68 protein-coding genes and 1 pseudogene are annotated in these 96838 nt (G+C 72.9%); 22 read left to right on the top strand and 47 right to left on the bottom strand.

Features of this window, described 5'->3' with window-relative positions:
- Positions 1-518: 518 nt before the first annotated feature.
- The 3 genes from IE265_RS31910 to thyX form a co-directional block, all read right to left on the bottom strand.
- On the bottom strand, positions 519-2204 hold the full coding sequence (locus IE265_RS31910) for a ribonuclease J (RefSeq protein WP_190039228.1): 1686 nt from the start codon (positions 2202-2204) through the stop codon (positions 519-521).
- A 135-nt stretch (positions 2205-2339) separates the two neighbouring features.
- On the bottom strand, positions 2340-3239 hold the full coding sequence (gene dapA / locus IE265_RS31905) for a 4-hydroxy-tetrahydrodipicolinate synthase (RefSeq protein WP_190039227.1): 900 nt from the start codon (positions 3237-3239) through the stop codon (positions 2340-2342).
- Positions 3240-3450: 211 nt separating this feature from the next.
- Positions 3451-4200, bottom strand: a complete 750-nt coding sequence (gene thyX, locus IE265_RS31900; RefSeq protein WP_190039226.1) for an FAD-dependent thymidylate synthase — start codon at positions 4198-4200, stop codon at positions 3451-3453.
- 330 nt (positions 4201-4530) lie between these two features.
- Between thyX and IE265_RS31895 the strand changes: the two genes are divergently transcribed.
- Positions 4531-5091 (top strand): SCO5741 family PH domain-containing membrane protein, encoded by a 561-nt coding sequence (locus IE265_RS31895; protein WP_190039225.1) that lies wholly within the window; start codon positions 4531-4533, stop codon positions 5089-5091.
- Positions 5092-5236: 145 nt separating this feature from the next.
- Here the strand turns inward: IE265_RS31895 and IE265_RS31890 are convergent, their stop codons facing one another.
- The 5 genes from IE265_RS31890 to rpsO all read right to left on the bottom strand — a co-directional run bounded on the left by IE265_RS31890 (position 5237) and on the right by rpsO (position 10693).
- On the bottom strand, positions 5237-5689 hold the full coding sequence (locus IE265_RS31890; RefSeq protein WP_190039224.1) for a tetratricopeptide repeat protein: 453 nt from the start codon (positions 5687-5689) through the stop codon (positions 5237-5239).
- 5 nt (positions 5690-5694) lie between these two features.
- The gene (gene dapB, locus IE265_RS31885; RefSeq protein ID WP_190039223.1) at positions 5695-6447 is read right to left on the bottom strand and encodes a 4-hydroxy-tetrahydrodipicolinate reductase; all 753 of its coding nucleotides are present in this window, start codon (positions 6445-6447) and stop codon (positions 5695-5697) included.
- Positions 6448-6471: 24 nt separating this feature from the next.
- Positions 6472-7851 carry a M16 family metallopeptidase gene (locus IE265_RS31880; RefSeq protein ID WP_190039222.1) on the bottom strand — a complete coding sequence of 460 codons (1380 nt, stop codon included), beginning with the start codon at positions 7849-7851 and terminating at the stop codon, positions 6472-6474.
- Entirely contained in the window at positions 7848-10064 is a 2217-nt protein-coding gene (locus IE265_RS31875; RefSeq protein ID WP_190039221.1) for a polyribonucleotide nucleotidyltransferase, read from the bottom strand. Before IE265_RS31875 ends, IE265_RS31880 begins: the two co-directional genes overlap by 4 nt.
- A gap of 341 nt (positions 10065-10405) precedes the next feature.
- Complete coding sequence (rpsO, locus tag IE265_RS31870) at positions 10406-10693, bottom strand: 30S ribosomal protein S15 (RefSeq protein WP_020128575.1); 288 nt, start codon at positions 10691-10693, stop codon at positions 10406-10408.
- A gap of 271 nt (positions 10694-10964) precedes the next feature.
- On the opposite strand from rpsO, the gene IE265_RS31865 reads away from it, so the two are divergent.
- Together IE265_RS31865 and IE265_RS31860 are read left to right on the top strand one after the other, a co-directional pair.
- Positions 10965-11279 (top strand): DUF397 domain-containing protein, encoded by a 315-nt coding sequence (locus IE265_RS31865; RefSeq protein ID WP_190039220.1) that lies wholly within the window; start codon positions 10965-10967, stop codon positions 11277-11279.
- Positions 11280-12227: 948 nt separating this feature from the next.
- Positions 12228-16481: an SCO5717 family growth-regulating ATPase gene (locus tag IE265_RS31860; RefSeq protein WP_190039219.1), complete on the top strand. Its 4254-nt coding sequence runs from the start codon at positions 12228-12230 to the stop codon at positions 16479-16481.
- Between the two features lie 241 nt (positions 16482-16722).
- Here the strand turns inward: IE265_RS31860 and IE265_RS31855 are convergent, their stop codons facing one another.
- The 9 genes from IE265_RS31855 to rimP all read right to left on the bottom strand — a co-directional run bounded on the left by IE265_RS31855 (position 16723) and on the right by rimP (position 29707).
- Positions 16723-17676: a bifunctional riboflavin kinase/FAD synthetase gene (locus IE265_RS31855; RefSeq protein ID WP_190039218.1), complete on the bottom strand. Its 954-nt coding sequence runs from the start codon at positions 17674-17676 to the stop codon at positions 16723-16725.
- Positions 17677-17835: 159 nt separating this feature from the next.
- Complete coding sequence (locus IE265_RS31850) at positions 17836-21708, bottom strand: trypsin-like peptidase domain-containing protein (RefSeq protein WP_190039217.1); 3873 nt, start codon at positions 21706-21708, stop codon at positions 17836-17838.
- A 690-nt stretch (positions 21709-22398) separates the two neighbouring features.
- Complete coding sequence (truB, locus tag IE265_RS31845; protein ID WP_190039216.1) at positions 22399-23304, bottom strand: tRNA pseudouridine(55) synthase TruB; 906 nt, start codon at positions 23302-23304, stop codon at positions 22399-22401.
- Positions 23301-23753, bottom strand: coding sequence for a 30S ribosome-binding factor RbfA (gene rbfA / locus IE265_RS31840; RefSeq protein ID WP_190039215.1), 453 nt, complete (start codon positions 23751-23753; stop codon positions 23301-23303). Before rbfA ends, truB begins: the two co-directional genes overlap by 4 nt.
- Before the next feature lie 99 nt (positions 23754-23852).
- Positions 23853-24149: a DUF503 domain-containing protein gene (locus IE265_RS31835; RefSeq protein WP_190039214.1), complete on the bottom strand. Its 297-nt coding sequence runs from the start codon at positions 24147-24149 to the stop codon at positions 23853-23855.
- A 231-nt stretch (positions 24150-24380) separates the two neighbouring features.
- Positions 24381-27527 (bottom strand): translation initiation factor IF-2, encoded by a 3147-nt coding sequence (gene infB / locus IE265_RS31830; protein WP_190039213.1) that lies wholly within the window; start codon positions 27525-27527, stop codon positions 24381-24383.
- A 162-nt stretch (positions 27528-27689) separates the two neighbouring features.
- Positions 27690-27971 carry a YlxR family protein gene (locus IE265_RS31825; protein ID WP_190039212.1) on the bottom strand — a complete coding sequence of 94 codons (282 nt, stop codon included), beginning with the start codon at positions 27969-27971 and terminating at the stop codon, positions 27690-27692.
- A gap of 102 nt (positions 27972-28073) precedes the next feature.
- Entirely contained in the window at positions 28074-29096 is a 1023-nt protein-coding gene (gene nusA, locus IE265_RS31820) for a transcription termination factor NusA (protein WP_190039211.1), read from the bottom strand.
- A gap of 2 nt (positions 29097-29098) precedes the next feature.
- Complete coding sequence (gene rimP, locus IE265_RS31815) at positions 29099-29707, bottom strand: ribosome maturation factor RimP (RefSeq protein WP_190039210.1); 609 nt, start codon at positions 29705-29707, stop codon at positions 29099-29101.
- Positions 29708-29913: 206 nt separating this feature from the next.
- On the opposite strand from rimP, the gene IE265_RS31810 reads away from it, so the two are divergent.
- The 3 genes from IE265_RS31810 to IE265_RS31800 are packed head-to-tail and all read left to right on the top strand — an operon-like array spanning position 29914 to position 31883.
- Positions 29914-30492, top strand: a complete 579-nt coding sequence (locus tag IE265_RS31810) for a hypothetical protein (RefSeq protein ID WP_190039209.1) — start codon at positions 29914-29916, stop codon at positions 30490-30492.
- Complete coding sequence (locus IE265_RS31805; protein ID WP_190039208.1) at positions 30489-30962, top strand: ferritin-like domain-containing protein; 474 nt, start codon at positions 30489-30491, stop codon at positions 30960-30962. The genes IE265_RS31810 and IE265_RS31805 overlap by 4 nt, the downstream gene beginning before the upstream one ends.
- 27 nt (positions 30963-30989) lie before the next feature.
- Positions 30990-31883: an aminoglycoside phosphotransferase family protein gene (locus tag IE265_RS31800; protein WP_190039207.1), complete on the top strand. Its 894-nt coding sequence runs from the start codon at positions 30990-30992 to the stop codon at positions 31881-31883.
- Between the two features lie 214 nt (positions 31884-32097).
- Here the strand turns inward: IE265_RS31800 and IE265_RS31795 are convergent, their stop codons facing one another.
- From IE265_RS31795 to IE265_RS31765, 7 genes are all read right to left on the bottom strand, one after another.
- Complete coding sequence (locus IE265_RS31795; RefSeq protein ID WP_190039206.1) at positions 32098-33792, bottom strand: proline--tRNA ligase; 1695 nt, start codon at positions 33790-33792, stop codon at positions 32098-32100.
- 72 nt (positions 33793-33864) lie between these two features.
- A complete protein-coding gene (locus tag IE265_RS31790; protein WP_190039205.1) occupies positions 33865-34434 on the bottom strand; it encodes a GNAT family N-acetyltransferase in 570 nt (189 codons plus the stop codon).
- A 119-nt stretch (positions 34435-34553) separates the two neighbouring features.
- Positions 34554-35402 (bottom strand): GNAT family N-acetyltransferase, encoded by an 849-nt coding sequence (locus tag IE265_RS31785; RefSeq protein WP_190039204.1) that lies wholly within the window; start codon positions 35400-35402, stop codon positions 34554-34556.
- Between the two features lie 269 nt (positions 35403-35671).
- Positions 35672-36829, bottom strand: a complete 1158-nt coding sequence (gene ispG, locus IE265_RS31780) for a flavodoxin-dependent (E)-4-hydroxy-3-methylbut-2-enyl-diphosphate synthase (RefSeq protein ID WP_190039203.1) — start codon at positions 36827-36829, stop codon at positions 35672-35674.
- A 201-nt stretch (positions 36830-37030) separates the two neighbouring features.
- A complete protein-coding gene (locus IE265_RS31775; RefSeq protein WP_190039202.1) occupies positions 37031-38335 on the bottom strand; it encodes a M50 family metallopeptidase in 1305 nt (434 codons plus the stop codon).
- A complete protein-coding gene (dxr, locus tag IE265_RS31770) occupies positions 38332-39597 on the bottom strand; it encodes a 1-deoxy-D-xylulose-5-phosphate reductoisomerase (protein ID WP_190039201.1) in 1266 nt (421 codons plus the stop codon). The genes IE265_RS31775 and dxr overlap by 4 nt, the downstream gene beginning before the upstream one ends.
- Positions 39598-39963: 366 nt before the next feature.
- Positions 39964-41910 carry an acyl-CoA dehydrogenase family protein gene (locus IE265_RS31765; RefSeq protein ID WP_190039200.1) on the bottom strand — a complete coding sequence of 649 codons (1947 nt, stop codon included), beginning with the start codon at positions 41908-41910 and terminating at the stop codon, positions 39964-39966.
- A 1845-nt stretch (positions 41911-43755) separates the two neighbouring features.
- On the opposite strand from IE265_RS31765, the gene IE265_RS31760 reads away from it, so the two are divergent.
- Entirely contained in the window at positions 43756-44769 is a 1014-nt protein-coding gene (locus IE265_RS31760) for a LacI family DNA-binding transcriptional regulator (protein WP_190039236.1), read from the top strand.
- Positions 44770-44938: 169 nt separating this feature from the next.
- A complete protein-coding gene (locus tag IE265_RS31755) occupies positions 44939-47044 on the top strand; it encodes a glycoside hydrolase family 31 protein (RefSeq protein ID WP_190039199.1) in 2106 nt (701 codons plus the stop codon).
- Positions 47045-47161: 117 nt separating this feature from the next.
- On the opposite strand, the gene IE265_RS31750 is transcribed toward IE265_RS31755, so the two are convergent.
- From IE265_RS31750 to IE265_RS31720, 6 genes are all read right to left on the bottom strand, one after another.
- Positions 47162-47875 carry a glycoside hydrolase family 12 protein gene (locus IE265_RS31750; RefSeq protein WP_190039198.1) on the bottom strand — a complete coding sequence of 238 codons (714 nt, stop codon included), beginning with the start codon at positions 47873-47875 and terminating at the stop codon, positions 47162-47164.
- Between the two features lie 37 nt (positions 47876-47912).
- Positions 47913-50492 (bottom strand): glycosyl hydrolase family 95 catalytic domain-containing protein, encoded by a 2580-nt coding sequence (locus IE265_RS38745; RefSeq protein WP_229916758.1) that lies wholly within the window; start codon positions 50490-50492, stop codon positions 47913-47915.
- A complete protein-coding gene (locus IE265_RS31735; RefSeq protein ID WP_190039197.1) occupies positions 50489-52453 on the bottom strand; it encodes a beta-galactosidase in 1965 nt (654 codons plus the stop codon). The genes IE265_RS38745 and IE265_RS31735 overlap by 4 nt, the downstream gene beginning before the upstream one ends.
- A gap of 508 nt (positions 52454-52961) precedes the next feature.
- Complete coding sequence (locus IE265_RS31730) at positions 52962-53918, bottom strand: carbohydrate ABC transporter permease (protein ID WP_373303070.1); 957 nt, start codon at positions 53916-53918, stop codon at positions 52962-52964.
- Positions 53915-55030 carry an ABC transporter permease gene (locus IE265_RS31725; RefSeq protein ID WP_190039196.1) on the bottom strand — a complete coding sequence of 372 codons (1116 nt, stop codon included), beginning with the start codon at positions 55028-55030 and terminating at the stop codon, positions 53915-53917. The genes IE265_RS31730 and IE265_RS31725 overlap by 4 nt, the downstream gene beginning before the upstream one ends.
- A 26-nt stretch (positions 55031-55056) precedes the next feature.
- Positions 55057-56742: an extracellular solute-binding protein gene (locus tag IE265_RS31720; RefSeq protein ID WP_190039195.1), complete on the bottom strand. Its 1686-nt coding sequence runs from the start codon at positions 56740-56742 to the stop codon at positions 55057-55059.
- Positions 56743-57078: 336 nt separating this feature from the next.
- Here IE265_RS31720 and IE265_RS31715 point away from each other — a divergent pair, with 336 nt between their 5' ends.
- Positions 57079-60012, top strand: coding sequence for a glycoside hydrolase family 3 C-terminal domain-containing protein (locus tag IE265_RS31715; protein ID WP_190039194.1), 2934 nt, complete (start codon positions 57079-57081; stop codon positions 60010-60012).
- Between the two features lie 196 nt (positions 60013-60208).
- On the opposite strand, the gene IE265_RS31710 is transcribed toward IE265_RS31715, so the two are convergent.
- The 3 genes from IE265_RS31710 to IE265_RS31700 all read right to left on the bottom strand — a co-directional run bounded on the left by IE265_RS31710 (position 60209) and on the right by IE265_RS31700 (position 66498).
- The gene (locus IE265_RS31710; RefSeq protein ID WP_190039193.1) at positions 60209-61654 is read right to left on the bottom strand and encodes an aldehyde dehydrogenase family protein; all 1446 of its coding nucleotides are present in this window, start codon (positions 61652-61654) and stop codon (positions 60209-60211) included.
- 713 nt (positions 61655-62367) lie between these two features.
- A complete protein-coding gene (locus tag IE265_RS31705; RefSeq protein WP_190039192.1) occupies positions 62368-64173 on the bottom strand; it encodes a PucR family transcriptional regulator in 1806 nt (601 codons plus the stop codon).
- Positions 64174-64374: 201 nt separating this feature from the next.
- Entirely contained in the window at positions 64375-66498 is a 2124-nt protein-coding gene (locus IE265_RS31700) for an ATP-binding protein (protein WP_190039234.1), read from the bottom strand.
- 312 nt (positions 66499-66810) lie between these two features.
- Between IE265_RS31700 and gabT the strand changes: the two genes are divergently transcribed.
- Together gabT and IE265_RS31690 are read left to right on the top strand one after the other, a co-directional pair.
- On the top strand, positions 66811-68145 hold the full coding sequence (gene gabT, locus IE265_RS31695) for a 4-aminobutyrate--2-oxoglutarate transaminase (RefSeq protein ID WP_190039191.1): 1335 nt from the start codon (positions 66811-66813) through the stop codon (positions 68143-68145).
- Positions 68146-68276: 131 nt separating this feature from the next.
- Entirely contained in the window at positions 68277-69170 is an 894-nt protein-coding gene (locus IE265_RS31690; RefSeq protein ID WP_190039190.1) for a phosphatase PAP2 family protein, read from the top strand.
- A 10-nt stretch (positions 69171-69180) separates the two neighbouring features.
- On the opposite strand, the gene IE265_RS31685 is transcribed toward IE265_RS31690, so the two are convergent.
- The 8 genes from IE265_RS31685 to IE265_RS31650 form a co-directional block, all read right to left on the bottom strand.
- Positions 69181-70950, bottom strand: a complete 1770-nt coding sequence (locus tag IE265_RS31685) for a chitinase (RefSeq protein WP_229916754.1) — start codon at positions 70948-70950, stop codon at positions 69181-69183.
- A gap of 179 nt (positions 70951-71129) precedes the next feature.
- Positions 71130-71585, bottom strand: coding sequence for a hypothetical protein (locus IE265_RS31680; RefSeq protein WP_190039188.1), 456 nt, complete (start codon positions 71583-71585; stop codon positions 71130-71132).
- A gap of 171 nt (positions 71586-71756) precedes the next feature.
- The gene (locus IE265_RS31675) at positions 71757-73184 is read right to left on the bottom strand and encodes an NAD(P)/FAD-dependent oxidoreductase (protein ID WP_190039187.1); all 1428 of its coding nucleotides are present in this window, start codon (positions 73182-73184) and stop codon (positions 71757-71759) included.
- A 29-nt stretch (positions 73185-73213) separates the two neighbouring features.
- Positions 73214-74014: an ABC transporter permease gene (locus tag IE265_RS31670; RefSeq protein WP_190039186.1), complete on the bottom strand. Its 801-nt coding sequence runs from the start codon at positions 74012-74014 to the stop codon at positions 73214-73216.
- Positions 74015-74944, bottom strand: a complete 930-nt coding sequence (locus tag IE265_RS31665) for an ABC transporter permease (protein ID WP_190039185.1) — start codon at positions 74942-74944, stop codon at positions 74015-74017.
- Positions 74941-76113: an ABC transporter ATP-binding protein gene (locus IE265_RS31660; protein ID WP_190039233.1), complete on the bottom strand. Its 1173-nt coding sequence runs from the start codon at positions 76111-76113 to the stop codon at positions 74941-74943. The genes IE265_RS31665 and IE265_RS31660 overlap by 4 nt, the downstream gene beginning before the upstream one ends.
- A gap of 5 nt (positions 76114-76118) precedes the next feature.
- Positions 76119-77363: a polyamine ABC transporter substrate-binding protein gene (locus IE265_RS31655; protein ID WP_190039184.1), complete on the bottom strand. Its 1245-nt coding sequence runs from the start codon at positions 77361-77363 to the stop codon at positions 76119-76121.
- 50 nt (positions 77364-77413) lie between these two features.
- Positions 77414-78934: a gamma-aminobutyraldehyde dehydrogenase gene (locus IE265_RS31650; RefSeq protein WP_190039183.1), complete on the bottom strand. Its 1521-nt coding sequence runs from the start codon at positions 78932-78934 to the stop codon at positions 77414-77416.
- A 207-nt stretch (positions 78935-79141) separates the two neighbouring features.
- Here IE265_RS31650 and ybiA point away from each other — a divergent pair, with 207 nt between their 5' ends.
- On the top strand, positions 79142-79705 hold the full coding sequence (ybiA, locus tag IE265_RS31645) for a riboflavin biosynthesis intermediates N-glycosidase (RefSeq protein WP_190039182.1): 564 nt from the start codon (positions 79142-79144) through the stop codon (positions 79703-79705).
- 260 nt (positions 79706-79965) lie between these two features.
- On the opposite strand, the gene IE265_RS39030 is transcribed toward ybiA, so the two are convergent.
- Entirely contained in the window at positions 79966-80841 is an 876-nt protein-coding gene (locus IE265_RS39030) for a DUF4190 domain-containing protein (protein ID WP_268255879.1), read from the bottom strand.
- A 31-nt stretch (positions 80842-80872) separates the two neighbouring features.
- Here IE265_RS39030 and IE265_RS31635 point away from each other — a divergent pair.
- From IE265_RS31635 to IE265_RS31625, 3 genes and pseudogenes are all read left to right on the top strand, one after another.
- Positions 80873-82046, top strand: a pseudogene (locus tag IE265_RS31635) (adenosine deaminase).
- A gap of 39 nt (positions 82047-82085) precedes the next feature.
- The gene (locus IE265_RS31630) at positions 82086-82790 is read left to right on the top strand and encodes a glycerophosphodiester phosphodiesterase (protein WP_190039180.1); all 705 of its coding nucleotides are present in this window, start codon (positions 82086-82088) and stop codon (positions 82788-82790) included.
- A gap of 141 nt (positions 82791-82931) precedes the next feature.
- Positions 82932-84089 (top strand): serine hydrolase domain-containing protein, encoded by a 1158-nt coding sequence (locus IE265_RS31625; protein ID WP_190039179.1) that lies wholly within the window; start codon positions 82932-82934, stop codon positions 84087-84089.
- Between the two features lie 77 nt (positions 84090-84166).
- On the opposite strand, the gene IE265_RS31620 is transcribed toward IE265_RS31625, so the two are convergent.
- From IE265_RS31620 to IE265_RS31600, 5 genes are all read right to left on the bottom strand, one after another.
- On the bottom strand, positions 84167-84784 hold the full coding sequence (locus IE265_RS31620; RefSeq protein WP_190039178.1) for a PadR family transcriptional regulator: 618 nt from the start codon (positions 84782-84784) through the stop codon (positions 84167-84169).
- A 24-nt stretch (positions 84785-84808) separates the two neighbouring features.
- Positions 84809-85714: an SGNH/GDSL hydrolase family protein gene (locus tag IE265_RS31615; RefSeq protein ID WP_190039177.1), complete on the bottom strand. Its 906-nt coding sequence runs from the start codon at positions 85712-85714 to the stop codon at positions 84809-84811.
- 239 nt (positions 85715-85953) lie between these two features.
- A complete protein-coding gene (locus IE265_RS31610; protein WP_190039176.1) occupies positions 85954-87141 on the bottom strand; it encodes an ABC transporter substrate-binding protein in 1188 nt (395 codons plus the stop codon).
- A 345-nt stretch (positions 87142-87486) separates the two neighbouring features.
- Positions 87487-87792 (bottom strand): sensor histidine kinase family protein, encoded by a 306-nt coding sequence (locus IE265_RS38730; protein ID WP_229916752.1) that lies wholly within the window; start codon positions 87790-87792, stop codon positions 87487-87489.
- Between the two features lie 683 nt (positions 87793-88475).
- Positions 88476-89912 (bottom strand): gamma-aminobutyraldehyde dehydrogenase, encoded by a 1437-nt coding sequence (locus IE265_RS31600; protein ID WP_190039175.1) that lies wholly within the window; start codon positions 89910-89912, stop codon positions 88476-88478.
- A gap of 188 nt (positions 89913-90100) precedes the next feature.
- Between IE265_RS31600 and IE265_RS31595 the strand changes: the two genes are divergently transcribed.
- The 7 genes from IE265_RS31595 (at position 90101) to IE265_RS31565 (ending at position 96809) form a co-directional block, all read left to right on the top strand.
- On the top strand, positions 90101-90625 hold the full coding sequence (locus IE265_RS31595) for an Lrp/AsnC family transcriptional regulator (protein ID WP_190039174.1): 525 nt from the start codon (positions 90101-90103) through the stop codon (positions 90623-90625).
- Positions 90610-92007 (top strand): aspartate aminotransferase family protein, encoded by a 1398-nt coding sequence (locus IE265_RS31590; RefSeq protein WP_190039173.1) that lies wholly within the window; start codon positions 90610-90612, stop codon positions 92005-92007. The genes IE265_RS31595 and IE265_RS31590 overlap by 16 nt, the downstream gene beginning before the upstream one ends.
- Before the next feature lie 235 nt (positions 92008-92242).
- Positions 92243-92980, top strand: coding sequence for an ABC transporter ATP-binding protein (locus tag IE265_RS31585; RefSeq protein ID WP_190039172.1), 738 nt, complete (start codon positions 92243-92245; stop codon positions 92978-92980).
- The gene (locus IE265_RS31580) at positions 92962-94311 is read left to right on the top strand and encodes a hypothetical protein (RefSeq protein WP_190039171.1); all 1350 of its coding nucleotides are present in this window, start codon (positions 92962-92964) and stop codon (positions 94309-94311) included. The genes IE265_RS31585 and IE265_RS31580 overlap by 19 nt, the downstream gene beginning before the upstream one ends.
- Before the next feature lie 120 nt (positions 94312-94431).
- Positions 94432-94839: a VOC family protein gene (locus IE265_RS31575; RefSeq protein WP_190039170.1), complete on the top strand. Its 408-nt coding sequence runs from the start codon at positions 94432-94434 to the stop codon at positions 94837-94839.
- A gap of 22 nt (positions 94840-94861) precedes the next feature.
- On the top strand, positions 94862-95995 hold the full coding sequence (locus IE265_RS31570) for an LOG family protein (RefSeq protein ID WP_190039169.1): 1134 nt from the start codon (positions 94862-94864) through the stop codon (positions 95993-95995).
- A 136-nt stretch (positions 95996-96131) separates the two neighbouring features.
- Positions 96132-96809 carry an LAETG motif-containing sortase-dependent surface protein gene (locus tag IE265_RS31565; RefSeq protein WP_190039168.1) on the top strand — a complete coding sequence of 226 codons (678 nt, stop codon included), beginning with the start codon at positions 96132-96134 and terminating at the stop codon, positions 96807-96809.
- The last annotated feature ends 29 nt before the right edge of the window (positions 96810-96838 follow it).

Here is a 96838-nt window from a genome sequence, read left to right as displayed (position 1 = left end):
ATGTTTTCCCGTAATCGGGACTCCACCACGAGAGCGGAACAACCGGCCGGAATAGGGCCGATCATTCACAGCGTCCTCGCTGATGCGCCTGCCGGACAATGCCCGACAGGACTTTTTCAAAGGAACCTCCACCCACCACGATGTGGTAGACGGGGTATCAACATATCTGGCGTTGATTTTTGGCACGCTGTTGAGTTCTCAAGGAACGGACGCTTCCTTTGTACTCACCCTCTCGGGCTTTCCTCCGGGCGATTCCCTTCGGTCTTGCGTTTCCGACTCTATCAGACCGTTTCCGGTTCCGATTTCCTCGGTGCTTTCCAGGTTTCCGCTTTCGCGTTTCCCTTTCCGGCGACTCCGACTTTATCAGAAGTTCTGAGTCGGAATTCCCGCTCCGTTCGGTGTGCTCCGGACACGTAGTTGTGCCGGGTTCCCGTTCAGGCGGAGACGTAAACGTACTGGAGCCGGGCGCCCCGATGCAAATCGAGGGGCCCGGCTCCGGAAGGCCGCAGGTGAGGCGCTCAGACCTCGACCACGACCGGCAGGATCATCGGCCGGCGGCGGTAGGTGTCGGAGACCCACTTGCCCAGTGTCCGGCGGATCAGTTGCTGCAACTGGTGGGGCTCGACCACGCCGTCCTGGGCCGACCGTTCCAGCACTTCGGCGATCCTCGGTGCGACCTCCCCGAAGGCGGAGTCGTCGATACCGGAGCCGCGGGCCTGGATGTGCGGGCCGGCGGTGATCTTGCCGGTGCTGGAGTCCACGACCACGAAGACCGAGATGATGCCCTCGTCGCCGAGGATCTTGCGGTCCTTGAGCGCCGGCTCGCCGACGTCGCCGACCGAGAGGCCGTCGACGTACACGTATCCCGCCTGGACCTTGCCCGCGATCCTGGCCTTGCCTGCGACGAGGTCGACGACCACGCCGTCCTCGGCGATCACGATGCGGTCGTGCGGGACGCCGGTGAGGGCTCCCAGTTCTGCGTTGGCGCGCAGGTGGCGCCATTCGCCGTGCACCGGCATCAGGTTGCGCGGCTTGCAGATGTTGTAGAAGTACAGGAGCTCGCCGGCGGACGCGTGGCCCGAGACGTGCACCTTGGCGTTGCCCTTGTGGACGACGTTGGCTCCCCAGCGGGTCAGGCCGTTGATCACGCGGTAGACCGCGTTCTCGTTGCCGGGGATGAGCGACGACGCCAGGATCACCGTGTCGCCCTGGACGATCCGGATCTGGTGGTCGCGGTTCGCCATGCGGGACAGGGCCGCCATCGGCTCGCCCTGCGATCCCGTGCACACGAGGACGATCTGGTGGTCCGGGAGGTCGTCGAGCGTCTTGACGTCCACAACCAGGCCCGGCGGGACCTTCAGGTAGCCGAGGTCCCTGGCGATGCCCATGTTGCGGACCATCGAGCGGCCGACGAAGGCGACACGGCGTCCGTACTCGTGGGCCGCGTCCAGGATCTGCTGGATGCGGTGCACATGGCTGGCGAAGCTCGCCACGATGATCCGCTTGCTGGCGCCGGCGAAGACCTGGCGCAGCACGTTCGAGATGTCGCGCTCGGGCGGTACGAAGCCCGGGACCTCGGCGTTCGTCGAGTCGGAGAGAAGGAGGTCGATGCCCTCCTCGCTCAGCCGTGCGAAGGCGTGCAGGTCCGTGAGGCGGCCGTCCAGCGGAAGCTGGTCCATCTTGAAGTCGCCGGTGTGGACGACCATGCCCGCGGGGGTGCGGATGGCGACCGCGAGGGCGTCGGGGATGGAGTGGTTGACCGCCACGAACTCGCAGTCGAAGGGGCCGATGCGCTCGCGGTGGCCCTCCGCGACCTCGAGTGTGTACGGGCGGATGCGGTGCTCCTGGAGCTTGGCCTCGATGAGAGCGAGGGTCAGCTTGGAGCCGATGAGCGGGATGTCCGGCTTCTCGCGGAGCAGGAAGGGGACGCCGCCGATGTGGTCCTCGTGCCCGTGCGTGAGCACGATGCCCTCGATGTCGTCGAGGCGGTCCCTGATGGACGTGAAGTCCGGCAGGATCAGGTCGATTCCGGGCTGCTCCTCCTCGGGGAAGAGCACTCCGCAGTCGACGATCAGCAGACGGCCGTCGTACTCGAAGACGGTCATGTTCCGGCCGATTTCACCGAGCCCGCCGAGCGGGGTGACCCTCAGGCCCTCCTTGGCCAGCTTCGGCGGCGGCGCGAGTTCAGGATGCGGATGACTCAAAAGACTCTCCTCACCACACGCGCCACGTACCTGGCAGGGCACGTGGCGCGCGTGACGTTCGTGCAGTAGCAGTTGTCTGTTGGCGCAGGCGCTGCGGCCTGCGTGGTCGTACGTATTCAGTTGTGAAGTCTGTGGTCAGATCTGTACCCCGCCTGCGGCGAGGTCGATCTTGAGCTGCGTGGTCTCCTCGGGCGACAGGCCGACCATGGGGAGGCGCAGCGGCCCGGCGGGCAGGCCCTGGAGGGCGAGCGCGGCCTTCGTCGTCATGACGCCCTGGGTACGGAACATGCCGGTGAAGACGGGGAGCAGCTTCTGGTGGATCTCGGTGGCCTTCTGGACGTCGCCGCTGGTGTAAGCGTCGATCATCGCCCGCAGCTCGGGGGTGACGACGTGGCCGACGACGGAGACGAAGCCGACCGCGCCCACGGAGAGCAGCGGGAGGTTGAGCATGTCGTCGCCGGAGTACCAGGCGAGGCCGGAGCTGGCGATGGCCCAGCTGGCACGGCCCAGGTCGCCCTTGGCGTCCTTGTTGGCGACGATACGCGGGTGCTCGGCGAGCCGCACCAGCGTTTCGGTGTTGATCGGTACGCCGGAGCGGCCGGGGATGTCGTAGAGCATGACCGGGAGCCCGGTCGCGTCGGCGATCGCCTTGAAGTTCTGGTAGAGCCCCTCCTGCGGGGGCTTGTTGTAGTACGGCGTGACCGTCAGGAGGCCGTGCGCGCCGGCCTTCTCGGCGTCCCGGGCGAGCTCGATGCTGTGCCGCGTGTCGTTCGTGCCGACGCCCGCGACGACGTGGGCGCGGTCGCCGACCGCCTCCAGTACGGCTCGTACGAGATCCGCTTTCTCCGCGTTGCTCGTGGTCGGTGACTCACCGGTGGTGCCGTTGATGATCAGGCCGTCGTTGCCTGCGTCCACCAGGTGGGTGGCGAGCCGCTGAGCGCCGTCGAGGTCGAGTGCGCCGTCCGCCGTGAACGGCGTGACCATGGCGGTGAGGACCCGCCCGAAGGGGGTCTGCGGAGTGGAGGTCGGAGCCATGGGTAACACGCTACTCGCTGCTCACCGTGCGGTCTGCCCTCGGGTCGGGCGACAAGTCATGACAAGTATGGAGCCCGGCACTGCCTGCTCGGGGGTTCAAGCAGTGCCGGGTCCGTTTGATCAGGCTAGATGAACTTCTCGAAATGCCGCAATACGGACACTTCGCTCGGTTGAACCGCACAGATGTACCCGGCGGCGTGGAGCGGGTGCGCTAAGGGGCCACGCGCCCGTTGCCGTTGAAGGCCGCGTACGTGAGGGGCATCAGCCGCGCCCACTCCGCCTCCATCTTCTCGCCGACCATCTCGATCTCCCGCTGCGGGAAGGACGGCACCCTCGCGAGCTCGTGCTGGGTGCGCAGGCCGAGGAAGTGCATCAGCGAGCGGGCGTTGCACGTCGCGTACATCGAGGAGAAAAGACCGACGGGGAGGACCGATCGGGCGACCTCGCGGGCGACTCCGGCGGCGAGCATCTCCTGGTACGCCTCGTACGCGTGCCGGTAGGAGTCCTCCATGACGCGGCCCGTCAGCTCCTGCTGGGCCCGCGTGCCCTCGACGAAGACGTACTTGCCGGGGCGGCCCTCCTGGACCAGCCTGCGGGACTCGTCCGGAACGTAGAAGACCGGCTGGAGCTCCCTGTACCGACCCGATTCCTCGTTGTACGACCAGCCCACCCGGTGGCGCATGAACTCGCGGAACACGAAGATCGGGGCGTTGATGAAGAAGGTCATCGAGTTGTGCTCGAAGGGGCTGCCGTGCCGGTCCCGCATCAGGTAGTTGATCAGGCCCTTGGAGCGCTCCGGGTCCTTCTGCAGCTCCTCGAGGGACTGCTCTCCGAGGGTCGAGACGCGCGCGGCGAACAGCACGTCGGAGTCGGAGGCGGTGTGCTTGACCAGCTCGACGGTGACATCGCTGCGGAAACCGGGCTTGAGGTCGTCGGCGGCGTCGGCGGGTGTGTCGGTCACGGCTTGGTGGATCCTTCCCATCACGGGCTCGGGCGGCGTCCACTCTACGGCCCGGCACCGACAACGGGGCGTTCGGTGCCGGGACCCGACATACGGCACCGAACATCGCCGAAGCCGGTCAATCCGGGCACCCGTTCGGGGCATCCGCTCGTCGGTCGGCGCCTCACCCGGGCATACGCGGCAGCCGCCCGCGGCCTCCGCCCGCCGAACCTCCGCGACGGCCCGGGTGGCGCGGAGGGACTCCCTTGGACCCCCGAGGGTGGTGGGCGGAGATCGGGCTGGGTAGCCTCACCGGGCACAGCCCATGCGTGGATTGAGTGAGGATCAGCCGTGCCCCTGCCCTTTCTGACCGCCGACCGCGCGTTCGACGCGCCGGGCGAGGATCTCGCTCTGCCGTTCGACGACCGCGACCAGTGGCGGCGCCCCTACCGTCCCGGCCCCTGGCGGGTCGCCGCGGCCGCGCTGCTGCTCCTGCTCGCGTCGTACGTGCTGTTCGCCACCGTCATCATCTCGGTGGCCGGCAACCCGTCCGGTGGCGCGGTCTGCCTCGGCATCGCGGCGGCCGTCATCGCGAGCGCCCTGCGCCTGCTGCGGATGGGTGCCTGGGTCAGTGCCCACGGGCTGCGCGCGGTGCGCTTCCTGAGCACGCGCACCACCCCTTGGGGCCAGGTCCGGGAGGTGCGGACCGTGCAGCAGCCGGTGCGCTGGCTCGGACTGCCGCGCACGGTCCAGGGGCAGGCGCTGGTCCTCGTCCGCGCGGACCGCGCGGGTGACGGTCCGGCTGCGCTCGTGACCACGCACAACGCGGACTTCCTCGGGCGCCCGGAGGCCTTCGACCGGGCGGCCGACAGTGTCGAGGTGTGGGCGGACGAGTACCGCCACCACGCCTGAGCGGCGAGCACGAAGGGGCCGGACCGCGCGAGAGCGGTCCGGCCCCTTCGTCGTACGGCGGTCGCTGTCCTCCCACACGACGGCGTGCGTGCCGCGCGACGCACGAGCCTGCCGTGCCGTCGTCCGACGTGCCCGGGCGGGCGCCTCAGACCCGTACGGGCCTGCCCTCGCGCAGTGCGATCGCGTGCTGCATCGCCTTGCGGGCACGCGGTGTGTCGCGGGCGTCGTGGTACGCGACCGCGAGCCGGAACCAGCTCCGCCAGTCGTCGGGCGCGTCCTCCGTCTCGGCCTTGCGCCGGGCGAAGACCTCGTCGGCCGAGTCCCGGTCGATGCGGCCGCTCGGGCTCCGCTTCAGCTCGTCCACGGGCAGGCCGCCCTCGGCGTCGAGTTCCGCGGCGAGCCGGTTCGCCTTCCTGACGAACTCGGTGTTCTTCCAGAGGAACCAGATGCCGATCACCGGCAGGACCAGGACGGCGACACCGAACGTGACGGTGAGCGGCGTGCCGGCCTGGACGAGCATCACCCCCCGGCTGCCGACCAGGACGAAGTAGACGACCAGGACGGCGGCCGTGACGGCGTATGTGATCTTCGCGCTCATACCGGTTACTTCAGATCCAGGAAGTGTTCCAGGCCGAAGGTGAGGCCCGGGGCGCCCACCACTCGGCGTACGCCGAGCAGGATGCCCGGCATGAAGCTGCTGTGGTGCAGGGAGTCGTGGCGCAGCGTGAGGGTCTCCCCCTCGCCGCCGAGCAGCACCTCCTGGTGGGCCAGCAGACCGCGCAGGCGCACCGCGTGCACGGGCACGCCGTCGACGTCCGCGCCGCGGGCGCCGTCCAGGGCCGTGACCGTGGCGTCGGGCTGCGGGGCGCTGCCCGAGCGCTCCCGGGCCGCCGCGATGAGCTGGGCGGTGCGGGTGGCGGTGCCGCTGGGGGCGTCCACCTTGTTCGGGTGGTGCAGTTCGATGACCTCGACCGACTCGAAGTACGGCGCCGCCGCCTCGGCGAACTTCATGGTCAGGACCGCGCCGATGGAGAAGTTCGGCGCGATCAGCACACCGGTCTCCGGGGAGGCCGCGAGCGAGGTGCCGAGCTGCGCGAGCCGCTCGTCGGTCCAGCCGGTCGTACCGACCACGGCGTGGATGCCGTGGCGTACGCAGAAGTCGAGGTTCCCCATGACCGACGCGGGCGTGGTCAGTTCCACGGCGACCTGGGCACCGGACTCGGCCAGCGTCTCCAGTTTGTCGCCGCGGCCGAGCGCGGCCACCAGCTCCATGTCCTCGGCGGCCTCGACGGCCCGTACCGCCTCGGATCCGATCCGGCCCCCGGCTCCGAGGACCGCCACGCGCAGCTTGCTCATGTTCCTGCTTCCTTCGTCGAGGACTTACGCGACCGCTTCGTGCAGACGGGACGCCTGCTTGTCCTTCAGCGGGCCGATGACCGACAGCGAGGGCCGCTGTCCGAGCACCTCGCGGGCCACCTCCCGGACGTCGTCCGGGGTGACCTCGGCGATCCTGGTCAGCATGTCGTCGACCGACATCTGCTCGCCCCAGCACAGCTCGCTCTTGCCGATACGGTTCATCAGCGCGCCCGTGTCCTCCAGTCCGAGGACCGTCGAGCCCCGGAGCTGGCCGATGGCCCGGCGGATCTCGTCGTCGGACAGACCGTGCTCGGCGACCTGGTCGAGCTCGTCGCGGCAGAGCTTGAGCACGTCGTGGACCTGGCTCGGCCGGCAGCCGGCGTAGACGCCGAAGAGCCCGCAGTCGGCGAAGCCCGAGGTGTACGAGTACACGCTGTAGGCCAGGCCGCGCTTCTCGCGGACCTCCTGGAACAGCCGCGAGGACATGCCTCCGCCCAGCGCGGTGTTGAGCACACCCAGCGCCCAGCGGCGGTCGTCCGTGCGGGCCAGGCCCGGCATGCCGAGGACTATGTGGGCCTGCTCGGTCTTGCGCCCGAGGAGCTCGACACGACCCGCGGTACGGATGCTGCGGGAGCCGTCGCGCGGGGCGATCGGGGTGGCGTCGGGCTGCTTGAGGGCACCCGCCTTCTCGAAGGCGGCGCGGACCTGGCGTACGACCTTGTTGTGGTCGACGTTGCCCGCGGCAGCGACCACGAGGTGGGTCGGGTCGTAGTGCTTGCGGTAGAAGCGGCGGATGCGGTCCGCGGTGAGGGCGTTGACCGTGTCGACCGTGCCGAGGACCGGGCGGCCGAGCGGGGTGTCGCCGAGCATGGTGTGCGCGAACAGGTCGTGCACGCAGTCGCCCGGGTCGTCCTCGGTCATCGCGATCTCTTCGAGGATCGCGCCGCGTTCGACGTTGACGTCGTCCTCGCGGATCAGGGAACCCGTGAGCATGTCGCAGACGACGTCGATGGCGAGCGGGAGGTCGGTGTCCAGCACACGCGCGTAGTAGCACGTGTACTCCTTCGCCGTGAAGGCGTTCATCTCGCCGCCGACCGCGTCGATCGCGGAGGAGATGTCCAGGGCGGACCTGCGGTTCGTGCCCTTGAAGAGCAGGTGCTCCAGGTAGTGCGTGGCGCCGTTGAGGGCCGGCGTCTCGTCGCGCGAGCCCACGTGCGCCCAGATGCCGAAGGTGGCCGAGCGCACGGAGGGCAGGGTCTCGGTGACGATGCACAGTCCACCGGGGAGGGTGGTCTTGCGGACCGTGCCGATACCGTTCTCGCCCTTGATGAGGGTTTGGGTACGGGCGACGGCCCGCGCCTCCGAGGAGGTGCGGGCCGTCGCCGTGGAGCTACTCGACGTCACTTGTCGGTGTCGTCCTTCTTCTCGTCGTCGCCTTCGCCCTCGATCACGGGGATGAGGGAGAGCTTGCCGCGGGAGTCGATCTCGGCGATCTCGACCTGGACCTTGGAGCCCACGCCGACGACGTCCTCGACGTTCTCCACGCGCTTGCCGCCGGCCAGCTTGCGGATCTGCGAGATGTGCAGCAGACCGTCCTTGCCCGGGAGCAGCGACACGAACGCGCCGAAGGTCGTCGTCTTCACGACGGTGCCCAGGTAGCGCTCGCCGACCTCCGGCATGGTCGGGTTGGCGATCGAGTTGATCGTGGCGCGCGCGGCCTCGGCCTGCGAGCCCTGGGCGGCACCGATGTAGATGGTGCCGTCGTCCTCGATCGTGATGTCGGCGCCGGTGTCCTCCTGGATCTGGTTGATCATCTTGCCCTTGGGGCCGATGACCTCGCCGATCTTGTCCACGGGGATCTTGACGGTGATGATCCGCGGGGCGTTGGGGGACATCTCGTCCGGCGTGTCGATCGCTTCCATCATCACGTCGAGGATGTGGAGGCGGGCGTCACGGGCCTGCTTGAGGGCCGCGGCCAGGACGGAGGCGGGGATGCCGTCCAGCTTGGTGTCGAGCTGGAGGGCGGTGACGAACTCCTTGGTGCCGGCGACCTTGAAGTCCATGTCGCCGAAGGCGTCCTCCGCACCGAGGATGTCGGTGAGGGCGACGTAGTGCGTCTCGCCGTTGATCTCCTGGGAGATCAGGCCCATGGCGATACCGGCGACGGGGGCCTTGAGCGGCACACCGGCGTTCAGCAGCGACATGGTGGAGGCGCAGACCGAGCCCATCGACGTCGAGCCGTTGGAGCCGAGGGCCTCGGACACCTGACGGATCGCGTAGGGGAACTCCTCGCGGGTCGGGAGGACCGGCACGATGGCGCGCTCGGCGAGGGCGCCGTGCCCGATCTCGCGGCGCTTGGGCGAGCCCACGCGGCCGGTCTCGCCGACGGAGTACGGCGGGAAGTTGTAGTTGTGCATGTACCGCTTGCGGGTCACCGGCGAGAGGGTGTCCAGCTGCTGCTCCATGCGGAGCATGTTGAGGGTGGTGACGCCCAGGATCTGGGTCTCGCCACGCTCGAACAGGGCGGAGCCGTGCACGCGCGGGATGGCCTCGACCTCGGCGGCGAGCGTACGGATGTCCGTGACGCCGCGGCCGTCGATGCGGACCTTGTCCTTGATGACGCGCTCACGGACCAGGGACTTGGTCAGCGAGCGGTACGCGGCGGAGATCTCCTTCTCGCGGCCCTCGAACTGCGGGAGCAGCTTCTCGGCGGCGAGACCCTTGACGCGGTCCAGCTCGGCCTCGCGGTCCTGCTTGCCCGGGATGGTGAGGGCCTGGGACAGCTCGCTCTTGACCGCGGCGGTGAGCGCCTCCAGGACGTCGTCCTGGTAGTCGAGGAAGACGGGGAACTCACCGGTGGGCTTGGCGGCCTTGGCGGCGAGGTCGGCCTGGGCCTTGCAGAGCACCTTGATGAAGGGCTTCGCGGCGTCCAGACCGGCGGCGACGACCTCCTCGGTCGGCGCCTCGGCGCCGCCCGCGACCAGCGTGATCGTCTTGTCGGTGGCCTCGGCCTCGACCATCATGATCGCGACGTCGCCGTCCTCCAGGACACGGCCCGCGACGACCATGTCGAAGACGGCGTCCTCGAGCTCGGTGTGCGTGGGGAACGCGACCCACTGGCCGTTGATCAGCGCGACGCGGACGCCGCCGATCGGGCCGGAGAAGGGCAGGCCGGCCAGCTGCGTCGACGCGGACGCGGCGTTGATCGCCACGACGTCGTACAGGTGGTCGGGGTTGAGCGCCATGATCGTGGCGACGACCTGGATCTCGTTGCGCAGGCCCTTCTTGAAGGACGGGCGCAGCGGGCGGTCGATGAGGCGGCAGGTGAGGATCGCGTCCTCGCTGGGCCGGCCCTCACGGCGGAAGAAGCTGCCGGGGATCTTGCCGGCGGCGTACATCCGCTCCTCGACGTCCACCGTCAGGGGGAAGAAGTCGAGCTGGTCCTTGGGGTTCTTCGAGGCGGTGGTGGCCGACAGCACCATGGTGTCGTCGTCCAGGTACGCCACGGCGGAACCGGCGGCCTGCCTGGCCAGCCGGCCCGTCTCGAAGCGGATGGTGCGGGTGCCGAAGGAACCGTTGTCGATAACGGCCTCGGCGTAGTGGGTCTCGTTCTCCACTAGCGTTTTCTCCGATACTTTTCGTCTTTCGTCCCGACCTGCCCGTGTGGCAGGGGGACGCCTGCGGAGAAGCGCGCCTTCTGGTGCGGGCCGGTCTTCGATCGAAGCTCCCGGGCTCACTGTCCCCCGGGGGCCACTACCGAGGACCGGCGGCGGCAGGATGCGCCTCTCCTCGTACGGTGCGGCGACCGCTCCGCGCTGTGCGTCGGTCCGGTGCCGCGTTGTGTCGTGCGTGTTGCGTCCTGCGTCGTGCTACCACACTACAAAGAGGTGGTGACACTCCGCACGTACAGCAAAGGGAGCGGTCCCCTTCAGACGGGAACCGCTCCCTTCACGGCGTCCTACTTGGCGCCGGCCGCACCGCGGCGGATGCCCAGGCGGTCGACCAGCGCACGGAAGCGCTGGATGTCCTTCTTCGCCAGGTACTGCAGGAGGCGACGGCGCTGACCGACCAGGATCAGCAGACCACGACGGGAGTGGTGGTCGTGCTTGTGGGTCTTGAGGTGCTCGGTCAGGTCCGAGATACGGCGCGAGAGCATCGCGACCTGGACCTCGGGAGAGCCGGTGTCGCCCTCCTTCTGACCGAACTCCGTGATGAGCTGCTTCTTCGTAGCGGCGTCGAGCGGCACGCGTACTCCTCGTAGTCTTCGATGGCCACCGAGTGCCCCTGGTCCACTTCTCAGGGGAGCTTCCGTTACTCGGGAGGCGGGGATCCGCTGGGCGCGTCCTCCAGGGCCCTTTCGGGGCGATCCGGAGGTGCGTACACATACGGCCGTCCCACAGCGTACCAGGGGGCCGGGGTCCCACCGCCCCGGGTTCGCGGAGTCCGGGGAGGCCAGGGCCGGTCCCAGTAGTGTGACGCGACACGTCGCTCGCATGTCGGGAAGGGGTCGCTTCGCCATGGCCGAGACAGGGACGCAGGCAGAGGCAGAGGACAGGAACGTCAAGGCGCGCAAGGAGCGGGAGAAGGACGAGCTCTACGCCCTGGACATCTCGGACGTCGCCTGGCAGAGCGCACCGGGCACGGAGGAGCACGAGGAGCGGGTGGAGATCGCGAACCTGCCCGGCGGCGCGGTGGCGATGCGCTCCTCCCTCGACCCGGACACGGTCCTGCGGTACACGGAGGCCGAGTGGCGCGCCTTCGTGCTGGGGGCGCGGGACGGGGAATTCGACCTGGAGCCGGCGTCTCAGGACGGCGGGACGGCCGCGGAGTAGCCGGCCGGCTACGGTCGGCTGCCCGCGTGGGGCGCCGACCCGGGCACGGGCTGCCTGCGGCGGCGGCACGGCGCAGGACGGGCACTGGCACTGGCACGGACAGGAGGGTCGGCGGCTCGGGCTGCCGGCCCTCCTGTCGTCGGTTCCGGGGGTACGGGGTCCGGGCAGGAGGTTCGCCGCGGGTGTACGGGTGTACGGGCGCCCGGGCGGCGGGTCCGGCGCGCGGGTGTACGGGGTGTCCGGGCGGTGGCTCCGGCGGTACTCCCGGGACGCCCGTTCCGAAGTCGGCGTCGGGCCTGGCCGGCTCCCGGCAGCCGGCGCCGGGCTTCGCGGAGGGCGGGGTCGGGGCTCGTGCCGGGTGGATGTCGATGCGGGGTCGTCCGGTGCGCCCCAGGTGCGCGGGCCTTCGCCGTACGCGCCCGGCCGGACGTGCGGGGGGGGGCAGGACGGGCGCGTTCGGGTGGAGGTCGATGCGGGCCAGGCGCGCGGGCTCCTGCCGTACGCGTCCGGCCGGACGTGCGGGGTGGCGGGGCGGGCTCGCTCCGGGTGGGCGGAGTGACCGGGCGGGCGTCTTGGCGGGGACGCGTGCGAGTCCGCGGTGCCGCGCGCTCCCGAATTCCCCTCACCCGTCCAGCACTTCACGGGTTCCCGCGACCCTTCGGCGCGAACTGCCCTCCTTAGGTGCACTTTTGCCCATTTCGTCGACCACGCAGGCCTGTTCATGAGTGGTTTCTGGCCAGGGTGTGACTGAGTGGCTGGTACCGGAGGGGTGGACGGGCCTGCCGTGGGGGTGGTTGTGGTGATTAGGCTGGGGTGGGCGCGGTGCCTGAACCCTTCGACAGGACCGCCGCGTCACAGGGGGAGACGGGGCGGATCACACGGCCCCGGACGACGAGAACGGTCGCCCCGGCACGGCATCGAGGGTGCTCGACCACACCAGGAGGAATTGTGAACAGCGATCGGGACGGGATCCGCGGGGGCTGGGCCACACCCGGCGATGACCAGTCCGACGCGGAGTCCGCCGTCGAGACGACGGGCGAGTTCACCATCGACTACGCCCCGCCCGCCTGGTACACGCAGAACGCGTCCGGGAGCCACGAGCCCTCGTCGGCTCCCGCCGCGGAGGCGGAGACCACTGAGGCGGAGACCGCGAACGACGCGGACGACGCGGACGACGCGAAGGAAGCCGAGGACGCCGAGAAGGGCGCGGACGCGGGGAGCGGCACGGACGCGGAGAGCGCGGGCGCCGCGAACGACGCCGACGCCGCCGACGCCGCCGACCCCGCTGCAGCCGACACGGAAGCCGCGGAGCGGGAGGGCGCGGCGGACGGACCCGCTGCCGTCGACCGCCCGAGCCCGGCCCCGGCCGCGACTGCGACCGGGCATCAGGGAACCTCCGGTGCTTCGAGCGCGCCCGTCCCCACCTTCGCTCCCGGGGCTCCTTTCATTCCGCCCGCGCCCCCCGGCGCTCCGTCCACTCCGGTGGCTCCCGCAGCCGGCCCCACCGCCGTACCGGGGTTGCCCGTGGGCGGCGGATCCGAGCCCGGTGGCCCGAACGCCGGTACCGGCGGGCCCGCCGCCCTGCCCGGCTTCCAGGGACACTGGGCCCCGCCCGTTCCCCCTGCGGCTGCGGCCGACGCGGCTTCCGCGCCGGACCGGGCTCCTGCGGCCGACGTGCCCTCCGCGCCCGGGCCCGATGTGTCCTCGGCAGAGGTACCCGAGGCACCCGAGGCCGGGAACGGGGACGTCGAGAGCGGCGCGACGATGCGGATCTCGTCCGTCGCGCTGAAGCGTCAGATCGCGGAGCGGGCCGACGCCCCCGCGGACGCCCCCGCCGAGGACTCGACCGGAACCGCTCCCGGTACCGCCGAGACGACCGGCTCAACCGGCGCGGCCGACAAGGCGGTTGCCGAGCCGACCGACACCGCCCGCGCCGCCTCCTCCGACGCGCCCGGCACGGTGTCCGGTGACGCCGGCGCGGCCGAGGACGCGGGCGGCGACGAGGCCGGCGCCGTACAGGAGTCCGCGGAAGTCGACGACTCGCCGCGCGTTGACGTGACGGCCGACGGCCCCGGGGGTGTCGGCGACGCCGACGCCGTTCCCTCGGCGGAGGCCCCCTCACCGCAGGACGCGAGGACCGACGACGCGGTGAGCGGCGACGCGGTGAACGGCGACGTGGTGAACGGCGACGCGCAGCCCGAGGACGCGCGGCCGTCCGCCGCCGGGCCCGCCGAACACGCCGCCGAGCCCCAGGACGCCGCACCCCAGGACTCGGCGCCGGCGGCCGGTGCTCCCGCGGCCGACGCCCCGGTGGCCGACGCCGTGCGGGACACGCCTCCCGCGTGGGCTCCGCCGCCGCTGCCGCAGGGCGGGCTCCCGCCGCTGCCACCCGCCTACCAGCCCGCGGCTCCCGCGCCTGCCGCCCAGTGGCCGGCCTCGGCGGCCGAGGGCGCGCAGGCGCCGGTCCGCGCCGAGGCTCCGGCCCAGCCGTCCGTACCTCCGCAGGGCGGGTCGCCCTACCAGCCGCAGGCCCCGCAGCCCTCACCGCAGAGCTGGCAGACCTCCACGGAGGCGCCCGCTGCCGCCGGGCCGGAAGCGGCACCCGCTGTCGCACCGCAGCCCGGCGGGTACGGATTCCCGCAGTTCAGCGCGCCGGGCGCGGCTCCGGCCCCGCAGGACGCCGTGCCCGGAGCGGCTCCCGCGGCGCAGCCGGCCCCCGGCGTCCCGCAGCCTGCTGTCCCGAGCGCACCGCCGCAGCAGCCGGCCCAGACGGCACAACCGGCTCAACCGGCTCAACCGGCTCAACCGCAGGCTCCCGTCCCCGTGCCGGAGGCGGTACCCGCTCCCGCACCGCAGCCCGGCGCGTACGGATTCCCGCAGGCGGCTCCCGTACCGGCGCAGCCCGCTCCCCCGGCACCCCAGGACGGCTACGGACTCCAGCAGCCGGGTCACCCCGCCCCGCCCCAGCAGCCTTCGCCCGCGCAGCAGCAGCCCGCTCCCGCCCAGCAGGCTCCGGCGGCGCCGGGCACACCGGCTCAGGGACCCGGTTACGGCTTCCCGCAGCCGGGTGTTCCGGCTCAGGACGCGGCCGACTCCCCTGCCCAGGCGGCCGGTTACGGGTTCCCCCAGCAGACGGCACCGGCGCCGGAGGCCCGGCCCGCGCCGAACGCACAGGCCGGTTACGGCTTCCCGCAGTCCGGGGCGCCCGACTCCGCCGGCCAGCACGGGGGTTACGGCTTCCCCCAGCAGCACCCGGCACCGCACGCGGCCGCTCCGCAGGGCCCGGCCCCGCAGGCCCCCGCCCCGCACGATCCGGCACCGCACATCCCGGCCCAGCAGTCACCGGCGCCCCAGCCGCCGGCCCCGCAACCCTTCCCCCAGCAGGGCCGGCCCCACCAGCAGCCCGCGCAGCAGCAGCCCGCGCAGCCGGCCGAACCGCAGCCCGAGCCCGCGCCGCAGCAGCCGCCCGTCGACCCCAGGGCGGGTACCGCCTGGCCGCAGCCCGTGCAGCACGACCAGCGGCAGCGGACCAACCCCGGTGCTCCGCTCGGCTACACGGCGGCCGTGGAGCTGTCGTCGGACCGGCTGCTCAACAAGAAGCAGAAGGCCAGGAGCGGTCGGCCCGCCGCCGCTTCCTCCCGCTTCAAGCTCGGGGGCAAGAAGGAGGAGGCCGAGCGGCAGCGCAAGCTGGACCTGATCCGGACGCCGGTCCTGTCCTGCTACAAGATCGCCGTGATCAGCCTCAAGGGCGGCGTGGGCAAGACGACCACGACCACCGCGCTCGGTGCCACGCTCGCCACGGAGCGGCAGGACAAGATCCTCGCCATCGACGCCAACCCCGACGCGGGCACGCTCGGTCGCAGGGTGCGCCGGGAGACCGGGGCGACCATCCGCGACCTCGTCCAGGCGATCCCGTACCTCAACTCGTACATGGACATCCGGCGGTTCACCTCGCAGGCGCCGTCGGGGCTGGAGATCATCGCCAACGACGTCGACCCCGCCGTGTCCACGACGTTCAACGACGAGGACTACCGGCGCGCAATCGGCGTTCTGGGCCAGCAGTACCCGATCATCCTCACGGACTCGGGCACGGGCCTCCTCTACAGCGCGATGCGCGGTGTGCTCGACCTCGCCGACCAGCTCATCATCATCTCGACGCCGTCCGTGGACGGTGCGAGCAGCGCGAGTACGACGCTGGACTGGCTCTCGGCCCACGGGTACGCGGACCTGGTGTCACGGTCCATCACCGTGATCTCCGGGGTGCGCGAGACCGGAAAGATGATCAAGGTGGACGACATCGTCGGCCACTTCGAGACGCGCTGCCGCGGTGTGGTCGTGGTGCCGTTCGACGAGCACCTCGCGGCGGGCGCCGAGGTCGACCTCGACATGATGCGCCCGAAGGTCCGCGAGGCGTACTTCAACCTGTCGGCCCTGGTCGCCGAGGACATCGCGCGCCACCAGCAGTCGCAGGGGCTGTGGACGTCGGACGGCAACCCGCCGCCGGTCGCGGCCCCGCCGATGCCCGGCGGGCCGATCCCCGGCCGGCACGTCCCGGGCCAGCACATTCCCGGCCAGCACGTCCCTGGCCAGCCGATCCCCGGGCAGGCGGCTCCCGGGCAGCCGATCCCAGGTCAGCCCATCCCCGGGCAGGCTCCTCACTACGGGTATCCCGCGCAGCCCGCCGAACCCCACCCGCAGCAGCACCAGCAGCCCCAGCCCCAGCCCCAGCCCCAGCAGCCGTACCCCGGCGGGCCCTCCTACCCCCAGCCCGGTGCCGCGCCCCAGCAGCAGCCTCCCGCGGGCGGTCACGCCCAGCCCGAGCAGGGCGGCTACGCGCAGCCCCAGCAGGCCGGTTACGCCCAGCCCCAGCCTGGCGCGTACCCGCAGCCGCCCCAGCAGCAGGGCCCGCCCGGGTACCCCGCTGCGTACGGTCACCCCGGTCCCGCGGGTCAGCCGGCCCCTCAGCCCGAGCAGGGCGGGTACGCGCAGCCCCAGCCGGGCGCCCCCTTCCAGCAGCCCCAGGCGGCGCCCGCCCCGGGGCAGCCCTTCCAGCAGCACCCGCCGGCCCCCGCACCCGGTCAGCCGTTCAACCCGAACGCCCCCGGCGTGCCGTACCCCGGCCCGCCGCAGCAGCCGCAGGCGGGCCAGGAGCCGGCTCCCCAGGAGGGCCAGGGGCAGCAGAACCCGCCGCCCCAGCAGTGACGCCGTCCACCGGCCGGGCACCGCCCGGCCGGTGGGACCGGCGCGCCCCCGTTCCGCACCACTCCCGCTCGCACGAGGAAGGGCCCGCACCGTGTCGTCACGGTGCGGGCCCTTCACGTATCTCCCCCGGCGGCGGTGGGCACGTCCCCGAATTCTGCTGACGCCCACTCAGAAGCCGTGCTTCCGGGGCCTGTTGCCGCGACGGGTGTCCGTCCGGCGGTGGGGAACGGCCGGAGCGGCGCTACTCGCTCTCGGCGGCCTCGATCAGTTCCCGCGACCGCTTCACATCGTCGCCGATCGCTTCGAGCAGCGCCTCGATGGACTCGAACTTCGCCTGCCCGCGCACGAAGGCGAGGAAGTCGACGGCCACGTGCAGTCCGTACAGGTCGAGTCCCACGCGGTCGATGGCGTACGCCTCGACCGTGCGCTCGGTGCCGTCGAACTGCGGATTCGTACCGACGGAGATCGCGGCGGGCATCGCCTCGCCCTGCGCGTGCAGCCAGCCCGCGTAGACGCCGTCGGCGGGGATCGCGGTGTGGGGCAGGGTCTCCACGTTGGCGGTGGGGAAGCCGAGTTCACGGCCTCGCTGGGCACCGCGGACGACGACGCCCTCCACTCGGTGCGGGCGGCCGAGGATCTCGCGCGCGCCCTCGACGTCTCCCTCGGCCACGAGCCGCCGGGTCAGGGTGGACGAGAAGGGCTCGCCGCCGCCGGCCTCACCGGTCACGTACAGGTCCACCACGTCGACCTCGAAGTCGTACGTCTCGCCCTGCCCGGTCAGGAAGGCGACGTTGCCCGCGGCCTTGTGGCCGAAGCGGAAGTTGGGGCCCTCGACGACGGCCTTCGCGTGCAGCTTGTCGACGAGGACCTTCACCACGAAGTCGGCGGGCGAGAGCTTCGAGAACTCCGGGGTGAAGGGCAGGATGAGCAGCGCGTCCACGCCGAGTTCCGCCATCAGCTCGGCGCGCCGGTGGTGCGGCGCGAGCAGGGGCGGGTGGCTGCCGGGCCGCACGACCTCGCTCGGGTGCGGGTCGAAGGTGACGACGACGGACGGGACACCCAGCTCCCGTGCCCGCTCCACGGCATGGCTGATGATCAGCTGGTGCCCGCGGTGGACGCCGTCGTACGAGCCGATGGTGACCACGCTGCGCCCCCAGTCCTGGGGGATGTCCTCCAAACCACGCCAGCGCTGCACTGTGACCGCTCCTCGTCGAACCTGTGTCCGTGTCTGCCTCATACGCAGGTCTAAGGGTGCCATGCCGCGTCCGCTCGGCTCGCATCGGCATGGGGGCTGTGACGGGCGGCACGTGACGGCGGCCGGGTCGCGGGTGCGCCGGCCGCCGCCGGTCCGGGCCTAGGCCGGGACGGGCGCGCCCGCCGGGTTCCCGATCATGCGCCGGGTGCCGGGGCCGACCAGCGCGGTCCACTCTCCGGGCGCGTCGGCCAGCCAGTGGGCCACGAGCGCGGCGAACGCCGGGTCGCGGCGGCCCAGGTCGACGAGTGCGCGGTCGAACCGGGCCGCTCCCTCCGGGGTCCGGACGAGGAGCCGGCCGGCGTCGAGCACGGCCGTGCGCGTGTGCTCCTCGCCGCTGTGCGCCGCGCCCGCCGCCGCGGCGCGCACCAGCGCGTCCAGGACGGCCGGGTCGTCCTCCCGGGCCAGCAGGAGCTCCAGGAACTCGCGCCGCAGGTGGGCCGACTCCGGTGTGCCGGGCGCGGCGAACACCTCGGCGAGCGCGGCACGCAGCAGCGGTGTGCCGCCGTCGAGCAGCCCTCCGACCAGGGGGCGCAGTACGCCGCGCGCGGGGAGACCGCGTTCCAGCCGGCGTCGTACGGAGGCCGCCACGTGCGCGGCCGAACCGGGCCGCCGCCCGACCGTGTCGCGGAGGAGGTCCGCCACACGCGGGGCCAGCGGAGGGGTGGCGGCCTCGACGAGCGGGCGCAGCACGTCGTCGCCGTCCGGCTGCCGCAGCCGGTCCCGGAACGCGTCGAGCACCGCCTCGGGATGCGTGGCGAGCGCGGCGGCCGGCGCGCTCGCGGGCAGCCTCGGGTCGCCCGCCCTGAACCGGGCGAGGGCCTGGGGCAGGTGGCGGGCCCGGGTCTGCGGATCGCGGACGAGGAGGGCCAGCGCGCTGCCGTGCAGGGTGCAGTCGCCGGGGCGCCCGAGCAGGGCGAGCGCGGCGCCGCGCAGCAGTTCGCGGTCGGCCTCCGCGCGCGCGTGCGGTGCGGTGCGCAGCCCGTGCGCGACCGCGGCGGCCCGGCGCGCGGGCCGCTCGTCCCGCGCCCAGCGCGCGACGGCTCTGCACACCGCCGAGGGCTCGTCCCGCGCGAGGACGGCCAGGAGTTCCTCCGCACGGGGGTGCCCGCTCCCGGCCAGCGTCTCGATGAGGTCGTCCGGGGCCCGGTGCCGGTGGGTGTGCAGGAGCACCTGGGCGGCGGTCGCGACGGTGACCTCGGGCGTGGCGGGCAGCGGACGCCCGTCGTCGAACCAGTGGGTGAGGTGGGGCTGTACGGCGGCGGGGTCGGCGGCGAGCCGCCGGGACACGGTGTCCAGGTAGCGGGGTTCGGCGGCCGGTGGCGCCGCGTCGGCCACCACGAGCCGGCGCAGCAGGTCGAACCGGTGTGCCTCCGGCAGCGGGAGCCCGGCCCAGAATCCGGGCCCGAACCCCCCCGGCACGCGCCGGCCCCCGGCCCGCCAGGACACCACCCGCTCGGCGAGATGTCGCAGCACTCCGAGGTGCGGGGTCGCGTCGGGCACCCGGAGCAGGGTGGCCCGCAGGAGGTGGCCGGCCCACCAGGCCCCGGGAGCCGAGGACTCCAGGCGGTCGACGGCCCCGAGCAGTTCGCGCAGGCGGAGGGTGAGTACGGCGTCGCCGTGTTGACGCGGGACCAGGAGCAGCGCCTGGAGTACGGGCCCGATCCGGTGCCGTGGCACCGGATCGGGCCCGGCGGAGTCGTCGTGCCGCCCGGCCGCAGGGAGGAGCGCGGGGGCACCCGCACGACGGGCCGCCGGACCGTCGGCGCCCTCGCCCCGGTCCCGGCCCGCCGCCCCCTCCCCCGCGCCCCCGGCCCGCTGCCGGACCACCGAACCCCCCGCACCCCCGGCCCGCCGCCGGACCACCGAACCCTCCGCGCCCGCAACCCCGTGGCGAACCGGCGAACCCTCGGCACCCCCGGCCCGGCCCCGCGACGACGCCCCCTCGGCGCCCGTAACCCCGTCCCGGACCGGCGGGGCGGCCACGCCCTCGCCCCTGGCCCCGTGCAGCGGGCGTTCCGCCCGCGAGGTCCCGTCGCGGACCTCCCGGTGGACCAGCGCGTCGAGTGCCGCGCCCAGGTCGAGGTGCACGCCCTGGATCCAGTCGGCGAACTCCTCGTGGGCGAAGCGGTAGCCGTCGCCCGCGGGCACGAGGAGTCCCTCGGCGAGCACGGCGGAGGCCCAGCCCGTGCAGCCGCCGAGGCGCCGGTCGGGCACCGGTCCCCACGGGAACAGCGACTCGAAGGACGCCCGGTCCAGTTCCCCGTGCCCCGGTCCGAGGCAGCGCCGCGCGGCCACGTGCACCTGACCGGACACACGGGCCGCGAGCCGTCGTACCGCCGTGCCGCGCAAGCCGTTCGCCGCCGCGAGCCGCACGGCGACCCGCAGGCACATCAGGTCGAGATACGCCGCGAAGACCTCCTCGCGGCCGATCCGGCCCGGCCTGGCACCGGACATCGCGGCCACGACCTGCGACAGGAGCCGCAGCGTCAGCGGGTGGCGCGCGTCGGACCCGTGCAGGACTCCCTCCGGAACTCCGTGGCGCTCCCGGGCCCGCAGCGCCTCGCCCTCGTCCAGATCGCCGAGCCGTACGCAGGCGGGGAGCCCGCCGGACCACCCGTCGGGCTCGGCGTCCGCATGCCCGCACACGTGCAGCGACTCCGGCGGGAACCAGTGCCCCGCCCGCTCCCAGTGCTCCGTCCGGCAGGCCACGACGAGCCGCGCGCCGTTCGCCTCCAGCCAGTCGGCGGTCGCCGCCGTCCACTCGGGCAGCCGCCGGAGCAGGGCGGGCGGCATCTCCTCCGGGCCGTCCAGGAGCAGCAGCAGGGGCCGTCCCGCGTCCCGCGCGAGGCGGGCCGACCGCCCGGGTCCTGGCTCAGCGGTCGGGTCACGCCGGTCGCCCGGCCCGCCGGCCCCTGATCGCGACGGCCGCGTGTCCGTGCCCGTGCGGGTGCGCGTGTGCGTGCCCGTGTGCGCCGGTCGCCCGGACGGCCCCGGGTCCGGGACCCACCCCTGCGGAGCCGGCCCGGCGGCTACCGTGCCCAGGCCGGGGGCCGCCGCGATGCGGGCCGCCCGTTCCAGTGCCCGCCGGGCCGCGTCCGCGACCGACCTGTCGCCGTCGAGGAGATCGGCTCCGCGCAGCCACAGGGTCGGTGCCGGCGCCGCGCCCCCGCGACGCCGCGCGGCAAGGGCCGCCAGTTCCGTCGTACGGCCGCTGCCCGGGGCCCCGACGAGGCCGAGCACCGTACGCGGGCCGTCGGCGAAGGCCGTCAACTCCCGGAGCACCGAGCCGCGTTCGACGGGAACGGCGTCACCCGACGCCGGTGGTGGCGCGAGGGTCGCGGTCAGCTCCAGCACACCCGCGAGGTTCAGGTCGGCGCCGTACGCGGGGACGGAGGAGGCGTTGCGGGCCAGCAGCCCCGCGAGTTCCCCGTCGGCCGTCGCGGAGTCCGCGCGCAGGGGGACTGCGAGGCCGCCCACTTGCTGTCCGGAGTGCAGCGCTGTGCCGAGGACGGCGACGACGGCGCCGGTCGAGGCGTCGACGACCGGCCCCCCGGACGCGCCCCCGCCGGGCCGCAGGGCATCGCGGCCCGCCGTGCCGATGGCCAGTTCCAGGGCGGCGCCGACACGGTGGGCACGGCCGGCCGCCGTGTACGTCACCGCGGAGGTGCCGAGCACGCGGGCTTCCCGCCAGCCGCCCGCGGCGACACGGACGTACGCGCCGGTGCCGACCGCCCCGCGGGCCGCGATCGGCAGCGGGGCGAGGCCCAGGCCGGTGGTGCGTACGAGTGCGAGGCCCAGCCCGGGGAGGAAGGTGATGTCGTCGGCGGTCACCGGGCAGCTGCCGCCGTCGGGGGCGTGGACGACGAGCCGGGCCTGACCGTCGACGGCCTCGTGGCTGGTGACCACCGTGCCCCGGTTGTCGGCCGCGAACCCCGCTCCGCGCGGCCGTCCGGCCCCGTCGCGGATCCGCACCAGGGCCCTGGCCGCGGGCTCCTCGCCCGGACCGGAGGCGCCCTCGGCCCGCGCCCCTCCGGGCCGACCGTCCCCGGCCCGTACTGCCCCGGTCCCCGAGCCCTCCCCCGGCACGGGCCAGGTAGCCGCGCTCCCGGCGGATACGTGCCCGGCCCGGTCGGGGGCCCCGTGCCGGCGGCCGTCACCGGACTCGCCCCGGGCCGCCTCCCCGGCGCCCGGACACCCGCGCCACGAGGGCCCGGCGGACTCCCACCCGGCCCGAGCCGCATCCGGCATGCCCCGGAGGGCGTCCCGCACGGACCGGGCGGCGTCCGGTACGGTCCCGGCGGCGTCCCTCTCGGCCCGGACCGGGTCCGGCGCGGCCGTCGCGGTGTCCGGGGGCCGACGACGACTCCCTGCCCGCGGGCCCCGTCCCGCCATCTCCGACCTCCCCGCCGCGCCCGGCGCACTGTGCTGCCGACGCCTCGGTTCCGACGGTAGGCGCGGGGTGATCGGGCACGACAGCTCCCGAGCCGAACAAGCCCCCTTCCGCTCCCCGAGTTCACTCCGAGCGCCTGCCCGGACGGGTGAATGCGGCGGGGTGGATGGATACACCCTTGGGTGGGGGAACCGAAGGGGGACAGTGGAGCGGCGCGCACGCCTGACCCGTGCACGCCGCTCCACCACGATCGGGCCGGTCCGGCCCCTGTCTCAGCCGAACACGGCCAGGCTCTTGGCCTTGCCCTTCTGCTCCTCCACCAGCGCCAGGAAGCGCCCCTCGGGGTCGAAGACCCCGACCGCCCCGGCCCCGGCGTACTCGTCGGGCATCTCCAGACGCACACCGTTCAGCAGGAGGCGCCCGCGCCCGGTGTCCACGTCCCAGCGCGGGAACGCGGCCTCGGCGGCCTCAGCGAGCGGCATCACCGTCAGCTCCTGCTGGAGCTGGTCGAGGGTGCGCGCGGAGTCGAGCTTGTACGGGCCCACGCGGGTGCGCCGCAGTGCCGTCAGATGGCCGCCGACGCCCAGGTCGGCGCCCAGGTCCCGGGCGAGCGCCCGGATGTAGGTGCCGGACGAGCAGACCACCGAGACGACCAGGTCCAGGACGGGCGTGCCGTCCTCGGCGACCGCGTCCCGGACGTCGTACACGGCGAACGAGGAGATGCGTACCGGACGGGCCGGGATCTCGAAGTCCTCGCCCTCGCGGGCCCGCTTGTACGAGCGCACGCCGTCGATCTTGATGGCGCTGACCTTGGACGGCACCTGCATGATGTCGCCGCTCAGCTTGGCGATGCCCGCGTCCACGGCCTCCCGGGTCACGCCCGAGGCGTCCGTGGACGAGATGAGGTCGCCCTCGGCGTCGTCGGTCAGGGTGTTCTGCCCGAGCCGGATGGTGCCGAGGTACTCCTTCTCGGTCAGCGCGAGGTGCCCGAGGAGCTTGGTCGCCTTCTCGACGCCGAGCACGAGCACGCCCGTCGCCATGGGGTCGAGGGTGCCCGCGTGCCCGACGCGGCGGGTCCTCGCGATCCCGCGCATCTTGGCGACCACGTCGTGCGAGGTGAAGCCCGACGGCTTGTCCACGATGACAAGGCCGTCGGGCGTCCGGTGCTTCTCGGTCATGCGGTGCTGTCGTCCTCGTCCTCGTCCTCGCCCGGCTTCCGGTACGGGTCCGCCTCACCGGCGAAGGCCGCTCCGGCCGAGACCTCGCGCACCTTCGCGTCCGAGGCCCGCGCCTTGTCGAGCAGGTCCTCGATGGTCTTGGCGGTGTCCGGCAGGGCGTCGGCGACGAACGTCAGCGTCGGCGTGAACTTCACGCCCGCCGCGGCACCCACGGCCGACCGGAGCACGCCCTTGGCGCTCTCCAGGCCCGCGGCGGCCTCGGCACGCTCCTCGTCGTCCCCGTACACCGTGTAGAAGACGGTCGCCTCCCGGAGGTCCCCGGTGACCCGGGTGTCCGTGATGGTCACATGCGAACCGAGCCGCGGGTCCTTGATCCCGCGCTGCAGCTTCTGGGCCACCACCTCTCGGATGAGGTCCGCCAGCTTCTTCGCCCGCGCGTTGTCGGCCACTGGTCCGTCTCCCTCTTTCCCGCTGTTCATGCTGCTGTCTTGCCGCTGTCTTGCTGTTCTCTTGCCGATCGTGCGCGTCCGACTCGCGTCGCCGCGCGATCAGTCGTCGTCCTCGCCGTGGAGACGCCGTCGCACCGACAGCAGCTCCACCTCGGGACGACCGGCGACCAGGCGCTCGCACCGGTCGAGTACGTCGGTCACGTGCCCCGCGTCCCCCGAGACCACCGCCAGGCCGACCACGGCCCTGCGGTGGAGGTCCATGTGCTCGACCTCCGCCACGCTCACCGCGTACTTGCGTTGGAGTTCGGCCACGATCGGGCGGACGACGGAGCGCTTCTCCTTCAGCGACCGTACGTCGCCGAGGAGCAGGTCGAAGGACAGAGTCCCCACGTACATATGTGTGTCCGGATGTCCCGCCGGTACGGGATAGATGGCCCGGCCAAGCTCTTGGCAGGGACACCAGAACGGTACAACGAACCCGGGTGCCGCTCGACGGAGTTTCGCCCCTGCCGCCCCCGCCCGAGGAGACGGGAGGGTGCGGCAGGGGCCGAAAACCCCGAGGGGGCCGGCCGACGGGAACGAATCCCCGTCGGCCAACCCCACACGGATACAGCCGGGCCTCGGACGTTACGAGCGCGGCTTCTCGCGCATCTCGTACGTCGCGATGACGTCGTCGATCTTGATGTCGTTGAAGTTTCCGAGGTTGATACCGCCCTCGAAGCCTTCGCGGATCTCGGTGACGTCGTCCTTGAAGCGGCGCAGACCGGAGATGGTGAGGCTCTCCGCGATGACCTTGCCGTCGCGGAGCAGCCGCGCCTTGGTGTTGCGCTTGACCTCGCCGGAGCGGACCAGCACACCGGCGATGTTGCCCAGCTTGGACGAGCGGAAGACCTCGCGGATCTCCGCCGTGCCGAGCTCGACCTCTTCGTACTCCGGCTTGAGCATGCCCTTGAGGGCCGCCTCGATCTCCTCGATGGCCTGGTAGATCACCGAGTAGTAGCGGACGTCGACGCCCTCGCGCTCCGCCATCTGCGCCGCGCGGCCCGCAGCGCGGACGTTGAAGCCGATGACGATGGCGTCGGAGCCGGTCGCCAGGTCGATGTCCGACTCGGTGACCGCACCCACGCCGCGGTGCAGGACGCGGATGTCGACCTCTTCGCCGACGTCGAGCTGGAGCAGCGAGGACTCGAGGGCCTCCACCGAACCGGACGCGTCGCCCTTGATGATGAGGTTGAGTTCCTGCACCAGACCGGCCTTGAGCGCCTCGTCCAGGTTCTCCAGGGAGAACCGGACTCCGCGCCGGGCGAAGTTGGCGTTGCGCTCACGCGCCGCGCGCTTCTCGGCGATCTGACGCGCCGTGCGGTCCTCGTCGACGACCAGGAAGTTGTCGCCGGCACCGGGGACGTTGGTGAGACCCAGGACCAGGACGGGGGTCGACGGACCCGCTTCCTCGACGTTGTTGCCGTTGTCGTCGAGCATCGCCCGGACACGGCCGTACGCGTCGCCGACCACCATGGTGTCGCCGATGCGCAGCGTGCCGCGCTGGACCAGGACCGTCGAGACGGCACCGCGGCCGCGGTCGAGGTGGGACTCGATCGCGATGCCCTGCGCGTCCTGCTCCGGGTTGGCCCGCAGGTCGAGCGAGGCGTCCGCGGTGAGGACCACGGCCTCCAGCAGGCTCTCGATGTTGAGGCCCTGCTTGGCGGAGATGTCGACGAACATCGTGTCGCCGCCGTACTCCTCGGCCACCAGACCGAACTCGGTGAGCTGACCGCGCACCTTGGTCGGGTCGGCACCCTCGACGTCGATCTTGTTGACCGCGACCACGATCGGCACGTCGGCCGCCTTGGCGTGGTTCAGCGCCTCGATCGTCTGGGGCATCACACCGTCGTTGGCCGCCACCACGAGGATCGCGATGTCGGTCGACTTGGCACCACGGGCACGCATGGCGGTGAACGCCTCGTGGCCCGGGGTGTCGATGAAGGTGATCCTGCGCTCTTCACCGTTGACCTCGGTGGCCACCTGGTAGGCACCGATGTGCTGGGTGATGCCGCCGGCCTCGCCCGCGACGACGTTCGTCTTGCGGATGGTGTCGAGGAGGCGGGTCTTTCCGTGGTCGACGTGACCCATGACGGTCACGACCGGCGGACGCGCCACGAGGAACTCCTCGCCGCCCTCGTCCTCGCCGAACTCGATGTCGAAGGACTCGAGCAGCTCGCGGTCCTCCTCCTCGGGGCTGACGATCTCGAGGACGAAGTTCATCTCGTCCGCGAGGAGCTTCAGCGTCTCGTCGGAGACGGACTGCGTGGCAGTGACCATCTCGCCGAGGTTCATCATCACGCCGACGAGCGACGCGGGGTTCGCGCCGATCTTCTCCGCGAAGTCGGTGAGGGACGCACCGCGCGACAGGCGGACGGACTGTCCGTTGCCGCGAGGCAGCATCACGCCGCCGACCGACGGGGCCTGCATGGCCTCGTACTCCTGGCGCCTCTGCCGCTTCGACTTGCGACCACGACGCGCGGGACCGCCGGGACGGCCGAAGGCGCCCTGCGTGCCACCACGGCCACCGGGACCACCGGGACGACCGCCGAAGCCGGGACGACCGCCGCCGCCACCGGGACCACCGGGACGACCGGCGAAGCCGCCGCCACCGCCACCGGGACCACCCGGACGACCGGCGAAGCCGCCGCCACCGCCACCGGGACCACCCGGACGACCGGCGAAGCCGCCGCCACCGGGACGACCGCCGCCGGCACCGCCGGGACGACCGCCACCGCCGCCGGGACCGCGGCCACCGGGGCCACCGCCGCCGGGACGCGGGCCCGCAGCGGGACGCTGCGGCATCATGCCGGGGTTCGGACGGTTGCCGCCCGGACCGCCGGGGGCGCCGCCGGGACGCGGGGCCTGCGGACGGGGCATGCCGCCGGGAGACGGACGACCGCCGCCGGGACCGCCCTGCGGACGCGGAGCGCCGCCGGGACCGCCCTGGGGACGGGGACCACCCTGGCCCGCGCCCTGGGGGCGCGGAGCGCCCGGGGCACCGGGGCCGCCGGGACGCGGGGCGCCGCCGGGACGGGGCGCCTGCGGGCGCGCCATGCCGGTGGAGCCACCAGAGGTGAAGGGGTTGTTGCCCGGACGCGGGCCGGCGGGACGACCACCGGGACGCGTGCCCTGGCCGCCGGGACGCGGGGCGCCCTGACGGTCGCCGCGCTCACCACGGTCGCTGCGCTCGCCACGGCCCTGACCGGGACCACCCTGGCCGCCCTGTGCGGGGCCTGCCGGACGGACACCGGGCTTCGGGGCGCCGGGACGGGCGCCGGCGGGGCGCTGACCGGCCGGTGCCGCGGAGGCGGCCGGAGCCGCCGGAGCCGCGGGCGGCGCCGTGAACTCGGGTGCCGCGGGAGCCGGAGACGCCGGAGCGGGCTTCGGCGCGGGCTTGGGACCCGGGGTCGGGCGCGGACCGGCGGACGGGGCCGCCGCTGCCGCGGGCTTCTCCGCGGCGGCCGGCTTCGGGGCCGGCGGGCGCGGGGCGGCCGGACGTGCCGACTGCGCCGGAGAGGGGGCGCCCGGCCTGGCGGGCGCGGCCTTGCGCGGGGCGGGCTTGCCGCCGCCGTTGCCCTGCTGCAGGGCGTCAGTCAGTTTGCGTACTACAGGCGCCTCGATCGTCGAGGACGCCGAACGGACGAATTCACCGAGTTCTTGGAGCTTGGCCATGACGACCTTGCTCTCCACCCCGAACTCCTTGGCGAGTTCGTATACCCGGACCTTAGCCACTTCGCTCCTTTTAGGTCCGGGTTGCGTCCGGACCGTCGCTACTTCATGGGCGTACTCATCGCGTGCTCATCGAGTGCTCATCGCAATCTCGACCTACTTCCAACTCGCGGGGTACCAGGGCCGCACGGGGCTCCGTACGACACGTCTTGCCTTGTTGCCTGCTCAGCAACTGTCCGTCCGCCCGACGTAGTGGCGCAACGCCTCAGTGTCGAGCGGGCCCGGGGCACGCAGCGCCCTCGGGAAGGCCCGGCGGCGGACCGCCAGGTCGAGACAGACCAGGGCGGGGTGTACATACGCACCCCGGCCGGGCAGCGTACCGCGTGGATCAGGGGCGCATTCGCCTCCGACCGCCACGGTGCGCAGCAGATCGGTCTTGGCCGCTCGCTCCCGGCACCCCACACAGGTGCGTTCAGGGCATGCGCGGGCTTGCGTCCGGCCAGACACTCTTAAGTCTACCTCCCTGCACCGACCTCACCCCTTTGGGGCAAGTATCGAACAGTTGCCGCACAGAAATCTGACGTGATCCAAACCACCTGCGGTCCGGATCTATTCCCCGGTCCGCCCGGCGGGCCGGTCGCCGTCCTCGTCACCGGTCTGCTCGGTGTCCGGACGGATGTCGATGCGCCAGCCGGTGAGGCGTGCGGCCAGGCGGGCGTTCTGCCCCTCCTTGCCGATCGCCAGCGAGAGCTGGTAGTCGGGGACCGTCACCCGTGCGGAACGGGCCGCGAGGTCCACGACGTCGACCCGGGAGACCCTGGCCGGGGAGAGCGCGTTCGCGACCATCTCGGCCGGATCGTCCGACCAGTCGACGATGTCGATCTTCTCGCCGTTCAGCTCGGCCATGACGTTGCGCACGCGCCCGCCCATGGGGCCGATGCAGGCGCCCTTGGCGTTCAGCCCCGACCGGGTGGACCGGACGGCGATCTTCGTGCGGTGACCGGCCTCGCGGGCGATCGCGGCGATCTCGACGGAACCGTCGGCGATCTCCGGGACCTCCAGCGCGAAGAGCTTCTTGACCAGGCCCGGGTGCGTGCGCGACAGGGTCACGGACGGACCTCGCACGCCCTTCGCCACCCGTACGACGTACGACCGCAGCCGCAGGCCGTGCTGGTACGACTCGCCGGGCACCTGCTCCTGCACCGGCAGGATGGCCTCCAGCCTGCCGATGTCCACGAGCACGTTCTTCGGGTCGCGGCCCTGCTGGACCACGCCGGTGACGATGTCGCCCTCACGGCCGGCGTACTCGCCGAGCGTCGCGTCGTCCTGCGCGTCCCGCAGGCGCTGCAGGATGACCTGCTTGGCGGTGGTGGCCGCGATGCGTCCGAAGTCCGACGGGGTGTCGTCGAACTCGCGCGCCTCCTGCCCCTCCTCCAGGTCCTGGGGGTCCTCCTTCGCCCACACGGTCACATGGCCGGTCTCCCGGTCGAGCTTGACGCGCGCGTGGCGGCGGCTTCCCTCGGTGCGGTGGTAGGCGATGAGGAGGGCCGACTCGATCGCCTCGACCAGCAGGTCGAAGGAGATCTCCTTCTCCCGCACCAAGCCCCGCAGGGCACTCATGTCGATGTCCACGGCTACGCCTCCTCCTCTTCCTTCATGTCCTCGGTGTCCTCGACGCCGTCGGTGTCCTCGACACGACCGGCGCCCGAACTGTCCGTGTTGTCTGCGTCGTGTGCACTATCTGCACTGTCCGCACTGTCTGCGTTGCTCTTGCGGTTGAACTCCACCTGGACCCGCGCCTTGGCGACGTCCGCGAACGCGAGCCTCCTGGTGGTGGGCCTGCGCCCCTTCACACCGGGTACCTCGACGTCGACGCCCTCGTCGTCCACCGCCAGGATCCGGGCGACCACTTCGCCGCCGTCCGCCAGCTGGAACCGCACCAGGCGGCCGGTGGCACGTACGTAGTGACGGTGTTCGCCGAGTTCGCGCTCGGCACCCGGGGTGCCCACTTCGAGGGTGTACTCGCCCTGGCCCATCGCGTCGGTCTCGTCGAGCTTCGCCGAGAGCGCGCGGCTCACATCGGCGATCGCGTCCAGGTCGGCACCCTCGTCGGAGTCGACGACCACGCGCAGCACCCGCTTGCGTCCGACCGAGTCCACCTCGATCTCCTCGAGATCGAGTCCCTGCGAGCTGACGAGCGGTTCCAGGAGCTCTCGCAGCCTCTCGCTCTGGGTGGTGCTCATCCGGGTGACTCCTCGGCCGCGTGTGCTGTTGTGGGTTGGTCGTGTGTCAGGTCAAAGGGTATCCGGTCCCAGGGGGTGTTGCCGTCCACCCCGGCGTGCCCCGGATCGGGCGGGCGCCGCTGGTGGGTGCGGGGGCGCCACCCGGGTACGGTGATCACCGGCCTGTCGCCCCATTCGTTCGAACGAGCCCTCCGAGGACGTCTGCCGTGTCGTTCACTTTGCCGTCGCGCACCCCTTCCGGGCCGCGCCGAAGGAGCCTGCTGACCGGAGCAGCCGGTGCGGGCACCGCCCTGCTCGTGGGCTGCTCCGCCCCCGACACCTCCTCCGGGACCACCAAGGGGAGTCCCTCCGCGGCCGACCGGGCACGCGCCCGCGGGGCCCGCGACAGCGAGGCGCTCGCCGGGCGGTACGCGGCCGTGCTCGCCGCGCATCCCGGTCTGGACGAGCGGCTGTCGCCGCTGCGCGCCGAGGTCGTACGCCACGTGGAGGCGTTCGGCGGCGACCGGCGGGAGTCCGCGTCCCCCTCGGCCTCCCCCTCCCCCGCCGCGTCCACCCCCAGCGCCGTGGCCGCGGGCCCCTCCGGTGAGGCGTCGGCGACGGCCTCGCCCGGGGTGCCGGCCACGGAGAAGGACGCGCTGGCGCAGCTCGCCGCCGCCGAGCGGGAGTTGGCGGACCGGCGCGCGAAGGAACTGGTCGGGGTACCGGGGGAACTGGCACGCCTGCTGGCCTCGGTGGCGGCCGCCGGTGCCGTGCACGCGTTTCTGCTGACGGAGGACGAGAAGTGAGCGGGTCCGGGAAGCCTTCGGCGGAGCTGACGGCCGTACAGGCCGCGCTGGCCGCCGAGCACGCCGCCGTCTACGGCTACGGGGTCGTGGGCGGCAGGATCGACGAGGCCGGGCGGGCCGCGGCCCGGGCCGCGTACGACGCGCACCGGGCGCGGCGCGACGAACTGGCGCGGGCCGTACGCGACCTGGACGCCGACCCCGTACCGGCGTCCGCCGCGTACGCGCTGACGTTCCCGGTCGAGGACGCGGCGTCCGCGGTGCGGTTCGCGGCCGAGCTGGAGGACCGGGTGGCGGGGGTGTACTCCGACCTGGTCCGGGCCTCGGAGGGGGACCGGCGGCGCGCGGCGGCGGACGCCCTGCGGGAAGCCGCGGTGCGCGCGGTGCGCTGGCGCGGCGAGAGCGTAGCCTTCCCTGGGCTCGCCGAGCGGTCGGCGGCCCCCTCCGCTCCGCCGGCGTCGCCCGCGGACTGACGCCCACGGGAAGGGAACGACTCGCGTATGGCTTTCGAACCGCCTCGTCGTCTGGTCAAGGCGCTCGGCGAGACGGCACCGGGCGGTGACGACTGGCTGGAGAGGCTGCCCGAGGCGGCCCGGCAGGCCGTCGCGCTACGCGAGTCGACCGTGGAGCGCGTACAGGTGCCCGGCGGGCGCAGCAGCCTGGTGGTCCTCGTCAGGCTGCCGGACGACACCCCCGCCGTGCTGAAGCTCGCGCCGCCCCGGGCCCGTCCGGAGAGCGAGCGGGCCGCCCTCGCGCACTGGGACGGACGCGGTGCCGTACGGCTGCTGGACGCCGCGGGGCCCGAGGGGGTCCTGCTGCTGGAGCGGCTGCACCCGGACGTGTCGGTGCGTTCGCTGCCCGAGGCCAAGTCGATGCTGGAGGCGGCGGGCGCCCTGCGCAGGCTGTGGGTCGAGCCGCCGGCCGGCCAGGTCTTCGAGACGGTGGCCGAGCGGACGGGCCGGCAGTCCGAGGCGATGCGTGCGGGTGCCGACGCGGAGGCGGCGCCCCTGGTCGACGCGGCGCTCGCGGTGCGGGCCGAGCTGCTGGTGTCGCCGCCCGAGACCCGGCTGCTGCACGGCACGTTCCGGCAGAGCAAGGTCCTGGCGGGCGAGCGCAGCCCCTGGCTGGCCGTGGGGCCGGACCCCGTGGTCGGCGAGTGCGCCTTCGACCTGGCCCGGCTGGTCCGCGACCGTGTCGAGGACCTGATCGCCACGTCCTCGGGGGCGGCCACCACCCGCCGCCGTGTGAAGCGGCTCGCGGAGTCCCTGGAGGTGGACCAGGAGCGGCTGCGCGGCTGGACCCTGTTCCGGGCCGTGGAGTCGGGCGTACGGGCCCGGCGCGTGGGCCGGGCCCAGGACGCGGAGCTGCTGCTGGAGTTCGCGAGCTGGCTGTAGGCCGGCCCCTTGGGCGGGACCTCCGCGGGGGCGCAGACCCCATCCCCCGCGGAGCCCTCGTGTGCCACCCCGGCCCCACGCCGTGCGCCCGGTTCCCGCCGGCCCGCGCGCGAGGACTTGCGGCGCCGGACGGCCGCCGCCCCGCTCCGGACGGCGTACGTCCTGGGCGGGGCGGGGACCCGGTGCGCGGAGCGGGGGCCGCGGCCCCCGGTCGCTAGGCCGTCAGACGGGCGATCGCCTCGTCCACCGTCAGCTCCTCGCGCTCACCGGTGCGGCGGTCCTTCAGCTCCAGGACGCCCTCGGCCGAACGCCGCCCGGCCACCAGGATCTTGGGCACGCCGATCAGTTCGGCGTCCGTGAACTTCACGCCGGGCGAGACGCCCGCGCGGTCGTCCACGAGCACGCGCACACCGGCGGCGCCCAGCTTCTCCGAGACGTCGAGCGCCAGCTCGGTCTGGAGCGCCTTGCCCGCCGCGACGACGTGGACGTCGGCCGGGGCGATCTCGGCGGGCCAGACCAGGCCCTGCTCGTCCGCGTGCTGCTCGGCGATGGCCGCGACCGCGCGCGAGACACCGATGCCGTACGAGCCCATGGTCACGCGGACGGGCTTGCCCTCCCGGCCGAGGACGTCGAGCTGGAGGGCGTCGGCGTACTTGCGGCCGAGCTGGAAGACGTGGCCGATCTCGATGGCGCGGTCCAGCACGAGGCCGGTGCCGCAGACGGGGCAGGGGTCGCCCTCCTGCACGACCACGGAGTCCACGTACTCGTCGACCTCGAAGTCGCGGCCCGCGACGACGTTCTTCGCGTGCGTGCCCTCCCGGTTGGCGCCCGTGATCCAGGCGGTGCCGGGGGCGACGCGCGGGTCGGCGAGGTAGCGGACCTTCTCCAGGCCCTGCGGGCCGACGTAGCCGCGTACGAGGTCGGGGCGGCCCACGAAGTCCTCGGCCGTGACCAGCTCGACGGCGGCGGGGGCGAAGTGCGCCTCCACCTTGTCCATGTCGACCTCGCGGTCGCCCGGGACGCCCACGGCCACGATCTCGCCGTCCACCTTGACCAGCAGGTTCTTCAGGGTGGCGGAGGCGGGGACGCCCAGGTGCGCGGCGAGCGTCTCGATGGTCGGGGTGTCCGGGGTGGGGATCTCCTCCAGGGCGGGGACCCCGGCGGCGTCGACCGGCTTCAGCGCGTAGGTGATCGCCTCGGTGTTGGCGGCGTAGTCGCAGTTCGGGCAGTCGGCGAAGGTGTCCTCGCCGGCGGCGGCCGGGGCCAGGAACTCCTCGGACTTGGAACCGCCCATGGCGCCCGCGGTGGCCGCGCAGATGCGGTAGTCCAGACCCAGGCGCGTGAAGATCCTCTGGTACGCCTCGCGGTGCAGCGCGTACGACGCGGCCAGGCCCTCGTCCTCCAGGTCGAAGGAGTACGAGTCCTTCATCAGGAACTCGCGGCCGCGCAGGATTCCGGCGCGCGGGCGGGCCTCGTCCCGGTACTTGTTCTGGATCTGGTAGAGCGACACCGGCAGGTCCTTGTAGGACGAGCACTGGTCCTTGACCAGGAGGGTGAAGATCTCCTCGTGGGTGGGGCCGAGGAGGTAGTCGCCGCCCTTGCGGTCCTTGAGGCGGAACAGCTCGGGGCCGTACTCGTCCCAGCGGCCCGTCGCCTCGTAGGGCTCCCTGGGCAGCAGGGCGGGCAGCGTGACCTCCTGGGCGCCGATGGCGTCCATCTCCTCGCGGACCACGCGCTCCACGTTGGCCAGCACCTTCTTGCCCAGCGGCAGCCAGGACCACAGGCCGGCGGCGGTGCGGCGCACGTAGCCGGCGCGCACCAGCAGCTTGTGGCTGAGCACCTCGGCGTCCGCCGGGTCGTCACGCAGTGTCTTGACCATCAAACGGGACATGCGCTGGACCTGGGCCATGATTCTCGACTCCTGCTGCGTAAGGGTGATGGCTAGGAGGTTAGCCGGGGGGCACCCGTCGCCGGAAATCCGTTATCGGCGCAGGAGTGGCAGCGGGGCGCCCATCACCGCGTACGGTTTCGGCGCGCTGGGGAACACCACCTGCCTGGCCAGGTCCTGGTAGCCGAGCGAGCGGTAGAGCCCGCGGGCCGGGCTCTCGGTGTCGATCGCGGACAGGATCGACCGCGGCTCGGCGGCGGCGTCCGTCGCGGTCGTGATCAGTGCGCGGCCCACGCCGATGTTCTGGAAGTCCGGGTGGACGTGCAGTTCGGTGATCACGAACGAGTCGTCCAGCCACGCGTCGTGGCCCTGGCCGCGCAGATAGGGCTCGACGATCGTGGACCACCAGTGCGTACGGTCGTTGGGCATGCCGTAGACGAATCCGACGAGCCGTCCGTCGGCGGTGGTGGCGCCGAGTGCCCGGGCGCCCCGGCAGGTGAGGTGGCGCAGCACGATCTGGCGCCGTACGGCGATCTCGTCCGGGCCGAGCCCGAAGGCCACGGCCTGCACGGCGAGTGCCTCGTCGACCCGGACGGCCAGGTCCAGCGGGCCGATCACGACGTCGTCGGGCGTACGGGGGCCCGGGCCCGGGAAGCGCAGCATGCCGGGGAGACTACCCGTGCGCCGGGCGGGATCGGCGCGCGGACCGGGCGGCCCGAGCGGGTCGGACGCGATCCGGTCGGGGCGGGGGCGACCGCACCGGCGGGGAGGCGCCGCGTCCGTCAGAACAGGACGCTCATGAACGCCCCGACCTCCTGGAAGCCGACCCTGCGGTAGGTCGCCCGGGCGGCCGTGTTGAAGTCGTTGACGTACAGGCTGACGACCGGGGCCACGTCCGCGAGGGCGTAGCGCAGGACGGCAGCCATCCCGGGTGCCGCGACGCCCCGGCCCCGGTACTCGGGCGCGACCCAGACCCCCTGGATCTGGCAGGCGTTCGGCGTCGCGGCGCCGATCTCGGCCTTGAAGACGACCCGGCCGTCGGCGTCGAGGCGGGCGAACGAGCGTCCGGAGCCGACGAGTTCGGCGACCCTCGCCTGGTAGAGGAGGCCGCCGTCACCGGCGAGCGGCGAGATGCCGACCTCCTCGGTGAACATCGCCACGCACGCCGGCATGATCGTCTCCATCTCGTCCTTGCGGATGCGGCGGACGTACGGATCCGGGGTGACGTCGGCGGGGAGGCGGTCGGTGACCATCAAGGGCTGGCGCGGGCGGACCTCGCGGGCGGGGCCCCAGCTCGGCTCCAGGAGGCGCCAGAGCAGGGAGGTGGCCTCGGCCGGGCCGACGATGGAGGAGCAGCGGCGGCCCGCCCTGCGGGCGCGGTCCGCGAAGGCGCGGACGGCCCGGGGGCCGGCGCAGATCGGGACCAGGTTGGCGCCCGCGTAGCACAGGGACGTCAGCATGCCGTCCTCGTACCAGCCCCACATCTCGCCGCCGAGGCGCCAGGGGTCGAGGCCGGCGACCTGCACCCGGGAGGTCACGAAGGCGTTCGCGACCGGCTCGCGGTCGAGGACGGCGAGTGCCGCGTCCAGGTCACTCGGTGCGAGGACCCTGGTGGTCGTCTGCGTCAACACGTACAGGTGCCTTCACCATCAGGTCTGCTGGTCTCCGCACTGTACCTGGCGGCAATGTGGCGCGCCGCCCGGTGGGTCGGGCGCGGTGGGCGTCCGGGGAGGCGGGGCGGTCGCCGCCCGTGCCGGGTCCCGTCCGGGCTCCCGGCGGTGGTCGGGTGCGGGGCCTCGGCCACGGGCGCGGCCGCCCCGGTACGCGGCGCCGGACGGGCCGGTGACCGGCTCGTCCGGCGGCTGCGGGCCGGGGCGGGACGTGGGTCGGGGCGGGCGGGTCAGCCGGCGACCGCGACCGAGGGCTCGCCGGAGGCGACGCCGTCGGCCTCCATCTGCTCGGCGATCTTCAATGCCTCTTCGATGAGGGTCTCCACGATCTTCGACTCGGGGACGGTCTTGATGACCTCGCCCTTGACGAAGATCTGTCCCTTGCCGTTGCCGGACGCCACACCGAGGTCGGCCTCACGGGCCTCGCCGGGGCCGTTGACGACGCAGCCCATGACCGCGACGCGCAGCGGGACCTCCATGCCCTCCAGCCCGGCCGTGACCTCCTCGGCGAGCTTGTAGACGTCGACCTGGGCGCGTCCGCAGGACGGGCAGGAGACGATCTCCAGGCGGCGCTGCTTGAGGTTGAGCGACTCCAGGATCTGCATGCCGACCTTGATCTCCTCGGCGGGCGGAGCCGACAGGGAGACCCGGATGGTGTCGCCGATGCCCTCGCTGAGCAGCGCGCCGAAGGCGACGGCGGACTTGATGGTGCCCTGGAACGCGGGACCCGCCTCGGTCACACCGAGGTGCAGCGGGTAGTCGCACTGCGCCGCCAACTGCCGGTAGGCGTTGACCATCACGACCGGGTCGTTGTGCTTGACCGAGATCTTGATGTCACGGAAGTCGTGCTCCTCGAAGAGGGACGCCTCCCACAACGCCGACTCCACCAGCGCCTCCGGCGTGGCCTTCCCGTACTTCTGCAGCAGACGCCGGTCCAGCGAGCCCGCGTTCACCCCGATCCGGATCGGGGTCCCGGCGTCCCTCGCCGCCCGCGCGATCTCCTTCACCTGGTCGTCGAACTGCTTGATGTTGCCCGGGTTGACCCGCACGGCCGCGCAGCCCGCGTCGATCGCGGCGAACACGTACTTCGGCTGGAAGTGGATGTCCGCGATCACCGGGATCTGCGACTTGCGCGCGATCGTCGCGAGCGCGTCCGCGTCGTCCTGCGTCGGACACGCCACCCGCACGATCTGGCAGCCCGACGCCGTCAGCTCGGCGATCTGCTGCAGCGTGGCACCGATGTCCGACGTACGCGTCGTCGTCATCGACTGCACCGACACGGGTGCGTCCCCGCCCACCGCCACGGTTCCGACCTGGATCTGCCGGCTCTTGCGGCGCTCGGCGAGCTTGGTCGGAACGGACGGCATGCCGAGTGAAATCGCAGTCATCTGCTGTGCAACCCCAAGGTAAGGATCGGTCGGTCCCGAAAGCTGACGGGCTCCAGACACCGAGATTACGGCACCCTCCCGGACGGGAGCACACTCCCCGGGCGGAGCCACCCGATGGGGGACGGCCGGGCACCCGGGGCGCTCCGGGAGGTGCTCCTCCCGGCCGCCCCGTCGTGCCCGGCCGCCGACGACTCCGTACGACTAGGAGATTCTGACCGGATTGACCACGTCCGCGATCAGCACCAGGATCGTGAAGCAGATGAAGATCCCGGCCACCACGTACGCGACGGGCATGAGCTTCGCCACGTCGAACGGACCGGGGTCCGGCCGCCGCAGCAGCTTGGCCGTGTTCCGCCGCAGCGACTCCCACAGCGCGCCCGCGATGTGCCCGCCGTCGAGCGGCAGCAGCGGAAGCATGTTGAACAGGAACAGGGACAGGTTGAAGCCCGCGACGAGGAACAGCATCATCGCGATCTGGTTCTCCGGCGGGATGTCCAGCGTGAAGACCTCGCCGCCGACGCGTGCCGCGCCGACCACGCCCATCGGGGAGTCCGCCTCGCGCGGGCCGTCGCCGAACGCGGCGTCCCACAGGGCCGGGATCTTGGACGGCAGGGCGACCAGCGACTCGACGCCGTTCTGCATCATGCCGCCCATGCGGTCCACGGACTGCCCGAAGGACTGCTGGACGACGCCGGAGGCCGGCGTGAAGCCGAGGAAGCCGGCGTCCACGTACTTGCCCTCGACGTAGCCGCCGTCGCCGTCGGTCTTGCTGACCTGGTTGCGGATGAGGTGCGCGGTCAGGTCGAGCTGCTTGCCGTCGCGCTCGACGGTCAGCGTGACGTCCTTGCCGGGGTTGGCGCGGATGTCGGACTGGAGGGCCGACCAGTCGGTGACGGCCACCCCGTCGAACGCCACGATCCTGTCGCCGCCCCGGAGCCCCGCGGCCTTGGCGGGCGCGGCCTCGTCGCCCTCCGCGCACTTGGTGCGCTTCTCGCTCTGCTCGATGACGCAGTCGGAGACCTTGCCGACCGTGGTGGTCTGGGTCTGCACGCCGAAGGTCATCATCACGCCGAGGAAAATGGCGACGGCGAGGATCAGGTTCATGAAGGGGCCGGCGAACATCACGATCACGCGCTTCCACGGCTTGCGCGTGTAGAAGAGCCGCGTCTCGTCGCCGGGGCGCAGTTCCTCGAAGGCGGCCGATCTGGCGTCCTCGATCATGCCGCGGAACGGCGAGGTGGACCGGGCCTCGATCCGGCCGTCCGGGCCGGGCGGGAACATTCCGATCATGCGGATGTAGCCGCCGAGAGGGATGGCCTTGACCCCGTACTCCGTCTCGCCCTTGTTGCGCGACCAGATGGTCGGGCCGAAGCCGACCATGTACTGCGGCACGCGGATGCCGAACAGCTTGGCCGTGGAGAGATGCCCCAGCTCGTGCCAGGCGATCGAGAAGAGCAGGCCGACCGCGAAGACGACTATGCCGAGGATCATCATCAGGGTCGTCATGCACGAGCCTCCGCGGTCGTGTCGGCAGTGGTGCGGGCTGTCAGTTCACGGGCCCGGGCACGCGCCCAGGTCTCCGCTTCGAGGACGTCCGCGACGGTGAGGGAAGTTCCCGTACGGGGTGTGCCGTGCTCGGCGACGACCTCGGTCACGGTCTCCATGATCCCGTTGAACGGCAGTCCGCCGTTCAGGAACGCGTCCACGCACTCCTCGTTGGCGGCATTGAACACCGCCGGGGCCGTGCCCGCGAGCTGTCCCACGTGCCGGGCGAGCCCCACCGAGGGGAACGCCTCGGTGTCGAGCGGGTAGAACTCCCAGCTGGACGCCTTGGTCCAGTCGAAGGCGGGCGCCGCGTCGGGGATCCGCGCGGGCCAGCCGAGACCGATGGCGATCGGCCCCCGCATGTCGGGGGGCGTCGCCTGGGCCATCGTCGATCCGTCCGTGAACTCCACCATCGAGTGGACATACGACTGCGGGTGCACGACCACCTCAATCCGCTCGAAGGGAATGTCGTAGAGGAGGTGCGCCTCGATGACTTCGAGCCCCTTGTTGACGAGGGTCGCGGAGTTCACGGTGATGACCGGGCCCATCGCCCAGGTCGGGTGCGCGAGGGCCTCGGCGGGCGTGACACCGGCCAGATCGGCCTTCGTACGTCCGCGGAAGGGGCCGCCGGAGGCGGTGACGACCAGCTTGCGCACATCGGCCCTGGTGCCCGAGGCGAGCGCCTGGAACAGCGCGGCGTGCTCGGAGTCGACCGGGATGATCTGGCCGGGCGCGGCCAGCGCCTTCACCAGGGGGCCGCCGACGATGAGCGACTCCTTGTTGGCCAGCGCGAGCGTGCGGCCCGCGGCCAGGGCGGCGAGGGTGGGCGCCAGTCCGATCGAACCGGTGATCCCGTTCAGGACGGTGTGGCATTCGGAGGCGGCGAGGTCGGTGGCGGCGTCCGCCCCGGCGAGGATCTCCGGGAGGGGCTCCCCCGTTCCGTACCGCGCGGCCAGGGCCTCGCGCAGGGCCGGCACGGCCTCCTCGCGGGCGACGGCGACCGTCGGGACCCGCAGGCGGTGGGCCTGCTCCGCGAGGAGGTCGACCCGGCCTCCGGCGGCGGAGAGCCCGGTGACGCGGAAGCGGTCGGGGTTGCGCAGCACGAGGTCGATGGCCTGGGTGCCGATCGACCCGGTGGAGCCGAGGATCACGACGTCCCTGACCCCGGCCACGGGATCGAAGACGAGATGCGGGTCGGCGAGGGGGGCTGGACTGTCGCTCATTCCCCCATTGTGGCCGTAACGCAGGCCCGCCAGGACAGGGCGTCCCCCACCTGCCGGGCACGAGCCGGGCGGCGGCGTGCCCCCGACGGGTGCGGCGGGCGCCTTGGGGGCCGGGCGGTGCGCGCCGCCGGGGCCCGGCGGACCGTGCGGTCGCGGCGGGCCGAGGCGGGGCGCGCGCCTTGTGCCGCACCGCGCCCGGCGCACCACCCCGCGCGCACGGGACGTTCTCGCGCGGGGCGGCGGGCGGGCGTGCGGCCCGGTGCCGGTGCGTCCGTGCGTCGCCGCCGGGCAGCACGTCCGCCCGCCGCCCCGCGTCACGGCGGCCGTCCGCTCCGGGCGCGCGGACGGCGTGTCGGGCGCCCGGGATCAGCGGATGGGACGGTGGAGGTTCTCCCGTTCGCTCGGGCCGGGCGTGGCGTCGGCGATCCACGGGCCTTCCCCGGAGGGGTCGACGACCCCCTCCTCCAGCCAGGTGTAGGCACCGGCGAGCACGCCCTTGACGACCTTGCGGTCGAGGTCGTCCGTGTTGGACCACAGCCGCCCGAAGAGTTCCTCGACGCGGATGCGGGACTGCCGGCAGAACACGTCGGCGAGCTGGTACGCCTCGCGGCCGTGGTCCCCGGAGGAGCGCAGCAGTTCGGCCCGTACGCACGCGGCGCTCATCGCGAACAGTTCGGCGCCGATGTCGACGATCCGGCCGAGGAAGCCCTGCTTGGTCTCCATCCGGCCCTGCCAGCGGGACATGGCGTAGAACGTGGACCGGGCCAGCTTGCGGGAGGTGCGTTCGACGTAGCGCAGGTGGCCGGACAGGTCGAGGTGGCCCGCCGGGTGGAAGTCCCCGTACGCGCGCGGAAGCTGGCCCGGGCCCGCGACCAGCTTGGGCAGCCACTTCGCGTAGAAGACACCGGCGTTGGCGCCCGCCCTCGCCTTGTCGGAGAGGGACTTGTCCGGGTCGATGAGGTCGCCCGCCACGGACAGGTGGGCGTCCACCGCCTCGCGGGCGATCAGCAGGTGCATGATCTCGGTCGAGCCCTCGAAGATCCGGTTGATGCGCAGATCGCGCAGCAGCTGCTCGGCGGGTACGGCGCGTTCACCGCGGGCCGCCAGCGAGTCGGCGGTCTCGAAGCCCCGCCCGCCGCGGATCTGGACCAGTTCGTCGGCCATCAGGCAGGCCATCTCGGAGCCGTACAGCTTGGCGAGGGCCGCTTCGATGCGGATGTCGTTGCGGTCCTCGTCGGCCATCTGGGAGGACAGGTCGAGCACGGCCTCCAGGGCGAAGGTGGTGGCCGCGATGAAGGAGATCTTCGCCCCCACCGCCTCGTGGTGGGCCACCGGCTTGCCCCACTGCTCGCGCGCGGCCGACCACTCGCGGGCGATCTTCAGGCACCACTTGCCGGCGCCGACGCACATGGCGGGCAGGGAGAGCCGGCCGGTGTTGAGGGTGGTGAGGGCGATCTTGAGCCCGGCCCCCTCGGGCCCGATGCGGTTGGCGGCCGGGACGCGCACCCGGTGGAAGCGCGTGACGCCGTTCTCCAGGCCGCGCAGGCCCATGAAGGCGTTGCGGTTCTCGACGGTGATGCCCTCCGAGTCCGCCTCCACCACGAAGGCGGTGATCCCGCCCTTGTGGCCCTCGGACTTCGGCACCCGGGCCATGACGACGAGGAGGTCCGCGACGACCCCGTTGGTCGTCCACAGCTTCACTCCGTCGAGGACGTAGTCGTCGCCGTCCGGCACGGCGGTGGTGGCGAGCCGCGCCGGGTCGGAGCCCACGTCCGGCTCGGTCAGCAGGAAGGCTGAGATGTCGGTACGGGCCAGGCGCGGCAGGAAGGCGTCCTTCTGCTCCTGGGTGCCGAAGATCTTCAGCGGCTGCGGTACTCCGATCGACTGATGCGCGGAGAGCAGCGCGCCGAGCGCCGGGTTCGCGGAGCCGACCAGCGCGAGCGCCCTGTTGTAGTACACCTGCGTGAGGCCGAGGCCGCCGTACTTGATGTCGATCTTCATGCCGAGGGCGCCGAGCTCCTTGAGCCCGTTGATCACCTCGTCGGGGATGCGCGCCTCCCGCTCGATGAGCGCAGAGTCGATCTTCGTCTCGCAGAAGTCGCGCAGCCTCGCCAGGAACTGCTCGCCGCGCCGCGAGTCCTCGTCGGGGGGCATGGGGTGCGGATGGATGAGATCCAGCCGGAAGCGGCCGAGGAACAGCTCCTTCGCGAAGCTGGGCTTGCGCCAGTCCCGCTCGCGCGCCGCCTCGGCGACCTGCCGGGCCTCGCGTTCGGTGACAACGGGCTGGGGGGGTGTTGCGGTCAAGAGGCTCACCTCGCCGCGAATAGGGATCTTGGTCCGATACGTTACCGACTGGTTCTACCCGATCGTATTTACCCGATTACGGACGGTCCCACCAGTCCTCGCGCGTCCGTTCGGCCGATACGGGGGCGCGCGGCGGGGCGAGGCGGGGACGCGCGGCGGGGTGGTGCTTGGGCGCCTTGCGGGGCGGTTGCGCGGGAGCCGCTGCGGGTCGGACTCCGGTCACCGCGTGGGCCCGTGCCGGGCACCGCGCCCAGGCGGCGCCCGGGAGCCGTGCGGGTCCCGCGCCCAGGCGGTGCGCGGGAGCCGTGCGGGTCGATCCCCGGGCATCGCGGGGCGGCGCGGGGACACCCCGCGGGTCGACGCTCGGACGCCGTGCGGGGCGGTGCGGGGGCGCTCGGCCGTTTTCGGTGCGCGGGTGCCCTGCGGGGCGGTGCGGGAGCCCTGCGCGTCGGTGCGCGGGAGCCCTGCGCGTCGCCAGTTGTACGCCCCGCGGGTCCGTACGAGGGATCCCTGCCGGCTGGTGCGGGCGCACCCTGCGGGGTCCAGCTCCGGGCACCGCGCCGGGGACACTCGCGGGCGATGCGCGGGAGCACCCGCGGGCCGGTTCGCGCACGGCCTGCGGGTTGGCGGGCGGAAGGGTTGGGCGTCGACGCTCGGACGCCCTGCGGGACGGACTCCGAGCATCGCGCGGGCCCGTGCGGGAACGCTCTGCGGGCCGTCGGCGCGGGGCGCCCGCGTCCCGCGCCGACTGTCACCCCCGAGCCGGTGCTTGGGAGCGGCGCGCGGCGGCACTTCAACAGCCCGCAGGCCGGTGCGGGGACACCCCCGCGCGGTCGGACTCCGGGCACCGCACAAGCCGCTGCGAGGGCGCCCTGCCGATCGGTGGGGGGACGCCTGGCGGGTCGGTAGGCGGGAACCCTGCGCGCCGGACTCCCTGCACCGCGCCGGGTCCGTGCGGGGACGCCCTGCGGGTCGGTGCGCGGGAGCACCGCGGGCCGGTTCGTGCACGGCCTGCGGGTCGGCGGGCGGGAGCCCTGCGGGACGGACTCCGACTACCGGGCGGGGGTCGGTGCGGGCACCCTGCCCGGCCGCCGCGCGGAAACCCTGCGGGACGGACTCGGGGCACGGCGCCGGGTCCGTATGTACGGGGACGCCCTGCGGGTCCGTGCGGGGGAGCCACGCCGGACGCCCTGCGGGTCCGTGTGACAACGCCCTGCGGCACGGGCTCCGGGCGCCGCGCCGGTCGGCCGGGGCCTGCGGGCCGGTGCCGGGAGCCCGGCGGACTGGACTCCGGCCACCCGGGGGGGGCCGTGCGGGGACGCCCTGTGGGCCCGTGCCTTGTCCGGTCGGTCTTCGGGCCGGGGTGCGGACGGGCCGTCGCGCGGGGGCCGAACCGCTCGCCGTGCGGAAGCCCTCCGGGCCGCCCCCGAGCCTGCCGGGGCGGCCGAGTCGGGCGGTCGTCCCCCGGCAATCGCACAGGCGGCCGCTTCGAAGCCGGACGCCCGGCCCCCTCGTGCCCTGACTCGGGCCGCGCACGAGGCCCGCACCGTGTGCGGTCGGTGCGTTCCGGGGCTCGCCCGGCACGGGGCGGCCGGGGTCGGGACGGGAACCCGGTCCGCGTGGCCGACACTCGGCGCGGGGCGCCCGCGTCCCGTGCGCGCCGGCCGCCCTCCAGCGCCCGGCACACGGAGGGGCGGGGGCGGACCACCCGCGCCAAACGCCAGTCGAGTCGAAGCGCTTCGACAACCTATGGACACCCACCCACCGTCAAGCTAGTGTCGGGCCACCCCCACTCCCCCGCAAGCCCCCGACGCGCACTGTCGAAGCGCTTCGCACAAACGCTTGGAGAGCTGGATGGTCACCCTCGCCGAGGTCGCCCAGCACGCCGGAGTCTCGGCGAGCACGGTGAGCTATGTCCTCAGCGGCAAGCGGTCCATCTCCGTGAGCACCCGGCAGCGGGTCGAGCGGAGCATCCACGAGCTCGGGTACCACCCCAACGCGGGGGCCCGGGCGCTGGCGAGCAACCGGTCCAACATCATCGCGCTGATGGTCCCGCTCCGCACGGACATGTACGTACCCGTGATGATGGAGATCGCCATCGCGGTGGCCACCTCGGCCCGCACCCACGGGTACGACGTGCTGCTGCTCACGGGCGAGGAGGGTGCCGACGCCGTGCGCCGGGTCACCGGCAGCGGGCTCGCCGACGCGATGATCATGATGGACGTCGAGCTGGACGACGAGCGGCTGCCGCTGCTGCGCGGCACGGACCAGCCGTCCGTCCTCATCGGCCTCCCGGCCGACACCGAAGGCCTGACCTGCGTCGACCTCGACTTCGGAGCGACGGGCGCGCTGTGCGTCGAGCACCTCGCGATGCTCGGACACCGTGACATCGCTGTCATCGGCGAGGCGCCCGCGGTCTACGAACGGCACACCGGCTTCGCCGAGCGCACCCTCGACGGACTCCGCTCCCGGTCCCGGGAGCTGGGCCTGCGGGTGCTGCACCGGCCGTGCGAGGGCGGCTACGACGCCATGTCGCTGACGCTGTCCCGGATCTTCGACGAGCGGCCCGCCACCACGGGCTTCGTCGTGCAGAACGAGTCCGCGGTCGAACCCCTGCTCGCGCTGCTGCGCCAGCAGGGCCGAGCCGTCCCCGAGGACGTCTCGGTGGTGGCGATCTGCCCGGAGCAGGTCGCGACCCAGGCCTCCGTACGGCTGACCTCGGTTGCGATCCCGGCACAGGAGATGGGCCGCACCGCCGTGGAGCGCCTGGTCGCCAAGCTCGGCGGGCAGGGCGAGGACGACGTCGTGCTCATCGCCCCCGAGCTGACCGTCCGCGCGAGCACGGGTCCGGCCCCCGCCGCCCCCTGAGCACCCGCAACCGCCCCACCGCGCACCGCGCACCGCGCACCGCGCACCCGCACGCCTCCCCCGGTGCCGGAGCACCCCGTCCTGTCCCGGCGGGCCGTTCCGCGTCGCGTCCCCGGGTCCTGCCGCCACTCCTTCCCCCAGGAGCACCCGCACCTTCAGGAGCACCCGCATGAACCAGCCCGCCGAGACCGTGCCCCAGCAGCACGCGCGACCCGAGCAGCACGATCCGCCCGAGCGGCACGGCGGGCCCGGACAGGGCTCCGCCGGCCTCGCCCAGTCCTCGCCCACCGTGGGCACCTTCCGCGAACGCGGGGGCGCCCTGGAGTGGAGCGGCCGCCAGGAGACCGTACGCGTGGAGCCCTGGGGGCCGGACGCCGTCCGGGTGCGGGCCAGGCTGGGCGGTCCCGTCCTCGACGGGCTGCCGTGCGCGCTGCTCGACGAGGCGCCCGAGACCGGCTCGGCGGTCCGGATCGAGGACGGCGTGGGCCGGCTGACCGTGGGCGCGCTGACCGTCGAGGTCGGCGCGGACGGCCTGGTCCGATTCACCCGTACCGCGGACGGCGCCGAACTGCTCTCGGAGGAGCGGGCCCACTTCTGGTGGCCGGGGCCGCGCCTGTACACCCCCGTCGGCAACGGACACCACCGGCTGGAGCAGCGGTTCGCCGCCTACGAGGGCGAGAAGCTGTACGGCCTCGGCCAGCACCAGCACGGCCTGCTCGACCAGAAGGGCGCCGTCCTCGACCTCGTCCAGCGCAACGCCGAGGTGACGATCCCCGTCCTCACCTCCAGCCGCGGCTACACCCTGCTGTGGAACAACCCGGCGGTCGGCCGCGTCGAGCTCGCGGCCAACGGCACGCGCTGGGTGGCGGACTCGGCCCGGCAGATCGACTACTGGATCACCGCGGGCAGCCCCGCCGACGCCCAGCGCCGCTACAGCGCGGCGACCGGGCGCTCGCCGATGCTCCCGGAGTGGGCGGCGGGCTTCTGGCAGTGCAAGCTCCGCTACCGCACACAGGACGAACTGCTCTCCGTGGCACGGGAGTACAGGCGCAGAGGGCTGCCGATCGACGTCATCGTGTGCGACTTCTTCCACTGGACGCACCTGGGCGACTGGAAGTTCGACCCCGCCGAGTGGCCGGACCCGGCGGCGATGCAGCGGGAGCTCGCGGAACTCGGCATCCGGCTCGTCGTGTCCGTGTGGCCGTCCGTGTCCCCGCTCTCCGGGAACCACGCGCTCATGGAGCAGCGCGGCTGGTTCATCGGCACGGAGTACGGCCCGGTGGCGCACGCCGACTGGCCCGACAAGGATGTCGCCTCCACGGTCCAAGTGGCCTTCTACGACGCGACGAACCCGGAGGCCCGCGCGTTCCTCTGGTCGCGCGTGAAGGAGAACTACGTCGACCCGTACGGGATCACGTCCTTCTGGCTCGACGCCTGCGAGCCGGAGCTGAAGCCGGGCTTCTCCGAGAACCTGCGCTACTGGGCGGGACCGGGCCTCGAAGTCGCCAACATGTATCCGCGCGAGAACGCCCGCACCTTCCACGAGGGCATGACCGCGGCCGGGGAGAGCGAGGTCGTCACGCTCAACCGCTCGGCCTGGGCGGGCAGTCAGCGCTACGGCGCCGCCCTGTGGTCCGGGGACATCGGCACGGACTTCGCGACCCTGCGCCGCCAGGTCGCGGCCGGGCTGAACACCGCGCTGTCCGGCATCCCGTGGTGGAACACCGACATCGGCGGCTTCCACGGCGGCGACCCGGACGACCCCGGGTACCGCGAAGTGATGGTCCGCTGGTTCCAGTTCGGCGCGTTCTCCCCGCTGATGCGGCTGCACGGCTTCCGCGACCCGGGCATGCCGCTCGGCCCGGACATGACCGGCGGCCCCAACGAGGTGTGGTCGTACGGCGAGGAGGCCGGCGCGATCATGGAGAAGTACCTGCGTCTGCGGGAGCGGTTGAAGCCGTACGTGCTGCGGGTGATGCGCGCCGCGCACGAGGACGGGCAGCCCGTGATGCGGCCGCTGTTCCTGGAGTTCCCCGAGGACCAGGCGGCGTGGTCGGTCGACGACGCGTACCTCTTCGGACCCGATCTGCTGGTCGCCCCGGTGCTGACCGCCGGCGCGACGGCCAGGACCGTCCACCTGCCTGCGGGGGCGCGCTGGACCGACGCGTGGACCGGCCGGGCGTACGAGGGCGGCGGGGCCGTGACCGTGGAGGCGCCGCTGGACCGCATTCCGCTGTTCCTGCGGGACGGGGCGACCCTCCCCGTCACCGGCTGACCCGACGGCTCCGCCGCCGGGGGCACCCCGGTTTCCCGGCCGCCGGACAGCCGGGGACCCGGGGTGCGCCGGGCCGCCGGTGCCGGCGCGTGGACCGGCACCGGCGGCCGTGCGGGCTCAACTGCTGCTGACCGTCAGGTTGTCGGTGCGGAAGTCCAGGCCGCCGGACGACGAGGTGATCTCGTACCCGAACTGGACGTCGCCGATGGTCTCGTTGCCGAACCAGCCCTTGGTGTCCTTGATCCACCTCAGGATGGGCAGGATGTTCACCGTGCCGGAGCTGGAGTCGGAGGTGCGCAGGAACGAGAAGACCTCGTTGGCGCCGTTGCTGCCCTTGTGGACGGTCCAGGTGTGGCCGCCCAGGCTGACGTTGCCCTGCGAGGAGCCGAGCGGGCCGACGGCACCGTTGTGGTTGACCCAGAGCATGATCTCGTAGTCGTAGTCGGTGTCCCAGATGTCGTACGAGGTGTTGTACGCGCCGGACGACGGGACCGTGACGCTGTAGCTGCTGGAGAGCGAGCCGAGCGAGGTGATCGTCCTGTTGATCACCTTCTTGGAGTTGGGGTACGACTTGATGCCGCCGGTGTTGGGGTGGTTGGCCCAGACGCCCCAGTTGGTACCGGAGTTGGCCCAGACGCACTGGCTGCCGGCGCCGGAGCCCCAGATGTTGTTGTAGAGCGTGTAGCCGTTCAGGGCGGTGTTGCCCCACTGGTCGCAGGAGCTCCAGACGGCGGCATGGGCGGGGGCCGGGGAGAGGCCGACGACCGCGCCGAGCGCGAGCGCCGGGCCCAGCAGGGCCCGGGTGATCCTGTTCGGCGTGCGTGTTGCCATGGTGTCCCTTCCATGGGTGGGGGGAGGTCGGACGGGGTCAGCGCGTCCCCAGGGTGAGGACGTGCTCCTCTCCGGCACGCAGGTCGAGCGGTCGCGCTCCGGAGGAGGTCCTGAGGTCGACACGGCAGGTCCGGCCGGGCCGAATCGCCGCACGGGCCCCGCGCCGGCTCCAGCGCAGGTCGACGTCGGCGCCGAACCGGGTCCGTACGCCCCGCAGTTCGCCCGCTGGAAACCGGGCGGGCAGCGCGGGCAGCAGGACCAGCCGGTCCGGCGTGGACTGGATCAGCGTCTCGATCACGACGGCCGGGAGGGCGTGTGCCGCGTCCGCGTTGTAGACGTCGCGGCCCGGGTAGTGCGCGCTCATCAGTGAGTCGTGGAAGAAGTCGCCCCCCAGCACCCGGCCGAGCGCGTGCGCGACCCGTTCGCCGTCGCGCAGTCGGGCCGCGACGAGGGCGTGGTGGAGGTGGCCGTGCGCGGAGTCGTTCTCGGAGCCGCGGAGTTCGAGCGCGCGGTGGGCGGCGGCCGCGAGGTACGGGGTGTCGTACGGCGTGATCTCGTCGAGCGGCCACACCCCGTACAGGTGGCTGAGGTGCCGGTGCTCGTACGTGTCGTCGAGACCGGGCCACGCCCACTCGGCCAGCGCCCCGTCGCCGTTGACGCGGTGCGGGGGCAGCCGCCCCGCGAGGGCCAGCCAGCGGTCCGCGTCGGGTCCGGGGCGGCGGGCGGCGGCCGTGCACAGGGCGTGCCGTGCCGCCGACAGGTCCATGGCGGCGTCGAGCGCGCCCCGGCCGGCGTTCGCGGGGGCGTTCTCGGGCGAGTAGGAGGGGACGACGACGACCTGGCCGTGCTCGTCGGTCCGGGTGAGGAAGTCCTCGTAGAAGGCGGCCACTTCGGCGAGGGCGGACGTCAGGCGGGGGTCGTGTTCACCGCGGGCCTCGTCGTGGTCGACGAGCGGCTTGAGCAGCCAGTCGGCCCCGGCCGTCCACAGGTGCAGGGGGTACTCGCGGCTGAAGTGGTACGTGTACCCGGACTCGCCGTCCGTGTGCGCCGGGGCGACCACGCCGCGGGCGCCGAACACGGCCCGGGCGTTCTCCCGCCAGTGCTCCAACTGGCCGTGTACGAGAGCGGCTTGGGCTTCGACGACCTCGGGCAGTGCCCCCGCGACGGCCGACGCGGTCTGCAGGTTGAGGTTGGCGTCCGTGGTGAACGCGCCCGACCACGCGGTGTCCCAGTCCCCCGTCCACAGTCCCGTTAGCCTCGGCGGCAGTGCCCCGGCGGCCGACAGCAGGTGGTAGCGCCCGGCGGCGAAGAGCCGTTCCAGGAGCGCGGGGCTGCGGGGGCGCCCGAGCAGCACCGAACCGGGGAGCGCGCGTTCGGCCTCGTCGGCGGCGAGGGTCAGGGCCACCCGCCCGTACGCGGGTCGGTGGAGGAGCAGATGGCGGTCGAGGAGCCGGGCGTGCAGCGCCTCCGTCGGCACCTCCCCGGGCGCGGGCCCCGGCACCTCCCCGGGCGCGGGCCCCGGCACCTCCCCGGGCGCGGGTCCCGGCACCCCGCCGGGCGCGGGTCCCGGCACCGGGGCGGGCACGTCCCGGTCGTCCGGTCCGGCAGCCTCCTGCCCGGCGGTCGCGTGCCCGGCGGTCCCGTGCCCGGCAGCCTCCTGCACGGCGGTCCCACGGCCGACAGCCTCGTGGCCGGTCTCGTGGCCGGCCGCTCCCGGACCGGGTGCCGGACCCGGTCCCGGCCCCGGTCCCGTCAGGCTCGCGCGCAGGGCGCGGGCCTCCGCCACCACGTCCAGCTCCCCCGTGTGGCGCCGGACCCGGGTCAGCAGCAGGACGGAGTCGGCCCCCTCCACCCGCAGACCGGGCAGGCCCGGGGTCGTCCGGCCGCCCGTGACCACGGCGAGGGTCGTCCCGGTGTACGCGCGGTCGCTGTCCGGGTACCCGACGCGGAGCCAGAGCAGGGCGCCGTCCGCGGTGAGGACCGTGCCCCGGCCGACCCGCAGCCCTCCGGGGGCGCCCGGCAGCCGCGGATCGAGGAGGAGGTCGAAGCCGAGGTCCGGTCCCGTGACGTACTGGACGACCATGTCGTCCGCCCGTGACACGAACACCCTGCTGTGCCGCTCGCCGCAGACCCACTCCACGACACCCGTGGTGAAGTCGACGGTGCGCCGGTAGCGCCCGACCGGGCCCGGGGGCCTGCGGGAGCGCACCTGGAAGGCGGGGTGGAAGGGCTGCACCCACTGGAGGGGGCGGCCGTCCGTGAAGTCCTCGGCGGCGTGCGCCTCGCCCGCGAGCAGGCGGTCCTGGAGCGCGGCGAGCCGTTCCGCGAGCTCCGGGGGCCGGGCGTGCTCGCTCCCGTTGGGGCGCACCAGGCTGTGGTGGGTCACGACGACCCGGTCGTCGTCCGGGTCGCCGAACACGAGGACGCCGTGCCGTCCGTTGCCGCTCAGGAACGCGTCCTCCCAGCGGGCGGCCGGGCGGGGCTCCCACGTCCCGCGGTCCGGGACGCCCTCGCCCTCGGGGCGCTCGGGACCCCCGGGGGGCGCCGGGCTCGCGGGGTCCGGTTCGGCGGGGTGGCCCGTCGGGGCCGGGCGGTCGCCGGGGTGCGCGGCACTCATGGGGCGAGCACCGCCACTCCGTGGCGCTCCAGCTCGACCGTGTCCACGACCCGACGTCCGGTGAGCAGGTCGCGGTGCGCTCCCGGCACCTCGACGGTGACCGTCCCGCGGCCGTGGTTGAGGACGAAGAGCAGGTGCCCCCGGCGTACGGCCTCGACCCGTGCGGGCAGTCCGTCGAGCACGGGGCGCGCCCCGGCCTCCGCCGCCGCCCGCGCCAGCAGGTCGCGCAGCGCCGCGGGCTCGGGCAGCGTGGTGACGTACCGGGCGCGGCCCCTGCGCAGCACGGCGGGGTGTCCGTCGAGTTCACCGCCCCGGTAGCGGGCCTCGGCGATCCCGTCCCCGGCCTCGATCTCCTCGGACCAGAGCGTGCCCCGGAAGCCGTCGCAGTCGACCACCTCCCCCGGGTCGAGCGGCCACCACTCGTGCAGCACCCGGATGCCGAACAGCTCCCGCAGCCGCTCGTCCATGCCGCCGGGCCGCACCCGGTCGTCCTCGTCGGCGACCCCGGTCAGGAAGCCGCAGACGAGGGTGCCGCCCGCGCGCACGTACGCGACGAGGTTGTCGATCGCGGCGTCCGTGAGCAGGTGGAGCTGCGGCACGACGACGAGCCGGTAGCCGGCCAGGTCGTGCTCCGGGTGCGCGAAGTCGGTGGTGACGTGGGCCTCCCACAGCGCCCGGTGCCAGGCCCGTACGATCCGGGCGGGGTCGACCTCGGACGAGGGCCGGCCCTCCTGGGCGCCCGCCCACCACGCGTTCCACTCGTGGAGGATCGCGACCTCCGCGCTCGCGTGCGTGCCCGCCGCCTCGGGTCCGATCCGGGCGAGGTCGGCGCCGATCCGTACGACCTCCCGGAACGTCCGGCCGTGCTCGCCCGCGTGGCCGAGCATGCCGGAGTGGAACTTCTCGGCGCCCTGCCGGGACTGGCGCCACTGGAAGTAGCAGACGGCGTCGGCTCCGCGCGCGACGGCCTGGAGGGACCAGAGCCGGTTGAGGCCGCGCGGCTTGGGGCGGTTGACGTCTCGCCAGTCGACAGCCCCCGCGGCCTGCTCCATCAGCATCCACGGCCCGCGGGCCTGGGAGCGCGTCAGGTCGTGGACGAGGGCGCCCTCCTGCGCTCCGAACGGGTCGCGCGGGTCCGGGTAGACGTCGACGGAGACGACGTCCTCCTCCGCGGCCCACTTCCAGCCGTCCTGACCGGCCCACATCGGCATGAAGTTGGTGGTCACCGGGATGTGCGGGGTGTGCCGTCGCACTATGTCGCGCTCGGCGGTGTAGCACTCCAGCAGCATGTCGGAGGTGTAGCGCCTGAAGTCCAGTACCTGCGCGGGGTTCTTCCGGTGGTGGACGCGGCGCGGCGGCAGCACCTCCTGCCAGTCGCCGTATCCCTGGCTCCAGAAGGCCGTTCCCCAGGCGGTGTTGAGCGCCTCCAGGGTGCCGTACCGGTCGCGGAGCCAGCGGCGGAAGGTGGCGGCGGCCTCGTCGCCCCAGTCGTGGGTGCAGTACTCGTTGTTGATGTGCCACATGGCCAGGGCGGGATGGCCCCCGTAGCGGGCGGCCAGGTCCTCGGTGATGGCGGCCGCGAACCGGCGGTAGGTGGCACTGGAGTGCGAGAAGTGCTGGCGGCCGCCCCACCCCTCGGTGCGGCCGTCCTCGTCGCGGGGCAGGGTGTCGGGATGGAGCTGGCCCATCCACGGGGGCGGCGAGGCGGTGGGGGTGGCCAGGACGACGCCGACGCCGTTGTCGTGCATCAGGTCGAGCAGCCGGTCCAGCCAGCCGAACTCGCGTGCACCCGGGCGGGGTTCGAGCCTCGCCCAGGAGAAGACCCCGAGGGTGACCGAGTTGACGCCCGCCTCCTTCATCAGGCGCACGTCCTCGTGCCAGGTCTCCTCGGGCCACTGCTCGGGGTTGTGGTCGCCGCCGAAGAGGATCCGGCCGCGGGTCGCGTCACCGAGCCCGGGCATCAGACGGGCTCCCCGTACGCGAGGCCGCGCCCGTCGCGCCACCGGTGGGCGGGCGCGGTCGGGGCCGTCACTACCGGGGTGCGGGCGGCCGGGGTGCCCGCGGCCGGGGTGCGGGCGGCCGGGCGGGCGGACGCCGCGACCGCCGCGCTACTCGCGGCGATGGCGGTGACGACCGCTCGCCCGCTCGGGCAACACGTGCGCATGACACTCCTCGGAGGCTCGTGCGGATCGGATGGACGGGGTGGACCGGGCGGACTGGCGGACGGGATGGGGCCCGGTGGCGCCGCCGTGCGCCGCGGCCCGCCCGATGGGGCTGCGGTGGCGCCTCGGTGCCGTGCCGTGCGGTGCGGCTCACGTGACGGGCTTCGCGGTGGCGCTGTGCGGGAGGTCCGTGCGGGAGGTCCGTGCGGTGGGACCGCCACGGCCGGCCGGCGGTCAGGAGCGGACCGGCCGTGACGGAGTCGCAGGGCGCGAGGAGGGCCGGCGGCCGGGTACGGACGGCCGTGCGTCAGCCCTTGACCGCGCCGGTCAGCATGCCCTTCTTGAAGTGCCTCTGGACGAACGGCGACAGGACCGCGACCGGCACCAGGGCCAGCACCATCACGGCCATCTGGACGGCGAGCGGCGACAGTTGGCCGGTGTTGATCTGGGTGGCGAGTCCGACCGGCCGCTCCTGCTTCTGCACGAGCTGGATCATGACGTTCTGCAGCGGCATCATGTCCTGGTCCGTGAGGTAGATGGAGGCGTTGAACCAGGCGCTCCAGTAGCCCACCGCGTAGAAGAGCGAGATCACCGCGAGGACCGCCCGGGACAGCGGCATCACGATCTGCCACAGGATGCGCCAGTCGCCGGCCCCGTCGATCCGCGCGCTGTCGACGAGTTCGGGCGAGATGCCCATGAAGAACGAGCGCAGCACCAGGACGTTGAAGACGCTCACGGCACTGGGCAGGATCAGCGCGAGATACGTGTCGGTGAGCCCGAGCGCCTGCACCAGCAGGTACGTCGGGATCAGGCCCGCGCCGAAGAACATCGTGGCGAGCAGGGTCATCAGGATCCAGCGGTGGCCGAGCGAGCCCCGCCGCGAGAGGCCGTACGCGCAGAGCACCGAGACGGCCATGCTGAACACGGTGCCGGCAAGGGTGACGCCGAGGCTGACCAGTGCCGCGCGCTGCACCTGGCCGCCGCCGAGCAGTTCCTGGTAGGCGACGAAGGTGATGCCCTCGGGGACCACCACCAGGCCGCCCACCTCGTCGATGGTCCGCTTCGACTGGAGGCTGGTGACCACCACGATCCACAGCGGGAAGAGGATCGCGAATCCGGCGAGGCCGAGGACCAGCGCCTTGGACACGAGGCCGACCCGGCTCGGCTCCTCCTCCCAGGCCGGGCGCACGGGTGCGGCCCGGCGGCCGGGCCCGCGCACGGGCCCCCTCCGCCCCGCCGGTGGCCTGCCGATCACTTCGGTCACTTCTTGTACACCCCCTGCTCGCCCATGAGATGGGCGACCTTGTTGGCCAGCAGGACGAGGGTCAGGCCGACGATGCCCTTGATCAGGCCGGCGGCGGCCGCGTAGCCGAAGTCCTGGTTGCGGATGCCGTTCCACCACACGTAGGTGTCGAGGACCTCGGAGGCTTCGGGGCCCACCGCCTGCCTCTGGAGCAGCAGTTGCTCGAAGCCGACCGTGAGGGCGTCGCCCACCCGCAGCACCAGGAGGAGTGCGATCACCGGGCGCAGCGCGGGCAGCGTGATGTGCCACATGCGGCGCCTGCGTCCGGCCCCGTCCATCGCGGCTGCCTCGTACAGGTCGTCGGAGACCGACGAGAGGGCGGCGAGGAAGACGATGATGCCCCATCCCGCGTCCTTCCAGATGCCCTGCACGGTGACCAGGTACTTGAAGAACTCCGGGTCGGTCATGACGTCGAAGCCGCTGTACCCGTGGTCGGCCAGAGTCTGGGCGATGACGCCGGCGCCGCCGAAGATCTGCTGGAAGACGGTCACGACGAGCACCCACGAGAAGAAGTGGGGCAGGTACATGATCGCCTGGGCGACCGCGCGCACCCGCGGCCTGAGCACGCTGTTGATGAGCAGCGCGAGCAGGATGGGCACCGGGAAGAAGAGGACGAGCTGGAGCAGGAACAGGACGAGCGTGTTGCGCAGGGCGTGCCAGAACTCGGGGTCGGCGAGGACCCGGTCGAACTGCTCGAAGCCCACCCAGGGGCTCTGCAGCATCGCCACGAAGCCGTTGTCGCTCAGGTAGGGGTCGTAGTCCTGGAAGGCCACGACGTTGCCGAGGACCGGGACGTAGTTGAAGAGCAGGACCAGCAGGACCGCGGGCAGCGTCATCAGCAGGAGGGTGCGGTCGCGCCGCAGGCGGACGCGGGGGGAGATCCGTCCCGTCGGCCGCCCGCTCCCGGCCGTCCGTCGGGACCTGCCGAACCGCGCGAACCGGCTGATCCGACCGATCCGGTCGGTTCCCGCGGCTCCGTGCGCGTCCGCCCCGGCGTCCTCGGGTGCGGCCGTGCCCGGTCCGTTCCTCGTCCTGGCCCCGGCCCTGCTCCGAGGCACCGTGTTGTGCGACACGGCGTTCTCCCTGCCTCGGTCCGGACTCAGTTCGCCGAGGGGCCGTTGTCGTCGAGCAGCTTCCGGTACCAGTCGCGGAGCTTGTCGCCGCCCTGCCGCTTCCACTCGGAGACCGCCTGCTGGACGTCGCCGACCTTCTTGCGTCCGCGCACGACGTCGTCCTCCAACTGCTCGAAGTCGTCGGCGAGGTTGGACCAGCGGCCGGGCTCGGTGACGGTGAGCCCGTAGAACGAGGACTTCTTGGTGAAGGCGCCCATCCGCTGCTGCCACTCGATCATTCCCCTGGTGACCTCGGGCAGGTCGGGGTGCGCGACGAACGGCGCCGCGTCCCCCGTGTAGTCGAAGGCGCCGTTGACCTCGTTGACGCCCTTCTCCGTCTTGATGGGCAGGCCCTTCTCCATCTCGAAGTCGGTGCCCTCCACGCCGAAGTTGGTGAGCATGAACTCGCTGGTGCCGTAGGGCGCCGCGCAGAAGTTCGCGATGGCGAGGAAGTCCTCGACCTGCTTCCTGGACGCCTTCCTGCTGAGGAAGGTGAAGATGTTGGCGGGCTGCACCGCCCACAGGCGCGGGTCGCCGCCGTCCGCGCCGAAGATGTCGAACGCCGCCATGTCGAAGTCCGGGTTCTGGGCTCGCTGTTCGGACATCTTGCCCCACCACGAGGACAGGTTCTGGTTGTAGACCAGCACCTCGCCCGCCGTGAAGCGGTTGCCCGCGTCGCCGCCGGCCTTGCCGGACCGCGCGTCCGGGTGGACCACGTCGGCGGCGTAGAGCCTGCGCGTCCACTCCAGCGCCTCGAGGTACGCGTCGGTCTCGATCCGGTTCACCAGCTTGCCGCCGTCGAGGTTCCACCACAGCGCCTTGTCGCTGCCGGGCAGGACGCCGAAGATGTTGAACGCCGTCCACTTCATGTCGTCGCAGGCCCACACCTTCCCCTTGGCGTCCGTGGCCTCCTCGGCCCAGGACAGGAACGCGTCGGGGCTCTTCGGGACGTCGTACCCCTTCTTCGCGAAGAGGTCCCGGCGGTACAGGGGCGCGATGTCCGTGACGTACGAGGCGGGCATCGGGACGGCACGCAGCCGGCCGCCGAAGATGGAGCGCTGCCACGCGTCGGTGGGGACGGCGGCCAGGTTCGGGTAGTCCTTGACGCCGTCGCCCGACAGGTAAGGGCCCAGATCCGCGAACTTGGCGTTGACGGCACTGGGAATCCTGCCGTTCAGGTTCCAGCCGGGCACCACCACGACGTCGGGGATGTCGCTCGAGGCGAGCACCGCGCCGAGCTTCTGGTCGTAGGTGACGCCGTCCTGGTTCTGCCAGGTGACGTCGACGCCGATGGCCTCGTTCATGGCCCGGTAGTACGGGTTGTCCCCCGAGGGGGGTGTGCCCCAGAACGGCGCCATGACCTTGAGGCGGCCGCCGCTGCCGAGCTTCTTCGCGACCGAGGTCTTCAGGTCGGCGAGCGGTATCGCCCGGGTGAAGCCCGCGGCGGAGCCGTTGCGCGCGGGGATGTCGGGGCTGACGACACTCTGCGCCACGAACGCCGGAAGGAGCTTCTCGGCGTCCTTCCCCGAGGTCGTGCCCTCCTTGCGGCCATCCTGCGAACCGCCGCAGGCGGCCAGCAGGGGTGCCCCGCCCGCCACCGCGGCGGTGACGACCGCCGTGGAGGCGAGGAAGCTTCTCCGGCTGGGAGCGGAGGCGGAGGTGTTCGGCGTCATTGCGTCAACCCTTCGTGGCGCACAGCAGGACACCCGGCGGTGGGGCCGTCGGCTGTGGTGTCTCGAGTGGAACCGGCTGAGCCGAAGCGGACCTCGGAGGATGTGCGCGGCCCCGGGGCGGCTCATCGACAGTCGAGCGGAGTCGAAGCGCTTCGATGTTGGTGCGAGGTTAGGTGAACACCCTGGGGCGCACAAGAGCCGATTCCAAGATTCCTCGGAGGTTTGGGGCAACGCACCGCCTCTGTCGCCCCTTGCTTTCAGGGCCTGCGTCGGAAGGTCGTGCGCCGGGACGTCTTGACACCCGTCTCCGCGCGGCCCAGCATCGAAGCGCTTCGAATGCCTGGCCGCACTCGCCCGCTTCTGCCGCGAAGGAACCCCCGAGTGACCGCACCGACGCCGCCGTTCCGCGACGCGGGACTGCCGTTCGCGAAGCGCATCGACGATCTTCTGGAACGACTCCTCCCCGAGGAGCGCGTCGCGATGCTCCACCAGTACGGGCCCGCGGTGGAGCGACTGGGCGTCGCCGCGTTCCGCACCGGCCAGGAAGCGCTGCACGGGGTGGCCTGGACGGGCCCGGCGACGGTGTTCCCGCAGGCCGTCGGGCTCGGCGCGACCTGGAACGAGGACCTGGTGCGCCGGGTCGGCGAGGCGGTCTCCGCCGAGGTCAGGGCGATGCGCTCGCGCGACGACCGGGTGGGCCTCAACGTCTGGGCTCCCACGGTCAATCTGCTGCGCCATCCGCTGTGGGGCCGCAACGAGGAGGGCTACTCGGAGGACCCGCGGCTCACCTCGGCCGTCGCCACCGCCTACACGCGCGGGCTGCGCGGCGACCACCCCGTGTACTGGCGCACGGCCCCGGTGCTCAAGCACTGGCTCGCTCACAACAACGAGACGGACCGTGACACCTCCTCCGGCTCCGTCCGCCCGCGGGTGCTGCACGAGTACGACCTGCGCGCCTTCCGCGCCACGGTCGAGGCGGGAGCGGTGGCCGGCGTGATGCCCGCGTACAACCTGGTCAACGGGCGGCCCAACCACGTGTCGCCCCATCTGCGCGAGCACCTGCGCGGCTGGACGGAGCAGGACCTGCTCGTGTGCTCGGACGCGGGCGCGCCCTCGAACCTCGTCGACTCCGAGCACTACTTCGACACGCACGAGGAGGCGACCGCCGCCGCGCTGCTCGCCGGGGTGGACAGCTTCACGGACCACGGCACGGACAGCTCGATCGTCGTCGAACGCCTGCGGGGTGCCCTGGACCTCGGTCTGCTGACCGGGGCGGACATCGCGGCGGCCGTGCGGCGGCAGCTCTCGGTCCGCTTCCGGCTCGGCGAGTTCGACCCGCTCGTCGACCCGTACGCGGACACGTCCGACTTCGACACACCGGCCCACCGTGCGCTCGCGCGCGAGGCGGCGGAGCAGGCCGTCGTCCTGCTCAAGAACGACGGCCTGCTCCCCCTGACCGGCGCGGACACCCGTATCGCGGTGGTGGGGCTCCTCGCCGACGAGTGCAAGCTCGACTGGTACAGCGGCACCCTCATCCACCGCTCCACCCCCCTCGAAGGCCTCCGCGAGCGCTTCGGCGCCGACCGGGTGGTCCACGCCGAGGGCGTGGACCGGGTGCGGCTGAGGACCTCGGCCGGTACGTGTCTGCGCGTCCCCGGGAGTCCCGACGCGGCAGACACCGCAGACACCGCCGACACCGCAGACACCGCAACCGCAGCAAGCACGGCCGAGGGGGCGCGCACAGAGGGCGCGCTCGACCCGGCGCTGATCGCGGGCCGCACGGACCTCGCGCCCCTGTCCGCCGACGGCACGGGCACCGAACTCGCCCTGGTCGACTGGGGCGGTGGCGTGCTCACCCTGCGCGCACCCGACGGCCGCTACCTGTCGGTCGCCGACGACGGATTCGTGCGCGCCTCGGCGGACCGGCCGGGCGGCTGGGTCGTCCAGGAGACGTTCCGCCTGGAACCGCTCGACTCCCACGGGAACGGCCACCTCCTGAGGCACCTCGGCACGGATCGCTACGTCTGTGTCACCGCCGACGGCGTGAAGGTTGCCGGGGGCGAGCCGGAGATCTTCGAGCTGGAGGTCGCGGAACGCGGCGAGGACGCGGTGGCCCGTGCGGCGGCGGAGGCCGACGTCGTGCTCGTGGTCGCGGGCAACGACCCCCACGTCAACGGCCGGGAGACCGAGGACCGCACGACGCTCCTGCTCCCCTCCCACCAGCGGCGCCTGCTCGCGGCGGCCCGCGCCGCGAACCCCCGTACGGCCCTGGTCGTCACGTCCTCCTACCCGTACGCCGTCGACCTCGCGGACGTGCCCGCGGCACTGTGGACCGCGCACGGCGGGCAGGCGGCCGGCACCGCGCTGGCCCGGGTCCTGGCTGGTGACGTCTCCCCCGCGGGGCGCCTGCCCCAGACCTGGTACGCCTCGGACGCGGACCTCCCCGACCTGCTCGACTACGACGTGATCGGCGGGCGCCAGACGTACCTGTACTTCGAGGGCACCCCGCTCTTCCCGTTCGGCCACGGCCTGTCGTACGCGTCCTTCGCCTACGGAGGCCTCTCGGTCCACGCGGGCGGGCGGTCCGTGCGCGTCGCGTTCACGGTCACCAACACCGGCGGGACGGAGGCCGACGAGGTGGCCCAGCTCTACGGCCGCGCGGCAGCGCCTCCCGTGCCGCGCCCCCGGCGCGAGCTGCTGGCCCACCGGCGGGTGCGCCTGGCCCCGGGCGCCACCGTCGCGCTCTCCTTCGAACTGCCGCTGTCCGCCTTCGCGTTCTGGGACGTGGCCCGGTCGGACTGGCGGGTGGAGCCGGGCCCGTACGAACTTCTCGCGGGGGCGTCCAGCGAGGACGTCCGGCTGCGCGGGACCGTCGTCCTGGACGGCACGGCAGCCACCCCGCGTCCCGTCCTCGAACGCGGCCTGGACGCTGCGGACTTCGACGAGGAGCGGGGGGCCGCGATCGTGGACCGGTCGAGGACCTCGGGCGACGCGGTGTGCCCCGCCGACGGCGGCGAGGCCGAACTCCTCTTCCGCTCCTGCGACTTCGGGGCGGGCGCCCGGACGGTCACCGTCGTGGCGGCGGGCCGCGGAACGATCGGGCTGCGTCTGGACGGCGGCCCCGTGGTCGCGCGCCTGGACGTCCCTGCCACACCGGGACCGTACGACCAGGTCGCCGTGACGGCCCCGGTCCGCGTCGACGGGGTCCGCGACCTCCGGCTCGGGCTGCGCGGCCCGGTGCGGCTCGTACACGTCGGGTTCTCCGGCTGAGGGTCCGGAGCGGCCCGGCCGCACAAGGAGGGGCCCGGCACCGGGAGTTGACGGCGCCGGGCCCCTCGTCCGGGGGCGGTGACGCGACCCGGACGGGAGGAACGGCCCTGCCGTCCGGGTGCACTCGGTGCGTGCACACGCGACGACGGCCGGAGCCCCCGCACAGCGGGCTCCGGCCGTCGTCGGGCCCCTCGGGTCAGAGAGCGAGCCCCGTGAGCACCAGCACCCGCTCGTAGGTGTAGTCGTCCATGGCGAACCGCACGCCCTCGCGGCCGACTCCGGACTCCTTCACCCCGCCGTACGGCATCTGGTCGGCACGGTAGGAGGGCACGTCGCCGATGACGACACCGCCGACCTCCAGGGCGCGGTGCGCCCGGAAGGCGGACTGCAGGTCGCGGGTGAACACACCTGCCTGGAGGCCGTACTTGGAGTCGTTGACGGCCGCGAAGGCCTCGGCCTCGCCGTCGACCTTCCGCATGCTGAGGACGGGTCCGAAGACCTCCTCGCAGGAGAGCGTCACGCCGTCCGGCACGTCGGTGAGGACGGTCGGCGCGTAGGCGGCGCCGTCGCGCTTGCCGCCGGTGAGCAGCTTGGCGCCCGCGTTCACGGCCTCGTCCACCCAGGACTCGACGCGCTTGGCGGCGTCCTCGCTGACCAGCGGCCCGACATCGGTGCCGTCGTCGGACGGGTCACCGGTCACCTGGGCCTCGACCGCGGCGACGACGCGCGGCAGCAGCCGGTCGTAGACGGACGCGTCCGCGATGACCCGCTGCACGGAGATGCAGGACTGGCCGCCCTGGTAGTTCGAGAAGGTGGCGATCCGGGCGGCCGCCCAGTCGAGGTCCGCGTCGCTCGCCCAGTCGGCCAGCACGACGGCCGCGCCGTTGCCGCCCAGTTCCAGGGTGAGGTGCTTGCGCGGCACGGAGTCCATGATCGCGTAGCCGACCTTGTCGGAGCCGGTGAAGGAGATCACGGGCAGCCGCTCGTCCCGGACCAGCGCGGGCATCCTGTCGTTGGCGACGGGCAGCACCGACCAGGAGCCGGCCGGGAGGTCGGTCTCGGCGAGCAGTTCGCCGAGCAGCAGAGCGCTCAGCGGCGTCGCGGGCGCGGGCTTCAGGATGATCGGGGCGCCGGCGGCGATGGCCGGGGCGATCTTGTGCGCGCACAGGTTGAGCGGGAAGTTGAAGGGCGCGATGCCGAGCACGACGCCCTTGGGGAACCGCCGGGTGAGGGCGAGGCGTCCCTGGCCGCCCGCGTCGGTGTCGAGGCGCTGGGCCTCTCCCCCGTTGAAGCGCCGCGCCTCCTCGGCGGCGAACCGGAACACGGACACGGCCCGGCCGACCTCGCCCCGCGCCCACTTGACCGGCTTGCCGTTCTCGGCGGAGATGAGCCGGGCGATCTCCTCGGTCCGCTCCACGAGCCGCCTGCTGACGTGGTCGAGGGCGGCGGCCCGCACATGGGCGGGGGTCGCGGCGAACTCGTCGCGCACGGCGTGGGCGGCCGCGACGGCCTCCTCGACCTGGGCGTCACTGGGCACGGCGACGGTGCCGACGACCCGTCCGTCCCAGGGGGAGGTGACGTCGAAGGTGGACTCGCCGGTGGCCTGGCGGCCGGCGAGCCAGAAGGCGTGGGTGGAAGTCATTGGGTTTCCCGGCCCTTCCGTTGGTGTGTCTGGGGGTCTTCCACCCCCACGGTAGGCCCGACCTGCCCCGCGGTCGTTTGTCCGCCCAGTAGCACTCCCCGGCGCGGCCACTCCGCTTTGTCGTACACCCGATCCGTACGAGGGCCCCGGCGGGCTCCGCCCCGCGGACGGCGCCCCGCCCGACGCGAGCACCTCCCCGTCCGGACCGCACACCCGCCGGACCACCGGCAGCCCCCGCCCGCCTGCCCCGTACGGCCGCCTCGCGCAGCCGGCCGGCCCGTACGCGCCCGCCCGCCCAACCCGTACGGCCGCACGCCCCGCCGGCCCGCGCCATCGGACCCGCCCGTCGGGACCGCCCCCGCCCCGGGCTCACGGCCCGTACGCGCCACGCGCCGAGCGGGTGGCCCCTGTACGGAGGACTGCGGCCCGGTCGCCGACGCGGGGAGCCGGACTGCCGGCCCCCGCACCACCGTGCCGCCCGCACCGAGCGCCAGGCGTCCGGCCCAGGACCCGCGCCGGATGCCGGATGCCGAATCCGGATGCCGACCACCCGCCGCCCCGGCCCACGCGTCCCGCGGACCCGGACCGTCGGCCGCGGGCCGGCCTGCTCGGGGCGGGCCGGCCCGCCCCCGGGCACCCCGCGACGCCCCCTCGGCACCCGCGCGGCGAGCGCCCCGGGGCCGGTTCACCCGAAAGGGCGGGGCGGGCGGGACCTACTCCCCCGTACCCGGTCCCGCCGAGGCTGCCGTGTCCGCCGAGGCCGCCGTGTTCGCCGGAGCAGCCGCGCCGACCGCGCCCACCCGGCCGGCAGGGGTGTCCGCCCCCGCGGTCGTCTTCAGCGCGAGCCACAGCTCCATGCGTACGTCCGGATCGTCCAGGGAGCGCCCGAGGATCTCCTCCACGCGCCGCATCCGGTACCGCAGCGTGTGCCGGTGCACGCCGAGATCCGCCGCCGCCGCGTCCCACTGCCCGTGCCGGGACAGCCAGGCGCGCAGCGAGGCCACCAGGTCCCCCCGGCCCGTCGCGTCGTGCTCGCGCAGCGCGCGCAGCAACCCGTCGGCGAAGGCCCGTACCGCGTCGTCCGCGAGCAGCGGCACCACGGACCCGGCGGCCAGTTCCTCGTGCTCGACGAGCACCCGCCCCCGGCGCCGGGCCACGGACAGGGCCTGCTCGGCCTGCTTGTAGGCGGCCGCGGCCGCCACGGGCCCGGCGGGCGCGGAGAGCCCGACGACCAGTTCGTCCTCGTCGCCGCCCGGCTCGGAGGCACCCCGCGCGCCGCCCACGGCCTCCGCGTACTGGGCGCAGGCCGAGACCACCGCGCCCCCGTCCGCGGCGAGCACGACGAGCCGCTCGCCGTCCGGTACGACGAGCACGGTCTCGCCGGAGCGGGCCGCGGCCGACTCGACCACCTCGGCGAGACCGCCCAGCAGGTCGCCCCCGGCGTGCACGACCTCGTCGGCGACGGCGAGCACGGCCGCGGCGGCCTCACCCGCCGGGGCACCCGCCCGACCCTTCCCGGTGCCGCCGGGAGCCGTTCCGCCACCGGCGCGGGCCCGCCCGGCGGAGGCGGACGCGGCCTCGGCGAGCATCATCCGGTAGGGCGCGTCGAGCAGCCCTCCGTACAGGTCGCCGGCAACCGCGCGGGCGTGGTCGGACTGTCCGGCCAGCAGCATCCGCAGCACGGCCGCCCCGATCCGCTGCTCGGCGGCGTGCAGCGCGCGGGACCGCTCGGTCGTCAGGGTGAGCAGGGCGATCGCGGAGTGCACGGCGTAGCGCTCGGCCGTCCCGAGCGCGGCGGCGGTGCCGACGGCCAGTGCGGCGCGGGCCCGCCGGCCGGTGCCCAGGGAGTGCAGCTCGACGCGGTCCTCCCCGTCCTCGGCCAGGCCGCCCACCACGGAGCTGGCGGGCGCGGCCCGCTCGCGCAGCCGTTCCACGTCAGCGGTGAGCCGGGCCGCCCGGCGTCCGGCCCAGTCGGGCGCGGTGGCGACGAGGGCGCCGGACGCGTCGTAGAGCGCGGCCCAGCCGTCGACCTGCGAGGCGAGGGCGGAGAGCAGGCCCTCGGGCCCGTCGCTGAGCGCCTGCTTGGTGAGTTCCCGCTGCGCGGCGAACCCGGCGGTCACGGCGCGGTACTGGTCGGCCGCGATGGCGGCGGAGACGGCCTTGCTGATGGCGAGGAAGGGTGTGCGGCGGGGCACCTCCAGGAGGGGAAGCCCCTCCTCCTCGGCCGCGTCCACGAGGGCCTCGGGGATCTGCTCGTAGTGCACGCCGACGGCGAAGCCGAGCCCGGCGACCCCGGCTCCCACCAGCCGCTTCACGTACCGGCGCATCGCGTCGGCGTCCTCCGCCTCCAGCTTGAGGGCGGTGATCAGCAGCAGCTCCCCGCCCTCCATGTACGGCACGGGGTCGGTGAGCTCGCTGGCGTGGACCCAGCGCACGGGGGTGTCGAGGCGTTCCCCGCCCGCGCGCACGGTGAGTTTGAGCGCCGAGTGGTGGACGAGCGAGCCGAGCGTGGGGGGCATGGTGCCTTCAGGTCTTCACGGGTTCTTCGACGGTCACGGACGGTGTGTTCCTTTGGCCGCAACGTATGAACGACCTGTGTCGATTCTGCCTCACCGTACGGTCGCCCCGTGACCCCCGTGCCCGGACCGCGTGCCCGGCGCACCCCTCAAAAAGCCCTCAGGCCAGAAGTCCCCCGGCCGTCCCCCGGAGTCCCGCGGCCCTCACTCGTGCCGGTCCCGGAGGTCGACGAGCAGCGGCGGCGCGTGCTCCCCCCGGACACCGGTGAGCGACAGGACCGCGTGGCCGGGCGGCACCCCGTGTGCCAGCTCGGACGCGGACCAGCGCTCCCGCTCGACCTGGCGCACGGTCACGGCGCGGGCGGTCGGCGCGTTTCCCGTGATCACCCGGCGCAGCATGTGCACGGCCTTGCCCGCCGGTGTCTCCGCGATGATCTGGCGGTCGGTGACGTCCCGCGCCTCGGTCCACTCCTTGCCCCAGACCTCGGCGAAGTCCTGGCCGTCCCAGGGGGTGAGGCCGGAGAGCGCCATCCGGCACCCGATGGCACCGAGCACCGGTGACCGCAGGGCCCTGGGGACGTCGTCCAGCGTGCGCAGGGTCAGTACGGCGCCGGCGTTGGCCGAGCGCAGGCGCTGGATGCCGCGTACGGCCCCGGGAGTGATCACGCCCGTGGCGTCGTCGAGGACGAGGCAGGCGAACAGCGACCGGTCCTCGCGGACGGAGACGCTGGCGGCGAACTGGGCGAGGACGAGCCGGGCGAGCATCCGGGAGGCGTCGGCGTGCCCGCGCTCGGGCAGGTCGATCCGGACGCGCACCGGATGGTCCAGGGCGCGCAGGGAGAAGGGCCGGGACTGCCCGGAGGTGTCGAAGAAGCCGGCGAACGCGGGCCGGTCGAGCAGGGCGACCCGGTCTGCGAGCACGCCGCCCACGTCACCGGGGTGCCCGAGCTGCCGTTCCCGCGCGTCGAGCTCGCGCAGCAGGGAGTCCTGCCCGGAGTCCGTGAGCCCCTTGCGGAGTTCCCTCAGCGGCTCGGGGGCGCCGTCGAGCAGCCGGCGCAGTTCGGGCACGGAGGGGAAGCGCCCGTGGACGGCCCGGTAGGGCCCGAGGAGTTGCGCGAGCACGGTCGTGGAGCGCCTGCTGTCGCCGCCGGGGTGCGGGTCGGCGAGGTCGCCGACGAGCGCCTCGGCGAGGACGGCGGCGGCCTCGTCCGGGTCGGTGGTGCCGCCGTACAGGTCGAGGTCGTACACGGATTCCGGGTTCCCGACCCGCACCACGACGTCGTACGCGTCGACCGGGCCGAGCCCGGCCCCCGCGGCGCCGACGACGACCACGGCGGCCCGTCCGGCGAGGGCGTGCAGGCACAGGGACTCGGCGAGCGGCCGGACGACCCGGCCGCTCTTGCCCGACCCGGCGGGGCCGACGGCGAGCAGCGAGGTGCCCAGCAGTTCGGGGCCGAGGGCGAGCCCGGTCCCCCGGTAGGCGTACGGGTTGCGCGGGTCGTCGGCGGTCGTGCCGATCCGCACCTGCCCGGTGACGAGGTCGTGGCGGGCGAGCCTGCCGGGCAGGTCGCGGTCGCCGGAGGGGTGCAGGCAGGCGGCGGCGCCGTCCTTCAGCACGGCTCCGGTGAAGGTGGCGAGGCTGTGCCGGCCGCTGCGCACGCCCTGCCAGGCGCGGGAGATCCGCGCGTGGTCGACGTCCCGCATGCGTCCGGACCTGGCCTCGGCGCCCAGCCGGTCGGCGGCCTCGGCCGCGCCGGCGGCGCGCACCTGGTTCCACTGCGCTGGGTCCTCCGCGGGGGCGGGCGGCCGCTCGGCCGCGGGTGTGGCGCGGCGCCAGGCGGGGACGCCGTACCGCCGCCACACCTCGTTCCAGCGGCCGAGCCGCCCGACGCCGACCATGATGCCGAGGGCGATCGCCAGGTAGTAGGCGTAGACGACCACGACGGACCCGAAGCTGTGCGGCTCGGCCCAGGAGTCCGGGATCATCGCGTAGAGGGGGAGCAGCCACCAGCCGCCGAGGTAGCCGTTCCACAGGAGCGACCAGATGAGCCAGCCCACGAGGAAGGCGATGAGCGCCCCGCTGATGAGCTGCCGGGCGGGAATCCGCTCGGGCTCCTCCTCCGGCCTGGGCAGGTGCCCGAAGCGCCAGACGCCCGGTGCCGCCTCGGGGCGCGGGGTCCGCAGCCAGGCGAGGAAGGCGGACCCGTCGGTCGGCGGGGGCGTCCCGGGGGCCTGGGCCGGCCGTGGCGGGACCTGCGGCGGCCCGGCCGGCCGCGGCACACGATCGGCGTGCGTGCCCCGTGCGTCCTGCGTGCCGTCGCTGTCCATCGCCTCTGCCACCCCTGACCAGCCGCTCCATATGTCGTCAGCGAGTCAATCTAACGCCCCCACAAGGGGAGTTCACCGCTTACCCGGCCGGGATCGCGGCGACTCGGCCGCCGCCCGCCCCGGCGCGCCCCGATCCGCGCCGCGGGCCCGCTATGTCCACGGCGGACAAGCGGATTCGCCGACAACGCCCAGATGGAGCATGCCCACCCTCCATTACCGGCCCTAGCCTGCGAAGAAGGAAGCCGAGCGTCCGAAGAGATTCCGTTCGCGAGCCGTCCGCAAGCCGTTCGCAAGACCCCCAGGGAGCCCCTCATGAGCGCAGTTCCGCAGGAGCGCCGCGTCGTCACCGCCATTCCCGGCCCGAAGTCCCAGGAGCTGCAGGCCCGACGCACCGCCGCGGTCGCGGCGGGTGTGGGGTCCGTCCTGCCCGTGTTCACCGCGCGCGCCGGCGGCGGGATCATCGAGGACGTCGACGGCAACCGGCTCATCGACTTCGGTTCCGGCATCGCCGTGACCAGTGTCGGCGCGTCCGCCGAGGCCGTCGTGCGCCGGGCGAGCGCCCAGCTCCAGGACTTCACCCACACCTGTTTCATGGTCACGCCGTACGAGGGCTACGTGGCCGTCGCCGAGGCGCTGGCCGAGCTCACGCCGGGTGACCACGCCAAGAAGTCGGCCCTGTTCAACTCGGGCGCCGAGGCCGTCGAGAACGCCGTCAAGATCGCCCGTGCCCACACCAAGCGCCAGGCCGTCGTCGTCTTCGACCACGGCTACCACGGCCGTACGAACCTGACGATGGCGCTGACCGCGAAGAACATGCCGTACAAGAACGGCTTCGGTCCGTTCGCGCCCGAGGTCTACCGCGTGCCGGTCGCCTACGGCTACCGCTGGCCGACGGGCTCGGAGAACGCCGGCGCCGAGGCGTCCGCCCAGGCCATCGACATGATCAACAAGCAGGTCGGCGCCGAGAACGTCGCCGCGATCATCATCGAGCCGGTGCTCGGCGAGGGCGGCTTCATCGAGCCCGCCAAGGGCTTCCTGCCCGCGATCAGCCGGTTCGCCGAGGAGAACGGCATCGTCTTCGTCGCGGACGAGATCCAGTCGGGCTTCTGCCGCACGGGCCAGTGGTTCGCGTGCGAGGACGAGGGCATCGTCCCGGACCTGATCACCACCGCCAAGGGCATCGCGGGCGGCCTCCCGCTCGCCGCCGTCACGGGTCGCGCCGAGATCATGGACGCCGCGCACGCGGGCGGCCTGGGCGGCACCTACGGCGGCAACCCGGTGGCCTGCGCGGGCGCCCTCGGCTCCATCGAGACGATGAAGGAGCTGGACCTCAACGCCCGCGCCAAGGCGATCGAGGCGACGATGAAGGCGCGCCTCGGCGCGATGGCCGAGAAGTTCGACATCATCGGCGACATCCGGGGCCGAGGCGCGATGATCGCGATCGAGCTGGTCAAGGACCGTACGACCAAGGAGCCGCACCCCGAGGCGACGGCCGCGCTGGCGAAGGCCTGCCACCAGGAGGGCCTGCTGGTCCTGACCTGTGGCACCTACGGCAACGTGCTCCGCTTCCTGCCGCCGCTGGTCATCGGCGAGGACCTGCTGTCCGAGGGCCTCGACATCATCGAGCAGGCGTTCACCCGCATCTGAGCGGGGTACGGCTCATCGGCTGCGGCCGTTGGGCCGGGAGGAGAGGGGCGTGTGAAGAACGTGTGCGAGGTGGATGACAGGACGCGATTCCTCCTGTCGGACGACCTGCGGCTGCCGTAGGTTCTAGGCAGATGAGAGATACACCCCGCCCACAGGGGACTGTGGGCGACTCCGGGTCGGAGCTTCCCCGGCTACGCCCTGGTCGTGCCATCGCGCACACAACCGGAGCCTCTGGTTCCGGGTCTCCTCACCGATCGGACAGTCGCTCGCCCCAAACCCCCCGGGGCGCGCGACAACCCGATCTGATCGGCCGCCCCGGAACCACCCCCCCTGTTCCGGGGCGGCCGGCCTGGGTCCTGGGCCCCCTTCTCCTCCTCTTCGCGCTGCTGACCTGGCAGGCGGCCGTCGACACGCCGCTGCGCCGGGCGGACGAGCGCCTCGCCGGAACGGTCGCGGACAGCCGCCTGCCCGAGCGGGCCGCCGAACTCCTCGCCGACCTCGGCAACATCACGGTCGCCGTCCCGGTCCTGCTCGCGGTCGCCGCGCACGTCGCGTGGCGCGCCCGGCGCGCGGCCCTCCCCCGCTGGTGGCTGCCGCCCCTCGCGGCGGTGGGCGCCCTGGCCGCCGTACCGGCGCTGGTCGTCCCGCTGAAGATCGTCATCGGCCGCACCGGGCCGCCCGGCATGGGGGGCGACGGCTACTACCCGTCGGGCCACACGGCCACCGCGGCCGTCGGCTACGGGGCGGCCTGCCTGCTCCTGCTCCCCTGGCTGCGCAGCCGCTACCTCCGCCGTGAACTCGTCATCGGCTGGGCGGTGCTCGCGGGAGCCGTCGGCTTCGGGCTGGTCCGCCGCGGCTACCACTGGCCCCTGGACGTCGCGGGGAGCTGGGTGCTCTCGCTGATCGTCCTGTACGTCATGGCGCTGGTCGTCGAGCGGTACGGACCGCCCTCGGACCAGGAGCCGGCCCAGGCGGCAGGGGCCGCCACCGGGCGGTCCCCTGCCGGGCCGGACCCACGAGCGTGAAGCCGGGCCCTCAGCCGAAGTAGGCGTCGAAGTTCCTGGAGAACTCGGCGTTGTTGTGCCGGTCCCAGTTGATCGACCACGTCATCAGGCCGCGCAGGTCGGGCCAGGTGCCGTGCGGGACGTACGAGCCGCAGCCGGTCCTCCTGGTCAGGCAGTCCAGCGCCTTGTTCACCTCGGCCGTCGACACGTGCCCGTTGCCCGCGTTGGTCGAAGCGGGCATGCCGATGGCGACCTGGTCGGCGCGCAGCGGCGGGAAGACGTTGTTCGCGTCGCCCGCCACGGGGAAGCCCGTCAGGAGCATGTCGGTCATCGCGACGTGGAAGTCCGCGCCGCCCATGGAGTGGTACTGGTTGTCGAGGCCCATGACCGGGCCCGAGTTGTAGTCCTGCACGTGCAGCAGCGTGAGGTCGTCCCGCAGGGCGTGGACGACCGGCAGGTAGGCGCCGGCGCGCGGGTCCTGGCCGCCCCACTTGCCGGTTCCGTAGAACTGGTACCCGAGCTGGACGAAGAAGGTCTCCGGCGCCATCGTGAGGACGAAGTCGTCGCCGTACGCGGCCTTCAGGGTCCTCAGGGCCGAGACGAGGTTCACGATCACCGGTGTCTTCGGGTTCTTGAAGTCCGTGTCGTCGGCGTTCAGGGAGAGCGAGTGGCCCTCGAAGTCGATGTCCAGGCCGTCGAGCCCGTACTCGTCGATGATGCCCGACACGGAGGAGACGAACCGGTCGCGGGCCGCCGCCGTCGTGAGCTGCACCTGGCCGTTCTGGCCGCCGATGGAGATCAGGACCTTCTTCCCCGCGGCCTGCTTCGCCCGGATCGCCGCCTTGAACTCGGCGTCGCTCTCGACGTTCGGGCACTCGGTCGCCGGGCAGCGGTCGAAGCGGATGTCCCCGGACGTCACCGAGGTGGGTTCGCCGAAGGCCAGGTCGATGACGTCCCAGCTGTCGGGGACGTCCGCCATGCGGGTGTAGCCCGAGCCGTTGGCGAAGCTCGCGTGGAGGTAGCCGACCAGGGCGTGGGCGGGCAGCGGGGAGGGGCCGCCGCCGGAGCCCGCCGTCGTGGTCGCGGTGGCGACCGGCGACTTCGCGGACTCGCCGGCGTCGTTCACGGCGGACACCTGGAAGGAGTACGCCGTCGAGGGCGACAGCCCGCCGACGGTGGCCGAGGTGCCGCTCGCGGACTGGACCCTCACCCCGTCGCGGTGGACGGCGTACCCGGTGGCTCCGGGGACCGCGGGCCAGGACAGCCCCACGCTGGTCGAGGTGATCTGGCCGACGGTGAGGCCGGTGGGCGCGGCGGGCGGGAGGCCGGCGTCGACGCCGGGTCCGACCAGGGAGAGGTCGTCGACGTGGTAGGCGCCGGTGCCGTACCACCCGTGGGTGTAGACCGTCACCCGGGTGGTGGAGGGGCCGGTGCGGAAGGTCGTGGCGAGCCGCTGCCAGTCCGGCGCGGACTGCGTCCAGGTGGAGACGTCGGTGGTGCCGGTGCCGCTCGCGCCGAGGTAGGCGTAGCTGCCGCGGACGTATCCGGCGAGTGTGTACTGGGAGTCGGGCCTGACCGTCACGGTCTGCGCGCACCGGGCGTTGTCACTGCCGGCCGGGGTCGCCCTCAGTGCCGAACCGCCGCTGCGTACGGGTGAGGTGACGACCGTGCCCGCCGTGCAGGTCCAGCCGTCGAGGCCGGCTTCGAAGCCGCCGTTGCGGGCGAGGTCCGCGTCGGCCGCACGGGCGGCCGACGAGAGCGCGGCGAGGCCGGGCAGGGCCAGAACGGTGGCCGTGCACACGGCGACGAACCTTCGGTGGCGACGGACGAATGGTCTGCTGCGGCCGTTGTGTCCGGTGCGATCCACTACTGCCTCCGGGCATGGGGGGATTGGAGGGTGGAGCGCGCCCAACCTGGTCCAGACCAATCGAGTTGTCAAGACCTCTGCCGCCCGGGACGGCGGTCCGCGAACCGGTCACCTCATGGCGGCCCCTCCCTTCCCGCCAGCCCCGCCGCCGCCTCGTGCATGGCCAGTTCGAGCAGTGTCGGGTCCGTGAGGGTTCCCGAACCGTCCGGGGGGACCAGCCAGCGGACCCCGCCGGTGACCCGCCCGGGGTACGGCACGACGATCCAGGTGCCGGCCCCCGCGGTGCGCACCCCGGTGCCGAGCCACCTGGCCGCCGTCCCCGGCGCCACGAAGAACCCCATCCGGGAGTCGCCGAAGTCGACGAGCACCGGACCCGGCCGGTCCAGGGCCCGGGTCAGGACGTCGAGCGTGGGATACCCCAGCCCGCCCGGCAGGATCAGGACGTCCCAGAGCCTGCCCGCGGGAAGCAGCGCGACCCCGTGCGGGTTGCGCTCCCACTCCCGGCGGCAGGACTCCGGGTCCGGCGCGACGGACGCCAGCCACTCGACCGCCGTCTTGGCCCCTGTCATGGCGGAACCTCCCTCTCTCTTGTCGACGCGGGTCGCGTCACCGGGGAGAGGGAGGTCGGGCCCCGGCATTACGCGGGTTCGGCCCACGGATCGGGAGTGAACCGGATCACAGGGGCGGGCGGGGCGCACGCCGCCGGAGCGAACGGCGCCGCGCGCCCTCGCGGGCGACGGTCAGCTGTCGAAGCCGAGGCCCAGGCGGTCCATCGTCCGCAGCCACAGGTTGCGCCGCCCTCCGTGGGCGTCCGCCCGGGCCAGCGACCACTTGGTGAGCGCGATGCCCGTCCACGCGAACGGCTCCGGGGGGAAGGGCAGCGGCTTTCTGCGGACCATCTCCAACCCGGTGCGCTCCGTGCTCTCGCCCGCCAGCAGGTCGAGCATCACGTCGGCGCCGAAGCGGGTGGCGCCCACCCCGAGGCCGGTGTAGCCCGCCGCGTAGGCGACCCGGCCGGCGTGCGCCGTGCCGAAGAAGGCCGAGAACCGGGAGCAGGTGTCGATCGCGCCGCCCCACGCGTGCGAGAAGCGCAGGCCCTCCAACTGCGGGAAGCAGGTGAAGAAGTGCCCGGCGAGCGCCGCGTACGTCTGCGGCCGGTCGTCGTACTCGGCGCGCACCCGGCCGCCGTACGGGTAGATCGCGTCGTAGCCGCCCCACAGGATCCGGTTGTCGGCGGACAGCCGGAAGTAGTGGAACTGGTTCGCCGAGTCCCCCAGACCCTGCCGGTTGTGCCAGCCGATCGAGGCGAGCCGGTCGGCGCTGAGCGGTTCGGTCATCAGCGCGTAGTCGTAGACCGGGACGGTGTACGGGCGCACGCGCCGGACCAGGTTCGGGAAGACGTTGGTGCCGAGTGCGACCCGGCGGGCACGGACACCGCCGTACGGCGTACGGACGGCCATCCCGGCACCGGAGGTCCGCAGGTCGAGCGCCGGCGTGTTCTCGTACACGCGCACGCCGAGGCCGAGGCAGGCGCGCTTGAGGCCCCAGGCCAGTTTCGCCGGGTGGAGCATCGCGACCCCCCTGCGGTCGTGCAGACCGCCGAGGAACGTGGGCGAGTCGACCTCGGCGCGCACCGCGTCGGCGTCCAGGTACTCGACGCCGTCGGCGAGGCCCCGGCGGGCCAGTTCCTCGTGCCACGCGCGGAGTTCGGCGGCCTGGTACGGCTCGGTCGCCACGTCGATCTCGCCGGACCGCTCGAAGTCGCAGTCGATCCCGTAGCGGGCGACCGCCTCCTCGATGGCGTCGAGGTTGCGGGCGCCCAGCTTCTCCAGCGTGTGGATCTCGTCGGGCCAGCGGGCCAGCCCGTTGGCCGTGCCGTGGGTGAGGGAGGCGGCGCAGAAGCCGCCGTTGCGGCCCGAGGCGGCCCAGCCCACCTCGCGGCCCTCCACCAGGACGACGTCCCGCGCGGGGTCCCGCTCCTTGGCGAGCAGCGCGGTCCACAGCCCGCTGTAGCCACCCCCGACGACGAGCAGGTCGCAGGTCTCGGCCCCGGTGAGCGCGGGCTCGGGGCGCGGCCTGCCGGGGTCGTCCAGCCAGTACGGGACCGGCTGCGCGTCGGCGAGTGATGTCGTCCAGTTCTTGTCGCGGCTCATGGCGCTCGGGGCCATGATTTCAACTCCCCACGGGATTCTTGCGGTTATGCCTTCTGCCGGTTCCGGCGATTGCCGATGACCATTCCGGCCAGCACGAACAGTACGGCGACGATGAACATGGCCGTTCCGATGACATTGATCTGAACGGGTGTTCCGCGCTGCGCCGACCCCCATACGAACATGGGGAAGGTGACGGTCGAGCCGGCGTTGAAGTTGGTGATGATGAAATCGTCGAAGGAGAGCGCGAAGGCGAGCAGCGCTCCCGCGGCGATTCCGGGTGCGGCGATGGGCAGGGTGACGCGCAGGAACGTCTGCACGGGGCCCGCGTAGAGGTCCTGCGCGGCCTGTTCCAGCCTCGGGTCCATCGACATGACGCGTGCCTTGACGGCGGTCACGACGAAGCTGAGGCAGAACATGATGTGGGCGATCAGGATCGTCCAGAAGCCCAGCTGGGCACCCAGGTTGAGGAACAGCGTGAGCAGCGATGCGGCCATCACGACCTCGGGCATCGCCATCGGCAGGAAGATCAGCGAGTTCACGGCGCCGCGCGCCCGGAACCGGTAGCGGACCAGCGCGAAGGCGATCATCGTGCCGAGGACTGTGGCGCCGACCGTGGCCCAGGCGGCGATGCGCAGGCTCAGCGAGAGCGAGCCGCACATGTCGGCGACCCCGCAGGGGTCGGTCCACGCCTCCGTGGAGAACTCCTGCCATTCGTAGTTGAAGCGCCCCTTCGGATTGTTGAAGGAGAACACCGTCACGACGATGTTGGGCAGCAGCAGGTATCCGAGGGTCAGCAGACCCGCGATGACGACGAGATGGCGCTTGAACCAGCGTACGAGGGCCATTTAGACCAGGTCCTCCGTCCCGGACTTGCGGATGTAGAGCGTGACGATGGCGAGAATTCCGGCCATGAGGATGAACGAGAGCGCCGCCGCCGTCGGATAGTCGAGAATCCGCAGGAACTGCGTCTGGATCACGTTTCCGACCATGCGCGTGTCCGTGGAACCGAGGAGGTCGGCGTTCACGTAGTCGCCGCTCGCGGGGATGAAGGTGAGCAGCGTCCCGGAGACGACACCGGGCATCGACAGCGGGAACGTCACCCTGCGGAAGGTCGTGAACGGCCGGGCGTACAGGTCGCCCGACGCCTCGTGCAGCCGTCCGTCGATGCGCTCCAGCGACGTGTAGAGCGGCAGGATCATGAACGGCAGGAAGTTGTACGTGAGTCCGCAGACCACCGCGAGCGGCGTGGCCAGCACGCGGTCGCCCGCGGTGACGCCGAGCCAACTCGTGACGTCCAGCACGTGCAGCGAGTTGAGGGCGCCGACGACCGGGCCGCCGTCCGCGAGGATCGTCTTCCAGGCGAGCGTACGGATCAGGAAGCTGGTGAAGAACGGCGCGATCACGAGGATCAGGATCAGGTTGCGCCAGCGGCCCGCGCGGAACGCGATCAGGTAGGCGAGCGGGTAGCCGAGCAGCAGGCACAGGATCGTGGCGGTGCCGGCGTACGCGATGGACCGCAGGAACTGCGGCCAGTAGTCGGTCAGCGCGTCCCAGTAGGTCGCGAAGTGCCAGGTGACCTGGTAGCCCTCCTCCAGGGAGCCCGTCTGCACGGACGTGGAGGCCTGGTAGACCATCGGCAGCGCGAAGAAGACGACCAGCCACAGCAGGCCCGGCAGCAGCAGCCAGTACGGGGTGAGCCGTCCCCGTCTGCGGGGCGGGCGCTCCTTCGGAGCGCTTTCGGGCGCCGCCGGCGGCGCGTCGGTGAGGGTGGTCATCGGGCCGCCTCTTCCGCGACCGTCTCGATGCCCGCGGAGCCCGTCGTCCCGGCGAGCAGGGACTGTGCCGCGTCGAGCCCGAAGGTGTGCGCGGGGTTCCAGTGCAGGACGACCTCGGCGCCGGGCACCAGCCGGGGGTCGCGGTCGATGTTCTGGGCGTAGACCTCGAACTCGGGGCACACGGGGCTGTCGACGACGTACTGCGTGGAGACGCCGATGAAGCTGGAGTCGGCTATCCGCCCGGTGATCCGGTTGCGGCCCTCCGGTATCCCGCCCGCCTCGTCGGCGTGGGTCAGGGATATCTTCTCGGGCCGGACGCCCACCAGGACCTTGCCGCCGACCGCCGCGGGGGCGGAACAGCGCGCCCCGGGCAGGACGAGCTTGCCGCCGCCCGCCCTGAGGACGATCTCGTCGCCGCTCCTGGTGTCGACCTCGGCCTCGATGAAGTTGGACGTGCCGAGGAAGTTGGCCACGAACGTGGTCCGCGGGTTCTCGTAGAGGTCGGCGGGCGAGCCGAGCTGCTCGACACGGCCCGCGTTCATCACGGCGACCGTGTCGGCCATGGTCATGGCCTCCTCCTGGTCGTGCGTGACATGGACGAAGGTGATGCCGACCTCGGTCTGGATGCGCTTCAGTTCGAGCTGCATCTGCCGGCGCAGCTTGAGGTCCAGGGCACCGAGCGGCTCGTCGAGGAGCAGCACCTTGGGGTGGTTGATCAGCGCGCGGGCGACGGCCACGCGCTGCTGCTGGCCGCCGGAGAGCTGATGGGGCTTCTTGCGTGCCTGCTCGCCGAGCTGGACGAGCTCCAGCATGTCCTCGACCTGCTTCTTCACGGACTTGATGCCGCGCCGGCGCAGGCCGAACGCCACGTTCTCGAAGATGTCGAGGTGCGGGAAGAGCGCGTACGACTGGAAGACCGTGTTCACCGGGCGCTTGTACGGGGGCAGGTTCGTCACGTCCTGCTCGCCCAGCGAGACGGTGCCCCCGGAGGGCTCCTCCAGGCCGGCGATCATGCGCAGGGTGGTGGTCTTGCCGCAGCCGGACGCGCCCAGGAGCGCGAAGAACGAACCCTGCGGCACGGTCAGGTCGAGCGGGTGCACGGCGGTGAACGCGCCGTAGGTCTTGCTGATCCCGGAGAGGCGGACGTCGCCGCTGCTGTCCTTCGTCATGGTGGTCACGCCCCTGTCAGCTTTGCGAACTTCTCTTCGTACGCCGTCTCTTCCTTCGCGCTCAGGGAGCGGAAGGGGCGGGACTTGGCGGCCATGGCCTTGTCGGGAATGATCAGCGGGTTCTCCGCCGCCGACTCGTCGATCTTCGCCAGCTCGGCCTTCACACCGTCGACGGGACAGACGTAGTTGATGTACGCGGCGAGCTGCGCGGCCGGACCCGGCTCGTAGTAGTAGTCGATGAGCCGCTCGGCGTTGGTCTGGTGCCGCGCCTTGTTGGGGACCAGCAGGTTGTCGGTCGACGTGATGTATCCGCTGTCCGGGATGACGAAGTCCACGTCCGGGTTGTCGGCCTTGAGCTGGACCACGTCACCGGCCCAGGCGACACAGGCGGCGAGGTCGCCCTTGGTCAGGTCGGACGTGTAGTCGTTGCCCGTGAAGCGGCGGATCTGGCTCTTGTCGACGGCCTTCTGGAGGCGGGCGATCGCCGCGTCGAAGTCGTCGTCGGTGAACTTCGCCGGGTCCTTGCCCATGTCGAGCAGCGTCATGCCGACGCTGTCGCGCATCTCGGACAGGAAGCCGACGCGCCCCTTGAGCCGGGAGTTGTCGAGGAGGTCGGAGACCGACCTGACCTCGATGCCGTCGAGTGCCTTCTTGTTGTAGGCGATGACGGTGGAGATGCCCTGCCAGGGATACGAGTAGGCGCGGCCGGGGTCCCAGTCGGGGTCGCGGAACTGGGCGGACAGGTTCGTGTACGCGTGCGGCAGGTTCGACGGGTCCAGTTTCTGCACCCAGCCGAAGCGGATGAGCCGTGCGGCCAGCCAGTCGGTGACGCATATGAGGTCGCGCCCGGTGGCCTGCCCAGCGGCGAGCTGGGGCTTGATCTTGCCGAAGAACTCGACGTTGTCGTTGATGTCCTCGGTGTACTTGACCTTGATGCCGGTGCGCCCGGTGAAGGCGTCGAGCGTCGGATGGCGCTTCTCGCTGTCGTCGACGTCCATGTACTCGGTCCAGTTGGAGAAGTTGATCTGCTTCTCCTCGGCCGAGTGGTCGTCCGTCGAGACGCCGGCGGTGTTCTTCGCCGCGGGGATGCCGCAGGCGCTCAGCGCCCCGAGCCCGCCGAGGGCGAGCGCGCCGCCCGTCGAGGCGCGCAGCAGCGAACGGCGGGTGAGGGAGGCCCTGCCGTTGCGCAGACTTCGCCTCATGGCGGCCAGTCGGGCCGGGGACGGCAGGTCGGGCTCGTACTGCTCCATGCTCGTGGTGCCCTTTCGGGAGGGTTCGGCCCGGTCGTGGCCGACGGTGGCTAGCGGTCCCCGAAGATCGTGCGGTGCCAGTCCTTCCTGGCCACTGCGGTGTTGTCGAACATGACGTGCTTGATCTGTGTGTATTCCTCGAACGAGTACGCGGACATGTCCTTGCCGAAGCCGGACGCCTTGTAACCGCCGTGCGGCATCTCGCTGATGATCGGGATGTGGTCGTTGACCCAGACGCAGCCCGCCTGGATCTCGCGTGTGGCACGGTTCGCGCGGTACACGTCACGACTCCACGCCGACGCGGCGAGGCCGTACGGGGTGTCGTTGGCGAGGGCGATGCCCTCGTCGTCGCTGTCGAAGGGCAGGACCACCAGGACCGGTCCGAAGAGTTCGGACTGCACGATCTCGCTGTCCTGCGCCGCGTCCGCGACGAGCGTGGGCCGGTAGTAGGCACCGTGCTCCAGGCCCTTCGGGACCTCGCCGCCGGTGACCACGCGGGCGTAGGAGCGCGCCCGTTCGACGAACCCGGCCACCCGGTCCCGCTGGGCGAACGAGATGAGCGGGCCGAGGTCGGTGTCCGGGGCGAACGGGTCGCCGAGCCGGACGGTCGCCATGAGGTCGGCCGTCCTCGCGACGAACTCCTCGTAGAGGGGCCGCTGGACGTACGCGCGCGTGGCCGCCGTGCAGTCCTGGCCCGTGTTGATCAGCGATCCCGCCACCGCGCCGTGCACGGCGGCCTCCAGGTCCGCGTCGTCGAAGACCACGAAGGGGGCCTTGCCGCCGAGTTCCAGGTGCAGGCGCTTGACGGTGGAGGTGGCGATCTCCGCGACACGCCGGCCGACCGCGGTGGAGCCGGTGAAGGAGGTCATGGCGACGTCGGGGTGTCCGACCAGGTGCTCGCCCGCGTCCCGGCCCGCGCCGGTCACGATGTTGACGACGCCGTCGGGGATGCCCGCCCGGGTGGCCGCCTCGGCGAACAGGAGGGAGGTGAGCGGGGTCAGTTCGGCCGGCTTGAGGACGACGGTGTTGCCCGCGGCGATCGCCGGGAGGATCTTCCAGGCCGCCATCTGGAGGGGGTAGTTCCAGGGCGCGATCGAGCCGACGACCCCGATGGGCTCACGGCGTACGTACGAGGTGTGGTCGCCGGAGTACTCGCCGGCGGACTGGCCCTGCAGATGGCGTGCCGCACCCGCGAAGAACGCCGTGTTGTCGATGGTGCCCGGGACGTCGAACTCCCGGGTCAGCTTGATCGGCTTGCCGCACTGCAGGGACTCCGCCTGGGCGAACTCCTCCGCGTGGTCGGCCAGTTCGGCGGCGAAGCGGTGCATGGCGTCGGAGCGCTCGCCCGGAGTGGCGGCCGCCCAGCCCGGGAACGCCCCGCGGGCCGCGGCGACGGCCGCGTCCACGTCCTCGGCCCCCGCGAGTTCGTAGCCGAGGACCTCGTCCCCGGTGGCCGGATCGACGACCGCGTGCGTGCGGCCGGACGTGCCTCTCGCCAGTCGGCCCGCGATGTACTGGGCGCCGTCCGCAAAGCGGTCCTGCGCCTGGAAGCGATGGCCCGGATTGTGCATGTCGCTCTCCTCCGCCGTCCTCCCCGTGGTCCAGGGGTCGGCGTAGCTCCAGCTCGATTTGAGTGCCGATCCTGGCAGAGCAAGTGTGCTCCAACAAGTGATTCCGTTGTTGCCATTTGGTTACGCGACGGAATCTGTCGACCAGGTGTCGAGTCCCCATGGAAAAGGCAGGACGGATTGTCAGTGGTGCGTGCCAGACTCGCGTGCATGGGGAAGATCGATTCACAGGACACGCTGGTCAATGCGGTCCGGTCGGGCGAGAAGGTCAAGTACCTGCACTTCTGGGGGCACCGGCCGCGGCCTGACGGGCGGGTGGGAGCGAGCTGTCTCAGCCAGTGGTGGCCGTCGCCCTTCACCGTGGACGGGGTCGAGTACCGGACGGCCGAGCACTGGATGATGGCGGGCAAGGCGCGCCTGTTCGACGACCCGGCCGCCGAGCGGCTCGCGCTGGAGGCCGGGCACCCGGCCGGGGCCAAGAAGGCCGGGCGGCTCGTGCGGGGGTTCGACGAAGCCGTGTGGAGGCGGGAGCGGTTCTCGCTCGTCGTCGAGGGGAGCGTGCACAAGTTCGCCTCCGACCCCGTGCTGGCGGGCTTCCTGCTGGGGACCGGCGAGCGGGTGCTCGTGGAGGCGAGTCCCGTGGACCGCATCTGGGGGATCGGTCTGGCCGCGGACGACGAGCGCGCGCTCGACCCCGAGCGATGGCTCGGGCCGAATCTGCTCGGGTTCGCCCTGATGGAAGCTCGCGACCGGTTGCGGTTGCCCTCCGCCTGAGGGGTGTGGGCGCGCACGTTCCCGCGCCCCTCCCAGGGGCGCGGGGAACTGCGCGAGGACGACCACGGCAGCCGAGCCTCACGACAGAAGCAACGCCCAGGCAGGCCACCCCAGGGACGCGGGGAACTGCGCGAGGACGACCACGGCAGCCGAGCCTCACGACAGAAGCAACGCCCGGGCAGGCCACCCCAGGGACGCGGGGAACTGCGCAACACGACCACGGCAGCCGAGCCTCACGACAGAAGCAACGCGAAGGCCCGCTAGCGAGGCGTCAGCGCGGCGCTGTAGCCGCCCTCCGAGCCGTCCGGCGAATCAACGCTCTCCTCACCGGCGAGGAAGAAGAAGACGACGGCGAACGCCACACCCAGCGCGATCCCCACCACACCGCAGATGATCCCGGCCAGCGCCTGGCCCGGATTGGTCGCCTCACCCCGACGGGCCTTCCCCCGGCCGATCGCCCCGAAGATCACCGCGAGGACGCCGCAGACGAGCGCCACCGGCCACAGGCAGAAGCCGACCGCCGCGATGATCCCCAGCACGAGTGCCGCGGTGCCCAGTCCGTTGCTCGGCATCGGGGGCATCACCGGGTGCATCCCGGGCCAGCCGTAGCCCTGGCCGCCGGGAACCCCGTGGCCGGGCCCGCCCCCGCCGTACCCGGCAGCGGCGGGGTAGCCGTATCCGTACGGCATCCCGCCCGGACCGTCCGGGGCCACGGGCGGCGGCGGAAGGGCCGAACCGGCCCCGGGGTGAGGGCCGGCCGGCGGCGCGAAGGGGTGCACGGGAGCCCCGTACGCCGTGCCGTACGGAGCGGCACGGCCGCCGGACGCGTCCGGCGGCGCGAACGGGTTCGCCGGGGCCGTGGCACCGCCGGGCGGCAGGACCGCGCCCGGCAGCGAGGTGACCGTGTGCTGGTCGTGCACGGACGGGGGCGCGGCACCCGCGGGCGCGGCGTCAGCGGGCGCGGCCCAGGGGCTCGGCCCGGCCGGCGGCTTGTCCAGCGGAACGCCCGGCCGCGGGACCGTGTCCCCGGGGCCCGCCGGTCCGGCGGGTCCGGCCGCGGGACCGCGCTCCGGCGGGGACCACGGATCCGGTCCGTCGTCGCCCGGCGCACCAGGTATCCGTGCGTCGTCGGACATGCGTGGGGTCCCCTCTGCCGTACCTGCCGTCATGCTACGGCCCGGCTCTCCCCGGCCGTCGGCCTACGATGATCCCGAACCATCGATCAGCCGATCACACGCGCCCCGCCGGACAGGCGCCGGGCGCCGTTCCCGGGGAGAGACCCTTGACCGACCGCAGTGACACGAGCGTCCCGAGCGAACTGCACGCCTTCATCGCCGGACTGCCCAAGGCCGAACTCCACGTGCACCACGTCGGGTCAGCCTCCCCCCGCATCGTCTCGGAGCTGGCCGCCCGCCACCCCGACTCCAAGGTCCCCACCGACCCCGAGGCCCTGGCCGACTACTTCACGTTCACGGACTTCGCGCACTTCATCGACGTGTACCTGTCCGTCGTCGACCTGATCCGCACACCCGAGGACGTGCGCCTGCTGACGTACGAGGTCGCCCGGGACATGGCGCGCCAGAGGATCCGGTACGCGGAGCTGACGATCACCCCGTTCTCGTCGACCCGGCGCGGCATCGACGAGAACGCGTTCATGGACGCGATCGAGGACGCCCGCACCTCGGCCGAGGCGGACTTCGGCACCGTACTGCGCTGGTGCTTCGACATCCCCGGCGAGGCCGGGCTGGAGGCCGCCGAGGAGACCGCCCGGCTCGCCACCGCGGACAAGGTCCGCCCGGAGGGCCTGGTCTCCTTCGGTCTCGGCGGACCCGAGATCGGGGTCCCCCGGCCGCAGTTCAAGCCGTACTTCGACCGCGCGATCGCCGCGGGCCTGCACTCCGTGCCGCACGCGGGCGAGACCACCGGCCCCGGGACGGTCTGGGACGCCCTGACGGACCTGCGCGCCGAGCGCATCGGCCACGGGACCAGTTCCGCCAGGGACCCGAGGCTCCTGGCCCACCTCGCCGAGCACCGGATCCCGCTCGAGGTGTGCCCCACTTCCAACATCGCGACCCGCGCGGTCCGCACCCTCGACGAGCACCCGGTCAAGGAGTTCGTCCAAGCCGGCGTCCTCGTCACCGTCAACTCCGACGACCCGCCGATGTTCGGCACCGACCTCAACAACGAGTACGCGGTCGCCGCCCGCCTGCTGGACCTCGACGAGCGGGGCCTGGCCGCGCTCGCCAGGAACGCCGTCGAGGCGTCGTTCCTCGACGCCGCCGGCAAGGCACGGCTGTCGGAGGAGATCGACACGTACACCGCGGCCTGGCTCGCGCCCTGAGGCGGTGGCCGCGCGCCGCGAGCCAGCACAATGGTGCCCATGCGCACCGTGACTGCCGTGGCCCATCGCGGCGACCCCTACCGCGTCCGTGAGAACACCGTCGCCTCCGTGCGCTCCGCGCTCCAACGGGGCGCGGACGCCGTCGAGATCGATGTCCGGCTCACCCGGGACGGCGTGCCCGTGCTGCTGCACGACGGCACGCTGGAGCGATTGTGGGGGCACGAGCGACCGCTGCGGTCGCTGTCGTGGGACGAGGTGCGCGGTCTCACCTCCGGCGGTGTGCCGACTCTCGAGGAGACGCTGCGAACGGTCGACGACGGCCGGTTCATGGTCGACCTGCCGGGCCCCCCGGACCCCCGGTCCGTGCGCCGGATCGTCGGCGCCGTCCACGACCTCGGCGCGCGGGAGCGGGTGTACTACTGCGCCGGAGCCGAGGCCATGCTCGCCGTCCGGGCCGCGGACCCCGCCGCGGAGATCGCCCTGACCTGGACGAGTCTGGCTCCCCCGCGGGCCGGGCTGCTCGAAGCGGTGCGGCCGCGATGGCTCAACTACCGCTTCGGCCTGGTCGGCCGCGAGCTGGTCGACCGCGTGCACCGCGGCGGTCATCTGGTGTCAGCCTGGACGCCCGACACCCGGCGCTCGATGCGGCGGCTGCTCGACGCGGGGGTCGACTCGATCACGACGAACCGCGTCGACACGCTCCGCGCACTGCGCGCACGCCGGCCGGCGGCCGACCGGCCCTAGGGGTGATCCCCGAGCAACACCCCTGCGGTGAAAGGCAGTTGCTCGGGGTACGGGTAGGGGCGCAGCCCTCCTGGCAGACGATCCGCGACGGTGGCCGACGGCCGGACGATGAAGGCCGTCGATCACCCCGGGAGTCAGCCGATGCGCGTCCGAGTCCGTACCACCTGTGCCGCCCTTGTCGTACTCGGCCTGACGGCCGGGCCGCTCGCGGGCACCTCCGTCGCCGCGTCCCCCGCGCCCACCGCCGCGGCCGTGGTGCGCGAGGCCCCAGGCCCCGACGCCGCTGCCCTGCGCCGGGCGCTGGCGGGGCTGCCGGACGACGACGCGACCGCCGCGCTCGTACGCGTGGGCGGCACGGCCGGTGCCTGGCACGGCAGTTCGGGGGTGCGTGACCTCGCCAGTGGGCGCAAGGCCCTGGAGAACGGCCGGTTCCGGGCCGGTTCCACGACCAAGGTGGTCACGGCGGCCGTCGTGCTGCAGCTCGCCGCCGAGGGCGCGGTCGACCTCGACGGGCATGTGCAGACCTACCTGCCGGGCCTGCTGACCGACGCGTTCGAGCCCGTCACCGTACGGCAGTTGCTGACGTTCACCGGCGGACTGAAGCCGGGCGCGTCCCTGGGCGACGTGGCCGGGGAGGGGTACGAGCGGCGGTACGAGACGCTGACGCCCGAGGACGTCGTGGCCGCCTCCGTCGCCGAGGGCCCGGCGTTCCGGCCGGGCAGCCGCCAGGAGTACGGCAACATCGGCTACACGGTCCTCGGCCTGCTCATCGAGCGGATCACGGGCGACTCGTACGAGCACCAGGCGGCCGTGCGCGTCCTGCGGCCGGCCGGGATGCGGCACACGTCCTTCCCGGGCGGTCCCGACCCGCGCGTCCACGGCCCGCACAACCGGGGCTACCAGCGGCTGACCGACGGCAGGCTGGTGGACGCCACCGAGTGGAACATGTCGGACCGGTGGGCCGCGGGCGACATGATCTCCACGACCGCGGACCTGGAGCGGCTGCTGTTCGCGCTGTTCCGCGGCCGGCTGGTCCCCCGGCCGCTGCTGGACCGGGAGATGTTCACCCTTCCCGACGTACCCGGCGCGACCATGAGTGCCGGGCTCCAGTACTACGACGCGGGGGACGGCAGGGGCCTGTGGCTCAAGTCGGGCTCCCGGCCCGGGTACACGACGCTGCTCGCGGCCACCCGTGACCTGTCCCGCACGCTCGTGTACTCGGTCAACGCGACCGACGCCAAGAGCGAGGCGATGAACCCGGTGGCCGAACGGATCGTGGCTGCGGCGTTCGCCCGCTGAGTCGCGCTACGGGACACGGGCCGTTCGGACGGGAGCCCGACGGGGCGGGCTCCCACGGCCGGACCCCGTGCGGCGCGTCAGGCCGCCGGGGAGGCGCCGGCCGGGCGGGGCCGCGGCCGGGCGCCGAGCGCCTCCGCGCGCTGGGCCAGCCGCTTCAGGGCGCTCTCGCCCCACTGGAGGTTCGCCCGCTCCAGGGCCATGCCGCCCTGGAGGGTGAGGTAGGGCCCGACCCGTTCCGCCGTGGCCAGGTACTCGTCCTCGGTGCGCCCGGCGAGGAGGCGTTCGCGCATCCGCCCGTAGCGGGCGAGCTTGGTGCCGGCCCGCTCGACCCGCTCCGCCACCGCGGCCCGTACGGCTTCCATGTCGGCTGCGTCGCCGAGGTCGACGCACTGGACCTTGACCATCAGTTCGTCCCTGATGGCCAGCGGCTTCGAGGGGCCCTCGGCGAGGAACGCGCGCAGGACCTCGCGTCCTGCGGCGGTGAGGGAGAAGAGGCGCTTGTTGGGCCTGCGCTCCTGCTGGACGACGCGGGCCGAGACGAGGCCGTCGCCCTCCATCCGCTCCAGCTCCCGGTAGAGCTGCTGCGGCGTGGCCATCCAGAAGTTGGCGACCGAGGCCTCGAAGCCCTTCGCGAGGTCGTAGCCGGACGCCTCGCCCTCCAGGAGCGCGGCCATCACCGCGTTGCGCAACGCCATGGGGCCAAGTTAACACCCTGTTGATTAATCAAGGGGGTGACTAACGATGCCCGGCCCTTCCCCGACGGCGGGCACGACGGCCTCCCCGGCGGACGCGACTGACTGCGCCGCAGGCGCGGCGGGCGGCGCCGCCGCTTCGGCCGTCGTCGGGAAGGGCGTCGGCGGCAGCAGCGCGGGCCGCTTGGCCTGCCTGCCGTCGCCGGACGAGCGGCCCCTGACCCGCCGCAGGAGCCACGGTCCCAGGAAGCCGCCGGCCCAGCGCAGCTCCGCCCCCACGACCCGCAGCCGGGTGCGCTCGGGAAGTTCGCCCGGCAGCGGCAGCGTCCAGGTGTCGTCGCTGCCCGGCAGGGCGAACGCGTGCGCGACGGCGGCGGCGATGCGCGCGTGACCGAGCGGGCCGGCGTGCAGCCGGTCGGGGCTCCACAGGCGCGGGTCGGTGAGTACCGCGTGGGCCGAGGTCTCGGCTACGGCGACGCCGTGGCGTCCGGCCGCCTCGCGGATACGGGCGTTGAGGGCGAGCACCCGGTTGCCGAGGGGCCTGGCCAGCGGGATGATCCGGCCGATGTCGGGAAACGTGACCGTCGCGACCCGGGCGCCCTGCCCGGTGAGCGCGGCGAACATCGCCTCCAGATGTCCCGCCACCTCGTCCGCGTCGAAGCGCGGACGCAGCAGGTCGTTCATCCCGGCCACGACGGTGGCCAGGTCCGGCCGCAGCGCGAGAGCGGGCGGGAGCTGCTCGGCGCGGACCTGCCCGGCGAGGCGCCCGCGCACGGCGAGATTGGCGTAGAGGACGTCCGGGCACCCCTTCGCGATCTCCTCCGCGAGCCGGTCGGCGCAGCCGCGCAGCCCCTGGACGTCGTCCCCGTCCCCGAGCCCCTCCGTCTGGCTGTCGCCGAGAGCTACGTACCGGAGCTGTCCACTGTCCGCCACGGGGGACCGCCTTTCACGGGCATCGGGTCTGCGGGTGGCCGGAGGCCGGGTCGTCGAACCGGACGGACGCCCCGGCCCGTCGCGGCCCCCGGCTCCTCGGGGCCGCCGTGCGGCACGGGCGCGGGCCGGAGCCCGGCGACGGCTGCCTCCGCACCCTGACAACAGGTCGATTACTGCACTCGTACTCTATTCACTTTGTTGAGTAATGCAAGCGGCGGCGGCGCGGCCGGGCCGCCCGGTCACAGGCCCGCGATCGCGTTCCACCGCTTCGTGAACTCCGTGCGCTCCTTCGCCGTGATGTCACGGGCGACGGCGAGGCGCCGGCGCATGACGGCGTCGGGGAAGATCAGCGGGTTCTCGGCGAGTGCGGCGGTCTCCTCGTCCTTCGCGTCGGCCAGGACGTCCCGCGCGGCCGGGACCGGGCACACGTAGTTGACCCAGGCGGCCAGTCGGGCGGCCACCTCGGGGTCGTAGTAGTGGTCGACGAGCAGTTCCGCGTTCGCCTTGTGGCGGGCGAGGTCGGGGATCATCAGGGACTCGGACCAGAGTTCGGCGCCCTCCTCGGGGACGACGAACTCGATGTCGGGGTCGTCCGCCCGGAGCTGGATGACGTCCCCGCTGTACGCCTGGCAGGCCAGGACGTCGCCGCTCGACAGGTCCTTGATGTAGTCGTTGCCGGTGAAGCGCCGGACGCGGCCCTCGCGCACGAGCCTCTCGACCTGGTCGCACACGGTGTGGAAGTCGTCCGCGGTCCACCGGGTGATGTCGACGCCGTTGCCCTGCATGAGCAGGGCGAACGCCTCGTCGAGCCCGGACAGGAGTGTCACCCGGCCCTTGAGGTCGTCCGCCCACAGCTCGGACACGTGCCGGATCTCCCGTCCGACCCTGCGGCGGTTGTACGCGATCCCCGTGATGCCCGACTGCCACGGAACACTGTGGGTCCGGCCCGGGTCGAAGGCGGGTGAGCGGAGCTGCGGATCAAGGTGGGCGGTGACGTTGGGCTGGCGGGATCGGTCCATCTCCTGCACCCAGCCCAGGCGCACGAACCGCGCGCACATCCAGTCGCTGATCACCACGAGGTCCCGGCCGGTCTCCTGGTGGTTCATCAGGGACGGACTGATCTTCCCGAAGAACTCGTCGTTGTCGTTGATCTCCTCCGTGTACGCGACGCTGATCCCGGTGCGCTCCTCGAAGGCCTCCAGCGTGGGGCGCCGCGACTCGTCCTCGTCGTCCGTGTCGATGTAGAGGGGCCAGTTCGCCCAGGTCAGGCTCTTGTCGTCGGCGGACCGGTCGCGTCGCGCCCGGTCCTTCGGGTCGACGTACGCGGCCGGCACCCCGCACCCCGCGGCGAGCGCGGCGAACGCGCCCGTTCCGAGGGTGCTCAGGAGGGTCCGGCGGGACAGGGCGTTCCTCGGGTTCGCTCGCACCCGGGCAGCATCCCGCCGGGCCTCCCGGGCGGGCAATGGACGCTCCGTCGAGCCGTCCGGCCGGGGCGCGACATGGTGTCGCGTGGCAGCCCTTCGGCATGCGGGTCCGCGCGCCCTCGGCCGTGCCCCGGACCGTCCCGGGCCCTGAGCCGCCGCGCGCCGAGCCGCCGGGACGGCTCGAACAGCGCGCCCACCTGGTCCGCCGGCACCACGGGCCCGTGTTCGCGACGCGCAGGGTGGCCGCGCCCCCGACCGCCCCGGTCCAGAAGGCGACCCAGCCGGCCCCGCCCTCGGGCCGGTTGAGCCGTACGGCGTTGTCGACGAGGTTGCCAACGAGCCGTCCGATCAGCCGCGGTCGCCGTGGAGCGGGGCCGGTGCGAGGTCCGCGGACACCCGCGGCCCGGCGTCCGGCGTCCGGCATCCGGCATCCGGCAGCAACGCGCCCACGACGGCGGCCAGCTCCACGTACTCCCGCTCGTGCGGGCCCCGTTGGCCGCGCGCGAGGGTCAGCAGCACCTCGATCAGCCGCTCCTGCTCCTGCCCGGCCGCGCGGACCCGCAGGGACACGGCCCGCAGAAACACGGCGTCGGCGTCCGGATCGGCGAGCGCGACCTCGACGACGGCCTGCTGGAGGGTGAGCGGCGTGCGCAACTCGTGCGAGGCGTTCGCGACGAACCTCCGCTGCGCCTCGAACGCCCTCTCCAGCCGTTCTGGAGGACATCGGCGTCGACCTCCCGTTCCCGCCCGGCGGCGCACCCGGCGGTGGCGGGCACGGGCTGCCCGGGGACTGCGGCGGGCACGAGGAGCGCAGGCCCGCGCCCGGGGACGGCGAGAAGGGCGCGGGTGTCAGGGGCGGCGGAGGCGTCGGCCGTGGCGGCGGGGGGCCGGGCGCCGCGGAGTTCTCGTTCAGCGGCTGACGCCCGCACCGCACGCTCCGGGGCCCCGGACGCCGGTGCACTCGCTGAGACCCCTGCACGGGTCCCGGACGCCCGTGCGCGCACAGAGAGCCCGTACCGCTCCTGGACCCCGGACCCCGGACCCCGGTGCCCGCGCCGCAAGCCCCGTACGGGTCCCGGACCCCTGTGCCCGCGCCGAAAGCCCCGCACGGGGCCCGGTGCGCCGCCCGCGCGAGTGGCCCCGACCGGTTCCGGCGCCCGTGTCACGCGCGGGTCGCCGGGACCGGTTCCGGCGCGCGCGGAGGCCCGGGGGCGTCCGCGCCCATGGCCCGGCACCGGAAGCCGGAGCGCCCGCGCGCGGGGGCCCCGGACGGAAGTCGATCCGTCCGGGGCCCCTGTGCCGGTTCGGTCCCGCCCGCGTCTGCGCGGGCCGTCGGCTCAGCCCAGCGAGGTCATCACGTGCTTGACGCGCGTGTAGTCGTCGAAGCCGTAGCCGGACAGGTCCTTGCCGTAGCCGGACTTCTTGAAGCCGCCGTGCGGCATCTCGGCGACCAGCGGGATGTGGGTGTTGATCCACACGCAGCCGAAGTCGAGGACCTTGGACATCCGCATCGCGCGGGAGTGGTCCTTGGTCCACACCGAGGAGGCGAGGGCGTAGTCGACCCCGTTGGCCCACTCGACGGCCTGGGCCTCGTCCGCGAAGGACTGGACGGTGATGACCGGGCCGAAGACCTCGTTCTGGATGATCTCGTCGTCCTGCTTGAGGCCGGAGACGACGGTCGGGGCGTAGAAGTAGCCCTTGTCACCGACCTGCTTGCCGCCCGCCTCGACCTTGGCGTGCGCGGGCAGCCGCTCGATGAACCCGGCGACCTGCTTGAGCTGGTTCGGGTTGTTGAGCGGGCCGTAGAGCACGTCCTCGTCGTCCGGCTGCCCGGTCTTCGTGTCGGCCGCGGCCTTGGCGAGCGCGGTGACGAACTCGTCGTGGATGGACTCGTGGACGAGCACGCGGGTGGCCGCCGTGCAGTCCTGGCCGGCGTTGAAGAAGCCCGCCACCGAGATGTCCTCGACGGCCTTGGCGATGTCGGTGTCCTCGAAGACGACGACGGGCGCCTTGCCGCCCAGCTCCAGGTGCACGCGCTTGACGTCCTTGGCCGCCGACTCGGCGACCGAGATGCCGGCCCGTACGGAGCCGGTGATGGACGCCATGGCCGGGGTCGGGTGCTCGACCATCGCGCGGCCGGTGTCGCGGTCTCCGCAGATGACGTTGAAGACGCCCTTGGGGACGATCGAGCCGATGATCTCGGCGATCAGGACCGTGGAGGCGGGGGTCGTGTCGGACGGCTTCAGGACGACCGTGTTGCCCGCCGCGAGGGCCGGGGCGAACTTCCACACGGCCATCATCATCGGGTAGTTCCACGGCGCGACCTGCGCGCAGACTCCGACCGGCTCGCGGCGGACGATGGAGGTCATGCCCTCCATGTACTCGCCGGCCGAGCGCCCCTCCAGCATGCGCGCCGCGCCCGCGAAGAAGCGGATCTGGTCGACCATGGGCGGGATCTCCTCGGACCGGGTCAGTCCGATCGGCTTGCCCGTGTTCTCGACCTCGGCGGCGATCAGCTCCTCGGCCCGCTCCTCGAACGCGTCGGCGATCCTGAGGAGGGCCTTCTGGCGCTCGGCGGGGGTCTGGTCGCGCCACGCGGGGAAGGCCTCGGCGGCGGCGGCCATGGCCGCGTCGACGTCGGCCTGGCCGGACAGCGGCGCGGTCGCGTAGGCCTCGCCCGTCGCGGGGTTGACCACTTCGGTGGTCCGTCCATCGGCGGCATCGCGGAACTCTCCGTCGATGTAATTGCGCAGACGACGCAGCTCGGTGCTCACTGCCCGGCCCTCCTGTCGGATGTCCAACGACTCAGGTGTCCACTACCTGAGATGCCTGAGTCCCCACCCTAATCCTCGTTCTGACGTTTTCAACACCCTCGACGGGATCAGATCTGCGAAATCCGCAGGCTTCGAACGCGTAAACAACGAATTTCATCGATCAAGCCTTGCGGAACGGTCGAGTCCTCGTGCAGAGTGAGCCCGTGGCCAGTCGAAGCGCAGACCCCAGGGACTCACGGGACTCCCGCGAGTCCAGGAGCGGCACCCCCCAGTTGGACGCCGTCTCCCTCGCCATCATCGAGCAGCTCCAGGAGGACGGCCGCCGCCCGTACGCCGCGATCGGCAAGGCCGTCGGCCTGTCCGAGGCGGCCGTGCGCCAGCGCGTCCAGAAGCTGCTCGACCAGGGCGTCATGCAGATCGTCGCCGTGACGGACCCGCTCACCGTGGGGTTCCGGCGGCAGGCGATGGTCGGCGTCAACGTCGAGGGAGTCCTCGACCCCGTGGCGGACGCGCTGACGGCCATGCCGGAAGTCGAGTACGTGGTGATGACCGCGGGCTCGTTCGACATCCTCGCCGAGGTCGTCTGCGAGGACGACGACCACCTGCTGGACGTCATCAACAAACGCATCCGGGCCCTGCCCGGGGTGCGCTCCACCGAGAGTTTCGTTTACCTGAAGCTCAAGAAGCAGACCTACATGTGGGGAACCCGATAGCCGTGACCACCAAGGACCTCAGCCGAACCGCGTACGACCACCTGTGGATGCACTTCACCCGCATGTCCTCGTACGAGAACGCGCCCGTCCCCACGATCGTCCGTGGCGAGGGCACCTACATCTACGACGACAAGGGCAAGCGCTACCTCGACGGTCTCGCGGGGCTCTTCGTGGTCCAGGCGGGCCACGGGCGCACCGAGCTGGCCGAGACCGCCTACAAGCAGGCCAAGGAACTGGCCTTCTTCCCCGTGTGGTCCTACGCCCACCCGAAGGCCGTCGAGCTGGCCGAGAGGCTCGCCCACCACGCCCCGGGCGACCTGAACAAGGTCTTCTTCACCACGGGCGGCGGCGAGGCCGTCGAGACCGCGTGGAAGCTCGCCAAGCAGTACTTCAAGCTCCAGGGCAAGCCCACCAAGTACAAGGTCATCTCGCGCGCGGTCGCCTACCACGGCACCCCGCAGGGCGCCCTGTCCATCACCGGCCTACCCGCGCTCAAGGCCCCGTTCGAGCCCCTGGTGCCCGGCGCCCACAAGGTTCCGAACACCAACATCTACCGCGCGCCCGCCTTCCTCGACGACGGCTCGGGCGTCTCCCCCGAGGCCTTCGGCCGCTGGGCCGCCGACCAGATCGAGCAGCAGATCCTCTTCGAGGGCCCGGAGACGGTCGCCGCGGTGTTCCTGGAGCCCGTGCAGAACGCGGGCGGCTGCTTCCCGCCGCCCCCCGGCTACTTCCAGCGGGTCCGCGAGATCTGCGACCAGTACGACGTGCTGCTCGTCTCCGACGAGGTCATCTGCGCCTTCGGCCGGCTCGGCACCTACTTCGCGTGCGACAAGTTCGGCTACGTGCCGGACATGATCACCTGCGCCAAGGGCATGACCTCGGGCTACTCCCCGATCGGCGCGTGCATCATCTCCGACCGCCTCGCCGAGCCGTTCTACCAGGGCGACAACACGTTCCTGCACGGCTACACCTTCGGCGGCCACCCCGTGTCGGCCGCCGTGGGCCTGGCCAACCTCGACCTGTTCGAGCGGGAGAACCTCAACCAGCACGTGCTGGACAACGAGGGCGCGTTCCTGTCGACCCTGCAGAAGCTGCACGACCTCCCGATCGTCGGCGACGTCCGCGGCAACGGCTTCTTCTACGGGATCGAGCTGGTCAAGGACAAGGCCACCAAGGAGACCTTCACGGACGAGGAGTCGGAGCGAGTGCTCTACGGCTTCGTCTCCAAGAAGCTCTTCGAGTACGGCCTGTACTGCCGTGCCGACGACCGCGGCGACCCGGTCATCCAGCTGTCGCCGCCGCTGATCTCCGACCAGTCGACCTTCGACGAGATCGAGGGGATCATCCGCCAGGTCCTGACGGAGGCGTGGGCGAAGCTCTGAGCTCCGGCCTCCAGGCCGGCGCTGCCCCCGCGGCCCGGCGCCGATGAGCCGAAACAGTGGTCAACACCGGCCCCGGTGCCACCCGTTCGAGTGAGAATGGGCGGCCCGGGGCCGCGTGCTGTCCGGCCTCCCGGCCCCGACTACCTAGCGTGCCCAGTGACCGATCGGCCCTGCCTTCGTTCCCCCGGACGGGGGACTCCGCACGGCATTTCTGATCCGAACCGAGGTGTACGCCATGGTGGCTCCGCCGGACAACGACGTGCTCTGGGCACGCGCCCTGCACGTCAAGCACAACGGCTCGCCCGCGCTCTGCGGCGTATCGCTCGGCGTGCGCGAGGGCGAGATCCTCGCCGTGGGCGGCCCGCGCGGCAGCGGCAAGACGACACTGCTCCAGTGCCTGTCGGGGCTGCTCCCGGCGGAGCAGGGCGAGATCTGGTTCAACAGCGTGCCCGTGCACACCATGGGCCCGCTCGTCCGCGAACGGCTGCGCCGCGACCGCTTCGGCTGGATCGACCCGGCCCCGGTCCTGGTCCCCGAGCTGAACGCCTGGGAGAACGCGGCCCTGCCCCTGATGCTGCGCGGCGTGGGCCGCCGCCGGGCCAAGACCACCGCCATGGAGTGGCTGGAGCGCCTCGACATCGGCGGCTGCGCCCGCAAGCGCCCGTACGCCCTGCTCCAGGCGGAGCGGCAGCGCGTGGCCATCGCGCGGGCCCTGGCGCCCGCGCCGACCGTGCTCTTCGCGGACGAGCCGACCGCCCCGCTGCACCGCGCCGACCGCGCCCACGTCCTGCGGACCCTGACCACGGCGGCCCGCTCGCACGGCATCACCGTCGTCCTCGCGACGCACGACACCGACACGGCCGCACTCGCCGACCGCACGGTGTCGCTGCTCGACGGGCGGCGCGTGAACACCGTCCACCTGCCTCCGGTCGCCGAGACGGAAGGCCGCGCCGCGTGCTCGCTCTCCGCCTAGCCCGCGGCGCCCGGCCCGCCGTCCAGCTCCGCCGGCTGCTGGTCGCGGCGGCCTCGGCGGGCACGGGCTTCCTGCTCCTGTGCACGATGGGGTACGCGATGGGCCACCCCGACGCCGCCGCCGCTGCCGCGCTCCGGCTGGCCTGGTGCGTCGCCCCAGTCGCCGCCACGGTGCAGTTCGCGGTGGCGGTCGCCCGGACCGACCCGGCCACCCGTCCCCGCTCCGGGCTGTCGGCGATCGGTCTCGGTCCCGGCCGGCTGATGGCCCTCTCGGCGGTCTCCACCGCCCTGTCCTGCACCCTCGGCTCGCTGGCCGCCCTGCTCGCCTTCCTGTATCTGCGCGGCGACCTGTCCGGCCTCCCGTTCGGGGGCGGCGCCGCGTCCCTGCTCGCCGCGGACGTGCCGCTGCCGGTGCCCGCGACGCTCACCCTGCTCGCGCTGGTGCCGGTCGCCGCGTCCGTGACCGGCGCGCTGGTACTGCGGCCCCGGCCGGCACGGGGCGGCCCCGCGGCGCCCGGCCGCCCGGGACGGCCCGGCGGTGGCGCCGCGCACGGACGCCCCGGCACCGGTGGTGACGGGACCTCCGCCGTCGTTCCGGAGGCGGAGCACCCTGCGGGCCCGGACGACGCCCCGGACCCGGCCGCCGGGAACGCGCCCGGTGCCCGGCCCCCGCGCACACGGCCCGGGCACCCGCTCGACCCGCACCACCCGACGGCCCCGCTGCCCACCCCCGGCGGCCTCCCCTGGGGCTCCGCGGTGCTGGCCGCCGGACTCGCCGTGGAGACGTACGCGGCCCGCGGCGTCCCCGCGCCCGGCGGGCCCGCGCTGCCCGGCGGCTTCACCGGCGGCCCCCTCGGCGTGCTCGTCGGCTGGGCGCTCACCGCCGTGGGGCTGGCGCTCGCGGGCCCCGCGCTCACCCACGTCTGCGGCAGGCTGCTCCAGGCCGTGCGGCCCGGCGCGCTGCGGCTGCTGGCCGGGCGCGTCCTCATGGAGGAGGCGACCCGCATCGGACGGCCGCTGGGCGTGGTGTGCGCGGTGGCCTCGGGGGCGTACGCGGCTGCCACGCTGTACACCGGCTCCCGCCCCGACATCGGGCCGCTCACCGCGCTGGGCGCGCTGCTCGTCGCGGGATGCGCCGTCGCGACGCTGCTGACCGCGGCGGTGGAGGCCCGCAACGCGCGCGCCGACACCACGGCCGCCCTGCTGCGCATCGGGGCGCCCGCGGCGACGCTGCGCAGCGCCGCGGCCCTGCGCGCCGGCGCGCTGTTCGCCGTCTTCGGCCCGCTGACCTGGGCGGTGGCCGAGCTGGCGGCGCTGCCGCTGGTCCACTGACCCGGCGCACGGGCCGAGTTCGACCGCGCGTACGAGAAGGGCCGCCGGCCACCGATGAGTTTCCGGCGGCCCGCCGGTCCACCCCTGCGAACCGCACACCACCCCGACGGGAGACCCGCGATGTACCAGCAGATGATCTTCGTGAACCTGGCCGTGAACGACATCGACGCCTCGAAGAAGTACTTCACGGAACTCGGCTTCACGATCAACCCGCAGTTCTCCGACGAGAACTGCGCGTCCGTCGTGATCAGCGACACGATCGTCGCGATGCTGCTGAGCAAGCAGCGCTACGCGGACTTCACGAAGAAGGAGATCGCGGACTCGACGAGGACGAGCGAGGTGCTGCTGTGTCTGAGCGCCGAGAGCCGCGAGAAGGTCGACGAGCTGGTCGACAGGGCGATCGCGGCCGGTGGCTCGGCCAGCGGCGAGACCCAGGACCACGGCTTCATGTACGGCCGCGGCTTCGACGACCCGGACGGCCACACCTGGGAGATCATGTGGATGGACCCGGCGGCCGTCCAGGGCTGAACGGCCGTGCTTACATGGGCGGGTGCAGACGAGCCCCGCCCACGCCGCCCACCACGACGACCGTGAGATCGAGACGCTGGAGGAGTTCGACGCCACCGTCTCCGCCCGCGGCACACTCGCCGGATACCGCGTCCAGGCCGTCGACCTGACGGACCGTACGCGCGAACTGCTGGCCACCGGTGCCGCGGGCGCCGTCTTCCTCGGCTGCCCGATGCGGGAGACCGCGGCGGCCAAGCTCCGCGCCGACGGCGCACTGCTCTTCCCGCCCCTGCCCGACCTGCCCTTCGATCCGTACCGCGGTCTCCTCTACACGGCCGGCGAGCTGTTCGCCGGGCTGGACCAGGGGTACGAGCGGACGCCGGACGCCCGCGCCTACGCGTGGTTCCGGCGGACCGGGGCGGACCGCGACATATACGCGTCGATGCTGCGCTCCGTGCACGACGACGCGATCTCCGACGCCCTCGACGAACTGCTGCTCGGGGCGCGGGTGGTGGGCGTCATGGGCGGCCACGCCCTGGCACGCGGCACGGACGCCTACGCGGGCGCGGCCCGGCTCGGGCGCTCACTCGCGCGCTCGGGGCTCACGGTCGCCACGGGCGGCGGCCCCGGCGCGATGGAGGCCGCGAACCTCGGCGCGTACACCGCGCCCCACGACGACTCCGCGCTGGACGACGCCTGCCGACTCCTGGCGAAGGCCCCGTCGTTCACGCCCTCCGTGACCGACTGGGCGCGCGCGGCCTTCGACGTCCGGACGCACTGGCCGAAGGGCGGCACGTCGGTCGGGGTGCCCACCTGGTTCTACGGCCACGAGCCGCCGAACGCCTTCGCGTCGCACATCGCGAAGTACTTCGCCAACGCCACGCGCGAGGACGGGCTGCTGGCGCGCTGCACCGCGGGCGTCGTCTTCCTCCCCGGGGCGGCCGGCACGGTGCAGGAGATCTTCGACAACACCACCCCCAACTACTACGAATCGCGCGGCGAACCGACCCCGATGGTCCTGGTGGACCGGGCCCACTGGACGGACCGCCTGCCGACCTGGCCGCTCCTGCGGGCCCTCGCCCGCGACCGCTCCATGGAGTCGCGGATCGCGCTGGTCGACCGCGTCGAGGAGGCGCCGGAGGCCCTGGCCAGGCTCTCGGAGGCAAACGAAAGCTAAAGCCAACGGTCAAGACGGACACACGGATTGACAACCGGAGACAGAGCCCAATAAACCTGTGAGGCATCTGGGATCGCTGTTGTTCACAGTGCTCCCACAACCCCCCTCTTATATGTGCAACCCGTGAAGGGCAATCGTGTCCATATCTCGCCGTACCGCACGTTCCGTGCGCATTCTCGGCGTTGCCTCCGCTTCGGCCGCGCTCACGCTCGGCCTTGCCGGTAACGCACTCGCCTGCAACATCAGTGAGTTCTCGGCCGTCGCGAAGTGCGACGGAACCAAGGGCGTCATCAGTGTCACCGACAAGGACCCCTCGGGAGTCCCCGCGACGGTGACCGTCTACCTCGAGTCGAACGGCGCCGACGAGAAGCTCGTCGGCACCCAGGAGGTCAAGGGCTCGCGCGAAGGCGTGACCATCGACTTCGCCGAGGACTGGAAGCCGAACGCCACGTACCGCATCCACGTCAAGGCCGGCAACAAGGTCGACGAGGACATCAAGCCGAACCTGGTGACCAAGTCCGAGGCCTGCAAGCCCGCGGACGCGTCGACGCCTCCGGCGACCCCGTCGGACGAGCCGTCCGAGCCGGCGTCGTCCGAGCCCTCGGAGAGCCCGGCGCCGTCGGAGTCCGAGAGCAACGCCCCCTCGCCGGCCGGGGAGAACACCCCCTCGCCCGCGGGTGGCGACTCGAACCTCGCCGAGACCGGTTCCAGCTCCAACACCACCGCGATCGCGGGCATCGCGGCCGCGCTCGTGGCGGCCGGTGCCGGTGTCATGTTCGCGCTGCGCCGCCGTGGCGCCTCGAACAACCGCTGATCACCGCTCAGTCGTGGCCCGTCCCCTCA

The organism is Streptomyces fructofermentans (assembly GCF_014651055.1).
Lineage (GTDB): Bacteria > Actinomycetota > Actinomycetes > Streptomycetales > Streptomycetaceae > Streptomyces > Streptomyces fructofermentans.
Note: the sequence above shows the minus strand (reverse complement) of the source record. Positions and strands in the feature narration are given on the sequence as shown.

What these genes read in the sequence shown, in the direction of transcription:
- dapA (WP_190039227.1), bottom strand. Translation starts at nt 3,239, where the DNA reads ATGGCTCCGACCTCCACTCCGCAGACCCCCTTCGGGCGGGTCCTCACC.
- IE265_RS39030 (WP_268255879.1), bottom strand. Translation starts at nt 80,841, where the DNA reads ATGTCCGACGACGCACGGATACCTGGTGCGCCGGGCGACGACGGACCG.
- rimP (WP_190039210.1), bottom strand. Translation starts at nt 29,707, where the DNA reads ATGAGCACCACCCAGAGCGAGAGGCTGCGAGAGCTCCTGGAACCGCTC.
- IE265_RS31750 (WP_190039198.1), bottom strand. Translation starts at nt 47,875, where the DNA reads ATGGCAACACGCACGCCGAACAGGATCACCCGGGCCCTGCTGGGCCCG.
- IE265_RS31735 (WP_190039197.1), bottom strand. Translation starts at nt 52,453, where the DNA reads ATGCCCGGGCTCGGTGACGCGACCCGCGGCCGGATCCTCTTCGGCGGC.
- IE265_RS31680 (WP_190039188.1), bottom strand. Translation starts at nt 71,585, where the DNA reads ATGACAGGGGCCAAGACGGCGGTCGAGTGGCTGGCGTCCGTCGCGCCG.
- dxr (WP_190039201.1), bottom strand. Translation starts at nt 39,597, where the DNA reads ATGAGCGACAGTCCAGCCCCCCTCGCCGACCCGCATCTCGTCTTCGAT.
- gabT (WP_190039191.1), top strand. Translation starts at nt 66,811, where the DNA reads ATGAGCGCAGTTCCGCAGGAGCGCCGCGTCGTCACCGCCATTCCCGGC.
- IE265_RS31625 (WP_190039179.1), top strand. Translation starts at nt 82,932, where the DNA reads ATGCGCGTCCGAGTCCGTACCACCTGTGCCGCCCTTGTCGTACTCGGC.
- IE265_RS31865 (WP_190039220.1), top strand. Translation starts at nt 10,965, where the DNA reads ATGGCCGAGACAGGGACGCAGGCAGAGGCAGAGGACAGGAACGTCAAG.
- IE265_RS31720 (WP_190039195.1), bottom strand. Translation starts at nt 56,742, where the DNA reads ATGACGCCGAACACCTCCGCCTCCGCTCCCAGCCGGAGAAGCTTCCTC.
- IE265_RS31665 (WP_190039185.1), bottom strand. Translation starts at nt 74,944, where the DNA reads ATGACCACCCTCACCGACGCGCCGCCGGCGGCGCCCGAAAGCGCTCCG.
- IE265_RS31890 (WP_190039224.1), bottom strand. Translation starts at nt 5,689, where the DNA reads ATGAGCGCGAAGATCACATACGCCGTCACGGCCGCCGTCCTGGTCGTC.
- dapB (WP_190039223.1), bottom strand. Translation starts at nt 6,447, where the DNA reads ATGAGCAAGCTGCGCGTGGCGGTCCTCGGAGCCGGGGGCCGGATCGGA.
- IE265_RS31690 (WP_190039190.1), top strand. Translation starts at nt 68,277, where the DNA reads ATGAGAGATACACCCCGCCCACAGGGGACTGTGGGCGACTCCGGGTCG.
- IE265_RS31675 (WP_190039187.1), bottom strand. Translation starts at nt 73,184, where the DNA reads ATGGCCCCGAGCGCCATGAGCCGCGACAAGAACTGGACGACATCACTC.
- IE265_RS31775 (WP_190039202.1), bottom strand. Translation starts at nt 38,335, where the DNA reads ATGACGACCCTGATGATGATCCTCGGCATAGTCGTCTTCGCGGTCGGC.
- ybiA (WP_190039182.1), top strand. Translation starts at nt 79,142, where the DNA reads ATGGGGAAGATCGATTCACAGGACACGCTGGTCAATGCGGTCCGGTCG.
- IE265_RS31630 (WP_190039180.1), top strand. Translation starts at nt 82,086, where the DNA reads ATGCGCACCGTGACTGCCGTGGCCCATCGCGGCGACCCCTACCGCGTC.
- IE265_RS31620 (WP_190039178.1), bottom strand. Translation starts at nt 84,784, where the DNA reads ATGGCGTTGCGCAACGCGGTGATGGCCGCGCTCCTGGAGGGCGAGGCG.
- truB (WP_190039216.1), bottom strand. Translation starts at nt 23,304, where the DNA reads ATGACCGAGAAGCACCGGACGCCCGACGGCCTTGTCATCGTGGACAAG.
- IE265_RS31655 (WP_190039184.1), bottom strand. Translation starts at nt 77,363, where the DNA reads ATGGAGCAGTACGAGCCCGACCTGCCGTCCCCGGCCCGACTGGCCGCC.
- IE265_RS31715 (WP_190039194.1), top strand. Translation starts at nt 57,079, where the DNA reads ATGCCTGGCCGCACTCGCCCGCTTCTGCCGCGAAGGAACCCCCGAGTG.
- IE265_RS31670 (WP_190039186.1), bottom strand. Translation starts at nt 74,014, where the DNA reads ATGGCCCTCGTACGCTGGTTCAAGCGCCATCTCGTCGTCATCGCGGGT.
- ispG (WP_190039203.1), bottom strand. Translation starts at nt 36,829, where the DNA reads ATGACTGCGATTTCACTCGGCATGCCGTCCGTTCCGACCAAGCTCGCC.
- IE265_RS31650 (WP_190039183.1), bottom strand. Translation starts at nt 78,934, where the DNA reads ATGCACAATCCGGGCCATCGCTTCCAGGCGCAGGACCGCTTTGCGGAC.
- IE265_RS31760 (WP_190039236.1), top strand. Translation starts at nt 43,756, where the DNA reads ATGGTCACCCTCGCCGAGGTCGCCCAGCACGCCGGAGTCTCGGCGAGC.
- IE265_RS31755 (WP_190039199.1), top strand. Translation starts at nt 44,939, where the DNA reads ATGAACCAGCCCGCCGAGACCGTGCCCCAGCAGCACGCGCGACCCGAG.
- IE265_RS31800 (WP_190039207.1), top strand. Translation starts at nt 30,990, where the DNA reads ATGGCTTTCGAACCGCCTCGTCGTCTGGTCAAGGCGCTCGGCGAGACG.
- IE265_RS38745 (WP_229916758.1), bottom strand. Translation starts at nt 50,492, where the DNA reads ATGAGTGCCGCGCACCCCGGCGACCGCCCGGCCCCGACGGGCCACCCC.
- IE265_RS31585 (WP_190039172.1), top strand. Translation starts at nt 92,243, where the DNA reads ATGGTGGCTCCGCCGGACAACGACGTGCTCTGGGCACGCGCCCTGCAC.
- IE265_RS31575 (WP_190039170.1), top strand. Translation starts at nt 94,432, where the DNA reads ATGTACCAGCAGATGATCTTCGTGAACCTGGCCGTGAACGACATCGAC.
- IE265_RS31705 (WP_190039192.1), bottom strand. Translation starts at nt 64,173, where the DNA reads ATGCCCCCCACGCTCGGCTCGCTCGTCCACCACTCGGCGCTCAAACTC.
- IE265_RS31790 (WP_190039205.1), bottom strand. Translation starts at nt 34,434, where the DNA reads ATGCTGCGCTTCCCGGGCCCGGGCCCCCGTACGCCCGACGACGTCGTG.
- IE265_RS31795 (WP_190039206.1), bottom strand. Translation starts at nt 33,792, where the DNA reads ATGGCCCAGGTCCAGCGCATGTCCCGTTTGATGGTCAAGACACTGCGT.
- IE265_RS31700 (WP_190039234.1), bottom strand. Translation starts at nt 66,498, where the DNA reads ATGGACAGCGACGGCACGCAGGACGCACGGGGCACGCACGCCGATCGT.
- IE265_RS31660 (WP_190039233.1), bottom strand. Translation starts at nt 76,113, where the DNA reads ATGACGAAGGACAGCAGCGGCGACGTCCGCCTCTCCGGGATCAGCAAG.
- IE265_RS31710 (WP_190039193.1), bottom strand. Translation starts at nt 61,654, where the DNA reads ATGACTTCCACCCACGCCTTCTGGCTCGCCGGCCGCCAGGCCACCGGC.
- IE265_RS31835 (WP_190039214.1), bottom strand. Translation starts at nt 24,149, where the DNA reads ATGTACGTGGGGACTCTGTCCTTCGACCTGCTCCTCGGCGACGTACGG.